General features: G+C 38.4%; 75 protein-coding genes and 3 tRNA genes. 38 read left to right on the forward strand and 40 right to left on the reverse strand.

Going from position 1 to position 94,156, the window contains the following annotated elements; translation table 11 throughout:
* Positions 1-1,894 precede the first annotated feature (1,894 nt).
* The 6 genes from B4Z47_RS19465 to B4Z47_RS19490 all read left to right on the forward strand — a co-directional run bounded on the left by B4Z47_RS19465 (position 1,895) and on the right by B4Z47_RS19490 (position 11,963).
* The gene (locus B4Z47_RS19465) at positions 1,895-3,079 is read left to right on the forward strand and encodes a Pycsar system effector family protein (RefSeq protein ID WP_254667661.1); all 1,185 of its coding nucleotides are present in this window, start codon (positions 1,895-1,897) and stop codon (positions 3,077-3,079) included.
* 161 nt (positions 3,080-3,240) lie between these two features.
* The gene (ppk1, locus tag B4Z47_RS19470) at positions 3,241-5,262 is read left to right on the forward strand and encodes a polyphosphate kinase 1 (RefSeq protein ID WP_070562826.1); all 2,022 of its coding nucleotides are present in this window, start codon (positions 3,241-3,243) and stop codon (positions 5,260-5,262) included.
* Positions 5,263-5,382: 120 nt separating this feature from the next.
* Positions 5,383-6,279: a hypothetical protein gene (locus B4Z47_RS19475; RefSeq protein ID WP_254667660.1), complete on the forward strand. Its 897-nt coding sequence runs from the start codon at positions 5,383-5,385 to the stop codon at positions 6,277-6,279.
* Positions 6,280-6,281: 2 nt separating this feature from the next.
* Positions 6,282-8,882 (forward strand): hypothetical protein, encoded by a 2,601-nt coding sequence (locus B4Z47_RS19480; RefSeq protein WP_083295822.1) that lies wholly within the window; start codon positions 6,282-6,284, stop codon positions 8,880-8,882.
* Between the two features lie 12 nt (positions 8,883-8,894).
* Positions 8,895-11,255, forward strand: a complete 2,361-nt coding sequence (locus tag B4Z47_RS19485) for a GAF domain-containing protein (RefSeq protein ID WP_286727745.1) — start codon at positions 8,895-8,897, stop codon at positions 11,253-11,255.
* Between the two features lie 96 nt (positions 11,256-11,351).
* Positions 11,352-11,963: a trimeric intracellular cation channel family protein gene (locus B4Z47_RS19490; RefSeq protein WP_070562817.1), complete on the forward strand. Its 612-nt coding sequence runs from the start codon at positions 11,352-11,354 to the stop codon at positions 11,961-11,963.
* A 122-nt stretch (positions 11,964-12,085) separates the two neighbouring features.
* Here the strand turns inward: B4Z47_RS19490 and def are convergent, their stop codons facing one another.
* Positions 12,086-12,667: a peptide deformylase gene (gene def, locus B4Z47_RS19495; RefSeq protein ID WP_070562814.1), complete on the reverse strand. Its 582-nt coding sequence runs from the start codon at positions 12,665-12,667 to the stop codon at positions 12,086-12,088.
* 265 nt (positions 12,668-12,932) lie between these two features.
* Between def and B4Z47_RS19500 the strand changes: the two genes are divergently transcribed.
* From B4Z47_RS19500 to B4Z47_RS19520, 5 genes are all read left to right on the forward strand, one after another.
* Complete coding sequence (locus B4Z47_RS19500) at positions 12,933-13,712, forward strand: hypothetical protein (protein ID WP_070562811.1); 780 nt, start codon at positions 12,933-12,935, stop codon at positions 13,710-13,712.
* Positions 13,713-13,776: 64 nt separating this feature from the next.
* Positions 13,777-14,949, forward strand: coding sequence for a Gfo/Idh/MocA family protein (locus tag B4Z47_RS19505; RefSeq protein ID WP_070562808.1), 1,173 nt, complete (start codon positions 13,777-13,779; stop codon positions 14,947-14,949).
* Positions 14,946-15,845 (forward strand): tRNA (adenosine(37)-N6)-dimethylallyltransferase MiaA, encoded by a 900-nt coding sequence (gene miaA, locus B4Z47_RS19510; protein ID WP_139144917.1) that lies wholly within the window; start codon positions 14,946-14,948, stop codon positions 15,843-15,845. The genes B4Z47_RS19505 and miaA overlap by 4 nt, the downstream gene beginning before the upstream one ends.
* A gap of 69 nt (positions 15,846-15,914) precedes the next feature.
* Complete coding sequence (locus B4Z47_RS19515) at positions 15,915-16,760, forward strand: GLPGLI family protein (protein WP_070562802.1); 846 nt, start codon at positions 15,915-15,917, stop codon at positions 16,758-16,760.
* Between the two features lie 3 nt (positions 16,761-16,763).
* Positions 16,764-19,394, forward strand: coding sequence for a hypothetical protein (locus B4Z47_RS19520; RefSeq protein WP_070562799.1), 2,631 nt, complete (start codon positions 16,764-16,766; stop codon positions 19,392-19,394).
* 80 nt (positions 19,395-19,474) lie between these two features.
* On the opposite strand, the gene B4Z47_RS19525 is transcribed toward B4Z47_RS19520, so the two are convergent.
* The 5 genes from B4Z47_RS19525 to B4Z47_RS19545 form a co-directional block, all read right to left on the reverse strand.
* Positions 19,475-21,028 carry an Rne/Rng family ribonuclease gene (locus tag B4Z47_RS19525; RefSeq protein ID WP_046673301.1) on the reverse strand — a complete coding sequence of 518 codons (1,554 nt, stop codon included), beginning with the start codon at positions 21,026-21,028 and terminating at the stop codon, positions 19,475-19,477.
* A gap of 304 nt (positions 21,029-21,332) precedes the next feature.
* Positions 21,333-22,169, reverse strand: a complete 837-nt coding sequence (locus tag B4Z47_RS19530) for a tetratricopeptide repeat protein (RefSeq protein WP_070562796.1) — start codon at positions 22,167-22,169, stop codon at positions 21,333-21,335.
* Between the two features lie 18 nt (positions 22,170-22,187).
* Positions 22,188-22,472, reverse strand: coding sequence for an HU family DNA-binding protein (locus tag B4Z47_RS19535; protein ID WP_046673299.1), 285 nt, complete (start codon positions 22,470-22,472; stop codon positions 22,188-22,190).
* A 247-nt stretch (positions 22,473-22,719) separates the two neighbouring features.
* Positions 22,720-23,766, reverse strand: a complete 1,047-nt coding sequence (locus tag B4Z47_RS19540) for an 8-amino-7-oxononanoate synthase (RefSeq protein ID WP_070562793.1) — start codon at positions 23,764-23,766, stop codon at positions 22,720-22,722.
* Between the two features lie 23 nt (positions 23,767-23,789).
* Positions 23,790-24,758 carry a D-2-hydroxyacid dehydrogenase family protein gene (locus B4Z47_RS19545; protein WP_115046274.1) on the reverse strand — a complete coding sequence of 323 codons (969 nt, stop codon included), beginning with the start codon at positions 24,756-24,758 and terminating at the stop codon, positions 23,790-23,792.
* Positions 24,759-25,028: 270 nt separating this feature from the next.
* Here B4Z47_RS19545 and B4Z47_RS19550 point away from each other — a divergent pair, with 270 nt between their 5' ends.
* The 4 genes from B4Z47_RS19550 (at position 25,029) to B4Z47_RS19565 (ending at position 29,889) form a co-directional block, all read left to right on the forward strand.
* Positions 25,029-27,176, forward strand: coding sequence for a TonB-dependent receptor (locus tag B4Z47_RS19550; RefSeq protein WP_070562787.1), 2,148 nt, complete (start codon positions 25,029-25,031; stop codon positions 27,174-27,176).
* Between the two features lie 152 nt (positions 27,177-27,328).
* Positions 27,329-27,943 (forward strand): tetratricopeptide repeat protein, encoded by a 615-nt coding sequence (locus B4Z47_RS19555; protein WP_070562784.1) that lies wholly within the window; start codon positions 27,329-27,331, stop codon positions 27,941-27,943.
* A 6-nt stretch (positions 27,944-27,949) separates the two neighbouring features.
* Positions 27,950-29,017, forward strand: coding sequence for a sensor histidine kinase (locus B4Z47_RS19560; RefSeq protein ID WP_070562780.1), 1,068 nt, complete (start codon positions 27,950-27,952; stop codon positions 29,015-29,017).
* Between the two features lie 122 nt (positions 29,018-29,139).
* The gene (locus B4Z47_RS19565) at positions 29,140-29,889 is read left to right on the forward strand and encodes a LytR/AlgR family response regulator transcription factor (protein ID WP_159333480.1); all 750 of its coding nucleotides are present in this window, start codon (positions 29,140-29,142) and stop codon (positions 29,887-29,889) included.
* 129 nt (positions 29,890-30,018) lie between these two features.
* On the opposite strand, the gene B4Z47_RS19570 is transcribed toward B4Z47_RS19565, so the two are convergent.
* From B4Z47_RS19570 to B4Z47_RS19590, 5 genes are all read right to left on the reverse strand, one after another.
* The gene (locus tag B4Z47_RS19570; RefSeq protein ID WP_070562774.1) at positions 30,019-30,486 is read right to left on the reverse strand and encodes a hypothetical protein; all 468 of its coding nucleotides are present in this window, start codon (positions 30,484-30,486) and stop codon (positions 30,019-30,021) included.
* A 7-nt stretch (positions 30,487-30,493) separates the two neighbouring features.
* Positions 30,494-30,970 (reverse strand): hypothetical protein, encoded by a 477-nt coding sequence (locus B4Z47_RS19575; RefSeq protein ID WP_070562771.1) that lies wholly within the window; start codon positions 30,968-30,970, stop codon positions 30,494-30,496.
* 150 nt (positions 30,971-31,120) lie between these two features.
* On the reverse strand, positions 31,121-32,251 hold the full coding sequence (locus tag B4Z47_RS19580) for an SH3 domain-containing protein (RefSeq protein WP_159333481.1): 1,131 nt from the start codon (positions 32,249-32,251) through the stop codon (positions 31,121-31,123).
* 191 nt (positions 32,252-32,442) lie between these two features.
* A complete protein-coding gene (locus B4Z47_RS19585) occupies positions 32,443-33,225 on the reverse strand; it encodes a CPBP family intramembrane glutamic endopeptidase (protein ID WP_070562851.1) in 783 nt (260 codons plus the stop codon).
* A gap of 103 nt (positions 33,226-33,328) precedes the next feature.
* Positions 33,329-34,186 carry a LytTR family DNA-binding domain-containing protein gene (locus B4Z47_RS19590; RefSeq protein ID WP_070562764.1) on the reverse strand — a complete coding sequence of 286 codons (858 nt, stop codon included), beginning with the start codon at positions 34,184-34,186 and terminating at the stop codon, positions 33,329-33,331.
* 168 nt (positions 34,187-34,354) lie between these two features.
* Between B4Z47_RS19590 and B4Z47_RS19595 the strand changes: the two genes are divergently transcribed.
* The 5 genes from B4Z47_RS19595 to B4Z47_RS19615 all read left to right on the forward strand — a co-directional run bounded on the left by B4Z47_RS19595 (position 34,355) and on the right by B4Z47_RS19615 (position 40,827).
* Complete coding sequence (locus B4Z47_RS19595; protein WP_115046269.1) at positions 34,355-35,689, forward strand: amidohydrolase family protein; 1,335 nt, start codon at positions 34,355-34,357, stop codon at positions 35,687-35,689.
* Between the two features lie 237 nt (positions 35,690-35,926).
* Positions 35,927-36,736 (forward strand): hypothetical protein, encoded by an 810-nt coding sequence (locus B4Z47_RS19600; protein ID WP_070562848.1) that lies wholly within the window; start codon positions 35,927-35,929, stop codon positions 36,734-36,736.
* Positions 36,736-37,500 (forward strand): methyltransferase domain-containing protein, encoded by a 765-nt coding sequence (locus B4Z47_RS19605; protein ID WP_070562758.1) that lies wholly within the window; start codon positions 36,736-36,738, stop codon positions 37,498-37,500. The genes B4Z47_RS19600 and B4Z47_RS19605 overlap by 1 nt, the downstream gene beginning before the upstream one ends.
* 9 nt (positions 37,501-37,509) lie before the next feature.
* Positions 37,510-39,660: a sensor histidine kinase gene (locus tag B4Z47_RS19610; RefSeq protein ID WP_070562755.1), complete on the forward strand. Its 2,151-nt coding sequence runs from the start codon at positions 37,510-37,512 to the stop codon at positions 39,658-39,660.
* An 81-nt stretch (positions 39,661-39,741) separates the two neighbouring features.
* Entirely contained in the window at positions 39,742-40,827 is a 1,086-nt protein-coding gene (locus B4Z47_RS19615; RefSeq protein ID WP_070562752.1) for a sensor histidine kinase, read from the forward strand.
* A 99-nt stretch (positions 40,828-40,926) separates the two neighbouring features.
* Here B4Z47_RS19615 and B4Z47_RS19620 read toward each other — a convergent pair whose 3' ends face one another.
* From B4Z47_RS19620 to B4Z47_RS19635, 4 genes are all read right to left on the reverse strand, one after another.
* Entirely contained in the window at positions 40,927-41,391 is a 465-nt protein-coding gene (locus B4Z47_RS19620) for a response regulator (protein ID WP_046673283.1), read from the reverse strand.
* 244 nt (positions 41,392-41,635) lie between these two features.
* A tRNA-Lys gene (locus tag B4Z47_RS19625) sits at positions 41,636-41,708 on the reverse strand.
* 163 nt (positions 41,709-41,871) lie between these two features.
* Positions 41,872-42,606 (reverse strand): carboxypeptidase-like regulatory domain-containing protein, encoded by a 735-nt coding sequence (locus B4Z47_RS19630; RefSeq protein WP_139144916.1) that lies wholly within the window; start codon positions 42,604-42,606, stop codon positions 41,872-41,874.
* A gap of 298 nt (positions 42,607-42,904) precedes the next feature.
* Positions 42,905-46,108, reverse strand: a complete 3,204-nt coding sequence (locus B4Z47_RS19635; protein ID WP_070562746.1) for a S41 family peptidase — start codon at positions 46,106-46,108, stop codon at positions 42,905-42,907.
* Positions 46,109-46,646: 538 nt separating this feature from the next.
* Here B4Z47_RS19635 and B4Z47_RS19640 point away from each other — a divergent pair.
* Positions 46,647-47,834 carry an MFS transporter gene (locus tag B4Z47_RS19640; protein ID WP_070562743.1) on the forward strand — a complete coding sequence of 396 codons (1,188 nt, stop codon included), beginning with the start codon at positions 46,647-46,649 and terminating at the stop codon, positions 47,832-47,834.
* A gap of 30 nt (positions 47,835-47,864) precedes the next feature.
* Here B4Z47_RS19640 and B4Z47_RS19645 read toward each other — a convergent pair whose 3' ends face one another.
* The 3 genes from B4Z47_RS19645 to B4Z47_RS19655 all read right to left on the reverse strand — a co-directional run bounded on the left by B4Z47_RS19645 (position 47,865) and on the right by B4Z47_RS19655 (position 49,099).
* Entirely contained in the window at positions 47,865-48,539 is a 675-nt protein-coding gene (locus B4Z47_RS19645) for a phosphatase PAP2 family protein (protein ID WP_070562741.1), read from the reverse strand.
* Positions 48,540-48,711: 172 nt separating this feature from the next.
* Positions 48,712-48,783 (reverse strand) — tRNA-Arg (locus tag B4Z47_RS19650).
* A 232-nt stretch (positions 48,784-49,015) separates the two neighbouring features.
* Positions 49,016-49,099: transfer RNA gene (locus B4Z47_RS19655), tRNA-Tyr, on the reverse strand.
* A 237-nt stretch (positions 49,100-49,336) separates the two neighbouring features.
* Here B4Z47_RS19655 and B4Z47_RS19660 point away from each other — a divergent pair.
* From B4Z47_RS19660 to B4Z47_RS19685, 6 genes are all read left to right on the forward strand, one after another.
* Positions 49,337-50,020 (forward strand): peroxiredoxin, encoded by a 684-nt coding sequence (locus tag B4Z47_RS19660; RefSeq protein WP_236560328.1) that lies wholly within the window; start codon positions 49,337-49,339, stop codon positions 50,018-50,020.
* Between the two features lie 84 nt (positions 50,021-50,104).
* A complete protein-coding gene (locus tag B4Z47_RS19665) occupies positions 50,105-50,419 on the forward strand; it encodes a thioredoxin family protein (protein ID WP_046673204.1) in 315 nt (104 codons plus the stop codon).
* Between the two features lie 4 nt (positions 50,420-50,423).
* The gene (locus B4Z47_RS19670; protein ID WP_236560329.1) at positions 50,424-50,654 is read left to right on the forward strand and encodes a DUF6952 family protein; all 231 of its coding nucleotides are present in this window, start codon (positions 50,424-50,426) and stop codon (positions 50,652-50,654) included.
* A gap of 659 nt (positions 50,655-51,313) precedes the next feature.
* The gene (locus tag B4Z47_RS19675; protein ID WP_070562735.1) at positions 51,314-53,767 is read left to right on the forward strand and encodes a PIG-L family deacetylase; all 2,454 of its coding nucleotides are present in this window, start codon (positions 51,314-51,316) and stop codon (positions 53,765-53,767) included.
* Between the two features lie 7 nt (positions 53,768-53,774).
* A complete protein-coding gene (locus B4Z47_RS19680; RefSeq protein ID WP_070562731.1) occupies positions 53,775-53,984 on the forward strand; it encodes a hypothetical protein in 210 nt (69 codons plus the stop codon).
* Positions 53,985-54,078: 94 nt separating this feature from the next.
* On the forward strand, positions 54,079-55,794 hold the full coding sequence (locus tag B4Z47_RS19685; RefSeq protein WP_115046104.1) for a sodium:solute symporter: 1,716 nt from the start codon (positions 54,079-54,081) through the stop codon (positions 55,792-55,794).
* 22 nt (positions 55,795-55,816) lie between these two features.
* On the opposite strand, the gene B4Z47_RS19690 is transcribed toward B4Z47_RS19685, so the two are convergent.
* The 8 genes from B4Z47_RS19690 to B4Z47_RS19725 form a co-directional block, all read right to left on the reverse strand.
* Positions 55,817-56,683, reverse strand: coding sequence for an N-acetylmuramoyl-L-alanine amidase (locus B4Z47_RS19690; protein ID WP_112375151.1), 867 nt, complete (start codon positions 56,681-56,683; stop codon positions 55,817-55,819).
* Positions 56,683-57,720 (reverse strand): DUF3078 domain-containing protein, encoded by a 1,038-nt coding sequence (locus B4Z47_RS19695; protein WP_112375152.1) that lies wholly within the window; start codon positions 57,718-57,720, stop codon positions 56,683-56,685. Before B4Z47_RS19695 ends, B4Z47_RS19690 begins: the two co-directional genes overlap by 1 nt.
* A gap of 22 nt (positions 57,721-57,742) precedes the next feature.
* Positions 57,743-58,504, reverse strand: a complete 762-nt coding sequence (locus tag B4Z47_RS19700) for a hypothetical protein (RefSeq protein WP_115046102.1) — start codon at positions 58,502-58,504, stop codon at positions 57,743-57,745.
* A 61-nt stretch (positions 58,505-58,565) separates the two neighbouring features.
* Positions 58,566-59,399: a glucosaminidase domain-containing protein gene (locus tag B4Z47_RS19705; RefSeq protein ID WP_070562717.1), complete on the reverse strand. Its 834-nt coding sequence runs from the start codon at positions 59,397-59,399 to the stop codon at positions 58,566-58,568.
* Between the two features lie 15 nt (positions 59,400-59,414).
* Positions 59,415-59,939, reverse strand: a complete 525-nt coding sequence (locus tag B4Z47_RS19710; RefSeq protein WP_046673195.1) for a glucosaminidase domain-containing protein — start codon at positions 59,937-59,939, stop codon at positions 59,415-59,417.
* A gap of 22 nt (positions 59,940-59,961) precedes the next feature.
* Positions 59,962-60,597 (reverse strand): O-methyltransferase, encoded by a 636-nt coding sequence (locus B4Z47_RS19715; RefSeq protein ID WP_070562845.1) that lies wholly within the window; start codon positions 60,595-60,597, stop codon positions 59,962-59,964.
* A 241-nt stretch (positions 60,598-60,838) separates the two neighbouring features.
* A complete protein-coding gene (gene folE / locus B4Z47_RS19720) occupies positions 60,839-61,468 on the reverse strand; it encodes a GTP cyclohydrolase I FolE (RefSeq protein WP_112375154.1) in 630 nt (209 codons plus the stop codon).
* A 28-nt stretch (positions 61,469-61,496) separates the two neighbouring features.
* A complete protein-coding gene (locus B4Z47_RS19725; RefSeq protein WP_070562714.1) occupies positions 61,497-61,910 on the reverse strand; it encodes a 6-pyruvoyl trahydropterin synthase family protein in 414 nt (137 codons plus the stop codon).
* A gap of 585 nt (positions 61,911-62,495) precedes the next feature.
* Here B4Z47_RS19725 and mqnB point away from each other — a divergent pair.
* The 3 genes from mqnB to B4Z47_RS19740 all read left to right on the forward strand — a co-directional run bounded on the left by mqnB (position 62,496) and on the right by B4Z47_RS19740 (position 65,114).
* Positions 62,496-63,137 (forward strand): futalosine hydrolase, encoded by a 642-nt coding sequence (gene mqnB, locus B4Z47_RS19730; protein WP_070562711.1) that lies wholly within the window; start codon positions 62,496-62,498, stop codon positions 63,135-63,137.
* A gap of 123 nt (positions 63,138-63,260) precedes the next feature.
* Positions 63,261-64,247 carry a pyruvate dehydrogenase complex E1 component subunit beta gene (locus B4Z47_RS19735; RefSeq protein WP_046673190.1) on the forward strand — a complete coding sequence of 329 codons (987 nt, stop codon included), beginning with the start codon at positions 63,261-63,263 and terminating at the stop codon, positions 64,245-64,247.
* Between the two features lie 111 nt (positions 64,248-64,358).
* Positions 64,359-65,114 (forward strand): DUF6263 family protein, encoded by a 756-nt coding sequence (locus B4Z47_RS19740; RefSeq protein ID WP_070562709.1) that lies wholly within the window; start codon positions 64,359-64,361, stop codon positions 65,112-65,114.
* A 59-nt stretch (positions 65,115-65,173) separates the two neighbouring features.
* On the opposite strand, the gene gcvH is transcribed toward B4Z47_RS19740, so the two are convergent.
* Positions 65,174-65,554, reverse strand: coding sequence for a glycine cleavage system protein GcvH (gcvH, locus tag B4Z47_RS19745; protein WP_070562707.1), 381 nt, complete (start codon positions 65,552-65,554; stop codon positions 65,174-65,176).
* A 100-nt stretch (positions 65,555-65,654) separates the two neighbouring features.
* Between gcvH and B4Z47_RS19750 the strand changes: the two genes are divergently transcribed.
* The gene (locus B4Z47_RS19750; RefSeq protein ID WP_070562705.1) at positions 65,655-66,851 is read left to right on the forward strand and encodes an anhydro-N-acetylmuramic acid kinase; all 1,197 of its coding nucleotides are present in this window, start codon (positions 65,655-65,657) and stop codon (positions 66,849-66,851) included.
* On the opposite strand, the gene B4Z47_RS19755 is transcribed toward B4Z47_RS19750, so the two are convergent.
* The 10 genes from B4Z47_RS19755 to B4Z47_RS19800 form a co-directional block, all read right to left on the reverse strand.
* Positions 66,852-67,523, reverse strand: a complete 672-nt coding sequence (locus B4Z47_RS19755) for a DUF2461 domain-containing protein (protein WP_115046098.1) — start codon at positions 67,521-67,523, stop codon at positions 66,852-66,854.
* A 7-nt stretch (positions 67,524-67,530) separates the two neighbouring features.
* Entirely contained in the window at positions 67,531-68,331 is an 801-nt protein-coding gene (locus B4Z47_RS19760) for a phosphatidate cytidylyltransferase (RefSeq protein ID WP_070562700.1), read from the reverse strand.
* 3 nt (positions 68,332-68,334) lie between these two features.
* Positions 68,335-68,544 (reverse strand): DUF2007 domain-containing protein, encoded by a 210-nt coding sequence (locus tag B4Z47_RS19765; RefSeq protein WP_070562697.1) that lies wholly within the window; start codon positions 68,542-68,544, stop codon positions 68,335-68,337.
* Positions 68,519-69,442: a CPBP family intramembrane glutamic endopeptidase gene (locus B4Z47_RS19770; protein ID WP_286709797.1), complete on the reverse strand. Its 924-nt coding sequence runs from the start codon at positions 69,440-69,442 to the stop codon at positions 68,519-68,521. Before B4Z47_RS19770 ends, B4Z47_RS19765 begins: the two co-directional genes overlap by 26 nt.
* Before the next feature lie 238 nt (positions 69,443-69,680).
* On the reverse strand, positions 69,681-72,998 hold the full coding sequence (locus B4Z47_RS19775; protein ID WP_115046096.1) for a S41 family peptidase: 3,318 nt from the start codon (positions 72,996-72,998) through the stop codon (positions 69,681-69,683).
* 142 nt (positions 72,999-73,140) lie between these two features.
* Entirely contained in the window at positions 73,141-73,893 is a 753-nt protein-coding gene (locus tag B4Z47_RS19780) for a zinc ribbon domain-containing protein (protein ID WP_070562689.1), read from the reverse strand.
* The gene (locus B4Z47_RS19785; RefSeq protein WP_070562686.1) at positions 73,893-74,993 is read right to left on the reverse strand and encodes a Nif3-like dinuclear metal center hexameric protein; all 1,101 of its coding nucleotides are present in this window, start codon (positions 74,991-74,993) and stop codon (positions 73,893-73,895) included. Before B4Z47_RS19785 ends, B4Z47_RS19780 begins: the two co-directional genes overlap by 1 nt.
* On the reverse strand, positions 74,983-75,468 hold the full coding sequence (locus B4Z47_RS19790) for a hypothetical protein (protein ID WP_115046094.1): 486 nt from the start codon (positions 75,466-75,468) through the stop codon (positions 74,983-74,985). Before B4Z47_RS19790 ends, B4Z47_RS19785 begins: the two co-directional genes overlap by 11 nt.
* A 22-nt stretch (positions 75,469-75,490) precedes the next feature.
* Positions 75,491-76,246 carry an alpha/beta hydrolase gene (locus B4Z47_RS19795; protein ID WP_286709796.1) on the reverse strand — a complete coding sequence of 252 codons (756 nt, stop codon included), beginning with the start codon at positions 76,244-76,246 and terminating at the stop codon, positions 75,491-75,493.
* A gap of 205 nt (positions 76,247-76,451) precedes the next feature.
* Positions 76,452-77,162 carry an SAM-dependent methyltransferase gene (locus B4Z47_RS19800; protein ID WP_070562678.1) on the reverse strand — a complete coding sequence of 237 codons (711 nt, stop codon included), beginning with the start codon at positions 77,160-77,162 and terminating at the stop codon, positions 76,452-76,454.
* A 149-nt stretch (positions 77,163-77,311) separates the two neighbouring features.
* Between B4Z47_RS19800 and apaG the strand changes: the two genes are divergently transcribed.
* The 4 genes from apaG (at position 77,312) to B4Z47_RS19820 (ending at position 83,630) form a co-directional block, all read left to right on the forward strand.
* A complete protein-coding gene (gene apaG / locus B4Z47_RS19805; RefSeq protein ID WP_046673176.1) occupies positions 77,312-77,698 on the forward strand; it encodes a Co2+/Mg2+ efflux protein ApaG in 387 nt (128 codons plus the stop codon).
* Between the two features lie 355 nt (positions 77,699-78,053).
* Entirely contained in the window at positions 78,054-79,919 is a 1,866-nt protein-coding gene (locus tag B4Z47_RS19810) for an ABC-F family ATP-binding cassette domain-containing protein (RefSeq protein ID WP_286709795.1), read from the forward strand.
* A gap of 93 nt (positions 79,920-80,012) precedes the next feature.
* The gene (gene mnmG, locus B4Z47_RS19815) at positions 80,013-81,872 is read left to right on the forward strand and encodes a tRNA uridine-5-carboxymethylaminomethyl(34) synthesis enzyme MnmG (RefSeq protein WP_070562672.1); all 1,860 of its coding nucleotides are present in this window, start codon (positions 80,013-80,015) and stop codon (positions 81,870-81,872) included.
* A gap of 78 nt (positions 81,873-81,950) precedes the next feature.
* A complete protein-coding gene (locus tag B4Z47_RS19820) occupies positions 81,951-83,630 on the forward strand; it encodes an Ig-like domain-containing protein (RefSeq protein ID WP_112375166.1) in 1,680 nt (559 codons plus the stop codon).
* Positions 83,631-83,678: 48 nt separating this feature from the next.
* Here the strand turns inward: B4Z47_RS19820 and B4Z47_RS19825 are convergent, their stop codons facing one another.
* Together B4Z47_RS19825 and nadB are read right to left on the reverse strand one after the other, a co-directional pair.
* Positions 83,679-84,185, reverse strand: coding sequence for a gamma carbonic anhydrase family protein (locus tag B4Z47_RS19825; protein WP_070562667.1), 507 nt, complete (start codon positions 84,183-84,185; stop codon positions 83,679-83,681).
* 5 nt (positions 84,186-84,190) lie between these two features.
* Positions 84,191-85,783: an L-aspartate oxidase gene (nadB, locus tag B4Z47_RS19830; RefSeq protein ID WP_046673171.1), complete on the reverse strand. Its 1,593-nt coding sequence runs from the start codon at positions 85,781-85,783 to the stop codon at positions 84,191-84,193.
* A gap of 3,155 nt (positions 85,784-88,938) precedes the next feature.
* Here nadB and nadA point away from each other — a divergent pair.
* A complete protein-coding gene (gene nadA, locus B4Z47_RS19835; RefSeq protein ID WP_088163401.1) occupies positions 88,939-89,934 on the forward strand; it encodes a quinolinate synthase NadA in 996 nt (331 codons plus the stop codon).
* Positions 89,935-90,160: 226 nt separating this feature from the next.
* A complete protein-coding gene (gene thiL, locus B4Z47_RS19840; protein ID WP_205400226.1) occupies positions 90,161-91,213 on the forward strand; it encodes a thiamine-phosphate kinase in 1,053 nt (350 codons plus the stop codon).
* Between the two features lie 33 nt (positions 91,214-91,246).
* On the opposite strand, the gene B4Z47_RS19845 is transcribed toward thiL, so the two are convergent.
* Entirely contained in the window at positions 91,247-92,035 is a 789-nt protein-coding gene (locus B4Z47_RS19845) for a segregation and condensation protein A (protein ID WP_286727746.1), read from the reverse strand.
* A 159-nt stretch (positions 92,036-92,194) separates the two neighbouring features.
* Between B4Z47_RS19845 and dxs the strand changes: the two genes are divergently transcribed.
* Entirely contained in the window at positions 92,195-94,123 is a 1,929-nt protein-coding gene (gene dxs / locus B4Z47_RS19850; RefSeq protein WP_159333486.1) for a 1-deoxy-D-xylulose-5-phosphate synthase, read from the forward strand.
* Positions 94,124-94,156 lie beyond the last annotated feature (33 nt).

Raw genomic sequence — 94,156 nt, forward strand, 5'->3', positions numbered from 1 at the left:
GATAGGCATTGCGCCTCTCTTTCTCGTTTTGTTTTTCCCTTCGTTTCCGTTGGGACTGCAAAGGTAGAAATCTTTTTTGAACTTCCAAAAACTTTCTGAAGTTTTTTTTCTTTTCTCTTTTTTCGATTTCCGCGCTCAACTCTCGTTAAACCCTTCTTTTTTCATGGTTCCCTGCTCTCGCGGCAACCGTCCCTCCCTTGCGGAGTGGTGCAAAGATAGGGAGTTTACTAACAAACTTCCAAGCCTTTTGTTCTTATTATTTTCATTTTGTCCTTAACTACCTGTAACGGTGCGACATTCTTTTTGTAAAACAGGTGATCGGAAGGCTGGGATGGCTGATCCGGCACAGAATGGGGACGGGAACCGGGACTCGATACAGGGTCCGCAGCAGAAACATGGATGGACATTGTATTGCTCGATCTGCTTAAGCTCGGGATCACTTTGGTAGCCCGCTCGGCTCAACGCTCAATCGAAGACGATGCGCATAGGCGCAGCCTATAAACGGGTGGATATTGATAAGACCGGAAAATTGTCCCATCGGAAAGATCACAGCGGAAAGACACCGCAATGCAGGATATAACAGGGGATAGGCGGATATCGGTAGGTCGGAAAAATGGCAGAGCACAGCGCTCCGGAATACCTTCTTTTTGCAGTTATACTTTCCTGCCTGTTTACTTAGGGTTAGTTTAGGTTTAAGTTAGGTTTTGTTTAGGTATAGTATAGGTTATGGCTAAACAAAACCTAACTTAATACTAAGTTAAATATAGACAAAAGCTAACTTAAGGAATAAAGCATCCTTAACTCTCCCTTATTTAGGGAAAGGTGGTTCCGCTCGGGGACAACGCTCCGGCTGCTGACAAAGGTCTGCGGAAACCTCCGACTGCCCTCCCAGCCTCCTTCGTACCATGGTCGGGGCTGGTTTAGCCCCTGAACGTCCTGCGTCCGTAGTGAGTCCGTGTTGTCTCCGACTCTAAGCCCGCACTCACCCCGCTGCCAGCACGGGCAAATGACACTCCAAACGCGGCCATACCCCCTGGATACCCCGAAAAAGGGCAAACACCAATCCAAACCGCAGCCGAAAAACTCCGCAGCGACGCTGCCACACGAAAACAACTCGGAAAAACATACTATCAAAGGCGCAAAAAGAATTTGGGAGCAGAGCAGCGTAGGGGAATGTCCCAATTTAACGATGGAGCGGAGCAACCCTTGTTATCTTATCTCCCTTGGTTTAAGGCAACACATAAGCTGTCTTTATTTATCAGTGATACACCGTGAATACGTGCTAAACCCGAGGTGAGTCTGCGTTGAGTCCGAGTCAGGCACGCAGTAAGCCCTGTCACGCTATGCTCCCCCCTTGAACTGTCCTTAGAGTGGCTTTCGGAGCGGAATGAAAACTGGATAAACACTGGATAATGACTAAAAAGCGCTATATGCCCGGAGAAACACAGCATAAAAAGGGCTAAAAAAGCATTTCGCCCTACTGATTTCCCGCATCAGCCTCAGCATAGGATCGAATCAGGATCCAGTTTAGAATCCAATTTCGAATTCTGGACGCCCTATCTTATCGTTTTTACCTATCGACGGTATTAATCTGAAACATGCTCAATGACCGCCTTAGTAAATGTTTGCTCGAGTATTATAGGCTTTACCTAGGTTTCCTTGATTAGCATTAGTCTGGGTACTCTTTTAGTAAAAGCTAAATATTTCATCCGATTAGCGGTCTGCTTTAAGAACAATTCATCTACTTATATAACAGTCAATTTTACAACTACTGGAATAACGCTTTTTTCAGTAAATTTGATCTAGGTTAATAAATAACAAAAAAGAAGACCTTCTTTAATTAAGAAATTAAAGATATTAAATACTTTTATTGCAAATAAAACCATATTGGTCCATGATAGATTATGCTCAGCTTTTAAAACAGGTAGAAGAATATGCTGAAACTTATATTACAGAAAATATTTCAGTTTGCCATTGTTTTCACAATACGATACACACACGTTCTGTTGTACGTGCGGCGGAGGAGATTTCATCGTACTATAAACTAGGAGAGGAGGATCACTTTATTGTAATTAGTGCCGCCTTCTTTCATGATCTCGGCTACGTAAAATCTGACAATGCTATTGGTCATGAAAAGAGAAGTGTCGAAATTGCTTTAAATTTCCTCCAGGACAAAGGCATACCGGAAGCCATACAGGAAAAAATCAAAGGTTGTATTTTAGCAACGAGAATGCCTCAGGATCCTACAAATCTGCTGGAGCAAATTCTCTGCGACGCAGACCTATTTCATTTTGGGAATGAGGATTTCGTCAACAGAAACAAACTGATGAAAGCCGAAGCTGAAGCAGTACTAGGGAAGGAGATCGATAAAGACGTATGGCGTGCCGGCACAATCAAACTATTAATGAGCCATCATTACCATACTGAATATGCGCAACAAAAGCTTAATGCCAAAAAGGAGATGAATCTAAAAGAACTGGAGAAAAAACAGGAGAAATCTATCTCAAAAAATAAAGAAAGTAAAAAGGAAGACAAAAAGGAAAAAGAGAAAGGCAGTAAGCCAGAACGTGGGATAGAAACAATGTTCCGGATTACGTCCTCAAACAATCAGCGACTAAGCGACATGGCAGACAATAAGGCCAACATCCTCTTAACGGTCAATTCTATTATCCTTTCTGTCGTGATTGCTGTCTTATTTCGGAAACTAGATGCCAACGAGCACCTGATTATCCCAACAATTATCTTAACTACAGCCGTGGTAGCAACCATGGTCATGGCCATACTGTCAACGATACCCAAAATTCCGTCGGGTAAATTCTCAAAGGAGGAAATCGAACAGAAATCAGTCAATCTTCTCTTTTTTGGAAATTTTTACAAAATGAAACTCGACGATTATAACGAGGGTATGCAGAAGGTAATGGTCGACTCGGAATTTCTATATGGCATGCTCACCAAGGATGTTTATTCGCAAGGTGTGGTATTAGGACGAAAATATAAGCTTCTACGATACGCCTATGGAATTTTTATGTTTGGACTTGTTATATCGGTTGTTTCTTTTGTCGCCGCAACCATATTTTAGTGCAATACTATAAAAACAGTGAAATATTTCAGCATCATGTTTTCCAAACTTTCTTTTTTATTTAAAAAGATGCCGCCTTTAGATCAATCATTAGCTACCAATAGATAGCATCATTATTAATGTTGTTGTAAGCACGTTGCCATAACCATAAATTTATACGGATGAAGAAGAAAGATCTTTATATCAACAGAGACATCAGCTGGTTATCGTTCAATGACCGGGTACTTGACCAAGCCGCTCGTGAGGAGGTACCTTTACTGGAAAAACTACAGTTTCTCGCTATTTTCTCATCCAATCTGGATGAATTTTATCGTGTTAGAATGCCTGTACTAATGGCTTGGAAAAAAATAATGAAGCAAAATCCGGGACAGCTCATTCCGAACATCGATATTGGCACATATAAAAAAGCGTCAAAAACCATCAACAAACAACAGGAAAAATTTGGCTTAATACTAGCTGATATTATCCAAGAATTAGCAAAAGAAAATATATCCTTTATCTACAACCAAGCTATTCCAGCAGAAACAAAAGACCTCGCAGCTCAATATTTCTTTAGTACAATTGCCTCCTACCTCCAAATTATACCAATTGATGATACTTCTTTTTTTCCGATCAACAATCAGCTCTACTTCGTCGTTACAGACGACAATACTGGAGTGGTATTCTTTCTAAATGTCCCTTCAAATCATATTGGCCGCTTTTTCACCTGTGAGATCAATGGGAATAAATATGTCGTACTCATCGATGATATTATCAAAGCATTTTTTCCTGAAGCCATAAGAAATACATCATTAAATTTCTATTCCTTTAAAATCACAAGGGATGCGGAATTAAATCTCCAAGATGAATTTGAGGGTGATATTGCCCAAAAAATTGAGACGGAAGTCAATAAACGTGATCTTGGCTATGCGACACGCTTTCTATTCCAGCCAAATCTGCCAAAACAGCTGATTGAAACATTGGCAACACTATTTGATCTGCGAAAAAGTAGCATTGTCGAAGGCGGAAACTATCACAATCTGAAAGATCTATTTTCATTTCCGATTAAAACAGCAGAACTTTCTTATCCAAAACAGCTGCAAATCAATAAGAATCAGAATTTCAGGGAATCTATCTTTGACCAAATAGACCGAGAGGATCTGTTGGTCTGCACGCCCTATGAATCGTTTGATCCCATACTACGTTTTTTTAATGAGGCCGCAATAGATCCAACCGTAGATGAGATTTACACGACCTTATACCGTATCGCCGGTGATTCGCATATTGCACAAGCGCTGGCTACCGCAGCAAAAAATGGGAAAAGAGTCAATGTATTTGTCGAATTGAAAGCGCGCTTTGATGAAGCGAATAATATACATTGGGCTCGATTAATGAAAGAACAGGGCGTCAAAATCACGTATAGCATCCCCAATTTAAAAGTACATGCCAAAATAGCGCTCGTCAAACGCAAAGAGGGTCGAGAAAGTGCTTTATTAGGCACAGGAAATCTAAATGAAAAAACGGCGAAGGTCTACACGGACTACTTCCTTATGACCTCAAATAAACTATTGACCAACGAATTAGACATGCTATTCGAGTTTTTACCAGCTCGGAGAAAACCCCATCATCCAAATGAGCTGTCTTTTAACCATCTATTAATTGCACAGTTCAATCTCAAACATACATTTTTATCCCTGATAGACAAGACCATCCAAGCAGCTAAAGACGGAGACAGCGCTACAATAAAAATTAAATTAAACAATCTGGAAGAAGAATCGTTAATCAATAAATTGTATGAGGCGAGCCGGGCAGGGGTAAAACTGCAATTATTGGTCAGAGGAATCTGTAGACTAAAACCACAAGTACCCGGATTGAGCGACAACATTGTCGTGAAACGGATTGTAGGACGATATTTAGAACATGGCAGAATATTTATTTTTCAATATCAAGCACAAACGAGCGCGTATCTGGGCTCTGCAGACTGGATGAACCGTAACATCTACCGACGTATAGAAACTTGCTTTCCATTGCTGAATCTAGCATTAGCACATCAAATACAAGAGTTATTCGATATTCAGTTTGCAGACGACACCGAAGCAACTTTACTGGATGAACACGGACAAAATCAGGCAATAGAAACACAGCAGAAAAATGTTTCTCAGCAACAAATCCTTCATTATTTGAAAGGCAACATGAGACAATAGGGCTATTCAACAAGGCAGCTCATTACAACAAGAACAGCCTAAAAGCCCAACAATATAATCATTGAACGTAAGCTCATTCAGAAACCGGATGACTTCCTCAATTTAAAATTTAATCATATAATGATGAAAAATCCCACGATATTGACAACTATGGCATTAGGTTTAGCTTCTGTTATTTTTCTCGCCTGCAATCCGAATAATACAACCAAGGAAAACAGCAACAAACCCGCTCATGTTCAAGCTGAAAAACAGCAACAAATACCCTATACATTATCTTCGGGCATAAAGATGAGTTTGCCCGACGAATTGTTAGAAATATCCGGAATAGCTTTTCTCGCGGGACAGGATGACGATATTTATGCCATTCAAGATGAGCAGGGCTTTCTTTATAAATTTAACAAACCGACACAAAAAGTTACGTTCAACCCTTTTGGAAAAGATGGCGACTATGAGGACATCTCGATAAGCAATACACATTTCTTTATTTTAAAGAGCAATGGTAGCATCTATTCCTTTCCCATTGCCGAAAAGGACGATATAAAAAACGTGGTCGAACAGAAAAATTTACTTCCAAAAGGAGAGTATGAAGGGCTTTTTGTTGACCGCGAAAGCAACCAGGCATACGTATTATGTAAAGAATGTAAGGTCGACAGAAAACAATCGCAAACCTCGGGTTATGTCTTTTCAATTGACGAGCGTGGTCAATTTCAGCCGAAGGGAGAATTTGCCATCCAGCTTGATGAACTTCATGCATTTGATGCTAAAATTAAGAAAACGTTCAAACCCTCGGCGTTAGCTAAAAAAGCAGACAGCAAGGAATGGTATATCTTATCTTCTGTAGACAAAGCTCTTGTTGTAACCGATGAGAATTTTCATGTGAAATCACTCTCTCCATTAGACCCGAAGATTTTCCCTCAACCTGAAGGCATTAACTTTGATTCAAAATTTAATCTTTACATCAGCAGCGAAGCCGGTAATCAGGATAAAGGGATCATTTATAAATTTGAACAAAAATAGGCATGCAAAAGGTAGTACCATTCTTTCTTATTTTTCTTGCTAGTCATGCTTATTCACAACAAAAGCATACACAGTCCCCTGCACATCAGGGCAAATCCTTTGCTCAAACCGTTATCAAGGACAGTGTTAGCATCGTTGCAAATGCAAAATATGGTAAAGCCAGTAAATTCAAGAAGTTCTTCCTTGGCGAAAATTACCGCAAAGAATGGGCCGCGGAAACCACCTTGCCTTTGCTTCAGCTTTCAACCTTGTACGGGGGACTGCATCCTGTCAAACAGGGAGGCGGGATGCAATCGGTTTCCCTACGACTTACGGATTCAATCGGCCGGGAATGGGCACTACGTTCGGTCAATAAAAGGACTGAATCCCTCATACCTGAGGAGCTCCATGGGACCTTTGTACAGGATGTCTTAGACGATGCCACCAGCGCCCAGCATCCCTATTCCGCGCTTATGATCCCTGCTTTGGCAAATGCCGTGAACGTCCCCCATGCCCATCCTATCATCGGCGTTGTTGCACAAGACAGCATATTGGGGGAATACGCACCGCTTTTTGAGCATACGGTGGCTTTACTAGAAGAACGCGAACCACTTGGTGATTCAGACAACAGCCCAAAAGCTGTCCGAAAACTACAGGAAGATAACGATGATAACTTTAAAGCTAAGGCATATCTGCGCGCAAGAATGCTGGATGTATTGGTAAGCGATTGGGATCGACACGAGGATCAATGGCGTTGGTATAATGAAAATCAGGATAGCACAGATCACGATAAAGACTACATTCCTATTCCCCGCGATCGGGATCAGGCGCTGCGAGTCACACAAGGTTTTCTGATGAAAGATATCTATCAGCAATTTGTCAACCCAGTCATGCAAGGTTTTACGACGGGTATTCCCAATATTCGCTATTCTTTATTTAAATCGCGTTTTTTAAATGCCCATCCGAGCAACCAGCTTTCTCACAAGGAATGGACCAAAGAGGTCAAGCAATTTGTAGCACGTCTCACAGATTCGGTATTATGGGAGTCGGTACGTAGCCTGCCACAGTCGTCCATTGCTATTCGTGGGGAACAAATTTTTAAAACACTTCAAAGCCGTCGTGATGCTCTACCCTCAGCGATGGAAGAGTATTATAATTTCATCAATAACATTGTCGATATTCACCTCAGCGACAAAAACGAAAAAGTAGAAATACACAGCACGGAAAATAAAAACCTGAAAGTCAAAGTTTCGAAGATCAATAAAGATGGTAAGGTCACCAAAGCATTGATGTACAAAACCTATAAAGACCGCCTAACAAAAGAAATTCGTCTCTATTTAGGTGAGGGAAAAGACTCTGTTGTCATCGATAACGCAAATTCTCCGATTAAACTCCGAATTATTGGAGATAGCACGCCAAAGACTTATGTTATCAACGAAAGCAAATCGAAAATACAGCTTTACGAGAATACCAAAAACTCCACTTTACTGGGTGAGAAGAACAAAATAAAGCTTCATTATGCACAAGATAGTACCAACACGCAATTTGTTCCTGTAAACCTATATAACACCTGGCTTCCTCTGGTGACTGCGGGTTATAATGCTGATGACGGTTTTTCGCTCGGGCTGGGGGCTGCTTATACACATCAGCGTGGATTTAGAAAAAATCCTTTTACGTATAAGCAACAACTGACTGTAGCAACAGCCTTCCGGACCGGAGCTTATAAAATTCACTATAGAGGCGAATGGATAGCTGTTGTCGGGGATGCAGATCTTGTTGTCGATGCGCTAGCAAAAGCTCCTGACAACACTCAAAACTTCTTCGGTGTAGGTAATAACTCGCTCTTTTTAAAGGAACAGTATGGTGCAAAATATTACAGAAGCAGATTCAATATTTTCAATATCAATCCGCAGTTAAGATGGAAACCTTCATCTACGTTAAGCTTTGCCGTAGGTCCGCATATCCAATTTTACCACTTAGATCCGATTGAGAATGAAGATCGATTTATTTTAAATCCCCAAGCTTTACATTCTTACGATAGTTTATCGATTACAAAAGACAAAGCTTTTGCAGGTATCAATGCCTTTTTAACGCAAGATTCCCGTAATCGAAAGATTAACCCAAGTAAAGGGCTATATATTGAAGCCGCTTTGAATTCTTATTTTGGACTCAATCAGTATTCAAAAAACTCAGCGCAGTTAAGTGCTGCTATGACGGGCTATTTTAGTGCATTTAATGAAGGTATTATATTTGCCAATAGAACAGGAGGGGGCACCGTTGTCGGGAACCCTACATTTTATCAATATCTATTTCTAGGCGGCCATGAAAATCTCAGAGGATTTCGCCAGTACCGATTTGCAGGGCAACAGATGCTTTACAATAACCTAGAGGCTCGTATCAAAGTAATTGATGTCAAAAGCTATGTTCTTCCAGGTGAATTCGGACTAATGGGTATGTATGATCTTGGAAAAGTGTGGGCAAAGGGCTATAACAGCGATAAGTTTCATCAAGGTGTGGGTGGTGGCATTTATTACATCGTCGCCAATGCGCTTCCTTTGCATTTTGTCATGACGAAATCCAATGAAGGCTGGTATCCCTATTTCAGCACAGGTTTCCGCTTTTAAAATTTTCGATCTATGGAGATAAAGAAAGTACAACTCACAACGGCGAAAACGGCCAATACGTATGATGGCAGGCTAGACTTTGAACCATTTTTCAAATACCTGGAGTCTTTTATTGAAAATGGCACTTCATCGGATGAAATGATTCCTTTGTTTGCGTTGGAACGCATCAAAGAATTAGAACATCTCAACGGCAAACTCTGCAAGCAGAATCTCAATGCCTATAAAGATATTCTGCAATTGATTTATAGCCTCTCCGTATCGTTGATTGACACTGCTCCAAAAAGGTACTGGGCACTCACAACAGCCCTAGCAGAAGAAGCCTTCTATGGAACCGAAGCCTTTTTCGACCTATCTAGCCATCAGCTTGTGGAGCAAGAAATGCAAGGGAAGATGCGTGCCGGAAGCCTTCTTACGAATCAAGAAAAGCTTTTTTATACCCTCATCTTCGATAGACTCTATGGCTTTTCTCCCAATGAAAACAGCAGCATTGTGTATCATCACCTCAATGATCAGGGGGAGATTATCGATTATTACGATTTAGACATCGATTTTAAATTTGTTGAGATCAAAGCAAAAAAGACATTGCCGGCACTTGATATAGGTCGTTTATCGGAAAACCCCAGTGATTCCATTTTTGACTGGAATACCGTTATCAATACCGTTAAACTGGAAGATTTTGAGTTATCGGGCTTTAGCATGGTGACCTTAAGAAAGACCAGTACGGAACATACCTTACGGCGAATCCAGTCCATCCTCCTGGATTTGCCTACATACAATTACCACCTCTTTTTAGCTGATTTAGAAAAGATAATCACACCGCTATTAAAGGGGCCTGATACGGTATTTAGTCTATTTCCGCTGTTCCAATTAAATGGGGTACCATTTTTCGATTATTCAATCACCAATAAAAGCATCTTGTTTGCTGAAGCGTATACCGCCAATAAAACCTTTAAGATCAATCCTGAAATCGCGGGCTACCTAAAGCATCCACATGTGATATTTTATACAAGTAATGCGACGAATGGTATCCGGAATACCACGTCCATTTTCGACGAGCGGATTAGCTTGTCGGGGGTAACGACCTATTTGTGTATTCCGCTCATTCATAATCATTCTCTTTCAGGCATATTGGAAATATACAGCCGTGAACAAGATCAGCTCGACAGTGAAACCATGCAAGCCTTAGGTTCTCTGGTTCCGCTTTTATCACAACTAGCTCAGGATATCACCCTGGAATTTAAAAAACGTATCGACGATATCATCATTAACCGGTTTACGACCATACAGCCTTCGGTTCAGTGGAAATTTAACCATATTGCGGCCCAATACATTCAGGAACTGGAAAACGATAGTCAGGATGCCCATATTAAAGCGGTTGTATTTGAAGAAGTCTATCCGCTCTATGGTGCTGTCGATGTCAAAGACTCTACGATCATACGAAACGCCTCTATTCTCAAAGACTTTAGCTTCAAGGTCAAACAGCTCGCCATGCTTATTGATGAGCTCTCGTTAGACGGAAAGCACAAATTGATTATGACTTTTTCAGCACGGGTCGATCAAATTACAGAATCTCTTGACCGTATTTCGTTTGATGAGTCTATGGTCAAGATTATTGAGTTTTTTAGAAAAGATGTACAGCCATTTTTAGAAGAAGCCAGAAAGCAATTTCCATCAAAAATAGAGGTGATTGAACATTACGCGAAGCATTTTTTCACCAATCGAGAAACCGGTGAATTTTATAGGAATGAATTTGAAACTTCTTTACGCCAGATCAATCAATTGATCGGTAAGGAACTAGACCATTTCAATAGCTTCATCCAGGGGAATTACCCATCGTATTTTCAAAAGTTCAGGACAGACGGTATTGAATATGACATTTATATCGGCGAATCCATTACGCCCCAACAATCGTTCAGCTACGAATTCATCAATGTATTTAGGCGTCAGCAAATTGTTTCGATGGCCAGAATTGCGCTGAAAGCATACCATGCGAAAGATACGCTGCCACTGGCTTTAGAAACAACACAACTGATTTTCATCAACCCACATAGCATTGATATCAGCTTCCGGGAAGATGAAAGGAGGTTTGATGTCGAGGGATCGCTCAATATCCGTTATGAAATCATCAAAAAGAGGATAGACAAAATTCGGATAAAGCGAACCAAAGAACGACTTACCCAGGTCAATAAAATTGCTATTGTCTATTTATCGGATGAAATCCTGGAGGATCTCATGCTAAGTATACAGGCAATCTATGACATGGGCATTATTGAGCATACCATCGAACATTTAAAATTGGAAGATGTACAAGGAATTGCGGGGTTGAAAGCAATTCGCCTTTCGGTGAATTTAAACTATCAAGATTTCTCCTAAATTTGTCCAATAAAGGGAAGTTTATCCCCGTTGATATAGGCTAAATGGGACAATGTCAGATGGAGGATTTAACATATTGATTTAAAAAGGATTACCATGATTACTGATGCCAACTATTTTTATCTAAGCGATTTGCTTGGCACTTTATTTTTTGCAATATCGGGTACCCTGTCGGCAAAACGTAAAGATATTGATATTTTTGGGGCAGCCTTTTTAGGGTTTGTGACAGCCATTGGCGGTGGGTCGATGCGGGATGTATTTTTGAATCTACGCCCAGTATGGGTCAATGATAGCAATTATCTCATCGCTATTTTCCTCGGAATTTTAATTGCCATTATCTTCAATAAACAGTTGTATGGTTATTATCGTACGTTGACACTTTTTGATGCCATCGGAATTAGCTTTTTTACCATCCTTGGGGTACAAAAATCACTCAACTACGAAAGCAATACCTATGCTGCCATTATCTTTGGAATGTTCACCGCGGTATGTGGGGGGATGACACGCGATGTGCTACTCAACGAAACCCCACTAATCTTTAAAAAAGAAGTATATGCTACGGCCTGTTTAGGTGGAGGGCTCACATATATCTTGCTGGTGCACCTTGATCTCGACCTCTCCTGGGCGGCATTTATTGGGGCTGCTGTTGTCTTTTTAATACGAATGACAGCCGTTAAATATCGTTTGTATTTACCCCGCTTGGATTGAGGAAAGTCCCTCTTAGCACGTAAACTTTCTAGAACACGTCACACTGGATGACCGAATCCATATTAAAAATGGATTAAAAGACGGACTAGAAGGAAGCGACAAAGAAAAAGCGTTAGTATGAACTAACGCTTTTTCTTTTGCTGTGGGAATTTCATTTTATAACCAACACGAATATTTCCTTTCACGATAGCATCCAATCGACCTTTTAGCATCGTCTTCTTCAAGGCACTCAATTTGTCGGTAAATAGTTTACCTTCAATATGATCATATTCGTGCTGTACCACTCGGGCAGCCAAACCTGTTAAGTCTACTTCATGCTCTTCAAAGTTCTCATCTAAGTAATTGATGCGAATATTCCGGTGACGCAATACGTCCTCATTAATATCTGGGATACTTAGACAGCCTTCACCGAAAGCCCATTTTTCACCAGACTCCTCAACCATGATGGGATTGATGAAAACTTTTTTGAACGATTGGAGCATTTCTTTGTTTTCTTCATCATCTTCTGCGAAAGGAGTTGCATCGATAACGAACATACGTATAGGCAAACCTACCTGTGGAGCTGCCAAGCCAACACCATGCGCTGCATACATGGTATCGAACATATCATCAATCAATTTCTTTAAATCTGGATAGTCTTCATCTATTTCTTCAGCGACCTTTCTTAATACAGGATCGCCATACGCCACTATCGGAAGTTTCATATGTATTATAATTATTTATAAGTGCCGATACTCATTTCTACCTGAGCTCGTTACACGCTGTTTGCTTTTAAAGATCACTAGGCACCTGTTGTAATTTTAGCACGATTTTATTTCAGATCATGTCAGGCTAATTGCTCTCCCTGAGTCATTGTACTTTTTTAACAAGGATACGCTGTCGCTCCATTATATTCTTGGGTACAAAGGTACGGATAATTATTAAAAGTGAATATTTCGTCAAAACTTCCATAAAAGTTACTTTTGTTTTATGGATCCTTCGTTTATAAATTTGTCGACACAGTTCAAGCTTAGGCTAGAGCAAGCTCTTGAAGTTTCATTAGCGCTTTGTCATGTTGATGGATTTATACAAATATCATCTCCGGAATTAACAATTAACATTTTACTATACCCTCACGAGAAATCCGTGAGACGTGATACTTCCGATCCTTGTATTCATATCGATGAAGACCAATTAATAACAAAGTTTGATTTGATCGTCAGGCGCATTGTTTCTAGAACAAAAAATGACAAACGCATTTACGCCCGTAATACTGTCGTTGCCCGGATCGACAAAAGAACGAGTTTACAGTTCCTCGTGGAACATCATTTACAAACCGCTCTTCCCGGCAAGTATCGTTATGGCCTTTATGAACAGGGAGAGCTTGTTGCGGTCGCGGTATTCTCTGGAGGGCGCCGAATGTTGGATAAAGATGAAGATTATCGCTCATTTGAACTATTACGCTTTTGTAATAAAACAGGTATTAATGTCATAGGGGGCCTTAGCAAATTAATTAAAGCCTTTTGTAGCGATTTCTCGCCAGGAGACATTATGACTTTCACCGACCGTGATTGGAGCCAACATTCTTCGCTCGAAAAAATTGGGTTTGTTGCGAAGGAAATAACTGCACCTATCAACTTTTGGATAGCAGAGACAAAAAGATATGTTTATCGCAATACAGAAGAGCTAAAGGTATTAATGGAACAATATCCGAATGGCTTTCCAAAGGAAAATATGGGCAGCATCAAGATGATTTTATATGTAAAATAAGCTAAATTGTGTATATTGTACACTGTAAGGGTTTGAAAAATAAATAATCAAAAATAATAACGTTATGAAGAGAAAACTTCGCATGGGTATGGTCGGAGGCGGAAACGATGCCTTTATTGGCGCTGTACACCGTATTGCTGCTTTTATGGATGGCAAGATTGAACTGGTTTGTGGTGCATTTAGTATTGATCCACAGATTTCAAAACAATCTGGAGAAGACTTATTTGTAGCTCCTGAGCGTGTCTATCTAAACTATGAAGAGATGATCGAAAAAGAATCTTTGCTTCCTGAAGGCGAGCGTATGGATTTTGTAACGATCGTAACCCCCAATTTTCTACACTTTGCTCCAGCTAAATTAGCGCTAGAAAAAGGTTTTGATGTTGTTGTTGAAAAACCAATGACAGTATCTGTTGAAGAAGCAAAAGAATTACAGGAAACAGTAGAGCGCACAGGCCGCACACTGTGTCTTACGCATACGTATTCCGGCTACCCGATGGTTAAACAAGCCAAAGCGATGGTCAAAGAAGGCCACTTCGGTAAGATCAGAAAGATTGTGGTTGAGTATCCACAGGGTTGGTTAAGCCGACTAACAGAACGCGAAGGTAATGCCGGGGCCGCTTGGCGTGCAGATCCGAAACGCTCAGGTAAATCGTTGGTTATGGGTGATATCGGTACCCATGCTGCGCATTTAGCGGAATATGTATCGGGGTTAAAAATCCAAGAACTATGTGCAGACCTCACAACATTTGTTGAAGGTCGTCTATTGGATGACGATGGCTCGGTGCTTTTGCGTTTCGAAAATGGTGCTAAAGGTGTATTAATGGCTTCGCAAATTTCAGCCGGAGAAGAAAATGCCGTCCGTATCCGTATCTACGGTGAAAAAGGTGGATTGGAATGGGCAAATGAGGATCCGAACAATTTAATCATCAAGATGCTTGATCAGCCTCGTCAGCTTTATCGCACAGGAAATGCTTACGCAGCGCCTTATACGTTGAGTTCTTTTGCAACACATAATACCCGCGTACCAGCAGGTCACCCAGAGGGCTTATTGGAATCATTTGCGAATATCTACCGTAATTTTGCGGCAACAGTTACGGCAAAACGTGAAGGACAAATTCCGACAGCTGAACAACAAGATTTTCCAACAGTTTACGATGGCGTAAGAGGCATGGCTTTTATCGATACTGTCGTAAAAAATAACGAAGGAACAGAAAAATGGACTAAATTTGTTCTGTGATAGACAGATTAAAATATACACTTTCTCTTTTGGAACAGCAAACCGTTCCGAAAGAGAAAGTTATCGTTATCTTAGGACCTACAGCTTCAGGAAAGACGAAACTAGCCGTTCAACTGGCGCAACGCATCGATGCTGAAATCATCAGTGGAGATTCCCGCCAAATCTATAAAAGAATGGACATCGGTACGGGAAAAGATCTATCGGAATATCAAGATATTCCCTATCATCTTATCGACACCCATGAACCGGGAGAACGCTATCATCTCGGAAACTTTATCGCTGACTTCCATCAAGCCCGACAATCCATTCTAGAAAGGGGAAAACATACTATCCTTTGTGGTGGTACAGGCTTATATATCCAAAGTGTAATCCAACAAAATCCATATGCGCTGATCCCATCTATCGAAGGCCTCAAGGAGTCATTACTTCCCCTCCCAGAGACAGAGTTGTTAAAACGCCTTCAGGAATATACACTACCCGCGAATTTCCAAATCGATCTTTCGACCAAAAAACGTATCATCCGCGCAATAGAAATATTAGCATTTTTAGATACTCACCCCGATCACATCGCTCAGCAACAAACGGTAGATAGCATCGTTATCGGATTAAATCCGTCAGTGGAAATCCGACGCGAACACATTAGCCAAAGATTAAAACAACGATTAAATGATGGCTTATTAGCAGAAGTGGCAAAACTCCTGACCGAAGGGATTACACACGATCAGCTTCAATACTATGGCCTGGAGTATAAATATGCGTCATTCCATCTCCTTGGACAGCTCGATTACCCGACCTTTACCAAAAAATTGGAGACAGAAATACATCGCTATGCCAAAAGGCAAATGACTTACTTCCGAAAAATGGAAAAAGACGGTATAATTATCCATTGGGTTTAAAAAAAATAACAATTGTTCTCTATCATAAAAAAAATTTCATATTTTTAAAAGAACCTTATAACAATTGTGATGAGAACATTATCGCTTATTTTTGCACTGCTTGTCTGTGCCCTATTTTCATTGAAAGCACAAGAAAAAGTTATCGCCGAAGTTCATTATCAATTTAAACATAACAACGATACGACCAAAAATGCGGTACAGCTAACGGATGAAACAGTCACCTATCTCGGTAAAGAAAGTAGTCTCTATAGAACCTACTCAGATATTCTCGTCAAACAACAGTTAGATGCCAAAACTGCAGCTCAAGATTTTGACGGCAATTTAACGTTAAAAATGCCTGCCAGTCCCCCGGTTCTGGATGGATACATTATTTATCCTTCTTTAAAAAAGACCATTCATATAGCGGGAATATCGTCTCCGGCAGATGCTTATTCATGCGAAGCTCCCTACGAAAGCCAGGACTGGGAAATAACAGATAAAACTAAAACTATCGGTGGATACCTTTGTCAAAAGGCCACATGTCGATTTAAAGGAAGGGATTACACGGCTTGGTTTACGACAGAACTGCCATTTTCTTTTGGACCATGGAAGCTACATGGACTACCGGGGCTTATTCTTTCGGTACAAGATTCCAAAAACGACGTCAGCTGGGAATATGCCGGCTTTCAAAAACAACCTTCGGACCAATCACTTCGAATTGAGCCTTCAAAAAGTGTTATACCCGCAAAAAAAGAGGAAATTCAAAGACTAAAAACGGCATTTAAAGAGAATCCCAGCGCCTATTATGAAACACTTGGGGCAACTGGTCGCGCAAACCCTTTTCAGATCGATTATTCTAAAGTCCAAATCAGCTTCGATGTTCAAGGTCAAGCCCCTTCAACACAAACAAACAATCCTATCGAATTAGCGCCATAGTTTATGCCCAAAAATTTTGTGCTGTTTGTCTGTTTTTGGCTATGCGGCTATTTCTGTTATGGGCAACATCAGATCTCCGGGGTTTTATTAGATAACACGAGTAAGCAAGGTATTCGCGCAGCAAGCGTTAATCTAAAATCTAGTGATGGAAAAGTAATTTCCTTTAAAATAACGGATGCTCTTGGGCATTTTGAAATGATAACATCCAAGGATCTAACAAATGCCTACATAGAGATCAACCATATCGGGTACAAACGTTTCAGCCAAACACTTGGGAGCCAACTACGCAACCTTCAAATCATACTCGAACAAACCACTATTTTATTGGAGGAAGTCAAGATCAAAAGTGCGCCTAAAATAGCACGCAGCGGGGACACACTCACCTACAACGTGGCTGGATTTGCTGACTCCAATGATCGAACTATCGGCGATGTATTGAAGCGAATGCCTGGGCTGGAAGTCCTTGAAAATGGTGAAGTGAAATACCAGGGCAAATCCATTTCAAACTTTTATATCGATGGGGATGATTTGCTGGCTGAAAAATACGGTTTGGGGACAAAATCAATATCCCCAGATTTAGTTAAAGACATACAAGTCATATCTCATCATGAGCATATTAAATTGCTCAAAAATAAAAGGTATAGTGATGATGTTGCGCTAAACCTGGTAATAAAAGAAGAAGCTAAACTAAAGCCGTCCGGTAGCATAATGCTCGGATTGGGAACTCCCAAACATTTCGATGGAGATCTAAACACGATGATGTTTAACAAAAAAGTGAAATTTCTCAATGCCCTGAAAGCAAATAACATCGGTCAGGATCTTGCTATTTACATGGAAGAAACGAGATCACAGGCAAAAATTGACAATCTACTTTCTTTAGGAACAATCGGCAGCCCTCCTTTAGAGAAAAGAGATTACCTCCAGAATAAGACCGGCCTTTTCGATTTCAATTTTTCAAAACCGATTAAAAAAGACTGGTCGCTACGTACGAATATCCAGGGATTATATGACAGAAACAACATTCATTATGAAGGGAAAAACACCTATTATACTGAAAAGGGGGATATTTCATTCCATGAGATTCAGATTGCACAAATTAACACTAAGGCCGCGACCGGGCAAGTGACAGTTGAGCGCAATACCGATCATTTTTACTTTAAAAATTCCTTAACAATGGGGCTAAATAGTGAGGATTCCGAATCGAGTATCTCATCAGATACAATACCGATCGACAACAATATTCATCATAGGTCCAAAACGATCAACAATCAACTGATTTATATGCCGGAGCTTAAAAATGGAAATATTATCCAACTTCAATGGTCTAGTAAATATTATACAAAGCCCCAGAGACTACGCAGTTCTACCGAAGTATTCAATGACCTGTTTTATCCAGTCATATTTGATAAGATAATCCAACATGTCAATGTACCGACCTTCAATACTGTCGCTTCGCTGGGATATCGCCTCCCCAGCGGTAAAATAAACCAATACTACGGTATAAAGCTCGAATTAGAAAATCAACGCCTTGAATCTAACATCGAACTCCTACAGGGAGAAAAAATTTTCAATCCGTTGCTAGATTCAACAATAAATAGAATGAATTGGTTACGCACATCCAGTGAATTCAATGCACATTATGCTTGGAATAAAGAGCGTTTTAAATCAAATTTATCCTTGCCTGTCGCCTTTATCCATACCCGTTTTGAAGACAAAAATTATCAGCTCAATAATTGGAAAAATCTCATCCAATTTACACCCAGCTTTAGCGCTCGATACCATATTGGCTATGATGATGAACTTGCATTTTCCTATAAAAATAGCAACAACTTGGGAAATATAGATGCTGTTTATCGCGGTTTGATTATCCAAAATTACCGAACTAGATCTTATAATAGCTCAGCCAATCCAGTGAGCAGAAATAATGATTTTTTCTTGAACTATAAATTGGGACAATCGGTTAAATTACTGTTTTTTCATTTTGGACTAGGTTATGAAATTCACTCAACAAACAATATGATAGCCACTACAGTTACAGACTCATTGACGGCGACACAACTGATTGCAAAAGAAAATTCTATGCACAGCTATACAGCTACCATCGGTCTTGATAAATATATATTCAAGCTAGGGGCCCTATTCAAACTGAAATTCAATTGGAGACGATCAAACTACAATCAGTTATTTAACAAGGAAATATTACCCATTGCCATTACTTCTTATGAACTACAACCTGCTTTCAACAAGAAATTTTTCAGAAGGATAGCACTAGATTATAATAGCTCCATTAATCTATCATTTTCCTCCCAGGGCAATGCATCGTCAGATCGTCGTATTCTTTTTATTACGCAATCGATGAACTTCCCCATCAATATCACAAAATCAGTATTACTTAAATGGAATCTTCAGCACCTTTTTAACAAACAGCCTGATTATAAGAATACAAATTATTTATTCTGCAACGTCATGACAAGATATAGTCGATGGGGAATGGATTTTGAACTGGATATACGCAACCTAGCCAATATAAAAAGTTTTGAAACAAACTCCATAACAGCCAATGTACAGTCGCAGAATCGTTATGAACTGCGGGGACGAACGGCTCTCCTTAGGGGAATTTACCATATCAAATAGGTTTCTTATAGGAATTTAAATGCTATAAAAACAAAAAAGGGTTAGTATCACTACTAACCCTTTTCGTTAATCTCTTTCTATTATAACTTAATTTCTTCATCCTTCGCATTGAAGAAATGGAATTCAGTTAGATAATATGACGTCATTGGATTTACTTTAATCCATTTTCCGTACTTCATGAACCATTTCATTCTTTTAGAAATCAAACCAGACTTAATGTAGGCGTCTATATAAGGGTGAACACATAAGGTCACCTTCTTTTCGTTCTGTTCTTGAAGAATAAAGCTCAAATTATTTTCTATATCATCCATAAGGACAATACTTGATCGGATTTCACCTGTACCATCACAAGCCGGACATTTTTCGTTTGTGACAATATTCATTTCAGGTCTAACGCGCTGACGTGTAATTTGAACCAATCCAAATTTACTTGGAGGCAAAATCGTATGTCTCGCTCTATCCGCTACCATACATTCTTTTAAGAACGTATACAACTCTTTTCGATGATTGGGTTTATGCATATCGATAAAATCGATGACTACAATTCCGCCCATATCACGCAAACGCAGCTGTCGCGCAATTTCTTTTGCTGCTTCCATATTGACCAGCAATGCATTGTCTTCCTGATTCTCCTTATTCGCAGAACGGTTACCACTGTTGACATCAATGACATGCAGGGCTTCGGTATGCTCAATAACGAGATACGCACCACCAGGCAATGTTACCGTTTTGCCAAAAGCTGCCTTGATTTGCTTTTCAACTCCGAAATGATCAAAAATTGGCTCTTTATGTTTATAAAGTTTGACAATTTTCTCCAAATCTGGAGATATATCGTGTATATATGATTTTGTTTCTTCGAAGATCGAAGGATCATTAACATAAATATGTGAAAACTCGTCTGTCAAAATATCCCGTAGAATAGTGGATGCACGATCCATTTCGCCAAGAACCTTTTGAGGCGGTTCAGCATTACGAAGACGTTTGGTAAATAGTTCCCATTTTGAGATCAGGTCCAATAAGTCACGTTGTAGTTCTTCAACACCCTTACCTTCGGAAACTGTACGAATGATAACACCAAAATTAGCTGGCTTAATCCCTTCGACAATCTTTTTTAGGCGGTTGCGTTCATTACTACCTTTGATACGCTTGGAAATGGAAACAGTACTTGAGAAAGGTACCAAAACGACAAAACGACCTGCTATTGAAAGGTCTGAACTCAGACGCGGTCCTTTTGTTGAAATGGGTTCTTTGGCGATTTGTACTGGCACGAGCATATTTTTGCTCAAGACATCAGAGATCTTACCAGCTTTATCGATATCCTTTTCAAGTTTTAAACTATTGAGCAGTTTCTCTTGATAACTGCCATTCTTCACTATACGCGTAAGCTTTAGCAAAGATTGAACTTGAGGACCCAAATCTAAATAATGTAGAAAAGCATCCTTTTCGTAGCCTACATCTACGAAAGCTGCATTAAGCCCAGGCATAATTCGCTTGATACGTCCGAGATAGATATCTCCAACAGCGAAGTTATTATTTGCGGGCTCGCGGTTAAGTTCAACAAGCTGCTTATCTTGTAGTAAAGCAATAGTTACCCCTTTATCAGGAGTTGAATCGATAATTAATTCCTTTACCAAAAGCTACTCATTTTTGATACCTATGCAATATCCTATCGCAATCTTGGGTATCCGATTAAACATTTAAAGAACGTTGTTACGAAAAAAACAATCTACATCCCCTTCACAGACATGTAGATCGTTTCGTAAAGCTATCTCAGCAAAATGGGCCAAGATGTTTAAAAGCTTATCACAAGACTATTTTTTCTTGTGTCTATTTTTTCTTAAACGTTTTTTACGTTTGTGAGTAGCCATCTTGTGTCTTTTTCTTTTTTTTCCGCTTGGCATAGCTAAATTTTTTAATGATTATAAAATAATAAATTAATTACTTGCTCAATTCAGCAATCTTTCGATCGATGAATTGTGATAGGGAAGGATCGGCTGCAAGTTCCTTACTTTTTTGAAAAGCTGTAACGGCTTCCTTTTTCATCCCAATATTTTCATAGCCTGTGGCTAAGTAAAAGTATGACTCAGCATCGGGTTTTTGATCGATAACGGTCTTAAAACGCTCGATGGCTTTGTCAAACTGACGGGACTGTAATGAAAACAATCCCAAAGTTTTGTTTGCTTCTAAGTTTTTAGGATCGGCAGCAACGACTTCTCGCAATAAGGCAATACCCGCCATAGGATTGTTCGTTCCCGATACCATTGCGGCACCCAATCCTGTTTTTGCATCCAAACTACTTGTATTCGCTTTTAACGCAGCCTCATATGCATGAATAGCATTTTGATTCAACGCTTGAGCTAAAGTAGAATCCTGCAAATTTGTATAAGCGGCACGATAAGCATTACCTGCTTTCAACCAATACTCAAACTTCGGTGAAACCTTCGCCATTTCCTCATAGATGAAAGCCTGAGGGGCTGGTTTTGCGACATCATCCCACTTATTTGCCAACTGTTGCAACAGCTTTATCTTATCCTCTCCAGAAGCTTTTGCAACTTGGCCCTCAATATCGGAAATTTCTTTGACTAAACTAGCATCTAAACCTTGTTTTGTCATCGAAGATATATTTTCCAAATTTACTTCATTGGACGGCTTCGACTCAGATGCTGCAGCAGTTTGTTTTTCTTTGTTCACCAAACCTTTAATAGGCTGCGCTAAAAGCACAGCAACCAAGGCTACTACTGATCCTATGACTATTATCTGTTTGGTTTTTGCCATTTTAATCTATTTTAAAGATTATTTATTGCCATTCTTTACTTTCTCTACGAAAATTTTTGCTGGCTTGAAACTAGGAACAAAGTGTTCAGGGATAATGATTGCTGTATTTTTTGAAATGTTTCTTGCAGTCTTCTCAGCTCTTTTTTTGACTACGAAGCTACCAAAACCTCTTACATATACATTTTCTCCTCCGATCATTGCGTTTTTGACAACTTTAAAGAACGCCTCTACGGTTTCTTGAACATCTACCTTCTCTAAGCCAGTTTTGGTAGAGATTTCTGCAATAATTTCTGCTTTAGTCATATCTATTTTACTGTAATTATTTATTTTTCAACCCTTAAGCCAACTAATGTTTGGGGATGCAAAAGTATTGTTTTAAAATGAGTAATGGAAATTATTTAAATACTTTTTTGATAAATAAGCTTCCAAAAGCCAAACATTTACAATCAATTAACGAGACACTATGTTCGACCAACCCTTAAATAAACCTCAAAAATAAAAACAATTATCTAATTTACAAGATGTTGACTTATTAGTTGTCATATAAAAATCAATATATGCCAATTGCATGACTTAGTTGATTCAAATCCGCCTTGGTATGGTGTGCATTTACCACAATCCGATTTAATAGGGGATCTGTGGCAAGGGGATAAGGGAAACTTGACACAAGTACTCCGGCATTCATCAGCCTCGCATAAAGGCCCGTATCCGTTGATGAAAACACCGGAAAATTAGCAACAGCGTTTAATTCAGACCCCATATGTGCTTTGAAGGAATTAATATTATACTGCAACTTTTCGAATTGCCGTAAATAGATCTGCTCTCCATGGATAAATGCATATAAGCTCGCTGGCGAACTTGGAGAAGCCCCTGTATAAAAGTTTGATCGCTTGAAATACTTAATTCGTTCCTCATCGGCCAAAATCAATCCAGCATCTGTTGCCAGGCCTTTCGCCAAGGATGCGACGACAATCAGCTCAATATTAACCTGTTGAAAACTACTCTTATCTAATGAAATGCCATTCTTGCGCAAAACTCCTATTCCGTGAGAATCATCCAAGAGCAGTATAATTTTTTTGCCCGGATCAATACGATTGAAAACAGTGAAATCGTATAATTCCGGGCGCATATTGTCCAAGCTGTTACTAACGATGATAAATGATTTTTGGGCTGAATGATTGATATACTCGATCGTTGCATTGGCCCAGTCAACAAAATGTCCAGTTGCTGCAGGCTTTTTATCTAACCATAAAGAAGGGTGACATGCGGGTGCGTACAATACTTCGCCTTCAGCCGCCAAGGTTCTTACAAGAAATTGCGTCGCCAGATATCCACTTGAGAGCAACAGACTTGCTTCAAAACCAAAACGCATTGCAGCATATTCTTCCGCTTGATCAAATATGGCCTGTTGCACATTATTATTTCGTGAAGTGCCATTGTTAATACCATATCGCTGTATACCTTCTATGAAAATAGCAGCATATGCTTGATCTGTTGCCAGCCCTAGATAGGAAGTTCCACCGAAAAAAAGATATTCCTTACCGCCGACCACAATAACTCGACCTGTTGGTTGTTCTAAATGTGTAAAATTATTCATCTATATATAGCCGATTCATTTAATTAGCGGGTCAAGACTTCGGGGTTAGCGATATGCTGTGGATTACCCTCGGAAAAGGCTACAATATTCTCAAAAGCAAGTCTAAATAATCGTTCATAACCATTCTTCTCCACATAGCCAATATGTGGCGTACAGAGCACATTTGGTAGCTGCAATAAAGGATAGTTAGGATCAAAGACTGGCTCGGACTCATAGACATCTACCGCAGCCATTCCCGGAACACCTGTTTCGAGCGCGGTCAATATTGCACCCTCTTCAACCAACTCAGCACGGGAAGTATTGACAAAAAGTGCAGTCGGCTTCATAGACCGGAGATCTTCGAGCTTTACGATACCTCGCGTCGCAGGCACTAACTGAAGGTGTAAAGTAACAACATCTGAAAAATGAAAAAAATCGGATTTACTTGTTGCAGCTAAAAAACCGTCTTTTACAGCTTCTTCTCGGGAATTTTCGCTTCCCCAAACAATTACTTGGGCACCAAAAGCCTTTGCATATTGCGCTATTCGCTTCCCTATTTTTCCATAACTCCATATCCCTATTGTTTTTCCGGAGACACATTCTCCTATGTTCGTTTGCCATAGGCCTTTGTCCATATCTGAAAGAGCCTTAGGTAAACCTCGGAGTGCATTCATGATCAAAAGCCAGGTCAATTCAGCTGGAGCAACAGGAGAACCCATGCTTTCTGCAACAGCCACATGAAAGCGGCTACAAACAGCCAAATCCAAATGATTTGAAATTTTGCCCGTTTGGCTGATCAACTTTAGTTTGGGAAGCTGGGACAACAGATCTTCTGTAATCTGGGTCCGTTCTCTGATGAGCACTAGCGCTTCCGTATCGCTTAATTTTTCCGCCAGTAAAGCCGGATCTGCATAGGACTGTTTCAATATTTGGACATCGTGACCATCAAGAATTTTGAAACAGTCCAACTGTCGGACAGCATCTTGATAGTCATCTAAAATGGTTATTCGCATTTTTTTGACTTAATTTTAAACTCTCATTTTCAATATCCAACGAAAGTAAAAGGCTTTTATATCCCTATAACTTCATCGCATATAAAAGCAATATAGTACGTTCCCATCTTTCCATTGCGGAACTTATTTAGGAAGGAAATTTTGCTTTTCGATATCAATTTACAGCATAAAGTTGGAATCCTGCAATTCGTCATGATATTTTGACATTCCATCCACTCTTTTTCGCAGAAGCACTTACAGCCGCTGATATTTGAATAAAAATAAAGAAAAATGAAGCTGTTATTAACCTTACTATTTTTAAGTATTACCATCGTATCGGCACAGTCTATCTTAAAAGGGAAAGTACTGGGCAAAAACGGCAAACCGATATATTTAGCCAATGTTTTTATTGAAGGCACCTATGATGGCGGCACGACTGATTCGCTTGGAAACTTTATGTTTGAAACTAGTGAACAAGGTACTAAAATGCTGAAAGCGTCTGTTGTGGGCCTCCCAACATATAGTAAGTCTATCCAGCTTCCTCAGAAAGAATTGCTTATTATTCAAATGCAAGAAAGTGAGAATCGCCTACAGGAAGTCACGATTCAGGCAGGGGTGCTACAAGCCAATAGCTCCGGAAAAAACACGGTAATGAGTCCATTGGATATTGTCACTACGGCAGGCAGCATGGGAAACATCATCAGCGCATTAGCAACATTGCCCGGTGCACAGGTTGGGGGAGAAAATGGACGTCTTATGGTTCACGGTGGAGATGCCTCCGAAACACAGACCTACATCAATGGAATCAGAGTAGCCCAACCTTACACCGCAACACCAAATGAAGTTCCTGTAAGGGGTCGATTTTCACCCATGCTCTTTAAAGGCGTAAATTTCTCTACAGGTGGTTATTCGGCAGAATTTGGTAATGCGCTATCCAGCATTCTAGCCCTAAACACCGAAAATACCATAGAACAACGCAAAACAGAGTTTTCACTATCTTCCGTTGGACTAGGTTTGGGACATACCTTACAATGGGGCAAAAACTCCCTCACCTTCAACAGCAGTTATACCAACTTAAAACCTTATTCCAAAATTATTACGCCAGATATCAAATGGACAAAACCCTATGAAAACGCCTCCGGAGAAATGATCTATCGCCATCAGTTTAAAGAAGGCTTTCTAAATATCTATGGGGCATACAATTTCGAAAATATGGGACTTTACCAAGCAGACATCAATTATGAGCAACCTGTCCCATTGAAAAAGAAATCCAACAATGCCTACGCCAACATTAGTTACAGTCAGAATCTGGGAAACCGATGGACTTTCCAGTCCGGCATTGGCCTAGGCTACCTGACCGATAAGCTGCACTACGATGACGTTTACCTACCTAATGAAGAAAAAAGTCTTCACTTAAAAGGAATGCTAAGTAAGGTCTGGAACAATAAGATTAAAAGTATTGGCGGAATAGAATATTTCGACACCAATTATCAAGAAGAATATCACCGACAAACCATTGGTTATCACTACGGGTATCATAGCAAGATGACCGCCGTATTTACGGAAACGACCTTCGGCATCCTCCCGAACTTAATCGGGAAAATCGGCTTACGAGAAACCTCCTCCAATTTGCAGTCGAAGAACACTTTAGAACCAAGAGCTTCGCTGGGCTACGCATTAGATAAATATACGCAGCTCTCACTTGCCTATGGGAACTTCCATCAGCAGGCACCAACACCTCTATTAAAATATGCCCCTCAGCTTGGCTGGATGGAAGCCAATCACTATATCGCAAATTATTTCTATGCCCGTGGAGGGCACTTACTTCGCTTAGAAGCTTATCATAAAGAATACAACAATTTGGTAAAATACAACAGTGCGACGCCAAATTACGACACCCAATATGACAATAACGGAAGCGGTAAGGTCAAAGGCTTTGACCTATTTTACAAAAACAACAGCAGCATCAAAAACCTCCAATACTGGATTTCATATTCTTATACGGACAGTAAGCGAAATGACGCGAATTATCCGACAACAGTTACTCCCCCTTATGTCTACAAACACAGTTTCTATATCGTTGGAAAATACTGGCTACCCAGTCTACGTTCACAGCTCAGTGTGACAAATTCGTTTGTATCCGGCAGAAATTACAATGATCCCAATCAAACAGTATTTATGAATAGCCATACAAAAGGTTACAACAATCTTTCTATGAGTTGGTCGTTCCTTTATAGCCAGCAAAAAATTATCCATTTCTCCGTCAGTAATGTTCTTGGCGCTAGCCCAATCTATGGCTATCAATATGCAGACCGACCAAATTCACAAGGAATCTATGACCGTAGACCGATTGTCCCTACCGCCAAGCGCTTTGTGTTTCTAGGCTATTTCTGGACAATCAGTAAAAATGAAAAAGACAATCAATTGGACAATCTATAATAAGCATCAACTCATCATCGAAATACGTCGGTCCATCCAAAATTATTTCTGTTTGCAGCGAAGGATTGCCAACTTCAATAACAATCAATAACATATACATCAAACACAACAGCAATAACTTAGAAAAATATTTAAACTAAAAACGAAAGATCATGAAATCATTTATTATCGTCCTCATCTGCCTTATAAGCGGCAGCGCGTTTGCACAAGGCAATTTTGAAAAAAGTATGGGACAAGCCATGAGTCTATGGCAATCGGGAGAGACACAAAAAGCGGCCGCTCTTTTAGAACGTATTGCACAGGCAGAAAAGGACAATTGGATTCCTGCCTATTATCAGGCCATGGTACTGACAACAGCATCCTTTAGGGAGAAAAATAAAGAGACACAGGCAAAATATATAAAGTCTGCAGAAGAAATACTAAACAATAGCGCCCAGGACAACAATTCAGAATGGCTTGTACTGAAAGCGATGAACCAAACAGCATTGATGATCACAGATCCCATGACAAAAGCCAAAGAGCTTTCGCCTAAGATTATAGCTCTATATAAAAAAGCCATCTCCCTTGCGCCAAACAACCCCCGGGCTGTATTGGGACTAGCGGAATTCCAAATAAACGCAAAAAAATATTTTAACCAGGATACCAACAAAGAATGTGAGGATGTAAAGAAAGCACTATCTTTATTCGGTGAAGAGAAGATTACTACGCCATTTGCACCTTCATGGGGCAAAGATCGGGCAGAACAACTCGTAAAGGAATGCAAATAACACGTTGTGAAAAAAGCACCATTTAAAGCGATTATACAAGCACTACTCGCAAGCCTGGTCGTGACCATCTATTTTGTGGTTGTGGCCAAGCTTGACCATAATGATGTCCCTTGGGTATCCATCATCTTTCACCCTAATATGGTCCGAGGTTTACTATATGGATTTTTTCTCTTTCTGGGTCACAGCTATCTATCGAAATGGGTCGGAAAAAAGTACCCGAACAGTAAAGATTTTGGGAAGAAGATGATTGTTTTTTATAGTATCAGTTTTTTCTTGACCGTACTGGTCGTTTTTATTGTCAATGCTTTTTTCTCCGGACTTTTTAACCCGGGTGTTCCCAAAAATTTCGCTCAGCGTTTCCACCAATTTATTCATCAACAACGTGTTGCATATTATTTTCAAACCGCGATGATATCTTGGTGCATTTCAATGATTTTTTTTGGTTTCTATTTCTATAAAAGATTCAAAGATTACCAAATCAAAGAATCTCATCAGGAAAAACAACAAATAGCAGCACAATTTGAGTCGCTCAAGAATCAACTCGACCCACATTTTTTGTTCAACAGCCTGAATGTATTGAATGGATTAATTGAGGAAAGCCCTAAAAAAGCCAGCATGTTTACGACAGACCTTTCTAAGATATATCGCTATGTATTGGAACAAAGGGACAAAAGCCTCGTTTCTTTACAGGAAGAGCTTACTTTTTCAAAGGCTTATTTAAACCTCTTGAGTCTGCGCTTCGAAACCGGTATACAGATCGATCTACAGATCAATGCGGAACAGCATACTGGTTTTATATTACCGCTTTCCCTTCAATTACTGATCGAAAATGCAATCAAACACAATATTATTTCGATCAGGAAGCCGCTTTTATTGAAGATTTATAGAAAAAATAATTACCTCTATGTTGAAAACAATCTTCAAAAAAAGAAAGTGCTCCATGATCATTCGGGAATCGGTTTGAAAAATATTCAGGAACGTTATGCTATACTGTCCAATCTACCTGTGTATATTCAAGAAAGTGATCTATTATTTTCTGTCGGACTGCCTATTATCCATGAAATAGTCTTTTAAAAGTAACCTGCTCTTAATAAACATGCGGGAGCTAAGCACAGCAAAAACAATAGCATGGGCACAACGATTCAACAAATTAAGCAATACAACGGTCTGATGATCGATAACCACGTAAAAAAGTAATGAAAATAGTAATTATAGAAGACGAACTTCCATCGGCGAGATTACTTCGAAGAAAACTTGAGGAACTCGGTTACACCGTATCTGCTGTACTGCAAACTGTGGAAGAATCCATTGAGTGGTTTATGTCAAACAGTGACCCAGACCTCCTTTTTTTGGATATTCAGCTCGCGGATGGGATTTCATTTGACATTCTGGAGCAGGTGAAACCCAGTTCGGCCATTATTTTTACCACCGCATACGATGAATATATGTTGCGTGCTTTTAAACAAAATAGCATCGATTACCTGCTGAAGCCAATTGAAGATGAAGAATTGGAAAATGCAATTGAAAAATTCCGCCAATTTAGACGCCCCAATCCCCAGTTTGATCTGGCATCGCTTCAAGCGTTGTTTAGAAACCCTGCCCCAACATTTAAGGAACGCTTTACAATCAAAATCGGCCAAAGTCTAAAAGTTGTGACAAGCCAGCAAGTTGAATGCATTTACAGCGAAAACAAAGGCACTTACCTTTATACCAACGAAAATGGAAACTATCTTTTGGATCAGACATTGGACGCACTAACACCGCAACTGTCACCCAAAGCATTTTTTAGGATCAATCGAAGCACGATTATTCAATTTGATGCCATCAAAAATATTGCTGTACATTCCAATGCCCGGCTAAAAATATACCTCAAGCATTATGAATCCGAAGAGCTCATTGTCTCCCGGGAGAAAGTCTCAGCCTTCAAAGACTGGCTGGACAACTAATTCAGGAAAAACCAAAAGACTTCTTCCGAGCAGGAGTTAACGCGGGCATACTGATACCGTAGCGACGACATAATCATGCGGTAAGCAAATATCCCAGAGAAAATATACAAGCTGATTGAAGAATCTGAGCTACATATTGATCCGATAATTTAGCGGAATACTAAATCGAAGAGACACCGCAAAACCCTTTATCGGATTATAATCTTTTTTTTCATTGATGGATAATCCATAACCAAAATCAAGATCCACCAATGTAGCCAAGCTCACTCCAACTTTGGGGGTAATGGTATATGGAGTAAGTTCTGTACGAACAAAAGGAGTCAAGACATATGTTTGGGGATAATACGTTATTCCGGCCTCAGGGATTACGGCAAACTTTTTTTGTGTCCATGTAAAGTTAGCTGTAGCATCTGCTCGCAGTATATGATCTCCACTAAAAGGAAATGCGAAATAAGCGCCGGTTTTTAATATACTGCCTTTTTGGAACTGATAACTCAGTGAAGGACCGATTAAATAATCTTGCGCTTTTAGGTTGCTAACCAGCGCTAACAACACAACAAGTGACCCCAGGAGTTTATAAATCGTCTTACTGCGCATTTTTCAATTAATAAATATGAAAATTGAGCGGAATATTTACCCCTACTGAAACGGTAATTCCGTCAATCGGCTTAAAATTTTTCTTCGTATTGTAATCAAATCCATAACCTATTCCCAGATCCACAATGGAGAATAGACTGGCCCCCACTTTTGGCGTTATAGTGTAAGGTGTTAACTCTGCTTTCACAAAAGGGAAAAGAACAAAATCATTTAGATAGTAAGTAAATCCCAGCTCTGGAATAACCGTCGTTTTACCTTCCATCCAGCTGAAATTAGCTCCGGCATCAATTTTCATATATTGAAAATCATTCGGGGCAAATAATCCCCAGCCCGAAACTTTCAGAAAATTACCACTTTGATACTGATACCCTACTGAAGGACCCCAGATCCATTTATTATGTTGTTTCCAGGGCTTATCTTGTGCTTTAGACAACGTAGTAAAGAGAAAAAGGATAGTAAATAACGATAACATTCTTAGTTTCATCCAGCTAAATTACAAACTATAATCTATTTTATGGAATACAACAGGTGCATGCCAGAATAGTTTTACTTAAAACAGAAAAATAGTAAATATATACGCCTACAGCAAATGAATAAAAGTACAGTTTATGCCGGTCTTTAATTATATAGATCTTTAATAAGGTAATATCCTTATTCGGATAAACTGTGATCGTTCGTTCAACGATCCTTCATCGCCCCAATAGCCATCAATATGGTTGGCAGCAGTATATATGCATCCATCTTTGCCCCAAAACATCAATTCCTCTTTCCAAGTTGGCATCCACTCTTTAAAACTAACAAAAAGCATCGGCGTCACCTTTCCTTGTTTCACGTGGAAGAGCTGCAAGTCACCCGTCGATTCATAGGGATCAGCGTGTAAAGTCATCAGATAATTTTTATCGGCAGAAAAGAAGGGATAATCTCCACATTCCACAATAAGATGACCGTCTTGTTTATCAAAAAGCCGCACATCAGCACTTTCCCAGTAATTCCCATCAACAGCAAAAGCATTTAGAAAATCATAATGTCCTTTATACGAATAACTGGCTTCCAATTCATTATCGATATCCTTATCTGTAAAAATTAACTTTTTTCCATTGGTCAAAGGCAATTCTAGGGTTTTTCCGTTTTTAGGATAAGACAGGGTATCCTTGATCAAGTAATTTTTAGCCGTATTCTGAGCGGCTAGGAACGTTTGCTTATCAATCAACTCTAACTGGAGATACTTATCTAAAGAATGCCCCTTTTCATAATACGTTTCTTTACCATTTATCGTAAGTGAGACGATTGAATTTAAATCCCTGGGGGAAATTGTAATCTGATCCTGTTTCCCCAGCTTGGACTTCGCTACATACACCTTTTCCCATCGTGTAATATCACCTGTTTCGCCATTTCTCCCTTTGTAATCGCGCTGTATACGGTCCATGACAGCAACCCATTCTCCTTCTTCACCGATCACATCGAGCTTGGTGCCATAGGGATATTTTCCTAATAGCGGAGCCGCTCCATCTGCACCTTGTCTAAGTTCGACTCCAGCACGATCAACAACATAGGTGTTTTTTAAAACCTTTGTCCTGTCATAGTCAATCGGCAAAGGAGGAAATTTAGCAGCATCCATCGTATCCTTCACGGCAATGGTTTTAAGTTCAGAAGAATCCTTTAAATCTGTATTATTAACCCTCGTATTGTGACCACAGCTCAAAATTCCCATGAATAATGTCGCTCCAAGGAATAAAGATAGGGGTGAAAATAGTTGTCTATTCATAAAGGTCAAGGTAGCGATTCCCATGCCAAAAAAAAAATACTGGTTTTCAGGGGTTCTCCGAGAGCAAATACGATTATCCAAAGGTTCACAGTTTTAGCGAAGTAAAATCTAAAGCTCATTCCAAATTTGGACTAGATCCTTTGAATAGGATATCTATAGCCACAAAGGCTCGTTAAAACCCCGCGGAATTTTTAATCTTTTAGCCATAAATTTTTCCCTTTAATTTGTAAACCGGCCTCTGACTTCCGTACATGAACAATTGTACTAATGATAGCGATAAAGATGGTCAAGAAGCGGAAAAAATTGCTCCATCCATTTCCTGCAGCATTGTCTGCAACATCAAAGATCATCCATGCCGAATTCATCAAAACATGAAGTGCTATCGGTATCCAAAGATTAAAACTCCATTCGGCATACAACCACGAAAATAGGATAGAGCCGAAGAAAGTCGTACAAAAAATCAGGGCCAATTCTCCCAAATCCTGACTCTGATAAAGATGCAGTATAGCAAAAAGGAATGAGGTGGCTAAAATGGATGGAATAAAACCTAGTCGGGTATAGCGATAAACTAAACCAAAAAAATAGGCCCGAAAAATCACTTCTTCAAAAAAACCCGATGACACACTATTTATTAATAGCGTGTTCGGATCTATTTTGCGGTTGAAGGTAAAAACAAGGGCATAGCCCAAGAACATGGGTAAGGTGGCTATTATTCCAAAAGATAGCCCCTGTAAAAAAGAGCCCTTTAAACCAAATTTTTCCAAGAACTCATTCGGCACTTTAGGTTTAAGCAGCGTTGCCCCCAAAAGCAGTGGTCCAAGGCTAATTGAATACGTCAGCACATGCCCCAAAAATCTACTGTGGACATAATTGCTCATCGTGGGTTGAAGCCTAGCAAAAAACAAATTATCAAGGATAAAGTATATTCCGAAGAACAGGAATAATACCAGCAGGTTTAAACTTTTTGTGCTCATCTTTTTTTTGAGCAAAATTATGCCCCTCATGATGAGTAAACAAAGTTATGTGGCGTATGGCAAGACTTAGGGCTGACTGACAACAGCGAGGCGATCTTCTGCCCTATAAATACGGTCTAACTGATTCCATAGCAGACCTTGAAATAACAGCACAATCTTCAGTATCTGCAAAACGTAACAAGAAACCTTGGGCATTCCCTTCCTTTGCAATTATTTTTTCAAAGTTAACAAGAAACGACCGATGACATCGGTGAATAGACATTGTATTCAAGAGTTCAGACAATCGGCTCAACGTAATTCGTACCATCTGCTTCTTTACCGTACCATCCTTCCTAAAATAGATCATGCAATAATTATCCATTGATTTTGCAAAAATAAAATCGCTTGGCAGTAACTTTAACGATTGATTACCATTGGGGATATCGACCAGCCCCAAATGACAGTCATTCATTTGGCTCAATATGATCGCTGGCTTTATCGATAAACGTTCAATCGACGAATTATTCTTTTCATAATACGAATGACGCTTATCAACTCGAAGCAAAAAATAAATCGTAGCAATTGGGCTGTAAAGTGAAAGTGTGTAAAATCCAATATAGGGGAGGTTATTCCACTGTAATGGGGCCTGATTGATGAACCAGCCATGATAGACGAAATTTAAAAAAACTGATAATAGGAGCACAAGAAAAATACGAAATAGTTCTATCGCAATTGTTCCTCTTTTTTTACGTAAGAGGACAGAAATTAAGGCATATGCAACGAATAATATGACCCCATATCCGGATAACAAGCTAAATTTATAGGCATGCTCAAAATTATACGTTCCAAATGGCTGAAAAACCAGTAGGAATACATAAGCGGATAAGCCGAGTAAAGAGGCATAGGTGAGCAGCTCTCTTATGGAGACAATTTTGGGAATTACGCTATTTAAATAATTTAGAACAGGCTTTTTATACATCATGATCGGATAAATTTAGCGTTTTTGGCCGGCAGAGTGAAAATTTATAGCGAAAAAATTGAAATATATTGAATTTATTATTTAACTTAGAAGATATTTTTTCAAGCCAACATTAGTCGCTCGAATTAAAATTGATTTGTCATATTATATATTAACGTAATTCTCCAAATTATGCGTTTAGGTCAACTACTTACTTTATTTCTTTGCTCGGCTTTTATCCATGTCATCCAAGCACAGGAAAAGCAAGTTTTAATAGAAAATGTTAAACTGCTCGATTATAAAACTCAAATGTTAACTCCGCCAAAACATGTTTTAATAAACGGTAACACGATTCAAACCATTAGTACATCTCCTATTGACGTGCAAAGTAAGAATATCGTTAAAATAGACGCTAAAGGCAAAACCCTAATGCCTGGATTGATTGATGTACATGTCCATTTGGTATTTGGAGCTTTGACAATGCCTCAAATGATGACAAATGACCTTTCCGAGGAATTCTTGATCAAAACGGTGGGGCTCTCGGCGCAACAGATGTTAATGCGGGGTTTTACAAGTGTACGAGATGTCGGTGGCCCTATATTTCCATTAAAGGCGGAGATCGACAAGGGTAAGCTTCTAGGGCCTAGAATATGGCCTTCTGGTGCTGTTGTTAGTCAAACAGCGGGGCATGGAGATTTTCGGACACAGGAGGAAAAATCGCGTCGTTTTTTTGGCATTGTCTCTCGTGCGGAGCGATATGGAGCAACATTCATCGCCGATGGTCGTGATGAGGTTCTGACTGCAGTACGAGAGAATCTGAGATTCGGAGCAAGTCAGATTAAACTCATGGCGGGTGGAGGAACTTCTTCAGCATACGATCCTGTGGATGTTACCCAATATACGCTAGACGAAATGAAAGCAGCAGTAGAAGCAGCCGAAGACTGGGGAACCTATGTCACCGTACATGCGTATACGCCAAGAGCAATTCGAAGAGCGATCGAAGCTGGTGTAAAATGTATAGAACATGGACAATTGCTCGACGAAGAAACTTTACAGCTGATCGCAAAAAAAAATATCTGGCTTAGTTTACAAAACCTGGTGGAAGATACACCCGATATGGATCCACAACGAAGAATCAAGCGTAAACCCGTCATTGAAGGTCAGGAAAAAGTATGGCCAATGGCTAAAAAATATGGAGTAAAGCTAGCTTGGGGTACAGATTTCCTTTTTGAGCCGGAACTGAATAAAATGCAGAATGCTTTTATTTTGCGACTTCAAAAGTGGTTTACAAATGCCGAGATCATTAAAATGATTACTCAAGACAACTGTGAGCTTCTGCAGCTTTCGGGATTAAGAAGTCCTTATCCTGGCAAGTTGGGAATAGTAGAAGAAGGAGCTTTGGCAGATCTGATCCTTGTAGACGGAGATCCGCTTAAGAATTTAAAACTATTGGCAGATCCAGAAAAAAACTTTTTGTTGATCATGAAAGACGGTCAGATTCATAAAAATAGCCTCCAGAGGCATTAATATTTACAAGGTGAAATTTATTGTATCTCGAAAATCCGCATCTTAAGATGATAAAATGTATTTTCGATGACATCAGTTAAAACGGGCTATTTTGGCTCGTCAAGGTGAAAAAGGAATCAAACAATTTTACCATCACATGGTGCAGGCGGTTGCATTACGGTATAATTTATTTGAAGAGTAAACACCTTTGCATTTAATTGATTAGTTTTGCGTTTAAACGATAAATCAAAGCATTCGGTGGCATTATTATTCAACGACGGGCGTCCAGTAGTAAGACTAAGAGCATTTCGGGCTATCGACGATCCCCAAACCTGTGAACGTTTCATAGAAGGACACGCGCATGTGTTAACTGCTATAGGCGTAAAGAAAGTAACTTCTTCCAAAAATGACTGGATGTACAATCCCGCATCATTCGTACTGATCGTAGAATCCCTTGATGGTGATAAAGTCTATGGTGGAGTACGTATACACGTATCTGGAGGGAGTGAACCACTTCCGATTGAACAGGCCACGGGAGCGATGGATGCCAAAATCTTAGACCTTGTTTATGATTATGCGCAACAGGGAACCGGTGAAGGTTGTGGGCTTTGGAATTCCCGGGAGATCGCTGGATATGGTATTGGCAGCATATTTTTGACGAGGGCTGGTGCCGCTATCAGCACACAGGTTGGCATTAAATCGCTCTTTGCTTTATGTGCTCCTTACACGGTGAAATTAGCAGAAAGTGTTGGCTACCGCATTGATACAAGTGTTGGAAATAATGGCACGTTCTATTATCCTAAGCTGGATCTGCTGGCTACGGTAATGATTATGCGTAATCTTGACACCTTGACCGAAGCCGATCAAGAAAACAAAGATGCAATTTTATCACTTCGGAATAATTCCAATATTGTCCGCATAGAAACTTTGCGGAATAAGGAAATTGAAATTCATTATCAAATCGATATTCCGAATCTCAATCAATGGGATTTAAATGAAATTATTAAAAACCTGAAACATACATCATTAGATCACAAACCAGATGATCGTAATTTAAATATCTTATAATGGACACTAAACATTATGGTGCCGGCTATTTAATGGATACCGGTGATTTTCTTAAACAATTAAAAATACATTCATATACTCCTTTTAATACGATTAAAGAGGGCGTTGTCGTCGATCTAGGTTGTGGCACTGGAATGGATGCCATCAATTTAGCTAATATGCTAGGCCATAACGTTCTTGTCGTTGGATTGGATCATGATAAGGCTTTAATCGAACATGCCAAAACAAGCAGTGTGGAGGTAAAGAACGTCGACTTTGTTCAGGGTGAAGTTAATCAACTTAGCTTTACAGATAATTCCATTGCTGGCATCAGAATGGAACGTGTTGTACAACATCTTCCGGAAGCACCGAAAATGTTTGCTGAGGTTCACCGTGTTTTGCGTGAAGGTCAACCCCTAGTCATCGTCGAGACGATCTGGAATAGCCTGACATTTTACAGCAAGCATGTGGGTATTGAGGCTAAGATATGCCATTATTTGACCGAAGAAAAAGTCAATAATGGCTGGGCTGGGAATAAATTAACTTCAGACCTATTGACTCAAGGCTTTAAACAAGTTCAATTGCAAACATTCTGTATGGTAGCCCGCTCGAAAGAAGAAGCCAACCGCTATCTTTTCTTAGATAAAATTCTTTTGGAGATGGTCGAAAAAGGGAAGTTGAGCACAGCTGAAATGGAGGAATTTCAAAACACATTGGACCAAGCTGATGAAGCGGGTTGTTTCCTTGTTTCTATGAATTTAGTTATTGCCGAAGCAAAAAAATAGCATATAGTGATGAAATGCTGGCTTAACTTGATCTTCTTATTTATTTTTACGTGCAGTTCAACTTGTTTTGGAGAGGTTATTATCGATCAACCGACGCAGCGTGTATTGATCGGATATGGTCTCGAGCGTTATATGGGGAAAGGAGAGCCTAACTTTGCGGATACTTCAGCTTCCTCCTTCCAGTCGTTAGAAAGCAAGGTACCCAATTTGGGCATATCACCCACTGACATCTGGTTCCGATTGCCTGTGACAAATAAGGGAAAAGAGAAACTTGAACTCTTGCTCGAAATTGCCTACCCTCTCTTGGATGAGGTCGAACTTTTTGTACCATCATCAAATGGGCATTATAAATCGATCAAACTGGGCGAGCATCAATCTTTTTCGGCTAGAAAATATAAGGTTCCTAATTACGCATTCGACATCCAATTACCCGGATATGAGAAAACGATCTTTTTTCTTCGTGTAAAAAGTACGGAACAGATTATTCTCCCGATCTATTTAAGTAACGAGCGCAGTTTCTTAAAAGAGATGAATGACGACAGTTTGATAAGCGGGATCTATATTGGTATTGTCGGGATTATGGCGATATACAATTTATTCCTGTTTTTTTCAGTTCGTGAAAGGGGCTATCTGTATTATGTCCTTTATGTTCTTTGTGCAGGAATAACACAAATGGGCATTAAAGGTTATAGTTTTCAGTATCTGTGGCCAAATTGGACATATTTTGCAACAAAAGGTCCTATTATCTTCGGATGTTTATCAGGCTTATGCGCCCTGCTTTTTGCAGATTCATTTCTTCAATTACCGAAAAACGCTCCTCGGTCAAGACGTGTGATTACTGCTTTTATCATCCTTTTTGTCGTTGGTAGCCTTCTTACACTGCTCAACCTTACACAACCAGCGTTCATGGTTATGCAGCTAACAACAGGAGCAGGCTCTTTATTTGTCCTTTACTTATCCTATCGGGTAATGATAAATGGCTATAAACCAGCTAAATATTTTGTTTACGGTTGGACAATTTTACTATTAGGTTCTGTCGTCTTTTTATTGAAAGATTATGGCATTTTAAAATATAACGATTTTACGAGTAACGCCGTACAAATTGCATCTGTTGTGGAGATGGCCTTATTGTCCTTCGGTCTAGCTTATAGTATCAATATCTTAAAAGAAGAAAAAGAAGCATCACAAGTCAGGGAATTAGCGATCTCATTAGAAAACGAAAAGTTGATACGCGAGCAAAATATCGTATTGGAACAAAAAGTAGATGAGCGGACACGTGAATTAACAGAATCTAATGAGTCTCTACAAACCACTCTTACCCACTTGAAGGAAACACAATCTCAACTTGTCGAAGCCGAAAAGATGGCCTCTCTTGGTCAACTGACTGCGGGGGTTGCGCACGAGATCAACAATCCAATCAACTTTGTTACATCCAATGTCGCTCCATTAAAGCGTGATATCAAGATGATCTGGGAAACGCTGGAGGAGGTAGAACGTATAGCTTTTAAAGAGGGGATATCCGAAACGGAAAAGCAATTGCAGATCAAAAAATTCAAGGAGGACCTGGATATTGATTATCTGAAAACAGAGGTAGATTTTCTATTAAAAGGGATGCATGATGGGGCCCATAGGACCGCCGAAATAGTAAAGAGTTTGCGGATCTTCTCGCGCGTAGACGAGGATACATTAAAATTTGCAGATCTAAACGAGGGGTTGGAGTCAACAATGGTTATCCTCAATAGTTTATTAAATAACACGATTGAAGTTGATAAGATCTATGGTGATATGCCAAAGGTCGAATGTCATGCCGGCAAACTCAATCAGGTCTTTTTGAATATTGTGACAAATGCTATTTACGCCGTGAATAAGAAGTTTAATCACGATGTTGGTGGTAAAATATGGATTGAGACCGGAGTTCACGCGGATAATACCTCCGTCTTTATCAAAATCGCAGACAATGGTATAGGTATTCCAAAAGAAATTCATGAACGGATATTCGAACCATTTTTTACAACAAAAGACGTTGGCGAAGGTACTGGTTTGGGAATGTCCATAGCCTATAATACCATTGCGAAACATCATGGTAAAATTATCGTAGATTCAGAAGTGGGACAGGGCACAAGCTTTACACTCCTCATTCCAATTCAACAAAACAATTAATACCACTATAAACTTAAAATAGTTCAATTAACTATTATTTTTTCATATCTTTTGTAAGGGATAAAACCATATAATAAAATTATGCAGAGGGAGCTTGAAATATTATATATCGATGACGAAGTAAACAATTTGGTTAGCTTTAAAGCGAACTTTAGATACGATTACGCTATCCATACAGCATCCAATACGAGTGAGGCCGAAACGATCCTTCATGCTCATCCTGATATCCGTATTATCTTCTGTGACCAACGTATGCCGGATGAGATGGGCATCGATTTTTTGCACCGCATTAAAAAAGATTTTCCAAAACCAATCCGTATTCTTTTAACGGCTTATGCCAATATGGAAACTGTAATTGATGCAGTTAATAAGGGCCATATTTTTAGGTTTGTCCGAAAACCCTGGATGAATGAAGAAATCGTTTCCGCAATAGAAGAAGCTAATAAGTTTTATGTTGCAAACTCCATGCTAGAGGTTAAGAATCAAGAGCTACAAAAAGCTTATGATGAATTAGATAAGTTCGCTTATAGCGTTAGCCATGATCTTCGTGATCCATTGACCGGGGTTCTTTCTGCGGTGAAACTTGGATTAGAGTTTGACAGCATAGATCGTATCCATGAGTTGTTATCACTAATGGATAGTTCCTTGGTCAGCTTAGATGCTTATATTGACAGTCTGCGCGACTATTATCTTTTACGAAGAGGAGAACTCATGTTGTCAACGATAAATTTCGAAGAGCTCTTTGGCAACATACGCCAGTTTTACAGCATGTATACGCAAAATAAGGATGTGGCTTTTGAAATTTCAGTGGATCAAAAAGAAATCTTTAGCGGAGACAAAGCACTTGTAGAACTGATTTTGCATAATCTTCTTTCTAATGCTTTTAAATATCAACGTAAAGGGCAGGAAAACCAGTACGTCAAACTCTCAGTATCCGTATCAGAACGTAAAGCTAAAATTATGGTGAGTGACAACGGAATAGGCATATCTCCAGAGTATGTTGAAGATATCTTTAAATTATTCTTTAGAGCCAGTGATCAAGCGAAAGGCATGGGATTTGGGCTCTATAATGTTCAGAATGCACTCTTAAAACTACAAGGGAAAATCGAAGTACAATCACAACCCAATCAGGGTACAACCTTTACCGTCGTCATACCGAGCAAATAATCCTTTCACTTTCGGCAATCCGATGCGATGGCAGCGAAGAGCATCACAAAGCAAACAGACATTTTAAATAAAAGTTGACTTTCCTAAAATTATAATCCTTTAGGAAAGTAGCTTTTGCCGAAGCAAAAACTCCAACTGATCATTTGAAGTCTCAAGTTGAGAATTAGTCTCCACAATTTTTTGGCGCTCAGCATAGACATCATAAGCGCGTTGAATCGTTTGATCGAGCTCCTCTTCACTCCAAGGCTTATTGAGGTAATGAAAGATTTTTCCTTTATTGACCGCATCAACGACAGCTGCCATGTCCGTATATCCTGTCAAAAGGATACGCATTGGGGCTGCATTGATCTTAATAATCTCTTCCAAAAACTCTACACCGGTCATTTCCGGCATACGTTGATCAGTAATGATAATATGTATCTGGTTGTTTTTGACAATATCGATTGCATCGGCACCACTAATTGCCGTAAACACTTTATACTTTAGTCGAAATGTCGCTTTAAAAGAAAACAGATTGTTTTCTTCGTCGTCAACGTACAATATCGAAATCTTCTTGTCTTCCATAAGCTTATCGTCTGAAATACAAATTTACGTAATAAATTCGCTGAATTAATAACAGATTAAAGAGTTTTATGTTTTCCTAGCAGAAATAATACGGGATAGCTGATAAAAATAATGGATTCGTTATCCGATGATTATAACATTGAACATTAGAAAAAAGATTTAAAGTTAATAGCTGCCTAGGGAAAATAATCCAACTTGTATTGAAAAAAGCCATCCTACATTTGTAAAACGGCTTTTTTGAAAGTGACCCCGCTGAGGCTCGAACTCAGGACCCACAGATTAAGAGTCTGTTGCTCTACCAACTGAGCTACGAAGTCATTCGATAATCCAAATGTAAGGTTCACCGTAGAAAAAGTCAAGTGGAAAAGAATATTTTTTTGACTTTTATGACATTCAAGCGAGATTTTTGGCAGCTGTCCCATAAGAAAAACAGACTCAAATATGTCATTTAAACAAATTATTCTTTCGCTCCATAACGTCTTATTTCCTTGCCACAGCAATCTTTCCCATAATCATTGGCTTAACTTCCATTTTTATTGGTTTATCCAGTTGTATTTTACTCCCCTTTTTGATTGAAATCACAACCGTTTTATAGCCTAACATCTGTGCACGGAGCTCCTGATCTACCCGAAACAGAGATTGCGGTACCCAAAGTTGAAAATCTCCATTTTCATCCACTTGCGTACGGTAATTTCCCAAGGACACCTCTGTTCCCATCATACTTACATCGCTTCCAGCACAAACTACTTTACCTTTTATGCTTACTTTTGTGCTATCGGGGCTTCCTTTTAATGTTGAATTATCATTTGTTGATGAGCTAACCTGCCCCTGCTGCTTTATCTGATCATTTTCTGTTTTTGTTTGGACAACGACAACTTCTCCAGTCAATTTGTTTTGTGCTTGAGCAGCATGAAAGCTCAAGGATCCAACCAACAAGAGGCCCGCAGCGATCCCCGGCCATCTTCCTTGCCAAATAGGGTTTTTAGAAAAAGAAAAAGGGACATCCAATTCACGCATCAACTGATCTTCATAAAATCGACCACATAGCCCTTTACCGGCTTTTTTTATTTGATCTACAATTTCCTGATCATCCATCTGTGAAAAATCTACAACCATCTTCTCACATTGACCACAAAAACGCCCTTGTTCTTGTGGCGTCATCTTATCCCACTCTGCAGAGCAAGAGTCCTTCACTTGTAATATAATCTTTTCCATGTTGTCTCCTTTTTTTATATTTTGAGAAGGGATGCAGGAAAATCGACTATTGCATAATGAAACAGCACAAAAATCACTAAACACTGATAAACAGGTAATTAATAACACACCTTAAAATTATATGTTGACTTTTTAGGGAAAGGGTGGCCCGAATGAAGTACATCATACGCTGAAGAGCGATATAGCAGAAATCGGAAGATCAGGTTCATAAAAATGCCCCCAGAAAGTGTCTAACTTTTTGGGGGCACTGCAACTTTTGACAGTTTATTTAAAGTAAGTAATGTTAGCGCTAACTTCTTTATTTTATACTGTCAAGAATTTCTTTTATAGCTCTTTCCAACTGCGGATCTTTATTTTCCATCCGATCTTGTACGGTATTTTTTACAAGAATATCTGGGGCAACTCCAGTTTGTTCGAGATCCTGACCATCAAGCGTATAACATCCCCAAGACGGAAGTCGATAGTTTGATCCGTCGACTAAGCCTTTAGCAGAAGTAAAAATAATCCAGCGATAGGTCTCATTACCGATGATTTTGCCCAACTTAAGTGCTTTAAAGCCCGCTGCAGTCATTTCAGCATCACTCAGCGATTGCTCATTAATCAATAAAACAATAGGCTTGGCAGATGGTGCAAAATTACTTTGTGGCGCACGTTTACCACCTCGGTATTGCCACTGTAAGTAAGGGCGTTGTGACAGGAATCTTAAAACCTCATCGTGTACATTTCCGCCTGTATTATAACGCAAATCTAAAATAATCCCTTGTTTGTTATTCTCCTGTTCGGCCATGTCGATCAAGAACCGCTGTAACTCAGTATCCGACATATTTTTCATATGTGAATAGGCTATCTTATTGCTACTCAACTGATCAACTCGACTTCGGTTATCTCTAATCCATTGGTCGTAGAGGAGATCTCTAAACACGGCGCTTGATACCGGACGAATGTTTGTCTGAATTTCCTTGCCATTACGATTCAAGGTCAATTGAATTTCTTCTTCCAGTGAAGGCCAAGTAAAATAACTATCGCGGTCTGCCTGCGTATTCAATTTTGTTCCGTTAATCGCGATGAGGATATCACCCGCATGAATATCAGCTTCTTTCTTTGCCGCGGGGCCATTCGGAACAATATAGCTGATCTCGTAAGGATTGCTGGAATCATAGGTCACACCGATTTCATTCGTTACAAAACCAAACGGCTTACGTTCTTCCTGTCCCATTGAACTGAAACCCAGATGCGACGAATTGAGCTCGCCCAACATATCATTTAAGAGGATGCGCAAATCTGTCCTATCGTTGATACCTGGAAGATACTTTTCATATTTCTTTTTTATCGCAACCCAATCCACTCCATGGAAGTTGCTATCGTAGTAATTTTCCTCCAGATTGGCCCATGTTTCATAAAACATTTGATTGAACTCTTTCTCGAGATCTCGATTGAATTTAAAACTCATTGTAACCGCATCAAGCTTATTCAAGTCAAGATTGTATTTCTGAATCGTTCCTCGGGTCAATACGAAGTATTTTCCCGCCGACTCTACAAAATTCTCCATGCCGCCGTCAGCGACTTTTTCGGTTTTGGTCGGTGCAAACAACTCATATACGGTACGATAAGTACTATATTTCCCTTCATGATTGGATGAATAGAAAAGATAGGATTTATCCCCTTTTTGTATCACCAAAGGATTAGATTGTGTTCCAAATGCAGGACTCACTTGCTCAATTCGATCACGCAGTCCTTCTAAATCCAATTGAACCAAACCAGCTTTCTTGGGTTCGGCTATTGGTATCGCGGTTGGCTTGCCCTTATCGACATCATTTTTCTTTTTATCCTTAGCGCCAGCTTCCTTCTTAGCTGTACCAGTTTTATTTACTGTTGTATCTTTCTTTTCGGGTGTTACAAATAATTCATCAAACTTTGCACTACGGTAAGGTTGGTCAAAGTTGGTCAATGCCATTCGGAAAATGCTGGAGTTTTGCATACCGGTAGGATAAGAAGGCTTAGTCCTATTACTCGCAAAATAAATATATTTACCATCAGGAGACCAATATGGTGCTGCTTCTGTGACTCCTGTATTTGTCAAATTAGTCGTTTGCTCATTTTTCAGATTATACACAAAGATATCCTGTTCAAAATTGCGCATAGCTGTGAATAAAAGATAGTTTCCATCAGGGGAGAATGAGGGCGAAGAATTTTGAAATGCCCAGATTTCATCTTTAACTACTGTTTGGCTCTTCAAACTTGTCAAATCCAATATACGTACTTCATCACGACCACTGAGGTACACAGCTTTTGTCCTATCTGCATTGCATGTAATATCACGGTTGTTACGCAGATCTAGTGTCAATTGCTTTACCTCACCTTTACCGTCTGCCGTGCGTGAAAACCAGTTCTGGTAGCCTTGATACGTTTGGCTATAGAGTAATGTTTTACTGTCTTTAAGCCATTTAACCTCCATGACACGTTCTCCCTGACCGGGCATCTGACGAACAAACTTTCCTTCAATATCCGAAACGAACAATTCGCCACGTGATACAAATGCCATTTTCTTTCCGTCCGGAGAAACGTCGAAATTACTGATGTTACCTGAAATGTTAAACTCTTTCAGCTTTCCTAGCACTTGATTGCGGTTAAGTGCGATGTTGGGCTGTACGGTTTTCTTTCCATTGACATCATAAATATAAAGCTGATAGCCCTTTTCAAATGCCACTTTAGTACCGTCTGCCGCGACAAACGGACGTTTGATTGATTCTTGGAAAGAAGTCAATTGAGTTTTCGACTTTCCCGTTAGTTGATAAAGGTTGTACTCACCATTGCTTTCATCGGACACATAGAATATGTTTCCTTTTTGGTCCACAGTGGGCCAAAAATCCTTACCGATATAATCTGTATACTGTTGAAATGCCTTTGTTTTGGGATTATAAGACTTGATATCTGGATTGAAAGCACCTTTATATCGCTTGCGGTTCGCCGAGCTATAGCCTTCCCAGCTGTCATTGAATAACAATTCTCCCGAAGGAGTTGGCACCACGTTACTGATATAATTAAAGACATGTGGAAATAACCTTGTCGCCGTACCTCCATCCAAAGCAACTTGATAAGCGCTCATTCTATTGTAACGCGATGATGTGAAATAAAGCGATTTGCTATCCCAGCTCCAGCTGTCCACTTCGTCCGAAGCATCATGCGATGTCAGCTGCCTTATATCTCCACCCGCCAAGGGCATTACATAGACATCCATATTACCGTTTTGATTGGCGGAAAAAGCCAACCATTTTCCATCTGGGGAAATTCTTGGATTGATCTCATTTCCTTCCATTCCTGTTAACCGTACCGCAACACCACCTTGACTTCCAACTTTCCAAAGGTCACCTTCGTAGCTGAAAACCATTTCCTTTCCATCGGGACTTAAAGTCGGATGGGATAAAAACGTGGGTTGTTGGGCAATAACACAGGTTGTTCCAGCATAGGCTAGAACTGTACTTAAAATTAGTTTCTTTATCATGTTATCTAGGAGGCTAATAGTTGTTTGCCAATACAAAGGTAGAATAGGTATTGAACAAACCACCATGAAATAGCGAAGAATTTTATATTTTTATTCCTTCACTACATCAACATTTAATTGTTGACTTTCTCCCGTTATTTCACTGCTATTATTTTCTAATGATATGGAAGCCCAAACCTCTTCTATTTTGACTACCACATCGAATATCTTCTTAAATTAAAGTATGCATACAAATAAACTGAAACAAATGTGTCTATTTTCGGTTCCTATACAAGGAATGATTACGTACAATATATGATATTGAATAAATATGTTTAGCCGAATTCAAAAAGCACATCGTATTATTTTCTTACCGGAAGATTGAGGCAGATGATAATTATCGAAACTAGCGCATATAATTATCATCACGCCGATATGCTATTTAAATATAGGCATATTTCGTATCCCTATTGTAACCTAAACATGCAAATATTTTTTGAATCATTATATTTTTTAATGGGATACTTATCCTTAACTTTGCACCCTCAAATCAGAAACTATGGACGCAACGTTAACTCACTCAGAAGAAGATCTTTATAAGAAACGAAATCGCATAAGAATTGCGGTATCGCTTTTCTTTTTTTGCCAAGGTATCGCGTTTGCATCTTGGGCAAGCCGCATCCCCGTTATCAAAGCTCATCTCAACTTAAGTGAGGGTCAATTGGGGACAATTTTATTAATGCTTCCAGTCGGACAACTTGCAACGATGGCTCTTTCAGGAAAATTGGTTACAAAATATGGAAGTGCTAGCGTTTTGCGTATCGTACCCATCGCTTACACCTTGGTCTTGTGCTCCATCCCCTTTGCGCAGAATGCCTGGCAGTTAGGAGGCATACTATTTCTATTTGGTGTAACCGGAAATATGTGTAATATATCTGTTAATACACAGGGTGTCGCAACGGAGCAGGTTTTCAAAAAATCAATAATGACTTCCTTTCATGGAGCCTGGAGTATCGCTGGTTTCACAGGAGCACTAGTAGGCTTGTTAACGATGAATTTTGGACTGAACACCTTTTACCATTTTTTAATCATATTAGTCATTGTCACAGCGAATACACTAATCAACCAAAAGTATTTGGTTCCTGGCAAATCTCCTCAAAAGGAAAAGCGCAGTTTTTTCTCTAAACCAGAAGGTGGCTTACTTCAGCTCGGCATCATCGGCTTTTTCAGCATGGCAACTGAGGGGGCAATGTTCGACTGGAGTGGGGTGTATTTCAAGGAGATAGTTCAGGCGCCAGAGAAATTTGTTGTCGTTGGCTACGCTTCATTTATGATCATGATGGCTACTGGGCGCTTTGTTGGTGATGCTGTCATTCGGAAATTGGGCCGAAAAAGGACCCTGCAGTACAGTGGCCTACTGATGTTCATCGGGATGATGACATCGGTTATTTTTCCCGAATTTATCATCTGTACCCTAGCTTTTATGTTGGTCGGTATCGGTGTAGCTTGCAATGTCCCCTCCATCTACAGTATTGCCGGACAGAACAAAAATGTGCCCTCTGGAGTGGCTTTGGCCATGGTTTCAAGCATTAGCTACTTGGGCTTTTTAATGGGACCACCTTTAATTGGGTATATTGCTGAAGTCTTTAGCCTACGCTATTCCTATGGTATTTTTGCCTGTTTCGGACTGTTGATGTTTATAATGGTTGGACGATTATCTTTATTCAAAGACACAAGCCAAACCTAATCGAACGATGGAAGTATCTTCTTACTGAATTTAAAGTTTGACCTGAAGAAATCTCGTGCTAAATGACATGCGTTTATTTTTCAAGACATAAGGCATGGCAAGTAAATAAAAACAAGCCGTACCGCTTCCTAAAATTGATCCAAACCAAACATCTTCTACGAAATGCTGTCCCAAATACACCCGAGAGTAGGCTGTTAATGCAGCGAGAATAAATACAGTTATACCAAAAGCTTTATTTTTTGAGAGAATACCTAACGTAGCCGCCAGCGCAAAGGCCGAAGTTGTATGTCCGGAAGGGAAGGAGTTAAAGTGCGCTACACGCAACCAAGAAACAACATGGAATGTAGGATTTCCATGAAATACGGTTGCCGGTCTATCGGCATCGAAAAGGTTTTTCAGTATACAGCAGATCAGCCCCGAGAAAATATATGTCCCCAGGATAGCTCGGGCAAAATTCCATTGCTGCGTACAGCAGTAGGCAATAAAAACACCTATAACAAAAAGACCGTCTCCAAAATAAGTCTGTATTGTAAAAAGAATATCAGCCCAAAATGAATGACGAGTATTCACAAAATGGAATGCATCTTCCTTCGGAATAAATATAACAACAGCTGTCATTAAGACTATCCAAATGCTAAAGCAAGCAAAAAAAGCAGGGTTAGCTGCATATACCTTTCTAAATTGGTATAATAAAAATTTTCCCATTCAATTTATATTATCGGATTACAGGCCAAAAGTAAAATTGCTGTAAATAATTATCCGAAAATAATCATTCCAATAAAAATTTACAATTCTATTACCTATTTATTTTGATAAGAAAAGGAAAAGTTTTATTGAATAAACAAAAAAAGCGATGGAAATCCATCGCTTTTCTCAGTAGCCCCGAGCAGAATCGAACTGCTATCAAATGTTTAGGAAACATCTATTCTATCCGTTGAACTACGGGGCCTTTCAGAAGCCAAACTTAGGCTTATTTTATATATAAGTCAATAGCTAGTCTAAAATCCTGTTATATTTTTTTAAAAAAGAGAGGTAGCCACTATATAGACTCATTATACCAAAGCGATTAACATTGACCATAGCCAAAATATATATCAAAATCGTTTCACGTACGATGGAATAGTCACGATCAACCGCAAATTTAGAACCTGTAAAATAGACTGGATTTAGAAAAGAAAAAATGGTGGAGGGAGAAGGATTCGAACCTTCGAAGCCGAAGCAACGGATTTACAGTCCGTCCCATTTGACCGCTCTGGAACCCCTCCAGCATTGTGCTGTTCTAGAATTGAACGTCGCAAAAGTAGCTTTTGATTTGCAAAACTGCAATAATTTTTGGGTATAAATCTGTAACTAGCGCAGTATGAATTCATTTATTTTCATGCAACATATAAATGGTCTGTTAATCATCAGATCAACCTATCATTATTATAATAAAAACTTATTGTTATAATCTAGTCATAATAGATTTTGACGATAGTGTATTGGTAAAATCAATTCGCTTTTTGGATCGAGTTGCTGTATCTTTGTGTCAACAAAAAAAAGAAAGATATATTATGAGTTTCACAGGTAAAAGTTTTCCAAGCATTACAGTAGATGCAATTGATTATTTAGGCGACAATTTACAGATCAACATTTTTGAAAAAGCAGTTAAAGAAGGTAAAAAAGTGCTTTTATTTTGGTATCCAAAAGATTTCACTTTCGTATGTCCTACTGAATTACACGCTTTTCAAGAAGCAGCTGCTGAGTTTGAAAAACGCAATACAGTCTTAATCGGCGCTTCTTGCGATACAAATGAAGTACACTTTGCTTGGTTAAACACAGCAAAAGATAACGGTGGAATTGAAGGTGTTGAATATCCTCTATTGGCAGACACCAACCGCAACTTATCAAGTATATTAGGAATCTTAGATGTTCAAGAAGTTGAACACCCTGAATACGGAACATTGGCACAAGGTTCTGCGGTTACTTATAGAGCAACATATTTGATCGACGAAACTGGCCGTGTATTCCATGAATCAGTAAACGACATGCCTTTGGGTCGTAACGTTAAAGAATACTTACGTTTGATCGATGCTTACGCTCACGTACAGAAATTTGGCGAAGTGTGTCCTGCAAACTGGGAAGAAGGTAAAGATGCAATGAACGCAGATAGAAAAGGTGTAGCTGATTATTTAGCTAAACACTAACAATACAAGACCACAGTGTCTTTTCGACAGGAGCTTTTCCCGGCTCCTGTTGATTTCTCCAACAATCACCTTAAAAATAAAATCATGTTACAAGAATTAGAAAACGATAATTTACAAGAAATTGTAAACAATAACGATATTGTAATGGTTCAGTACTCCGCAACTTGGTGTGGTAACTGTAAAATCATGAAACCGAAATTCAAAAAATTGGCTGGCGAAAATGATAGCGTACCTTTTGTTATTGCTGATGCAGAAAAATTCCCTGAATCCCGCAAACTAGCAAATGTCAATAACCTACCCACTTTCGCTGCTTTTAAAAACGGTAAATTAGTCAATCAGGTACAAACAAATAAGTTAGACGCATTAGTAGAATTATTCAATGAAACTACCAGTAATTAAGCATTTGACAGAGTTCATCGAGCAGAATGATGTAGATTATGTCTTGGAAACAATCGAGACACTGGAAGCTTTAACCGAAGCTCCTTTGAAAGATGAAGAACTTGACGTTCTTGGTGAATTGATTTCAAACCTATACGGAGCTGTAGAGGTAGATAAATTAATTAAAGAAGGTAACTCCAAAAAAGACGCGTTAAATATGTTTATGAAGCGTGTTCTAGGTGCCATTGATAAATAGTGTTTGGTCCCAAAAACATTCGCGTGAAACTTTCTTTAAAGGTTGCTCCTGTCGTTTTTGAGCATTTGAAACATAGAGACTAAAATCGATTGAAATTTGTCAAACAAATATACAATTGGCTTTAGACCAATACAGATTTTTTTGAAGGTAGCGGAAAACCTATCTTACCTTAAATATCGCTGTATTGCAGCATCTTAAACGCATGACGCCGCTATATTATATGTTTTCCAAAAGCTAAAATGTTGACAAAATTTAGCAATGTGGAAAACTAATTAAGGTAATCTGACAGAACTAAATATTTTCTACATATATTTACTTATGTTAAAGGTTGCCACTTGGAGCGAAGCGACAAAATAACTATTCTCTAAAAATTCGTTTCAGGAAAAAATATTTTAATTGTTAAACGGAAATTCCAGCTTGATTGGGATTTCCGTTTTTTATTTATGCCTATATTTTACCATTTAGTGATCTATCCCTCTACCTCGTCACTCAAACTAGCTTCCTTTTATGGCCCTAAGTTTAATTCGCCTAATATCCATAAGTCAAAGCAATATACCAACGTCACAAGTGGGCTAATTAAAGACTGTCAATTAAAAAGACACGCAATAAAATTACAATCTCCAACAATCCGTTGTTCATCAAAATTTTTATCTTTAAACATGCGAAGACCTTTTCTCTCTGTTATCATTATTTTGGCTGGCATCTTGTCAACTTCAATCGTTAAAGCACAGAATCCACAGTGGAACGCTGCTGAAATTAAACTTCATCTAGAAAAACTGAACGTGCTGGGGTCGGTACTCTATTTTGCAGCACATCCCGATGATGAAAATACCCGGCTAATAGCTTGGCTAGCGCAGGAAAAAAAATATAAAACAGGCTATTTATCCCTAACTCGAGGTGATGGGGGACAAAACCTTATCGGAACAGAACAAGGTATTGAACTTGGATTGATTCGAACGCAGGAATTACTGGCAGCTCGAAAAATCGATAAAGGTGAGCAATTTTTTTCATCAGCATACGATTTTGGATTCTCGAAGACTCCAGAGGAAACTTTCGAATTCTGGGATAAACAGCGTGTTCTCCGCGAAGCCGTATGGATTATCCGCAAATTTAGGCCCGATGTCATCATCACGCGTTTTCCTCCCGATTCAAGGGGTGGCCATGGTCATCATCAAGCCTCGGCCATTCTAGCACATGAAGCCTTTAAAGCTGCTGCTGATCCGAATATATTCCCAGAGCAACTTCAATTTGTACGCCCCTGGAAAGCTAAACGCTTGCTTTGGAATACAGCTAACTTCGGAGGTCAAAACAATACACGTGAAGATCAGTTAAAAATAGATATCGGGGATTACAATTCTCTTCTAGGAGCCTCTTATGGAGAAATTGCCGCACACAGCCGTTCATCACACAAAAGCCAAGGCTTTGGTTCGGCAAGCCAACGTGGCTCTTCAATCGAATACTTTGAGTATGTAGACGGTGCACCTGCAAAAAATACACTCTTGGATGGAGTTGACACCTCATGGAAAAGAATTCAAAACGGCAGTAAAGTTGAGTCCTTAATTGACCACATCAATCAAACATATCAAATTGATAAACCCGAATTGATCATTGCTGAATTGATCCAACTGTACAAAGCACTGGATCAAATTGATGATGAATACTGGAAAACTGAAAAGAAAAAAGAGGTTGAAAAACTAATTCTTGCCTGTGGTGGAATTTGGTTCGAAAGTATCGCTAAAAATCCATCCTATGCCTTGGAAGATCAGATCAAAGTAGAACATTCCATTATTGTTCGGCGTCCAAATGTAACCGTTGAGCTGACCCAAATAAATGGAAATAGCATTCATGAAACACTAAAAATAAACAAGCTACAAAGAGACTCGGTTCTTATACATGCCGACAGGACGACACAACCATACTGGTTGATTGATCCACATGGAAAAGGCAAATTTAATGTCAGTGATTTTAACCTGACAGGCTATCCAGAAAACCCCTATGCTCCAGAGGTATCCTTTCAACTCCGGATCAATGGTGAAAATATCACACTCAATCAACCCATAAAATATAAATATACCGATCCTGTTCGTGGCGAAATCTATGACCCCATTGTGATCGTCCCACAGTTGACGGCAAAAAGTTCCAGCCCTTTGGCACTTACACAAAATGCCCACACTGTCAAAGTGAATCTGACTTTTCAGAAAAACGGACAAGCAAACACAACCACATTTAACGTCAGACCGCATGTACCTAAAGGCTGGGAAGTTTCACCGGCATCTTTTGACCTATCTTTTGACAAAGGCGAGCGTACAATTTCCAGAGAGATCAGCATAAAACCATCAGATGCTTCTAAATCTTCCATTGATACCCTTGGGTTCCTCTTGGCAGACAAAGAACGTTTAAAGGAGATAAAATCCATCGACTACAATCATATACCTAATATTGTTTATTTTCCAGATGTCGCTATAAAAATGAGCAATATCAACCTGGTCAACGACGTAAAGAGCGTGGCATACATCCATGGGGCAGGGGATCTAATTCCTGAATCATTGACGGCCATTGGTATAAAAGTCGATGTGTTAAGTAACGAACAAGCTTTAAAAACAGATCTTTCTAGCTATGACGCGGTAATTCTTGGTGTCCGAATATTCAACGTTAACAAACAAATTGTTCCGCTCCAAAACAAACTACTCGCGTATGTCAACATGGGCGGAACAGTTTTAGCGCAATACAATGTAAACAATGGACTGATCTCAAAAAACTTTGGTCCTTTTCCTTTTAGCGTCGGAAGAAGCCGGGTAACAGATGAACTTGCGACAGTACACTTCGATAAAAATGATCCGATTTTCAATTACCCGAACAAGATCAGCGAAGCTGACTTCGAACACTGGGTACAGGAGCGGGGGTTATATTTTGCAGAAGATATTGATAAAAAGTACCGCACTCCGATCAGCATGCAAGATCCCGGTGAACCCTTGCACAACGGCTCACTACTCATTGCTCAATATGGAAAAGGTAAATTTGTTTATACATCTTTATCTTTTTTCAGACAATTGCCTGCAGGAATTCCCGGAGCTTATAGATTATTCGTAAATTTGTTATCAAAATCAAAATAATATAATAATGGAAAATCAGATTGACAACAGCTGCACAACAATTGATGCTGGCAAAGCAAAAGGAATCATTCTTTTAGTTGCTGTAGTATTTGGTGCATTAATTGGATTCACTGCAAACGAGACATTTCTAAGCATCTTCGGTGGTGCTATTGTCGGATTGATTATCGCTGCTATTTTTAATAGTGTTATCTATCCACAGAAGCCTTCAGATAGATAAAAAATATGAATAGCTGGAAGCGTTTCTACTGGTTAGTCGTTATCTGGCTATTTTTATTCATCCTTTTTCTGTACATTTTCACGAACCACTATTCATGAGTACAGCAGATTGGATTGTTTTATTTCTGACACTCTTATTTATTGTCATATATGGCATTTATAAGAGTAGGGGTATAAAAAATATTGATGGATATCTTCTAGGTAATCGTTCTTTACCCTGGTATCATGTCGGATTATCAGTAATGGCGACGCAAGCGAGCGCCATTACTTTCTTATCTGCCCCCGGACTAGCCTATTCTTCTGGAATGAGTTTTGTCCAATTCTACTTTGGTCTTCCGTTGGCCATGATTGTGCTCTGCATTACATTTGTCCCTATTTTTCATAAGCTAAAAGTATTTACAGCCTACGAATTTCTAGAAAAACGTTTTGACGTCAAAACCAGAGGACTCACTGCTATTCTTTTTTTGATACAGCGGGGGATATCAACAGGTATTACCATCTTTGCACCCGCTTTAATTATATCGACCATTCTTCATATTGATCTTACCTGGACCACATTGGCCATAGGGATTTTTGTTGTTATCTATACGACCTATGGAGGAACCAAAGCCGTATCTCATACGCAGTTGCTTCAAATGAGCATTATCTTTGGATCATTACTCGTAGCAGGCATATTAGTTATCCATCTCCTGCCAGAGTCAATTGGATTATCAAAAGCACTTCATATTGCAGGAAAATCAGGAAAAACCAACGCGTTGGATTTTACTTTTGACCTCAATAATAACTATACGCTTTGGACAGGACTAATCGGAGGTTTTTTCCTACAGCTTTCCTACTTCGGGACCGACCAAAGTCAAGTAGGCCGTTATTTGACAGGGGCTTCGATCAAGGAAAGTCGCATAGGGTTGATTATGAATGGTCTACTGAAAATCCCCATGCAATTTGCGATCCTGTTGATTGGAGTTCTGGTATTTACCTATTATCAATTCCATCAGCCACCCATTTTTTTCAATCAAGTCGAGATCAAGAAGCTTAAAGAAAGCAAATATGCTCCTGATTACCAGATTCTCGAACAAAAGCATAGCGAGCTGTTTAAAACACGTGAATCTGTTGTTCAGCAGCTTAATACAGCATTGGATCACGACGATGAAAAAAGAATTGCTGATCATCGATCCTCACTCGGTCAACTTAATGCAAAAATGCAAGCGGTAAAAGAAGGGACTTTGGACTTAATCAAAAAAAACAACCCAACAGCGGAAACGAATGACAATAATTATGTCTTTCTTTCTTTTGTGACGAGCGTCTTCCCAAAGGGCCTAATTGGGCTACTCATAGCGGTCATTTTTCTCGCATCCATGGGGTCTACAGCAAGTGCTATCAACTCATTGGCTTCAACAACGACCATTGATATCTACAAAAGATTTATTAATCCTACCTCATCTGAAAAACAAGAACTTTTGTGGTCGCGTTTATTTACGTTGATCTGGGGTACATTTACTGTTATTGTTGCTTTGTATGCGAACAGATTGGGTAATCTCCTCGAAGCGGTCAATATCCTGGGCTCACTATTCTATGGTACTATCCTAGGGATCTTTATCGTCGCCTTCTACATGAAGAAAATTCAAGGCAAAGCTGTTTTTCTTGCAGCCATTCTTTCCGAAATTATCGTGATAGCGGTATGGACGATAAATAAGATTCCTTTTCTTTGGCTAAATCTTATTGGCTGCCTAGCTGTCATGTTAATCGCCTATATCGTACAACTGGGGGTGAAAGCACCTCGTCCTATAGAGGACAAAAGGGATCTTGAATAAAAAAAAGCCTGATTGCTCAGGCTCAGTATTTTTTATAGATATTGTACAATACACTCTTATCGTATATGGTCAATTCGGGGGTTGTATCTCGAACGACAAACTTTCGTTTAAAGGCAACGATAGCGGCTTTTAGATTGGATGTATCATAACCAATAATTTTAAGCGCATCTATCGCATTAAAGCTATCAGGAGGGGCCACAAGCTGTCCTTCATCATACCATATTCCAAAACCCCGTTCTGCAAGCTTTTTCCACGGGAAAAAAACGCTTGGATCATTCTTGCGTGATGGAGCGATATCAGCATGGCCAATAAAATTATTTGCTGGAATTAAATAACGCGATTTCAAGGTATCAAGCACAGTCATCAATGAATTAATTTGTGCCTCAGGAAAAGGCTCCCTACCATTATTATCCAATTCTATACCTATAGAACAGGAGTTCATGTCGACAATAGAACCCCATTTTGCCACCCCCGCATGCCAAGACCGAACATAATCGTTCAACATTTGTATAATCTCCCCATTCCGGCCAATGACATAATGTGAACTCACTTTAGTTCTTGGAATCTGAAAGGTTTTGATCGTCTGCCCAATACTATCTTGTGCTGTATGATGAATAATGACATAGTTAGGTTTACGAACATCATAATGTATGGCTTCCTCTTGGCGCCAATAAGGATGGTTTCCAGATTTCTGTAAAAAAACAACCTTTCTTTCCTCAGGTGTCAATAAATTGGTATCTGGCTTAGCTTCGACTTTCTCTTCCACAACCAATGCAGAAGCAAATGACGCAACTAGCGGTTTTGCAACCACCGGCTGTATCTTCGACTTGCAGCTTGCCAAAGACAGCAATGAACAAAGCAATATCCCTATTGACACAGACCTAAACATTATTTTGGTAAACTATAGACTATACCCATTGCCAGCGACTGGCTCAACTGTACTCTTGAAATAACATCTGGATCATAGATCATAATACCATTTAAGTTCACATTGATGACTCTCGTGACTTTTGCCGTTACAGTTACATCCAGACGGTGTGTAGGATTGGAAAGTTTCTCGTAATCAGCAAAAAGGTTATAACGAGCCTTTACATTCAGTTTATCTGTGAAGTTTTTGTCTAGGTTACCCGTTAGCTGGAATGCCAGTGCATTGGCAAAAGTGCGGTCTTCCTTTACACCAAATCGTTCACCAGTACCCGCACTTGGATTGTTAGGATCTCTATAATAGCCATATTTCTCAAAGAAACCTTCTCCAGAACGAGGCTTAACACGCTCATCCAAGATAAAAGTCTGGCGTGCAGTACCTGTACCGAAACGTAGGGAAAATTCGTTACTAGGCTTATACTCAAGACCGAAAGATTCTGTCAGATAAGCTGGTGCCATAAACGCATTCTCAATATAGTCTATTGTATCTCTGCCGTTAACCGTTTTATACTTATAACCCGCATCAAATTGCGACTCAAATGTCACCGACGTAAACAATGCCCAATTGGCAGACAATTTATAAGAAAGCTTATTATCCCAAAATATACGGTCATTATTCTTCTTCGCAATATTATTGGTATTCTTTATCTTTCCATAACGTAAATCAACTTCGGTCACAAAATTGAAATTGTCCTTCGTATAATCCGATTTATGATTCGCATTCAATCCTACAGCAATAGAACCAACACCGCCACCTTTCCAATTATCATTAAATGACGCCTGATTTAAATTGATCCCAAATTTTGTCCAATGTTTCCAATAGTCTACCTCTAAGTTTAGTTTTGGAACTATAGGACGAATCGTTTTAATATTTAATGGTTGCTCTTTCTGTACAGAAATTACGGTATCTGGCTTAGCGCGAAGATCTTTCAGATCCTGTGCTTTTAAGCTGGTAATAGAAAGGCAAAGCAGAGCCATGCCGACAAAATTGAATAACTTCATTCTGAAAACGTCTATTTTTTGTTTACGGTACTAATTTATAATTAATTGTTGGAAAAGGCTCAATAAAATATTGCGAAGGGTTCAATTGATACTGTGAATAACAATCCTTGATATAATTCGCCAGTTCATAATCACTCGCTGAGAGAACAAAGAAATAGGAGGGTCTAAATATCCTTCTAAATCGTTCTGCTTCATCGCTATTTAGTCCAGTAATCTTGCTGATAAGCTCTTTCGAAAATTTATAATCGATCACATTTTCCTTATAGTCATTTTCAATGGTTTTAGTTAGTCGACGTGCTCTTTTGGCCTCCTTGCTAAATAAACTATAGATTGAATTGATGCTTAATCCAGCACCATTTTGACCAACAGAAAATACGTCACCATAACCCGCAAGACGATACGCTTTCTCGTAATCCTCCTTTGCTTTTTTCAGAATTTCTTCTGGCGTCTTGCGTGCAAAAACCTGAACTTCATCAATATAAAACGATTCACGTACCAAATGAAATAGCAACAATCCACGCTTATCCACCTGAAGAGTATCTGAAAAATAGCCTTTACATAGCGCAACAATATGATCTCCTAGCTGTGCATTAAAGACAAATTCTCCTTTAATAGTATTATAATTGACCTCCCCGGTACGCAAGTTCGCCAGCTTCACATTTCCAATACGTTGTTTGGTATTTTTATCAAAAACAATACCCTCGACTTTTTTATCTTGGCAAAAAAGTGAAGAAGTAAAGCCAACAAGGGCAATAAGTAGAAAAATATATCGCTGTAGTAACACTTTCGTAAAACTACTATATCGCTGTACAAAAGCGAAATATTTAACATCTTTTAAAGCGTAACTATTTAGATATAACCAATAGCTGACCTAAAGATAGGGCATCATCGGTAAGACCGTTTAGGGATTTGATCTGATCAACGGATACATTGTACAGCTTACTGAGCGAATATAACGTATCCTGAGCTTTAACCTCATGAATACGCATAGCTACCGGGCTCTTGATTTCTTCTGTCTTTACGACGGTAGGAGGGGTTTCTTGTACATTCTGTACGATCTCGACCTGAACAGTCTCTTCACGTACAACCTTTTCACGTGGCGATTCACCGCGATCGTATTGATCAAGATGATATCTTTCGATCATTTCGATCAGCAATTCAGGATAACGCGGATTGGTGGCGTATCCAGCCGCTTTCAAGCCTTTGGCCCAGCCTTTATAGTCGTTCTTATCCAACTTAAAGAGTGCCGCATATCGCGGTCGTAACAGAAACTCTGAGTGATCCCGAAAAGATTGTTCGGGATTTTCATAAACCCGAAAACAGTCATTGATATTATCATCGGGACGAGTCACGGATTTTCCTTTCCAAACTCCGCCACATTTAATACCGAAATGATTATTAGCCTCACGCGCAAGATAACTGTTACCATTACCGGATTCCAGTAAAGCCTGAGCAAGTTTAATGCTCGCAGGAATACCATATTTATTCATTTCTGCAACGGCCACATCTTTGTAATGAGCAATATAGTCGTTGCCAGCCATGGTAGGTCGCCCCACAGAAGAGGATGAAGAAGTTTTTGAATTGGAGCCAGATTTAGTGGAGGAAATTGTGCCTCTCCGGCTTGAACATGATGTAATCAACATCATGAATACAAACATGCCATAAAAAAACTTCTTCATGCAATACTATCGCGCTTATTTTTTTGTTGACGAGAATCTATTTTGCTTAGCATCATTATCAAACATATCCAAATGATATTGTCTAATAGTAGCGAGTACTTTTGCTGTCCAACCTTTACTCGTAGAGTAGCCCGAACGAGCAATCGCTTTTACCCAAGCTTCGTATTTTTCACCGGGATGTTTTTCAAAAAGACTCTGAGTAGTCTTTTTTCTTTTTACTATTCCTACAAAATCATCATACGAGTCCATTACAGACCGATAACCTTTGTAAGCTGACCGAATAACGGTACTGTTGTTTTTTCCTTTGACACCAAAATGGTTATTCAAATTTTTTGCTACCCTGCTACCACCATTTCCGCTTTCATGCATAGCGATGGCTAAGATAACCGATGCTGGAACACCATGTTCCTCCATCATTTCTTTTGCTATTGGACTGTACTTATCGACATATGCCGCATTACTTTGAGCTGAAACTTTTGTTAATCCAAAAGTTCCCAAAGCTAGTAACAGTACAAAGCTTTTTAATTGTTTTAAATTCATGAAGAATGTTTTAGTTCACAAATTACTTCTTGCGCAAGGCAAAAAGTCCGTCTCGAATCGGTAATATTACCTTTTCTACGCGCTTGTCCTGAGCTAAACGTGCATTCAAATCAATGATCTGCTTTGTTTGGTTGTCTGGTTTTGAATCTAACACCTTACCTTTCCATAAGACATTGTCAATCAAAATAAGTCCCCCAGACGGAACTTGATTTATTATCGTTTCGAAATAATATAAATTTCTCTTTTTGTCCGCGTCGATAAATACCAAATCAAATGTTTCATCTAATGTAGGTAGTATTACCGCTGCATCTCCAATATGATATTTGATTTTATCAGCAAATGCCGATTCATCAAAATAACCTTGGACGCGTTCTTGTTGCTCTGCATTGATATCGATAGTATGCAATATCCCATCTTCCTGCAGCCCTTCTGCGAGACACAACGTTGCGTATCCCGTAAACGTTCCTATTTCCAAAATACGTTTCGGAGCAACCACTTTACTCAATAAAGAAAGAACTCTTCCCTGGTAGTGTCCAGATAACATATGGGGCATTGTTTCCTTCAAATATGTCTCCCGATTTACCCTTTTCAGTAACGAATTTTCCTCGTCTGTAGTATGTTCCAAATAGGACTCTAAATCGTCGGCAACAATTTCCATAACCACAAAGGTACCAAAAAACATTTTTATGATAAAAACTTTTTTTTACAAAAAACTGAATATCAATTAAATACAATTATCCTTTTGTAAAGAGCATTTTTCGGAAATCGCCTCAGAAGCATAAAAAAGCCATATTGCCATTTTTTGATTTTCTATTTTGTTTCCAAATTTCATCAAAAAAATAACCCACTAAAAGGTGATATTTTAGCGGGCTATTTTTTATTATTAAACAACAAATATATTAAGCAAGATCAGCAGTGATCAAGCGTAAAAATTCGGATCTTGTGACATCATTTTGAAATGCTCCAGTAAATGCAGAGGTGGTGGTTACAGAATTCTGTTTCTGAACACCACGCATGGCCATACACATGTGCTTACATTCCATGACCACAGCTACGCCACGAGCGCCCAAAGTTTCTTGAATACAATCTCTGATCTCATTGGTAAGACGTTCCTGAACCTGCAGACGACGCGCAAAAATATCAACGACACGTGGTATTTTACTTAAACCTACAATATGACCATTGGGAATATATGCGATATGCGCTTTACCAAAGAAAGGCAACATATGATGCTCGCAAAGAGAATATACTTCAATATCCTTGACGACGACCATTTGACTGTAGTCCTCCTCAAACATTGCTCCCCGTAACACTTCCGCAGCATCGATATCATAGCCATGTGTCAAAAATTGGAATGCCTTTGCGACACGTTCTGGTGTTTTCACCAAACCTTCACGTTTTGGATCTTCCCCCAGACATTCCAATATATCTGTATAATGAGCAGCGATGCGATCTACCTTTTCAGTATTGTATTTGTCGATCTTAATATATCCATCCAACTCTTCGTTGTCAAATGAGTGTTGACTCATAGTTTCTACTATTTAAATGTATTAAAGATTAATCGCCAAAATATTCGACGTAATTATTTTCTGTTTCATGCAAACGGACACTATGCAAGATCACACCCTGTTCATCAAACAGCGGTTTTAAGATCTTAAATATTTCGATTGCGATATTCTCCGTAGAAGCCATGACTCCCTTCATAAAATCAACATCTAAATTGAAATTACGGTGATCGACTTTGTCAATGATACTACGATTGATTATTTCTTTCATGATCTTTAAATCGATCAAAAAACCAGTCTCCGGATTGACTTTTCCTTTAACTGTTACATAAAGATCATAATTATGTCCATGCCAATTTGGATTGGAGCAAAGACCAAATACCTGTTCATTCTGCTCTTTACTCCAGTCTTCACGATAGAGCTTGTGCGCAGCACAGAAACGTTCGCGACGAGTTATAAATACCATAATGATACAAAGATAAGGCATTAAGAGCAATTAAAACATCTCAATTTAAGGAATGAAGTCAGAATATAGTAATATAATGGAGTGCCTTCCGCCTTTTGTCATCACACAGGGATAAAAAGCTCCTTATTCTTAGCTGTAACATGATTTCGGGAATTAATTTGCTAAGACTTCGCAGTGAGTTTTTGTATGCACCCTGTTGACAAAAGTGTTGCCGGATAATGCGGATACTTTAACATGATATTCTTTATGTTTTAATTAGGTTTTACTTAGGTTTTAGTTAGGTTTTGTTTAGGTTTAGTATAGGTTGGACCTAAATTAAACCTAACTAAATTCTAAACTAAAGGTATATAAAAGCTAAACTAATATATAAGAAGGTCATAGCTGTTTCTGATTTCAATAGGCTAAAAATGGCACCGTTCGGACTCGATGATCAAAAATGATTTCGTAGCAACTAATCAGTTAACCTTATTATTATAATCAAGCTCAAATTTGTAAGCAGGACGAATTCCTAGCTCGCTATTTTTATGCTAAAAAAAGGTATGCCTGCAATATAATTTGTAATTTTCCATCAAAAACGAATTTATCATGCAAATATTAGTGATTGCGGCTACTTCATTTGAATTGCAGCCTTTTCTGGAAGTGGTGCCAAATTACAGTCAATGCGATACCCTAATCACTGGTGTGGGCATGGTGGCCACAGCCTTTGAGCTAGGAAGAGTGCTACATGAAAAAAAATATGATCTCCTCATTAATATCGGGATAGGGGGATGTTTGGACCGACATATTAAAATAGGCTCAGTTGTTCAAGTCGTTTCGGAATCATTTGTTGAACTGGGCGCGGAAGACGGTCATAATTTTATTCCAATAGATCAATTGGGCTATGGAAAGTCTAAATTTACTTCGTGTTTCCTGAATGACAAGGAACTTAGGCTTCCTTTTTTAAAGCAGGGGGAAGGAATTACCGTAAACAAAGTCCATGGTAGTACAGAAAGTATTGAAAAAGTTCAAAAACTGCATCCTGATAGCCTTATTGAAAGTATGGAGGGAGCCGCTGTTTTCTATGCTGCCGACAAAATGACTGTTCCCGTAATCGAGATTCGTGGAATTTCGAATTACGTGGAGAAAAGGAACCGTGCCACGTGGAACATTCCATTGGCGATAATGAATAGTAATAAGGCACTTATAAAGACATTGGACTATCTGAACAACTTCTATTCAAAAATTTAATACAAAAGTCATTTACTTATTAAAAAATGACATAAAACTATAGAATTAGCAGGTTCAAATCTTCAAAATATCAATTTTAAATAGTAGATTTGTAATCTAAAAATTGACACTATTTTACAACTGATGAGAGAAATACAATTCAGAGAAGCACTTCGTGAAGCAATGAACGAAGAAATGCGTAAAGACGACAAAATATTTTTATTAGGAGAAGAAGTTGCTGAGTATAACGGAGCTTACAAAGTAAGTCAGGGTATGCTTGATGAATTCGGTGCAAAGCGTATCATTGATACACCTATTGCTGAACTTGGTTTTGCTGGTATTGCTGTTGGTGCGGCAATGAATGGTTTGAAGCCAATTGTTGAATTCATGACATTCAACTTCTCACTTGTTGCAATTGACCAAGTAATCAATGCGGCAGCTAAAATTCACTCGATGAGTGGTGGACAGTTCTCTATTCCGATGGTCTTCCGTGGTCCTACAGGAAATGCGGGTCAGCTTGCAGCACAACACTCTCAAAACTTTGAGAACTGGTTTGCAAATACACCAGGTTTAAAAGTTGTGGTTCCTTCGAACCCATATGAAGCTAAAGGTTTATTGAAATCAGCTATTATCGATCCAGATCCTGTTATCTTCATGGAATCTGAGGTCATGTATGGTGATAAAGGACAAGTTCCTGAAGAAGAATATTACTTAGAAATCGGAAAAGCTAATATTATCCAAGAAGGTACAGATGTAACTGTTGTGTCTTTTGGTAAAATGCTTCCTCGCGTTGTCATTCCTGCAGTTGAAGAATTGAAAAAAGAAGGTATCAGCGTTGAATTGATTGACTTGCGTTCGGTACGTCCTATCGATTACCCTACAATCATCGCGTCTGTTAAGAAAACAAACCGTTTGGTAATCGTGGAAGAAGCATGGCCACTAGCGTCTATTTCTACCGACTTAGCATTCAATGTACAACGTAATGCATTTGATTACTTAGATGCCCCAGTTATCCGCGTAAATTGTGCAGATGTACCTCTTCCTTATGCTCCAACATTGATCGAAGCTGCTTTACCTAGCGTTGAGAAAGTTGTTAAAGCTGTGAAAGAAGTATCTTATATCAAGAAGTAATACGAATTACATCCTTAAAAAAATTAAAATCCCTTTTACTGTGTGAAAGGGATTTTTTTTTATATTTAAACTGGCCAATTGTTGCTTACTAAAAAAATTAAAATTCCATATATGAAAAAATTAAGAATTGCCTCTTTAATGGCTGTATTTGCATTTCTCGTGATATCTGCTTCCGCACAAAAGAAATACACATTACGCGTAAATCCCGATTCAGGGAAAAAAATATCACAAAATCTTGTGATGACCATGGATATTGACGCTGCTGGCCAAAAAATGGTGACAGACCTTAATATGGGCTTTGATATCACCAATACGACGAAAAAAGACAACATATTTGCGTTCGATCTTAAATATACCGGAATCAACATGAAAATGAATATGGCAGGAATGGATATGACTTACGACTCTAAAAACCCCGAGGCCAATGAATTTTCTAAACAGATGCATGCGACCTTAGGCAAGTTGCTCGAAAATAGCATTAGCTTTAATGTTGATCAACTTGGCAAATCTTCCGATATCAAGTTGCCTGAGGGCATTAACATGCCATTTGATAAAAGTATGTTCGAAAATATAACTACAGTATTGCCTGAACAGCCGATTAAAATAGGTGATTCTTGGACATCCAAAACTGAATCAGATGATTCAGGCATTTCAGTAGAAAACAAAATGACTTTAATAGAAGCAAATGAGCTAGGCTATAAAGTAAATGTTGAAGGAAAAATGTTCGGTCCGGATGCAAATCAGGTAGGCAACGTACAGGGCTTCTATGTCTTGGATAAAAAGACCTGTCTTACCACGAGTACAGAAATGACAAGTGCCGTGGATATGCCTGAAGCAAAAATAAAGACCACCTTAAAAACCCAATAAACGACGAAAAATAAAATAGGGGCCAAAAGGCCCCTATTTTATTTTTTTATATATCAAATTTATGCGTTGATCTCTTCTTTGTACAGATCAGCAGATAACAAAGCGTCAACATCAGCAGCGTTGTTCAATTTAATACGAACAATCCAGCCTTCACCATAAGGATCAGAATTGACCAATTCAGGAGATGCATCAATAGCTTCATTCACCGATAAAATCGTAGCTGCTACAGGTAAAAACAAATCAGAAACTGTTTTTACGGCTTCAATTGTACCGAAAACTTCATTAGCGGCTACTTCTTCACCTACAGTGTTTATGTCAACAAAAACGATGTCACCCAATTCACGTTGAGCGAAATCGGTAATCCCTACAACTGCTTCATCACCTTCAACACGAATCCATTCGTGATCTTTGGTGTATTTCAATTCTGCTGGAAAATTCATTGTATTTAATTTTTTGATTTTTAATGCCGTGAAGTTACAAAATATCTTCAATTGTCAAAAATGATATTCATCATAACATTTTTGTGTTTATTTTTAAGCTATGAATCCTCAAATCGAAAGACTTTACCAAATTTCACAAAAGAAAGAACGTCGTATTATTGGCCTGATGTCCGGAACATCCCTGGATGGTCTTGATATCGCCGTGTGCCGCATAGAAAATGCAGGTAAAACAACGAAAATACAGCTCGAGAATTTTACTACAATGGTTTATGAGGATGATTTTAGAGAGCGGGTGCGTGAAGTTTTTGCAAAACGAAATATCGACCAGCAATTATTTTCGGGACTCCATGCTTATATTGGAGTCACGCATGCCAAATTAATCAACACAGCATTGCAACAATGGAATCTATCAAGCAGTGAGATTGATTGTATAGCCAGCCATGGGCAAACCGTATACCATGCTCCTCAATCGTTGACCAAAGACCGCAACTGGCCCAACAGCACTTTACAGATTGGAGATGGAGATCATATCGCGGTAGATACAGGTATCATAACCCTATCTGACTTTAGGCAAAAACATATTGCTGCAGGAGGAGAAGGGGCACCTTTGGCAGCCTATGGCGACTACCTTCTTTTCTCGCATGCAACAGAAAATCGATTCTTATTGAATATTGGCGGTATTTCTAATTTCACATTTATCCCAAGCCATCAAACAAAGTCGAAAGCTTATGCGACAGATCTCGGTCCAGGCAATACAATGATGAACCAATACATGAAGGTAAATTTTGATCAGGAAATGGATAAAGATGCCTATATGGCTAAAAAGGGCCAAGTAAATGATGCGCTATTGAATCAATTATTAACGGAGGAGTTTCTAACGCTGCCCTTTCCAAAAACCACTGGGCCGGAACTATTTAATCTCGCTTATCTCGCAAGGGCACAGGATTGTTCGAAAACAAGCCATATTCCACATGAGGATGTTATGGCGACCCTCAATCGCTTTGCTGCTCATGCGATGGTCAATGGCATTCGCAAGCAGTCAAAAGGGCTATCCGATGTAGCGGTGTACATTAGTGGTGGTGGACTACACAATCCATTGCTGTTCGATTACATCAAAAGGAGCCTACCTACTTGTAACGTTGAAAGTTTTGCAACATTGGGTATCAACCCAGATGCAAAAGAGGCCGTTCTCTTTGCGCTATTAGCAAATGAGACTTTGGTAGGCAACAAATCCAATGTAGCGCAAATTAAAGACTCTCCCGCTGTCTGTATGGGCAAAATCAGCTTGCCTGAATAATTATTCTGTATCGATGGCTTCTTGTAAAAACTCTTTAAAAGGAAGCATACTTTTATAGGAAGCCACGATATTATCCAGCGCATTTTTTGCAGATAACTCCTTTGTAGTTAAAGATCTATCCAACACAAAACTTTTCAATTTGATAAAGTCAATAAACGGATTATCTTCACTATAGCCGGCCGGTGCACGTTTCAGTAAATCTTCTTTGAAAAGCGTAATATTACTGCCAGTCAATACTGTTTTTAAAATTTCATCCAATTTATCACCACTGTAATCAATTTCTTGTCTTATTGCCTCTAAATGTTGCTTTTCAGGACGCCAATACCCACAGGCGATAAATGAATTTTCCGCTCCAATATGAATATAGTACTCTGGTCCCTGCAACTTTCTTCCATCAACAGAAATTCCTGCCCCAAACCAACTTTTATAAGGAGTTTTATCATTTGAAAAGCGTGTATCCCGGTAAATGCGAAACAAACATTTACTTGCTTGAATGGAAGTATTAATTTTAGGGTCAAACTCGCTCAATGCAGCAATTAAATCTGTCAAAAAATTTCTCACATCAGCCAATGCAGCTTCATATTTAGCTCTGTTATCGGCAAACCACTCCCGAGAATTATTGGCTTTCAATTCCGTTAAAAAATCAAATGTAGATTTTTGAATGTGACTCATAATACAATCAATTGATTAAAATTAAGAAAACATAGACCATAGGTGCCGCTAATAACAACCCATCAAATCTATCTAAAAAACCACCATGTCCAGGCAATATATTTCCGGAATCTTTTACGTGCAAACTACGCTTTAACATAGACTCTACTAAATCCCCCAATGTTCCAACAATACTGATAATTGCCGCAATACTTACCCATTGCCAAAGTGGAAGATAACCAAAATATTTTTCCAGATTTACAGCAGCAACAATAGCCAAAATCAAGCCCCCAAAGAAACCTTCCCATGTTTTCTTTGGTGAGATCCGTTCGAATAATTTACGTTTTCCAAAGCTTCGTCCAGCGAGATATGCCCCGGTATCGTTTGTCCACAATAAGATCAAAAAACCTAAGGGCAGTACATAGTTAAAAGTACCTTGCAGAAACCCTAATTTGGAAAATAGGAAGAAAGGCAATGTAACATAAGCTATACCCAAAAAAGTATAGGCAATATCATTGAAAGGAAAAGTTCTCTTCTGAAAAAGTGAAATAATATAAGTCGCACTTATAAATGGGATAATCAGTGCTAAAAATTTTACCGCAAGCAGGTCCATCGAAACTAATGAGCCCAAAACAAATAAGAGTAAGGCCAGTGTTATGCCTATCCACTTATTTGGGGCGCGTTCTTCGGATGAAACTATTCCATAGAATTCATAAAGACACCATGTACTGAGCAGTGTAAAAAAAATGGAATAGACATAAGCGCCCAAAAGAGTGGCAGCTATCATGACAGCCACAAAGATTACTCCCGTTATTGCTCTTGTTTTCATCTCTTAAAGCCCTCTTTCTGCTTCCTCAATTAATGTTTCGGCCAGATCAATAGATCCTTCACTGACATAGAGTTCAATTTTCCCAAATAAATAAGAAGAATCTTGTTTATTCATTGCGACAGTAGGAATACCATTTTCTTCCAGCATTTGCTTGACTATCTCGGCCTGAATCGCATTTGTATATGTTTTAATTTTTTTCCAATCGTTCTCCATTATTTTCTTTTTGCGTTGATCTATAAAATAAGAATACAAAAATAAGAGTAAAAATGAAGCCTACAAGATATATCCACCAAGATTGCAATTCAAATGCATTGAATTCATCATAACTCTTACCCTCTCTTACGTAATAAAATGCCCCGATTGTGGCTCCGGCATTGTTGACAAAGTGTCCAAAAATGGGCAGTACGATGTTCTTGCTCCATACATAAAGATAGCCAAAAAAAGCGCCCAATAACATGCGGGGAACAAAACCAAAAAATTGCAGGTGTATCGCACTGAAAATAATGGCAACAAGCCATATAACCACATGCTGATTGCTCAACCATCTTCCCATTATTCTTTGCAAAACACCGCGGAACAACAATTCTTCACCTATGGCCGGAATCAAAGCCAGTATAACAATATTATACAAAAAGCCGGATACACTCGACTCCATAATAATAACCTTGATTAAATCGGCCGATTCCTTTTCACTACGCTCCATCCAACGCTGCAAAGATTGCATATTATCGGGCAATTGTAAGGATTCATTCCAATGACCGATCAGACTCATCAAAGGCATAAAAGAAAGCATTGCTAAAAATATATAGCCAAATTGCATTCCGCTAGGCCAATTTTTCAATTTAAAATAGGCTTTACCATATCCTTCGCGTGTATTCATCAGATAAGCTGGCACAACAAAAGATCCCAAGCTACTCATTAACAACATAAATCGCATATCATTGGCAGATCCATTCAATATAGACTCCAAGGAGAAGACCTGCCCTGTAAATGAATAATAACTTGCAATAATCAGAATGGCAATAATCTGCGAAAGAATGGAAAAACCAATAACCATTAAGATCAAACGTAATAAAGATTGAAACGGATGGGGTGTTTTTTCAGGAAACATATCTAGTAAATATCAGTTAAAGATAACAATAAAAGCAAGATTTATTAAAATTGTCATGTCCAATCAAATTTTAGCATCTGATTTGTATTGGCCTAATGAAAACGAATGATATGATCTAATTACGATAAAAACTACACGAGATATATTCAATCATCTCGGATATGGATGCAGTTACATACAAACTATATGATCAAAAAAGGGCTTTGAATCTCTTCAAAGCCCTTAGATTTATACTCTTTTAATTCACCCGAATAGGATCGGCTGGTTTTTGTAAATTTTTGTAAGGATACGTTTTCATTTCTTCCAACAATATCTTCACCGTTCTTTCAAGTTGAGGATCACGACCCTCCAAAAGATCTTTAGGCAATTGTTCGATAAATACATCAGGAGCCACACCTTCATTTTCAATAATCCAATTTCCTTTGAGGTCATATACACCGAAGTTTGGCGAAGTAATACGGCCGCCATCCAATAAAGGAGGATAGCCACTTATGCCAACCAAAATCCCCATTGTCGTACGACCAACCAATTTACCCAGCCCTTTAAAACGGAACATATAAGGCATCATATCGCCACCTGAACCTGCATTTTCATTAATGATCATGGCTTTAGGTCCATAAATACCATTTCCTGGTGTAGTAAATCCTTTTCCATCACGAATTCCCCAACCAGCAATCAGTTCACGGGACAAAAGATCAATGACATAATCGGCCACCCAGCCACCACCATTGTTTCTTTCATCCATCAGAAGAGCCTTTTTATCCATCTGAGCGAAATAATAACGATTGAAATAGGTATAACCTTCAGCACCGGTATTTGGCATGTAAACATAAGCTATTTGCCCATTACTCAATTCATTTACTTTCTTACGGTTCCTTTCAACCCATTCCATGCTCCGCAAATTCATCTCGTCGCTAAACGAGATCGGTTTAACGATTACTTCACGAGCGCCGACCAATGAAGGTTTTGAATTGACCTTCAACGTAACTTGTTTACCAACAGTATTGTCAAATAAACTATAGATATCCTCATCTTCAGTCAATTCAGCACCATTAACAGCAACAATATAGTCTCCTTCTTTGATGTTTAATCCCGGTTCAGCCAATGGGGCTTTGAACGATGGATTCCATTCAAGACGCGTAAACAATTTAGCAATCTGATAGTAACCATTCTTTAACGTATAATCTGCTCCCAACACACCAACTGAAACCGACGGCGTGGAAGGTTGATCTCCAGGATAGATATAATTGTGTCCCACGACCATTTCTCCCATCATTTCATTCAATAAATAACCAAGATCAGAACGATGGTTTACAAAAGGCAGGAATTTTTCATATTTGGTTTTCATCGCTTTCCAGTCAGCACCATGCATGTTTTCAACATAAAAATAGTCTTTTTGCATTGACCAAACTTCATTGAATACCTGTTTCCATTCGGCAGCGGGATCCACCAATTGCTGAATTCCGCCTAGCTTAACTTCGCCGGCAGTAGGAGAGGCTACTTTTTGTCCAGCTGTTACAATATTGAATCCATTTCCCGTTTGATATAACATCTTCTTACCATCGGCGCTAATAACAAAACTACGGGCATTTTCCACTAAGGTTTTGTTTTCGAGATCCTTAAAATCATATGCTCCGATTGTTCCCCCACGTTGGTAAGTCAATTGATTTGGCACTAAACCATTCAAATTCCAATAAGGTCCAGCAGGTAAAGGGAGGGCAACTATTCTGTTTTCTATACGATCGAAGTCAACTTGAATAGATTTATCAATGGGCTTACTTGCCACTGCCTCTTCCTTTTTATCCTTTTTAGGTGATTTTTTATCGTTTTCTTTTACACGATCTTTTTTATCACCATCTCCTTCTTCCTTTTTATCCACCTTATCCTCACGGATTTGTTCCTCATCACTATCATTCTTAAAGAATGATGGTGTTTTACTGGATAAAATAAAGCCATATACGGCATAATCAACATTACGCTGCACCGCGGACATATGTAAGCCAGAATTTGTCAACCCTGTATTTGTACTCGCTGTAAAAAATAGATATTTACCATCCTGGGAAAAAGCTGTACTACGCGCAGAGCTCATACCATCCGTAATTTGCTGAGTTTTCTTTGTATCCAAGTTATACATAAACACAGCGGGTACCCCATTTTCCAATGTACGTATAAAAGATATCCATTTTGAATCAGGAGACCAGCTTGGTTGGAAATGATTGGATACACGGCCAGTTTGACCGCTCAATTTATCGTCTGCAACTTTAACAATGGCCTTTGAAGCGATATCAATATAAAACAGATTAAGATGTGAATCATTGTAAAACAACTTCTTGGAATCCGGTGACCATGTTGGTTCGAAATAGAAGTTCGTTTCTCCTAAGTTAAAGTACAGGGGTTTATCTTTTCCAAATTGATCCATCAGCACCAACTGATAAGATCCATTTTTGTCTGAAATATAAGAAATCCATTTTCCATTTGGAGACCAATCCGGAAAACGCTCATGAGAACCCGGAGAATTAGATAAATTTCGGGCTTCACCTTTCTCCTTAGGTACCGTAAATATCTCTCCCCGCGCCTCTAATAATGCCCGTTGACCTGTTGGCGATAGGGTAGCATAACGTATATCGTCCTTAATGTCTTTATAATACGGTCTTTTATACATTACATCTGTATTCACCGTAATATGCAAAGGAGTGACTTTATTATCGCCCAGATTTAGTGTATTTAATACGCCAGCATATTCAAAGATCAACTCAGTCCCATTTCCATTCAGTGAACGCACATCGTAATCTTTAAAATCCGTTAGCTTTTCTACCTTTTTGGATTTGGTATCATAACTATAGATGTTAACAATTTTATCACGATCGGAAAGGAAGTAGATCTTATTTCCCAACCATAATGGTTTAACATCATTACTTTTAACCTGCGGAATAGCTTCTATTTCTTTGGTTTTCGTATCGAAGATCCAAATTGTCGGCATACCACCACCCCGGTAGCGTTTAAAGGCAACTCGATCTCTTTCAGTAGGGTCAGTGTTTTTGATATAAGCCCAGTAACGACCATCAGCAGAAGGGCTTCCCTGAGTCGCTTCAGGCATAATAAGCGCCTTGTCCATTCCTGACATTTGAATATTGGAACTGTATAATCGTGGACTTAAAGCATAGGTGAAATCACGAGATGTCGTATAATATACTTCATCATTATTGAGCCATCCCCGCAATACATCCGAAGAAGGGTGATAAGTGATCCGTTTGGGCTCACCACCCGTTACAGGGATTACATATACGTCTGTATTTCCGTCATAATTTCCTGTGAATGCAACTTTCTTGCCATCTGGAGAAAACATTGGATTCTGTTCCACTCCAGGATTTGTTGTAAGGCGTCTCGGATTAGCTCCGTTTTTTTCGGCAATCCAAATATCTCCACCATAGACAAAAGCAATATTGTTGGCGCTAATACTTGGATTTCGAAGCAATAGGGTTTCTTGCGCTTTTGTTTGCAGAAAGGATGTACCGAGCAAAAAGGCAGCAAATAACTTGAAATGAGTTTTATTCATAAACGTTTAAAGGTTAAATTTACCACACACAAAACTACACTTTTGTAAGCGGACCTAGTTAGTATATCAACAAAGTTGCATAAAAAATATGACAAAAAAAAAGTCCTGCTTTACAGCAGGACCTTCCTTTATTTATTGAGGATTAGAAACCGTACTCTTGTTCGATTTCTAACACAATTCCTTCATCAACCAAAACGCGACCACAGTGTTCACAAATGATGATTTTCTTACGTTGACGTATTTCTGATTGCATTTGAGCAGGAATCTTATTATGACATCCTGAACAGCTATCACGATCGATCGAAACAACAGCAAGTCCGTTTTTAAACGAGTTACGCAAACGGTAGTATACCTTTACTAAACGTTCTTCGATATTCGCTTCAGCCTCAGCAGCTTTTGCTAACAATGCATCTTCTTCTTTTTGAGTTTCAGAAGTAATTGTTTCCAATTCTTTCTTTTTTCCCTCAAGTTCGCTTTTGCTATACTCAAGATTTCCTACAGTAGTATCGTAGTTTTCTGTTTTGTTACGAATCTCAAATTCTGCTTCTTTGATTCGTTTCTCGCAAACCTGAATCTCAAGACCTTGAATTTCGATTTCTTTCGAAATAGCGTCGTACTCACGATTATTCTTTACCTCATTCAGCTGCGACTCATATTTTTTGATAGCAGCTTGGGCATCCTTAATCATGTTTTTACGCTTAACGATCGAATCTTCTAAATCGTCTAAGTCTATTCTGATCTTCTCAATACGAGTCTCTAAGCCCGCAATCTCATCTTCAAGATCTGCAACTTCCATAGGCAATTCACCACGAACTTGGCGAATTTTGTCTATTTTAGTATGTACGGCTTGTAACAGCCATAATGCTTTCAATTTTTGTTCTACGGTTTGTTCCATCAACTGTAGTATTTTATAGGATTTGTATCTATTTCTGTTGTTAAGGTTGCAAAGTTAGGAAATTTTTTCGTAATAATGTCGTACAATAATTCTTGCGTAAATTGTTCGCTCTCAAAATGTCCCGTATCTGCAATCACGATTTCACCTTCAGCATCAAAAAATTCATGATATTTATAGTCTGCTGTAACAAAAAAATCAGCACCAGAACGTTTGGCTGCACCGAGTAAAAATCCCCCCGAGCCACCACAGACCGCTACACGACTAACTTTTTTATCTAATAAGGCTGTATGACGAATTACATTCAACCTCAGTTTGTCCTTAAGATAAGCTAAAAATTCCAATTCAGCCATTGGTTCAGCCAAATTTCCAATCATTCCTGCACCGATTTCAGCAGCCGTATTTTGAATATCAAACAAATCATAAGCTACTTCCTCATAAGGATGAGCTTCATAGAGTGCCAAAAGTAACTTTCTTTCAATAGATTTCAGGTAGATAACCTCAATTCGTGTTTCCTCAACACGCTCTTGAACACCAATCTCCCCAAGGGTAGGATCGGCCCCTTCTAAAGGTCTAAAACTACCATAACCCGCCGCATTAAAACTACATTGATCATAGTGTTTTCCGATTTTACCTGCGCCCGCATCAAACAATGCCTGTCGGACATCTTCAACATGACTCCTAGGTACAAAAACGACCATTTTTCGCAATACATTTGTTTTAGATTCCAGTATAGCCTGATTTTCTAATCCCAATTTATCGGCAATTTTCGTATTCACTCCACCGGTAACATTATCTAGATTCGTATGAATGGCATATAATGCAACTTTATGTTCAATTGCTTTAATAACCGTACGCTCCACATAATTTTTCCCATTAAATTTTTTTAGCCCCCTAAATACAATGGGATGGTGCGAAATAATTAAATTACACCCTTTATCAATGGCTTCTTTTACAACATCTTCTGTGCAGTCTAACGAAATGAGCACCTTTGTAATCTCTCTATTGGCGTCGCCCACAATAAGGCCAGCATTATCATAAGACTCTTGCAAATCTAAAGGAGCCAATTGCTCCAAATAGTCAATGACTTCTTTAATTTTCATGGTTTACAATTACCTCTTTTTCTCTAAATTTATTATGTTCCTCTAAAATTCTTCTATTCGCGTTAATTTCAAACCAGTAATTAGCCAATGTCACAAAATGCATAATGATCAGTACACCGGAAATAGAAAGTGGGAGCGGAATATTTGTCGCCAGGTAAATCCATGCATATAGCGATCCTTTCCTAAACGTAGGGTTTTCCTCCACAGCTATTTTTCGATCATAAAATTCATTGATCAAAGAATCCCTTAGACGCGAAGCAACCTGAAAATTCCAATAAATATTAACCAGCGGAATTGCAGCTAACCACGATTGGTTGGGCTTCATTAATCTATTTTCTTTGGCGACCAATTTTAATGTCTTTCGAATTGTATTTGCAAATAGAAGCCATACGATAATACGTATGGCAACAATACCCATAGCGGTATAAATTACTTCAGGCTTACTTAACTCTCTTATTAATTCCTCTTGCGTCATTGAACTATTTATTGCTTATTTATTATTCCTGTTCCAACAAATCTACTAATTCTTTCAACTTTTTTATTTGTGGATTATGATCTCCAACAAATTCGACTGTTTTAAAACCTATATTTTTTGCCTTCCTATAAAACGGGTAAAAATCATCATCCTCAATTGTTTTGCCATCCTCATAAGTCAAAATGTAAGTACTTGGAATTTTAAGTCGTTTCGGATTTTTTAAACTGATCTTGTCTGTCATTGTTCTTAACGGGTGGGGGACATCCCTAGGAAGCTTCTTAATGTCCTTCACCCAGAAAGGAAAAATATAACCATCCTTTTCTAATTTTAACAGTCCATTTGCTGCACTGGATTTACCCATTAAGTTCATTACAGATTGTTGATCCTCCGGTAGTATAACATCCAAGTAAACCAATTTACGGATTCTATCCGGAAGACTATCTGCCACAGCCGTGATAATCATCCCACCATAACTATGTCCGACCAATATAATATCATGGAGATCCTCAAACAGGATCGTATTCACAACATCATCGACATGCGTTTGTAATCGGATAGAAGTATCTGCTAAATGATAACGCTCACCCAGGCCTGTTAGTGTGGGTCGGTACACCTCATTTCCCTTTTTAGCTAACTCAACCGCCGTATTTTTAAACTGCCAAGCACCACCCCAAGCTCCATGGACAATAACATATGTAGAAGACTGTGCAGCAAGATCTTTACTGAATCCAACTAATGAAAACAAAAACATAATAGACAATAATCTACAGTAATTCATCTTGTTATATATTAAATCATTCTAGACGGTTAACAAACTCTATTCAGCATTTATTCTGATACCCTGGTTTACATATTTATTAAAAAAACAAAATGTAAGCACTCACTTACTTTATTAAAACATACTTCACTCATGTAAAAAGAGCTTTTAATTTCATTATTAAACTTCATCAATGAAAATAGGGTAGGGGGGAGCTCTAAAAACATCATGCATAAAGTAAAAAAATAGTCGGCTTTTTATGATAATCATACGATCGTTTTCGCCACTCACCAACTGTCAAACTTTGTATATTTTCGTCGGCAGCTGTTACATTTGACGCAACACAGAGTAAGGTGGAAGGTTTACATATTTTTAGTAGATCGGCTAAAAGCTGATTATTTCTAAATGGAGTTTCAATAAAAATTTGCGTCTGCTTTTCACGTGCTGATTGCTGTTCGAGATTTTTAATCTCCTTAGCTCGATCAATTTTATCGATAGGCAAATAACCATGAAAGGCAAATTTCTGACCGCTAAATCCGGAAGCCATAAGTGCCAGTAGAATAGAGCTTGGTCCAACAAGAGGAACTACCTTAATACCCAATTGATGTGCCCGCGCTACAATAGAAGCACCAGGATCAGCAACACCAGGACATCCCGCCTCAGACATTAATCCAACACTTTTGCCTTGTTTCAAGCCTTCAAAAAAATCATTTATATTTCCCTTGTCCCGCACATGTTTTCCATAATCATGGATCGTTAATTCGCTCTGCGGAATCTTTAAACCTGCAAGTTTTAAAAACTTGCGCGCCGTTTTTTCGTTCTCTACAATATACTCGTCCAATGAATTGATTGTTTCCACTAAATACGGAGTAAATGACTGGAAAGCTGCGTCATCACTCAATGGAACAGGAATTAAATATAAGATACCATTTGCCATAATACAAACCTACTAATTAAGGTCCATTTGGTTATACTAATTTTAAACTTAGCATTATTTAACCTTTTAAAATGATTATAATTTAGATTTTTAAACTCATTATTAGTATTTTAGCGTAAACATTCATTGCAACAATAAACATCATTCAAATGATCACACAAATTACAGAAGGCGTAAAAATCTCGGTTGAAACCATCTATCAATCGGAGTATTCGAATCCGGACCGTGAACATTTTATGTTTGCTTATCATATCAGCATAGAAAATCTCAGCGATTACACGGTTCAATTGATAAGTCGCTATTGGAAAATTTTTGATGCAAAAGGAGACTATAGGGAGGTATCTGGAGAAGGAGTAGTAGGCGAACAACCTATTATAGAACCTGGTCAGACTCATCAATACACCTCAGGTTGCAATCTCAATAGCGAATTCGGATTCATGGAAGGATATTATAATATGATCCGAACACTGGACAACGGCAGCTTTCAAGTTGAAATACCACGTTTCAATCTGATAGCGGATTACGCATTGAATTAATTTTATCAGGGCAGTATCATTATTGCCAATTAATCAAATAACGAAGCTTTTTTCGCATCGAATAAGAAACTATTTCTTTATTTTTGCGAGCATTCCAAATGAACAAGCGAACCTTTGGGACTTCGAATTATCATTTTACCCAATGGCAAAGGCTAACATTTGATCGTATGCCACCCAATAGATTACATTAGTCAGCAATCAAAACGATTATTGATTCAATATATAAATAACTGACAATCAATAGAAATATAACTAAAATATTGATTATCAACACGATATAAACTACCAAGAGAAGAAACCTACTGGTAGTGTTTTGGCGTGTAAATTGACTGAATATAATTTAGGGTGATATAACGTGAGTATTTTAGCTACAGAACAAGTAAGCCATTCCTTCCATGATCGATGGCTTTTTAAAGATTTACATTTCGGTCTCCAAAAGGGAGAACGTGTGGCCTTGGTCGGAATCAATGGCACAGGTAAATCAACCTTACTCGCCATTTTAGCAGAGCGAATCTTACCAACCTCAGGAAAAGTTGTAAAAGAAAAAGGTATAAAAATTGGTTTCTTAGAACAGGATCCTGATTTCACAGGATTAAAATCAATCAACGATTTTATTTATAGTACAGACAACGATCAACAACGTCTTATCCGTAAGTACGAGGAGCTGTTATTGGAAACTGATATCGATCAGAAAAAATTAGAAGATCTTACAGAAAAAATAAGTTCATTGAATGCCTGGGAGTATGAGCATAATATTAAGACGATTCTTAATCGTTTAAACATTATGGATTTCCATCAAGATATCAAAAGTTTATCAGGGGGCCAACGAAAACGCCTTGCGCTAGCCAAGCTTTTGATAGACGAGCCGGATATTTATATATTAGATGAACCCACCAACCATTTGGATATAGAGACTATTGAATGGCTTGAAAAACTACTAACAACAGGTAGCAAAACCGTTCTTTTAGTAACGCACGATCGCTACTTCTTGGATAATATCTGTACGGAGATTCGAGAGCTGGATAGGGGCAATCTCTTTACCTATAAAGGCAACTATTCTTATTTTCTAGAAAAGAAGTCCGAACGTGAAACTATTGATGCGGTTATGGTTGAGAAAAGCAGAAACCTACTTCGCCGTGAATTGGAGTGGATGCGTCGTCAACCACAGGCACGTGGTACCAAATCCAAATCACGTATTGAAGCATACTATGACTTGGAAGAAAAATCTAAAGCAATTAAAGGAAACGACTCGGTACAACTCAGTGTGAAAGTAAGCAGGCAGGGCTCAAAAATACTCGAACTAGAACATGTTGCCAAACGTTATGGAGCAAAAGAAATCATACATGATTTTTCATACACCTTTAAAAAAGGTGATCGTATTGGTCTAGCGGGAAAAAATGGTACTGGAAAATCAACCTTTCTTAATTTAATCACGGGAGAAGAAAAACCTGATACAGGGTCTATAGCGGTAGGGAAAACCACAGTATATGGCTACTATAAACAGGGCGGATTGGAAGTAAATGAAAACGATCGAGTATTAGATGTTGTAAAAAATATAGCAGACTATATTGAAATGGCAAATGGGGAAGTAATCACGGCTTCACAGCTGCTAACCCACTTTTTATTTCCTCCTGAAAAACAATTTGGTTTCGTTAATAAATTAAGTGGGGGGGAGAAAAAAAGACTTCAATTAATGCGTGTTTTAATGAAGAATCCAAATTTTTTAATTCTGGATGAACCATCCAATGATTTGGACATTGATACATTAAACGTGCTGGAAGATTTTCTTGACAACTACAAAGGAGTACTCATATTAGTATCACACGACAGGTATCTATTAGATAAATTGACGGATCAACTTTTCATTTTTGAAGGAAAGGGGATCGTGCAGATATACAACGGAAATTATGCCGACTTTAAACTTGAACAGGAAGAAATCCAAAAATTAGAAAAGGAAAAACAAAAAAGGATAACCCAAGAACAGGTAAAGCCAATTGTAAAAGAGGAAAAGAAAAAACTCTCGTACAAGGAACAATTGGAATATAACAAACTAGAAGAAGAAATCGAAAAACTGGAAACACAAGTAGCGTTAAAAACGGAGGAACTAAACCAGGTAACAGATCATCTAAAACTTTCTTCCTTAGCGGAAGAAATTCAATCTATCCAAAAACAGATAGACGATAAATCCGAAAGATGGTTATATCTTGCTGATTTTATGTAAAATTTCACCACAGGTTTCACGTGGAACACAAAGAAAACGTAAATTTACAAAGAAATAAAAACACCACGTTTCACGTGGAACAAGAATAGAAAAATGTTTAAAAAATATAATGTAATTGTCGTTGGTGCGGGGCATGCCGGATGTGAGGCAGCGGCGGCAGCAGCTAACTTAGGTTCGTCCACTTTACTCATCACAATGAATATGGGAGTAATAGCGCAAATGAGTTGTAACCCCGCTATCGGTGGAGTAGCCAAAGGACAGATAGTAAGAGAAATTGATGCTATGGGCGGATATACTGGTATCATAGCAGATAAATCAACCATTCAATTCCGAATGTTAAATCTTTCGAAAGGTCCTGCCATGTGGAGTCCGCGGACCCAAAATGACCGAATGCGGTTTGCAGAAGAATGGAGATTACAACTCGAGTCTCTTCCTAATTTAGATATGTGGCAAGATACCGTAAAAGAAGTTATCGTAAAAAACGGAAAAGCTTGCGGTGTCATCACTTCGATGGGCATAGAAATAGAATCGGACGCCGTGGTACTGACCAATGGAACTTTTCTAAATGGTGTAATTCACATTGGGGACAAGAAATTTGGAGGCGGTAGAACAGGAGAGAAGGCTGCCACAGGTTTAACCGAGCAACTTGTTTCCCTTGGTTTCGAATCCGGGAGAATGAAGACAGGAACGCCACCACGTATAGATGGAAGAAGCCTCAACTATGCATTAATGGAAGAACAGTGGGGCGATGAAAAAAGAGGGCGGTTCTCCTATACAGATGTAGAAATACCAACTGAACAACGCTGTTGTTGGATTACCTATACAAACGATAAGGTCCACGAAATGCTACGCACTGGGTTTGAAAAATCACCCATGTTTACGGGACGTATCAAAGGATTGGGACCACGCTATTGCCCTTCAATAGAAGATAAAATAAATCGTTTTGCCGAGCGTGAAAGACATCAGATATTCGTGGAGCCCGAAGGCTTCAAAACAGTAGAAATTTATGTCAACGGATTCTCCACCTCATTGCCAGAAGACGTACAATTGAAAGCTTTGCAATTGATCCCAGGCTTTGAAAATGCGAAAATGTACCGCCCAGGTTATGCCATAGAATACGACTACTTTCCACCAATGCAATTGGATCTAACCTTGGAAACCCAATTGGTGAAACATCTATTTTTCGCAGGACAGATCAATGGGACAACTGGCTATGAAGAAGCCGCTGCTCAAGGTTTCCTAGCCGGGATAAATGCGCATCAACGCATCAATGATGATAAGGAACTTATTCTTAAACGATCCGAATCCTATATAGGTGTATTGGTCGACGACCTCGTAACAAAAGGAACTGAAGAGCCGTACCGCATGTTTACATCAAGAGCAGAACATCGTCTACTTCTACGCCAGGACAATGCTGATATTCGCCTAACCCCATTAGCTTACAAATTGGGATTGGTAGGAGAAGAAAGACTCAAAAAAGTGCAAAACAAAATTGATAACTCCAATAAAATAATCGAGTATCTCAAACAAAATTCGACCAATGTCGAAAAGATGAATACCGTATTAGCCGAAGTTGGCTCAAGCGCACTTCCACAAAAAACAAGGTTGAGTAATGTTCTTGCAAGACCACAAGTTGGTATCCAAGATATTCTGAAAGGAGACGAAGGCTTTGCACACTATGTATCCCAATTCGATAATGATACCATTGAACAAGCAGAGATCAATCTCAAATATGAAAGCTATTTCGATAAAGAGATGGAAATTGTCAATCGCATGAAGAAGATGGAAGATAGAGAAATTAATCCTGATTTTGACTACAGCCTATTAACATCGCTATCAATTGAGGCAAGACAAAAGTTATCTAAAGTTAAACCACGTACACTGGGGCAAGCTTCAAGAATCTCAGGCGTTTCGCCCTCTGATATCACGGTATTGATGGTCCATATGAGTTAAACAACTGAAAGTCAAATACTTATACACTAAACATCACAAAGCTTAAAATAAGCGATTTAAGACAATATTCTATTTTTTATGAAAACTTCTTTAAGAGAAAATAAAAGTGGTTCAGAAAGGCTAAAAAGTAGCTTAAAAACAAGATTACTTATTTTAAGCATGTTTATTATGCTTATTGGCTTGTCCATACAATGTGCGAGCATACAACAGCCCACGGGGGGGCCAAAAGATTCTATTCCTCCGAAGATACTATTGGAAAGCCCTACGAATTTTTCGAAGAATTTTACAGCTAAAAAAATAGTGATCACGTTTGACGAGTATATCAAGCTGGCAAATCAACAAAAGGAATTCAGTATTACGCCAGACATGGGAAGCAATCCAGAATTCAAGGTGAAGAAAAAAAATCTAGAAATTACCTTACCTGATTCCCTAGAAAAGAATACAACCTACAGCATATACTTCGGTAAAGGACTAGTTGATTATAACGCTGGAAATGCATTGGTCAATTATGCTTACGTATTCGCGACAGGAGATAAAATAGATTCACTCAGTATATCCGGTAATGTAAAAAGTGCTATAACGAAAGAGGTCCAAAAGGATGTTAAAGTCTTGTTGATCCCCATTAGCCAAGACTCGATTTTTGGTAAAAAGAAGGCGAATATATTCACGACAACGGATACTGCAGGTAACTATAAACTAAACAATCTAAGAGAAGGAACTTATCGCATTTACGCACTTCAAGAAAAAAATAACGATAGAATCTATAATGGTGCTGATGAAGAAATAGGTTTCCTAAAAGACTCTATCGTGCTAGAGCGAGACTTAAGCAATATCAACTTGGAGATCTTCAAAGGAATCCCAAAAAAGTTTAGAACCCAAGAGAAGAAATTTGAAAAAAATGGAAGTATACTTCTTGTTTTTAATAGAAGAGTCGACAAGCCCAAACTTGATATCCTTAATGACGAAGTAAACAACAAGGATAAAAAAGTACGTTTTTCAAAGACATCAGACTCGGCTACTTTGTTTATTCCAAATTTAAAAATAGACTCCCTAAAGCTTGTTCTGACAGAAAATGAAAGACCATTGGATACCATTCTCATTAGAAAAGGGAATGTAAAAATAGAGCAGACAATTGAGCCTATTTTTACGCCAAATAATGGACGGGTCGATCGAATTACACACCTTCAGGTATCTGCTTTCACACCGATCAAAAATATCGATAAAACCAAGTTAAAATTCAAAGAAGACTCATTGGTCCGGACCAATTACCAACTAGCTGTAGATACAGCAAATACCAATATCTACCATATTCGCTATAATTGGAGAAAAGAGAAAAAGTACCAAATTGAGTTTACAGAAGGCGCTATAACAGGCTATTTTGGCGAACAAAACAAAGAGAAAAAGCTCGATTTGACCTATGACGATAGTGAAAACTATGGGGATCTGACATTTGATTTTACAGATCTAGATAGCAATACAACCTATTTGGTTGAGTTAATCAATGAGAAAAAAGATAAGGTCTATCGCGTCGACAAAATAAACATGAACAATCCGGCTGTTGTATACAAACAGTATCCTGGAGGAAAGTATAGTATACGTGTGATACGCGACGACAATGATAATGGAATCTGGGACACTGGAGATGTCGAAAAGAAAACTTTTCCTGAACCTGTTGTATATCTGAATAAAGTATTTACGATACGTGCTAATTGGGAACAGAAAGATAGTTTTTCATTGAGTGGCCTCAAAAAAAATTAATTGAGGCCATTCTAAAATAACTTATTTAATATTGCTAATTCGATTAAGCTAAAACCAGGAACTGTACAGAACATAATTATGTGGTAGCTTCTGCAATAGATCTTTCTGCTCTTCAGTAAGTGCTTTTATCTTTTTGGCAGGTACTCCAGCATATAGAAATCCCGATTCACAACGAGTATTTTCCAAAACTACTGCACCAGCTGCTACAATAACATTCGATTCAACAATCGCATTATCCATAACGATAGCTCCCATACCAATGAGTACATGATCTTCCAAAATACATCCATGTACCATAGCCTGATGCCCTATACTTACATAATTTCCGATCGTAGTACCGCATTTCTTATAGGTACAATGTATAACCGCTCCATCTTGAATATTAGTATAATTACCGATACGAATATAATTGACATCTCCGCGTATGACAGCATTAAACCATACCGAACAGTGATGTCCAATCTCCACATCGCCTACAATCGTTGAATTGGGTGCTAAGAAGCATTCTTCGGCTATCACCGGAGATTTATCCAAAACAGATAAAATAAGTGCCATATTCCTTAAAAAATTGTATCCTGTAATACTTCCGAATGTTTCGGATAGTCCGTTGTATAATGCAATCCCCTACTTTCTTTCCGTAACATAGCTGATTTTGTCACGATATAAGCTACTTGAATAACATTACGTAATTCACACAGTTTAACAGAAAGCCTTGTATTTCGATAAAATTCTTCGGTCTCCTCATACAAGAGATGTAGCCGTTTAAGAGCTCTTTCAAGCCTAAAATCGGAACGGACAATGCCAACATAGTCACTCATAATCTTTTGGCACTCGCGTAAATTATGACTTACTAAAATATCCTCATTTGAAAGAGAGGTTTTAGAGTCATCCCATTCGGGGACATCAACAATATGGTTAATCAATCCTATCGACTTTGTGGCGTCCAGGAAAATACGATGTGCATAAACAAGTGCTTCAAGAAGTGAATTAGAAGCTAATCGGTTTGCCCCATGCAGGCCAGTAGAAGAACACTCTCCGCAAGCATATAAGTTAACGAGGCTACTGCGTCCAAAATCATCTACATAAATGCCTCCACAGAGGTAATGCGCAGCCGGTGTAACTGGTATAAAATCCTTCGCCATATCCAGTCCGATCGAAAGACACTTTTCATAAATATTTGGAAAATGCTTGATAATATCTTCCTTATTCCGATGCGTGATATCAAGGTACACATAATCTATACCAGATTTCTTCATCTCGGCATCAATAGCTCTAGCAACGATGTCTCTTGGTGCCAAAGAAGCACGTTCATCGTACTCCTCCATGAAAGATTCACCATTGATCCTTCTTAAAATACCCCCAAATCCACGTACGGCTTCAGATACCAAAAATGCAGGAGAGTCCTTTGGATTGTATAAAGAAGTAGGGTGAAATTGCATAAACTCCATATTACGTACCTTACCTTTTGCCCGATACACCATAGCAATACCATCTCCAGTCGCAATAGTTGGATTTGTTGTACTTGAATAAACATGCCCTGCTCCTCCAGAAGCCATCACAGTAACCTTACTCAAAATCTTATCTACTAAATGTGATGAGGTATTAAAAGCATAAATTCCATAACAGGTAATGTCTTCCCTGTTCTTATCCACGTATTCCCCCAAATGATGCTGTGTAATCAAATCAATGGCAAAGTAATGCGTTACGATTTCAATGTTGGGATCACTATGTGCTTGCGCCAATAACGCACGCTCAATTTCATAGCCAGTTATATCTTTATAATGTAAAATACGATGAGCGGAATGTCCCCCCTCTTTTGCCAGATCATATAACCCCGATTCCTCCTTGTCAAATGATGTTCCGTATGAAATAAGTTCTGCAATCCGTTCCGGTGCTTCTCTCACTACGTTTTCCACAATTTCAACATCGCATAAACCATCCCCAGCAATCTGAGTATCAATGATATGCTTCTCAAAGCTATCTGACTTATCCACAACGGCAGCCACTCCCCCTTGCGCATATTTTGTATTAGACTCATCCTCATTGGACTTAGTGACTATCAATACTTTACCGAATTTCGATGCTTTTAAAGCAAAGCTTAATCCAGCAATACCTGATCCAATGACCAAAAAATCTACCTTTCTATCTGCCATATAAATTAAAATTCACAAACTATCCCCAAAAGTGACGATTCAAATTAACGAAAAATGTGGAAAACGTGTAAATAAAAGGTTAAATAAAAATGAAAAGTATTTAACAATTCACAAATCCCCTATTTGCAAGCCTTATTTCTAAAATTTTTCCGCACAAAAATCTAGAGATTTCCACATTTTCTAAACAAAAACTATTCAACAAAAATATATGGAAAATAAAAAATAAGATAATTTAGAATTTTAAAAATCAGGTCTTTAATGAATAAATTCTGTTGAAAAATTGTTGAAAACTCTATAAAAACCTAAAATCAAAATCGAAATAACCTAATTTATACCACTTTTCCACACCATAATAAACAATAAGAGATTTTCTATTTTAAATAATTAGTATTTATTGAAAAAAAAGATTGTGGAATACGTTCGAAAATCTTTGTTTAGTTTTGTCAAGTTCGATTAGAAGCGGTTAGATTTCGATATTCGGGAATTATAAAGTCCCCTATTGAAATATTTAATTCTAATTGAGTTTATTTTATTTTTTAAATTTCCTATTGACTTTTAAAGCGCTTTAGGATTGACTATTTATTTTATTTTTTTTTGTATATGGATTTAATCTAGTTTCAGCGCGTTATTTATAATTTTTTTAAAAAAAATATAGGTTTAAGTCGTTTTATACTTGGATATTTTCCCGTTTGGGATCTTATTTCAATTTTATCGCTTTGTAACCGATAGAAATCGGATCAGAAAAGTTTTAATTCTAATTTGGATGCTATGAGATTTTAATATTTCTGTCTTTAGAGCAGATAAATTCCTTTATTGAATTCTAATAGTTGCTAATCTTTGCTTTTAAAATTGATATGAAAAAGGCAATTTAATTGATTTTGATATTTGGATTTTAAACTGTTTGAGGTTTGCTTATTTGCGTATTTTTTTCAAAAATATGTGAATTTTGCTTTCTCAACGAGGTAAAATTGGCGTCAAAAATTTCTGTACTTTATCAGCAAAGTTTTCAAAAATGGAAATTGAGAGGTATTTGGTTATTGGAATTTTTTATTCCTGTATCTGCCTGTTTATATTCAGATTTGGCTACGATATTTGTTTGGTTTTCGCGGGATTGAATTTTAAACAGAATCTCAAGGGGATTGTTTAAAAATATACCTGTTTAGAATTGGATATTTTTTAAAAATTTGTTTTCAGGGCTTTTTAAGACATTCTATAGCCTTAAATAGTAAATTTTTTAAGATCTAACTGAAATTCGAAGATTGACTTGTTAATAATTTTGGAATGCAGATAATTTCTTCAAATAATTTATTGCAGAACAAACAATCTTACTATATTTGCAGCCCAACATCCATTAGATGGAATAATTGTCCAAATTTAGATCTGTGAGATTCGAATATTCTGGATCATTGTTATAAAGAATCTTTTTATATCATTCTCAGGGCGTATTTTTCTAAAATAAAGCTCTTATGGATTGAATATATTGACTTCTTTCGCTGTTTGTTTGGAATATTTAATTCTAAGCGACTAACATGCTTTGAAAGTGCTTTGTCAATCGCATATTTAGTATTATCTTTTAATATTATTTATCTATTTGAGTATGAAGCGGTTTAATTCACCAAATTTAATATAAATTTGAGAATGTATATTTTTTAACAAGTTTATATTTCGTTATTATACTTATTAGTATTTTTTAAGTTATATTTGTTGGATTTTTTGCGGTTTGTACTATAATTATCGCCAGATGCTTGGTCTAGCCGGATATACGCTCGGATTCTGTTATATTGAGCTTTTGAGGGAGTTATTTACTGGATTCTTATCTGATACTCGGTATAATTTATTCTATTTTGGTGGGATCCATCATTTATTCTTGAATTTTGTAAAATTGAATTGTGAAAATTTCATTAAAGCCTCTTAGAATTAAATAAATTCACTATCTTATATTATAGTAGCCAATATTTAATTCTTGTCCGCTTTATTTTGGATGCTGTATGCATCATTTAGTCATATATTTTATTTTCCGAGAAATACTCTCTTCTAGATTCGCTTCTACTTGACTCTTTTAGATTTTCTTATAAATATCCAATTCTTATAGGGTTTATTTGAACTATTTCATTCAACGCTATTGACCCTGAATTGGCGTAAATTTACATCGCTATATTCCTATATTCATTTCTACAAGCTGCTAGTATTTTTATATGCAAATGTAAAAGCACTTATTCCAGAAATTATTGTTTTGTATTGATTGTCTATGACGTATTTTTATTAATGAAAATTGATTTTCGCCTAGTTCTGGCCTCCGTTGCTGTATGTGGTTGGTAAACGAAAAATATATAAACTTCAAATATTTGCGATTAGAATGGCATATTTAGGGAAGCTGATGATGCAATATCCTATAGACAATTCTGAGAGCGTTTATTTTGCTTTCGAAGCTATTTCGTACGCTTTCAATGCTGCAGGCATATACAGTTTACGCCAAATTTACAAAATAAACCCGCTGAGAATTTGATATAAAATTATTGATCAATCCAGAATCCATTAATCTCTCCTATAAGAGCTCAAAAACGTTTTTTAATCTGAAATGTTAATAAATAAAGCTTCCTTTTGTGCTATATTTTTCATTGTTTTGTAATATGCCTAAAAACGTTCCTTAGGCTATGAAGGTTTGATGCGGATGAAACTGATTTTCGAAGATCGAAATAATGTGAAATAAACCCTTTCAGCTTTTGGTATAAATGAAGAGTTCGAATAGTTTCCTAAATATTCAAGTCTAAAAGAGTTTATATGGGCGTAATATTGTTTGATTAAACTTTATTTAAATTAATTTAACTATTAATATTTGTAAATGTTTAATTTGTATTTTTTTAATAGGTATTTCACTGTCAGTGCTGCAAGATCATGTAATTGGGCAACAGTTGTAGTTGTTCGATCAAATTTGAAAACTGACATTATCCAATAAGCTAGGCTCGGTAGATCCGTTGTAATCTATTATTGATTAATAAGAGGTTTTATATCAGTGTTTTATCTGTTATTATCTAATAATGCATCACATTCAAGCGAGCGGTATATTACCACGACCTGATTAATTTGCTTTTAATTGACTTTTATATATCTAACAATGCTTATTTTTGCTGTTCATAAAAGTTGAAACTACTCGCATGGAAATTGTAAATTATGAGCTTCAAGCAAAAGGTTATATCGATGCTCCGATTGATCCCTCACTGGATTTGATTAAAGAGATCCAACGGTTAAAGAAAGAAAAGAACGCTGTCATCTTGGCTCACTATTATCAAGAGTCTGAAATTCAAGATATAGCGGATTATATAGGAGATAGCCTTGGTTTATCCCAGGAAGCTGCGAAAACTGATGCAGATGTAATTGTTTTTGCTGGAGTACATTTCATGGCTGAGACAGCTAAAATACTTTCACCGACGAAAAAGGTTCTTCTGCCAGATGCCAAAGCAGGTTGTTCGCTATCAGATTCTTGCCCGCCGCATCTTTTCGCTAAATTTAAGGAACAATATCCTGATCATTTGGTCATCACTTATGTAAACTGTACAGCGGAATTGAAAGCGCTTTCCGATATCGTATGTACCTCTAGTAACGCTGTGCAGATCGTAGAGAGCCTGCCAGCGGATCAGAAAATCATTTTTGGCCCGGATCGTAATCTCGGAGCATACGTTAAAAAGAAAACTGGACGAGATCTTGTGCTTTGGAATGGTGCATGTATGGTCCATGAAATTTTTTCTCAAGATAAAATTGATCGTTTGAAAAGCGAGCACCCTGATGCTAAGTTTATTGCCCATCCGGAGTGTGAGGATCATATACTGGCGATAGCCGATTATGTGGGATCGACTGCCGGCATGCTTAAATTTACCCAGACAGATACGGCCCAGGCTTATATTGTTGCTACAGAATCAGGTATTCTCTACCAAATGCAAAAAGCAAGTCCACATAAGACTTTTATCCCTGCACCTCCTAATAATGCCTGTGCATGTAATGATTGCCCGCATATGAAGCTTAATACGCTTGAGAAGCTATATAACTGTCTGAAGTATGAATCGCCTGAAATCCTTCTTCCCGAGGATGTTATTCTCCGAGCCCAGCGTCCTATTGAACGTATGTTGGAAATATCGGCAAGTTTAGGCTTATAGAAATCTGCATAATTTTTGATCATACCAAGATAATAACTGATTGGTTTTCAATGGTCAATAATGATTTCGTTGAGCTGTTTATATGCAGTTCAACGAAAAGAGTCCAATGTATAAGCAGGGGGCATTGGTCTTATAGTAAAACTTATTTTGTAATGCCATCCGGATATCTCTCTGGGAGATGATTATCAGCAGGCATTATCTATATTAAACTTTTAAACTTTTTAGCATGTTCGATTTTGATAACACCGAGCGAACCAATTTGGAAGAAATGGGTGAGTTCGGCTTGATTGATTATATAAAAAAAGCTGTAGAATTAACAGAAAAATCCACAATTAAAGGGATTGGCGATGATGCTGCTGTTCTAGATTTTGGAGGTAAAAAAACCTTGATATCTACTGATCTACTGTTGGAAGGGATTCATTTTGATCTTAGATATGTTCCGTTAAAACATCTAGGTTACAAAGCTGTTCAGGTCAATTTGAGCGATATTTACGCGATGAACGGAATAGCTTCACAAATTACCTTTTCAATAGGTCTGTCCTCAAAATTTCCATTGGAAGCTGTAGAAGAGATTTATCAGGGAGCATTGATTGCCTGTAAGAAATATAATGTCGACTTAATTGGCGGAGACACTTCCGCTTCAGCCCAAGGCTTGGTTATTTCTGTGACAAGCATAGGTTATGCTGATACAGATCAGATTGTTTATCGTAATGGTGCGCAGGAAGGTGATCTCTTGTGTGTGTCTGGTGATCTAGGGGCAGCTTATATGGGCTTACAGCTCTTGGAGCGTGAAAAGGATATCTATTTAGAAAATCCCAATGTACAGCCTGATTTAGAGGGAAAAGATTATATTGTTGAACGTCAATTGAAACCTGAAGCCCGGAAAGACATTGTTGAATTATTTGCCAAGCTAGGGATCAAGCCCACAGCGATGATGGATATTTCAGACGGGCTTGCATCAGAAATTCTACATATTTGCAGACAATCTGACAAAGGTTGCAGATTATATGAGGAAAAAATTCCATTGGATCAGATGACTTATGATACGGGGCGGGAATTTGGCATTGATCCAACCGTAGCCGCACTTAATGGCGGTGAAGATTATGAACTACTGTTCACAATAGCTCAGGCCGATCATGATAAAATCAAAAACTTACCGGATATTAGCATTATTGGTTATATGACGCCAAGTACTGAAGGCTGTGAAATGATTTCCAAATCAGGGAACCTTTATCCGATAACAGCCCAGGGGTGGAATGCTTTTAAGAAAAAAGACTAATACGAAAAAGACCTGTTCAAAACAGGTCTTTTTTTATGCTTCTTGCTCCTCAAGCCGGAGTTCCTCTACCTCATTTGGATCTCTTTCACCTACATTGAAATTGTTATAGCCTAAGCCCACTTCGATCTGTAATAATCTCTGTTGCAGCATTTCAAGAATTGCTAAAAAGTTATAGACAAACTGTATTTTATTTTCTGAGTTTTTAAGAATTTCTTGAAAATCCAATTTTTTATTGATTTCAATTAGTTCGGCTATTGCTTTCTTCTGTTGTTCAATGGTGTATGGATATTTGACAACTGTATGTGTTACTTCTGGGGGACGATTACGGAATTGATACATCATTTGCTCGTAAATCATCATTAGACTATAAAGGTCGAAGCTATCCAAATTTTCTCCGGTAGAGTCTAATTTTAGTCTTTGCTGGATATCATAGCGTATGTTGCCTCGGCTGTATAGTTTGAGACGATTTTCTTCCAAGACTCTCAATTCTTCACAGGTCTCTTTAAATTGCTTATAGAGAATAAGTTTTTGAACAAGATCTTCTCTTAGATCGATTTCATTTTCATTGTCGTCCAGATCCAGACGAGGTAATAGCATTTTAGCTTTGATACGCATCAGTGTAGAAGCAACAAAGATAAACTCGCTTGCCATTTCCATATTGAGCGCTTGCATTTGGCTCACATACGATAAAAAATCATCTGTAATCTTTGAAATCGGTATATCGTGGATATTTAGTTCATCCCGTTCGATAAAAAATAATAATAAATCAAAAGGTCCCTCAAATTGAGGAAGCTTGATTTCGTAGCCTTCTTCTACTTCCATATCTTATACAAATTTACATATAAAATCTTTTGGAATAACTTCGATACAAACTATTCATTATTTTATTTGTTGTTCATCAATATGTAAATGCGATTTATTTTAAAGATTAAATAAAATTGTCGTTACTTTGTACGAACATATCATGTAAATAGCAGTACTATGCAGTTTGAGGCTGGAGAACTATTAAGTAAAATAAACGATCCCTCTGATCTTAAAAAGCTAAAGGAAGACCAATTAGAACAGTTAAGTCAGGAATTACGTCAATTTATTATTGATCAGGTTTCGGTTAATGGTGGTCACTTTGCAGCAAGTTTGGGAGTCGTCGAGTTAACGGTGGCGTTACATTACGTAATGAATACCCCATACGATCAATTGATTTGGGATGTAGGTCATCAGGCTTATGGGCATAAAATCCTAACGGGGCGTCGCGATATATTTCATACAAATCGAATTGAGAACGGAATTTCGGGTTTTCCTAACCGTTTTGAATCTCAATACGATGCATTTGGTGTTGGACACTCGTCAACATCTATTTCTGCAGCATTAGGCATGGCAGTCGCTTCCCAAATAAAGGGTGAAAAGGATCGTCAGCATATCGCGGTTATCGGTGATGGTGCCTTGACTGGTGGAATGGCATTTGAAGCACTTAATCATGCCGGTATTTCGAAATCAAACCTTTTGGTTATTCTGAATGACAACTGCATGTCCATTGACCCTAATGTAGGCGCATTGAAGGAGTATTTGACAAGTATAACAACCTCCAAGCGCTATAATCGTTTTAGAGACGATATCGCAGCTGTATTGACCAAGATTTCGGAAGTTGGTCCAAATGCACTTGGTATTGCCAAAAAATTGGAAAAAAGCATAAAGGGAACTTTATTAAAAAATGCCAATCTCTTTGAATCTTTAAATTTTAGATATTTTGGACCGGTTGATGGGCATGATGTCAAGAAATTGGCTAAGACCCTTGAAGACCTTAAGCATATACCGGGGCCTAAATTATTGCATGCCGTCACCATCAAAGGAAAAGGTTTTGCGCTAGCTGAAAAAGATCAGACGAAATGGCATGCTCCAGGTCTATTCGATAAAATTACGGGTGAGATCAAGAAGTCTTTGAATGATAAACCGGTAGCACCTAAATTTCAAGATGTTTTTGGACATACTTTAGTTGAGCTTGCGGAAGAAAATGATAAGATTGTGGGGATCACGCCTGCAATGCCTTCTGGTTCTTCCATGAACATTATGATGAAAGCTATGCCTGGCCGTGCATTTGACGTTGGAATTGCTGAGCAGCATGCAGTTACATTCAGTGCGGGACTCGCAACACAGGGATTATTACCATTCTGTAATATCTATTCGTCGTTTATGCAACGCGCTTATGATCAAGTCATCCATGATGTTGCATTACAAAATCTGAATGTTGTTTTCTGTTTGGATCGTGCGGGAGTGGTCGGTGCGGATGGTGCGACACATCATGGCGCTTATGATATCGCTTTTATGCGCTGTGTTCCAAATATGACGGTTTCTGCGCCGATGAATGAGGAAGAGTTACGAAATTTAATGTATACAGCGCAGTTACCCAATAAAGGTCCGTTTGTTATTAGATATCCTAGAGGAAATGGTGTTATGCCAGACTGGCGTCGCCCATTTACAGAAATAGAAATAGGAAAGGGGCGTCTTATATCAGCAGGTGAGGAGCTTGCTATCTTAAGTTTTGGAGCGATAGGAAATGAAGCTGTTAAAGCGGTACAGCAGTTAAATGAACTGGGAATACATCCAGCGCATTATGATCTTCGATTTGCTAAACCATTGGATGAAGCTTTGCTTCATCAGGTCTTTCAGAAATTTGATAAAATTATCACGGTTGAAGATGGAAGTTTACAGGGGGGCATAGGTTCGGCTGTATTGGAGTTTATGGCCGATCACGGATATCATAGCCAGGTTGTTCGTTTGGGTATTCCGGATAAGATCATTGAGCATGCTGAACAAAATGCACAGTGGAAGCATGCACACTACGATGCTGATGCTATCGTATCAGAAGCCAAAAAACTTTGCAATGGAAAATTGACCAGCTCAATGGTCGGATAAGAGCTATACATTTGAAAAATGAAAAAGGAGATC

Source organism: Sphingobacterium sp. UBA2610 (assembly GCF_002339225.1).
In the GTDB taxonomy this organism is placed as follows: domain Bacteria; phylum Bacteroidota; class Bacteroidia; order Sphingobacteriales; family Sphingobacteriaceae; genus Sphingobacterium; species Sphingobacterium multivorum.

What these genes read in the sequence shown, in the direction of transcription:
- B4Z47_RS19785 (WP_070562686.1), bottom strand. Translation starts at nt 74,993, where the DNA reads ATGAAAATTAAAGAAGTCATTGACTATTTGGAGCAATTGGCTCCTTTA.
- B4Z47_RS19570 (WP_070562774.1), bottom strand. Translation starts at nt 30,486, where the DNA reads ATGCGCAGTAAGACGATTTATAAACTCCTGGGGTCACTTGTTGTGTTG.
- thiL (WP_205400226.1), top strand. Translation starts at nt 90,161, where the DNA reads ATGTTCGATTTTGATAACACCGAGCGAACCAATTTGGAAGAAATGGGT.
- B4Z47_RS19675 (WP_070562735.1), top strand. Translation starts at nt 51,314, where the DNA reads ATGCGAAGACCTTTTCTCTCTGTTATCATTATTTTGGCTGGCATCTTG.
- B4Z47_RS19765 (WP_070562697.1), bottom strand. Translation starts at nt 68,544, where the DNA reads ATGGAGAACGATTGGAAAAAAATTAAAACATATACAAATGCGATTCAG.
- B4Z47_RS19665 (WP_046673204.1), top strand. Translation starts at nt 50,105, where the DNA reads ATGTTACAAGAATTAGAAAACGATAATTTACAAGAAATTGTAAACAAT.
- def (WP_070562814.1), bottom strand. Translation starts at nt 12,667, where the DNA reads ATGAAACTTCCGATAGTGGCGTATGGCGATCCTGTATTAAGAAAGGTC.
- B4Z47_RS19755 (WP_115046098.1), bottom strand. Translation starts at nt 67,523, where the DNA reads ATGAGTCACATTCAAAAATCTACATTTGATTTTTTAACGGAATTGAAA.
- B4Z47_RS19775 (WP_115046096.1), bottom strand. Translation starts at nt 72,998, where the DNA reads ATGAATAAAACTCATTTCAAGTTATTTGCTGCCTTTTTGCTCGGTACA.
- B4Z47_RS19565 (WP_159333480.1), top strand. Translation starts at nt 29,140, where the DNA reads ATGAAAATAGTAATTATAGAAGACGAACTTCCATCGGCGAGATTACTT.
- B4Z47_RS19480 (WP_083295822.1), top strand. Translation starts at nt 6,282, where the DNA reads ATGCAAAAGGTAGTACCATTCTTTCTTATTTTTCTTGCTAGTCATGCT.
- B4Z47_RS19590 (WP_070562764.1), bottom strand. Translation starts at nt 34,186, where the DNA reads ATGATGTATAAAAAGCCTGTTCTAAATTATTTAAATAGCGTAATTCCC.
- B4Z47_RS19790 (WP_115046094.1), bottom strand. Translation starts at nt 75,468, where the DNA reads ATGACGCAAGAGGAATTAATAAGAGAGTTAAGTAAGCCTGAAGTAATT.
- B4Z47_RS19795 (WP_286709796.1), bottom strand. Translation starts at nt 76,246, where the DNA reads ATGAATTACTGTAGATTATTGTCTATTATGTTTTTGTTTTCATTAGTT.
- B4Z47_RS19645 (WP_070562741.1), bottom strand. Translation starts at nt 48,539, where the DNA reads ATGGGAAAATTTTTATTATACCAATTTAGAAAGGTATATGCAGCTAAC.
- B4Z47_RS19505 (WP_070562808.1), top strand. Translation starts at nt 13,777, where the DNA reads ATGAAGAGAAAACTTCGCATGGGTATGGTCGGAGGCGGAAACGATGCC.
- B4Z47_RS19820 (WP_112375166.1), top strand. Translation starts at nt 81,951, where the DNA reads ATGAAAACTTCTTTAAGAGAAAATAAAAGTGGTTCAGAAAGGCTAAAA.
- B4Z47_RS19845 (WP_286727746.1), bottom strand. Translation starts at nt 92,035, where the DNA reads ATGGAAGTAGAAGAAGGCTACGAAATCAAGCTTCCTCAATTTGAGGGA.
- B4Z47_RS19595 (WP_115046269.1), top strand. Translation starts at nt 34,355, where the DNA reads ATGCGTTTAGGTCAACTACTTACTTTATTTCTTTGCTCGGCTTTTATC.
- mqnB (WP_070562711.1), top strand. Translation starts at nt 62,496, where the DNA reads ATGCAAATATTAGTGATTGCGGCTACTTCATTTGAATTGCAGCCTTTT.
- B4Z47_RS19760 (WP_070562700.1), bottom strand. Translation starts at nt 68,331, where the DNA reads ATGAAAACAAGAGCAATAACGGGAGTAATCTTTGTGGCTGTCATGATA.
- B4Z47_RS19630 (WP_139144916.1), bottom strand. Translation starts at nt 42,606, where the DNA reads ATGGAAAAGATTATATTACAAGTGAAGGACTCTTGCTCTGCAGAGTGG.
- B4Z47_RS19555 (WP_070562784.1), top strand. Translation starts at nt 27,329, where the DNA reads ATGAAATCATTTATTATCGTCCTCATCTGCCTTATAAGCGGCAGCGCG.
- B4Z47_RS19575 (WP_070562771.1), bottom strand. Translation starts at nt 30,970, where the DNA reads ATGAAACTAAGAATGTTATCGTTATTTACTATCCTTTTTCTCTTTACT.
- B4Z47_RS19715 (WP_070562845.1), bottom strand. Translation starts at nt 60,597, where the DNA reads ATGGAAATTGTTGCCGACGATTTAGAGTCCTATTTGGAACATACTACA.
- B4Z47_RS19680 (WP_070562731.1), top strand. Translation starts at nt 53,775, where the DNA reads ATGGAAAATCAGATTGACAACAGCTGCACAACAATTGATGCTGGCAAA.
- B4Z47_RS19635 (WP_070562746.1), bottom strand. Translation starts at nt 46,108, where the DNA reads ATGATAAAGAAACTAATTTTAAGTACAGTTCTAGCCTATGCTGGAACA.
- B4Z47_RS19705 (WP_070562717.1), bottom strand. Translation starts at nt 59,399, where the DNA reads ATGAAGAAGTTTTTTTATGGCATGTTTGTATTCATGATGTTGATTACA.
- B4Z47_RS19725 (WP_070562714.1), bottom strand. Translation starts at nt 61,910, where the DNA reads ATGGTATTTATAACTCGTCGCGAACGTTTCTGTGCTGCGCACAAGCTC.
- B4Z47_RS19500 (WP_070562811.1), top strand. Translation starts at nt 12,933, where the DNA reads ATGGATCCTTCGTTTATAAATTTGTCGACACAGTTCAAGCTTAGGCTA.
- B4Z47_RS19690 (WP_112375151.1), bottom strand. Translation starts at nt 56,683, where the DNA reads ATGTTTAGGTCTGTGTCAATAGGGATATTGCTTTGTTCATTGCTGTCT.
- B4Z47_RS19585 (WP_070562851.1), bottom strand. Translation starts at nt 33,225, where the DNA reads ATGAGCACAAAAAGTTTAAACCTGCTGGTATTATTCCTGTTCTTCGGA.
- B4Z47_RS19540 (WP_070562793.1), bottom strand. Translation starts at nt 23,766, where the DNA reads ATGAATAATTTTACACATTTAGAACAACCAACAGGTCGAGTTATTGTG.
- B4Z47_RS19605 (WP_070562758.1), top strand. Translation starts at nt 36,736, where the DNA reads ATGGACACTAAACATTATGGTGCCGGCTATTTAATGGATACCGGTGAT.
- B4Z47_RS19695 (WP_112375152.1), bottom strand. Translation starts at nt 57,720, where the DNA reads ATGAAGTTATTCAATTTTGTCGGCATGGCTCTGCTTTGCCTTTCTATT.
- nadA (WP_088163401.1), top strand. Translation starts at nt 88,939, where the DNA reads ATGGAAATTGTAAATTATGAGCTTCAAGCAAAAGGTTATATCGATGCT.
- gcvH (WP_070562707.1), bottom strand. Translation starts at nt 65,554, where the DNA reads ATGAATTTTCCAGCAGAATTGAAATACACCAAAGATCACGAATGGATT.
- B4Z47_RS19825 (WP_070562667.1), bottom strand. Translation starts at nt 84,185, where the DNA reads ATGGCACTTATTTTATCTGTTTTGGATAAATCTCCGGTGATAGCCGAA.
- B4Z47_RS19620 (WP_046673283.1), bottom strand. Translation starts at nt 41,391, where the DNA reads ATGGAAGACAAGAAGATTTCGATATTGTACGTTGACGACGAAGAAAAC.
- B4Z47_RS19640 (WP_070562743.1), top strand. Translation starts at nt 46,647, where the DNA reads ATGGACGCAACGTTAACTCACTCAGAAGAAGATCTTTATAAGAAACGA.
- B4Z47_RS19465 (WP_254667661.1), top strand. Translation starts at nt 1,895, where the DNA reads ATGATAGATTATGCTCAGCTTTTAAAACAGGTAGAAGAATATGCTGAA.
- B4Z47_RS19750 (WP_070562705.1), top strand. Translation starts at nt 65,655, where the DNA reads ATGAATCCTCAAATCGAAAGACTTTACCAAATTTCACAAAAGAAAGAA.
- B4Z47_RS19535 (WP_046673299.1), bottom strand. Translation starts at nt 22,472, where the DNA reads ATGACTAAAGCAGAAATTATTGCAGAAATCTCTACCAAAACTGGCTTA.
- B4Z47_RS19800 (WP_070562678.1), bottom strand. Translation starts at nt 77,162, where the DNA reads ATGGCAAATGGTATCTTATATTTAATTCCTGTTCCATTGAGTGATGAC.
- B4Z47_RS19710 (WP_046673195.1), bottom strand. Translation starts at nt 59,939, where the DNA reads ATGAATTTAAAACAATTAAAAAGCTTTGTACTGTTACTAGCTTTGGGA.
- ppk1 (WP_070562826.1), top strand. Translation starts at nt 3,241, where the DNA reads ATGAAGAAGAAAGATCTTTATATCAACAGAGACATCAGCTGGTTATCG.
- apaG (WP_046673176.1), top strand. Translation starts at nt 77,312, where the DNA reads ATGATCACACAAATTACAGAAGGCGTAAAAATCTCGGTTGAAACCATC.
- B4Z47_RS19515 (WP_070562802.1), top strand. Translation starts at nt 15,915, where the DNA reads ATGAGAACATTATCGCTTATTTTTGCACTGCTTGTCTGTGCCCTATTT.
- dxs (WP_159333486.1), top strand. Translation starts at nt 92,195, where the DNA reads ATGCAGTTTGAGGCTGGAGAACTATTAAGTAAAATAAACGATCCCTCT.
- B4Z47_RS19520 (WP_070562799.1), top strand. Translation starts at nt 16,764, where the DNA reads ATGCCCAAAAATTTTGTGCTGTTTGTCTGTTTTTGGCTATGCGGCTAT.
- mnmG (WP_070562672.1), top strand. Translation starts at nt 80,013, where the DNA reads ATGTTTAAAAAATATAATGTAATTGTCGTTGGTGCGGGGCATGCCGGA.
- B4Z47_RS19685 (WP_115046104.1), top strand. Translation starts at nt 54,079, where the DNA reads ATGAGTACAGCAGATTGGATTGTTTTATTTCTGACACTCTTATTTATT.
- B4Z47_RS19740 (WP_070562709.1), top strand. Translation starts at nt 64,359, where the DNA reads ATGAAAAAATTAAGAATTGCCTCTTTAATGGCTGTATTTGCATTTCTC.
- B4Z47_RS19735 (WP_046673190.1), top strand. Translation starts at nt 63,261, where the DNA reads ATGAGAGAAATACAATTCAGAGAAGCACTTCGTGAAGCAATGAACGAA.
- B4Z47_RS19545 (WP_115046274.1), bottom strand. Translation starts at nt 24,758, where the DNA reads ATGCGAATAACCATTTTAGATGACTATCAAGATGCTGTCCGACAGTTG.
- folE (WP_112375154.1), bottom strand. Translation starts at nt 61,468, where the DNA reads ATGAGTCAACACTCATTTGACAACGAAGAGTTGGATGGATATATTAAG.
- B4Z47_RS19770 (WP_286709797.1), bottom strand. Translation starts at nt 69,442, where the DNA reads ATGTTTCCTGAAAAAACACCCCATCCGTTTCAATCTTTATTACGTTTG.
- B4Z47_RS19475 (WP_254667660.1), top strand. Translation starts at nt 5,383, where the DNA reads ATGATGAAAAATCCCACGATATTGACAACTATGGCATTAGGTTTAGCT.
- B4Z47_RS19615 (WP_070562752.1), top strand. Translation starts at nt 39,742, where the DNA reads ATGCAGAGGGAGCTTGAAATATTATATATCGATGACGAAGTAAACAAT.
- B4Z47_RS19530 (WP_070562796.1), bottom strand. Translation starts at nt 22,169, where the DNA reads ATGGCAAAAACCAAACAGATAATAGTCATAGGATCAGTAGTAGCCTTG.
- B4Z47_RS19550 (WP_070562787.1), top strand. Translation starts at nt 25,029, where the DNA reads ATGAAGCTGTTATTAACCTTACTATTTTTAAGTATTACCATCGTATCG.
- B4Z47_RS19780 (WP_070562689.1), bottom strand. Translation starts at nt 73,893, where the DNA reads ATGGAACAAACCGTAGAACAAAAATTGAAAGCATTATGGCTGTTACAA.
- nadB (WP_046673171.1), bottom strand. Translation starts at nt 85,783, where the DNA reads ATGGCAGATAGAAAGGTAGATTTTTTGGTCATTGGATCAGGTATTGCT.
- B4Z47_RS19580 (WP_159333481.1), bottom strand. Translation starts at nt 32,251, where the DNA reads ATGAATAGACAACTATTTTCACCCCTATCTTTATTCCTTGGAGCGACA.
- B4Z47_RS19485 (WP_286727745.1), top strand. Translation starts at nt 8,895, where the DNA reads ATGGAGATAAAGAAAGTACAACTCACAACGGCGAAAACGGCCAATACG.
- B4Z47_RS19490 (WP_070562817.1), top strand. Translation starts at nt 11,352, where the DNA reads ATGATTACTGATGCCAACTATTTTTATCTAAGCGATTTGCTTGGCACT.
- B4Z47_RS19610 (WP_070562755.1), top strand. Translation starts at nt 37,510, where the DNA reads ATGAAATGCTGGCTTAACTTGATCTTCTTATTTATTTTTACGTGCAGT.